This is a genomic window from Rhodococcus sp. C-2 (genome assembly GCF_027854095.1).
In the GTDB taxonomy this organism is placed as follows: domain Bacteria; phylum Actinomycetota; class Actinomycetes; order Mycobacteriales; family Mycobacteriaceae; genus Rhodococcus_F; species Rhodococcus_F qingshengii.
Window position 1 is genome coordinate 173,014 of sequence record NZ_JAQGFI010000001.1, and the last position, 115,343, is coordinate 288,356.

Consider the following 115,343-nt stretch of genomic DNA (forward strand, 5'->3'; position numbering starts at 1 on the left):
ACTGCTTATGCCTCGGCGTTCGACGGAGAAACACCGATACTTCCGCCGGGTGGAACGTCGATACGTCGCTGGGCGACAGCGCTCGCCGAGACCGCTGCGCAGCGACGCGACGAGATCGACCTGTGGTCGAGAATGCGGACCGACGAGCCATTGCTCGGGGCACGCGGGCTCGACCCAGCCGTCGATGTCGGAGCCACCGTCGACCGAGTCAGCGTCGACGTTCCGACCTCCGTGACCGAGAACGTCATCTCGACGGTGCCTCAGCATTTCGGAGGCTCGGTGAACGACGGACTGCTCGCTGCTCTCGCGATTGCCGTCACCGCCTGGCGTCGATCGCGCGGACAGCGCAGCGGGGACGTGCTCGTCAACCTCGAAGGGCACGGCCGCGAGGAGAACGCCGTACCGGGCGCCGACCTCTCGCGCACGGTCGGCTGGTTCACCACCTTGTTCCCCGTCCGGATCGATCTCACCGGACTCGATGTCGTCGATGCACTGGCCGGGGGATCAACCGCCGCCTCCGCCGTGAAACTCGTCAAGGAAACGCTGCTCGGCCTGCCCGACAACGGAATCGGGTTCGGCATCCTGAAGTACCTCGATCGAAACGAGGAACTTCGTGAGCTGCCCACGCCGCAGATCTCGTTCAACTACCTCGGACGATTTGCCGGCTCGGATCCCGAGCACGGCGAAGTGCCGTGGCTGCCGATCTCGGAAGTGACCCTCGACGAAGCGCACAGCGGCGAATTGGCCGCCGCGTCGGTGCTCGACATCAACGCCGTCACGACCGATACCGCACACGGTCCGATTCTGCGCGCTACGTGGTCCTTCCCCCGCGGCATTCTCAGCGAGGCCGAAGTCACCGAACTGGCGGAGCTCTGGACCCGAGCACTGGGCGCACTGAGTGAATACGTGGAGGAACACTCCGAGCGCGAGCTCACGCCCACCGATCTCGATCTCGTCACCGCGGATCAACAGAGCATCGAACAGCTCGAGCGCAGATTCCCCGACCTGACCGACATCTGGTCACTGTCACCTCTGCAATCGGGCATGCTCTTCCACGCCCAGTTCGACGAAACCGAAATCGACCCGTACATGGTGCAACTGACCCTCGAGCTCGGGGGTCGGGTGGAGGCGCCGCGCCTGCGCCGCGCCGCGCAGGCCTTGGTTGATCGTCATCCGAGCCTGCGCGCGGGATTTGTCTCCGCACCGGGAGGGCGGGCACTGCAGGTGATCCGTTCCGGTGTCGACATCGGCTGGGCCGAGATCGACCTGTCCGGAGCCGAAGACAGTGAAGTCGCGTTCGGTCAGCTGCTCGAACGCGATCGCGCTCATCGTTTCGACATGGAAACAGCCCCGTTGATCCGCTTCATGCTCGTGCGAATCGGACCGGACACAGCACGCCTCGTCGTGACGAACCACCACATCCTGCTCGACGGCTGGTCCACCCCGCTGTTGCTTCGAGACCTGCTCACTCTCTACGCAACCGACGGTGACCCCGAGATTCTGCCCCGAGTTCAGTCGTATCGCGACTATCTCTCCTGGATCTCGAAGCAAGAACCCGAGACTTCGCTACGGGCGTGGCAAGAAGCGCTACGGGGCGTCGACACGTCCACCCACCTCTCGAGGGCAGACACCGCCGCCGAAACCGTGGCAAGTGAAATCCACTCGTACTCGCTTCCGACCGAACGAGCCGAGACTCTTCGGGCGTTCGCGCGAAGCCGCGGTCTGACCATGGCGACCCTGGTACAGGTGGCATGGGGAATCGTGCTCGCCGAACTTCTCGGACGCGACGACGTCGTCTTCGGCGGAACGGTCTCAGGACGCCCACCACAGGTGCCCGGCGTGGAATCGATAGTCGGCCTGTTCATCAACACGGTGCCTGTCCGAGTCCGCCTCGACGCCCGAGAAACCCTCGCCGAACTGGCCATTCGCATCCAATCCGAGCAAGCGTCATTGCTCGACCACCACCACATCGGACTGTCGGACATCGCCGGAGCAGTCGGCGCCGCCGGCTCCTTCGACACCCTGACGGTATTCGAGTCGTATCCCGTCGACGAGGCAGCCCTGACCGCCGAAACCGACATCGCGGGAATGCACGTTCTCGGCATCGACGGACGCGACTCGGCGCACTATCCGATTGCCGTGGTGGCGTCCGAAAGTGACACGCTGAATCTGAAGATGGAGTACTTGCCGACGCACTTCTCCGCCCGCGAAGTCGCCAAGATCACCGAGCGCGTGGGCATCGTCCTCGGGCAACTCGCCTCGGCACCGGATCAGCCGCTGGCCCGTCTGCAGGTTCTCACGGAGTTCGAGAGCCGTGATCTTGCGCCGGTTTTCGGCTCCCCGGGGCGCTCCGCGCGAACGCTCCCAGAGATTCTCGCCGACGTCTCTGCCACCTATCCCGACCGCATCGCGCTCTCGGCCGGCAGCCGTTCCATGACCTACGCCGAACTGGACCGGCGCTCGAACCAGTTGGCCAGAGCCATGATTCGCCGCGGCGCCGGGCCCGAGACGTCGGTTGCCATCGGCATCGAAAGGTCCGTCGAATCCGTACTCGCGGTGTGGGCGGTGGCCAAGACCGGCGCAGCGTTCGTCCCCGTCGACCCCACCTATCCGGCTGACCGAATCGAACACATGCTCAGCGACTCCGAGGTGCTGTTCGGGTTGACCGTCGTCGACGCCATCGACACACTTCCACCCATCGTGTCCTGGTTGGTGCTCGGAGAAGAGGCATTCGACGACGACGTCGCCACCAGTTGCACGCTGCCGATCACCCAGGACGAACGGCGTGCACCGGTGGTCATGGACAACGCCGCCTACGTGGTCTACACCTCGGGATCCACCGGCCGACCCAAGGGAGTTGTCGTCACCCACACCGGACTCGACAGCTTCGCACTCGACCAGCAGCGTCGATTCCACGCAGATCACCACTCTCGAACCCTGCACTTCGCCACCCCCAGCTTCGACGGAGCCGTCTTCGAGTACCTGCAGGCATTCGGTGTCGGAGCCACCATGGTGATCGTCCCGACCGACATCTACGGCGGCGCCGAACTGGCAAGTCTCATCCGCCGCGAACACGTCACTCACGCGTTCGTCACCACGGCAGCGCTCGCCACCGTCGACCCGGCCGGCCTGGACGAGTTCCGGCACGTCGTCGTCGGGGGAGAGACACTACCGCCGCATCTCGTCGGCCTCTGGGCTCCCGGACGAGAATTCGTCAACGCCTACGGCCCGACCGAGACAACCGTCATGGCAGACATCAGCGAACCCATGACAGTGGGCGCACCCATCACGATCGGTGGACCGATCCGCGGCGTGCACGAGATGATCCTCGATTCGCGCCTGCAACCCGTACCCGTCGGAGCTCCCGGTGAGCTGTACATCGCCGGCATCGGCCTGGCTCGCGGATACCACCGGCGTCCCGGCCTGACCAGCGAGCGATTTGTCGCCGACCCCTTCGGCAAGCCAGGCGACCGGATGTACCGCACGGGCGACATCGTCTCCTGGCGAAGCGATCACACCATCGAATACGTCGGGCGCAGCGACTTCCAGGTCAAGATTCGCGGATTCCGCATCGAGCTCGGCGAGGTCGACGCCCAGATCACCGCAATGGCGAGTGTCACGAATTGCGTGACACTCGGCGTCGACGGACCGGCCGGCGCCACAGTTCTCGCGTCCTACCTCACCGTCGAGGAAGGATCGACGCTGACCGGGGCAGAGATCACCGCGCACCTCGCCGGACGTGTTCCCTCGCACATGGTTCCGGCCAGCATCATGATCGTCGACGAGCTACCGCGCACCGCGGTCGGCAAGCTCGATCGAAAAGCGTTGCCGACGCCGGAGTTTACCGGAACCGGTGTGGAATTCCGGGCGCCCGGCACCAGCCTCGAACGTCGGATCGCCGATGCGTTCATCGACGTACTCGGCGTCGAACGGGTCGGCGTCGACGACAATTTCTTCGAGCTCGGCGGCAACTCGCTGATCGCCACTCGCGTGGTCTCGCGGCTCAACTCCGCACTGAACATCGACGTCGGGGTGCGCGTGCTGTTCGAGGCACCGACGACGGCTCAGCTCGCCGAACGGCTCTCCAGCGCTGTCACTGCCGTCGGCGCTGTGCCGCTCACTCCCACGGAGCGCAGTGGCAGCGTCCCGCTCTCGTTGGCGCAGAAGCGCATGTGGTTCCTGAACCAATTCGACACACGCTCAGCCGCGTACAACATCCCACTAGCTGTTCGCCTTACCGGTGACCTCGACGTCACGGCCATGCAACAGGCCATCGCCGACGTCGTCGAGCGGCACGAAACACTGCGGACGGTGTTCCCCGCCGTCGGCGGCGATCCGATTCAGCAAGTGCTCACCGTCGACGAGGCAGTACCGCCGGTCCGTGAAATGACGTTGGGGGAGGACGAGCTCGCGGAGCGCATGCAACGACTCGCCACGACCGGCTTCGACGTGTCGGTGGACCTGCCGCTGCGCGTGGCACTGTTCCGACTCGACACCGCTGAACCCGTTCACATTCTGTTTGTCGTGGTCCATCACATCTGCGCCGACGGATCGTCGATGGCGCCGCTCGCACGCGACGTGATGACGGCCTACCTGGCGCGTACGGCAGGGACCGAGCCCACGTGGGCGCCACTCGAGGTGCAGTACGCAGACTTCACGTTGTGGCAGCATCGCGTCCTCGGATCGGAAGACGACCCGGAATCCGTCATCAGTCGCCAACTGCACTACTGGAGTGAGCAACTCGCCGGACTCGACGACGTCATCGCACTGCCCGCCGACCACCCGCGACCCGTGCAACAGACCTTCCACGGTGACCGATTCACCTTCGACATCGACGCGAACACCCACCGCGCCCTCGCGGACCTCACCAGGGCAAACGGTGTCACGATGTTCATGGCGCTGCACGGCGCGCTCGCAGTGCTGATGTCCAAGTTGTCGGGCGCCGACGAAGTCACCATCGGCACACCGATCGCCGGCCGAGGTCAGGCAGCGCTCGACCATCTCGTCGGAATGTTCGTCAACACACTGGTCCTGCGAACCAGCGTCGATCCCGACATCACGTTTGCCGACCTGTTGGAGCACGTCCGGGAAATCGACCTGGCCGCATTCCAGAACTCGGACCTGCCATTCGAACGGCTCGTCGACGTCATCAACCCAACCAGATCCACGTCGTACTCACCGTTGTTCCAGGTCGCCCTCGAACTTCAGAACAACGAACCCGCACATTTCCACCTACCCGGCCTCGACATCGACGGACTGACCGTGGAAACCAAATTCGCGAAGGAGGACCTGGAGCTGATCGTCGACGAGAAGTTCGACGAGTTCGGCATCCCGGCTGGGATGTCCGCAGCCTTCGACTTCGCAACCGATCTCTTCGAACCCGCCACCATTCGTCGGTTTGCCGACCGACTGCGCCTGATCCTGGACGCTGTCGGACGCGAACCCGCAACACGTATCGCCGACATCGGCATCCTCGGCGCCGACGAAACAGCTGCCCTGGTGCCGGCATCCGGTGCCGCCGCGACTCGAGCGCGGGTGTGGCCGGAGATCCTCGCCGAAGCAGTCGCCTCGAACCCGGATGCCCCAGCCCTCTCGAGTCGCGAGAGGTCGATGACCTACCGCGAGCTCGACGAGGAATCGACGAAGCTGGCGCGCGCGCTGTGTCGGCGCGGCGTCGGTCCCGAAGATTTTGTGGCGCTGGGTCTGCCGCGGTCCACCGCGGAGATCGTCGCGATCTGGGCGGTCACGAAAACCGGTGCAGCATTCTTGCCGGTCGACCCGAACTATCCCGACGATCGCATCAACCACATGCTCGACGATTCGCGGGCCGTACTCGGCATCACCGACGACGCTCACCGCAGTCAACTTCCCGACACGGTCGAGTGGATGGTCCTCGATGAAGCCGAGACCGTCGACGAGATCGACGCCCAGAGCGCAGCCGCGATCACCGATCGCGACCGCACGATCCCCTTGCATCACGGGCATCCCGCGTACCTGATCTACACCTCGGGTTCAACCGGGAAGCCGAAGGGCGTCATCGTCACCCACCTCGGGTTGTCAAACCTCAATGCCGAGGAACATCAGAGATTCAACGTCCAGCCCTATTCGCGGATCTCTCACCTGGCATCACCGAGCTTCGACGCCTCGGTCTTCGAACTCATGATGGCGTTCGGCAGCGGAGCGTGCCTGGTCGTCATCCCACCGACGGTCTTCGGCGGATCCGAGTTGGCCGAAATCTTTGCCGACGAACACGTCTCACACGCGTTCATCACTCCGACCGCGCTCAGCTCGATCGAAAGCTCCGCGCTACCCGAACTCCGCGTACTCGCAGTCGGTGGCGAAGCCTGCCCACCCGAACTCGTGGACATCTGGGGCCGCGACCGTCGCATGTTCAACGGATACGGACCCACCGAATCCACCATCCAGGCCAGCGTCAGTGAACCCATGCGGCCGGGCAAGGACATCAACATCGGACGACCGGCCATCGGCTTCGCCGGACTGGTCCTCGACGGGCACCTCAAGCCCGTGCCGGTGGGAGTCATCGGGGAGCTGTACGTGACCGGCCCCGGACTCGCCCGCGGATACCACAATCGTCCCGACCTTACCGCCGACCGATTTGTCGCCGATCCGTTCGGCGAACCAGGCCAGCGGATGTACCGCACGGGCGACCTGGTGCGCTGGCGCTCCGACAGCACCCTCGAATACCTGGGCCGCAGCGACTTCCAGATCAAGGTCCGCGGATTCCGCATCGAGCTCGGCGAAATCGACTCTGTCCTGATGGCACACCCATCCGTCTACTTCGCCGCCACACTCGGGCACGAAGCGCCGTCGGGGGAGACGATGATCGCCTCCTACATCCAGCCCGTGGAAGGACAGACCGTCGACGACTGGGAGCTTCGCCGCCATCTGTCTTCTCGCCTGCCCGCGCACATGGTTCCCGGCGCGATCGTCGTCGTCGACCGCATTCCGGTGACACCGGTCGGCAAGCTGGACCGCAAGGCACTGCCGACCCCGAGCTTCGAGCGACGCACGGTCCCGTACGCACCGCCGACAAACAACACCGAACGAACGGTCGTCGACATCTTCGAGACCGTGCTCGGGCACGAGCACATCGGCGTCGACGACGACTTCTTCGAACTGGGCGGAACGTCGATCGTGGCCACTCGCATCACCATCGAACTCGAGAAGCGTCTCGGGATGCGAGTGCCGTTGCAATCGCTTTTCCTGGATCCGACACCTGCCGGAGTCGCCCGGGCTGCCGACGGAATGGACGCGCACTCGCCGGACGATTCGTCGGATCTTCTCGCCCCGATGATCACGCTGCGCGCCGGATCCGATCGTGCACCACTGTTCTTCGTCCATCCGGGTATCGGATTGTCCTGGGGTTACGCAGAATTCGTCAAGCATCTCGAGCTGGATCAACCCGTCTACGGTCTTCAGCTACCGTCCCTGAGCGGCGGGCCCAGCTTCGACTCGCTGACCGAACTCGCCGACGACTACGCGAATCGCATTGCAGCCGTGGCATCGACCGGCCCGATCCATCTGGCCGGCTGGTCGCTCGGCGGCGTGATCGCACACGCCGTGGCACACAGCCTCACTCGGAGCGGACGTGACGTGACTCTGTCGATACTCGACAGCTATCCGTCGTCGGATTCCGATCAGCCCGCAGAACTCTCGGTCTCCGAACTACTGGCCGGGCTCGCGATGCCGGCGGGATCCAAGACGGTCGAGACCTTCGAAGAAGCGGCGGAATTGCTGGAGCAGACCCTGGGTGCCGGAATCGGAATCGAAGCGGAGCATCTGGCGCGGATCAGTCGCGGTTACTCCCACTCCGTCGAATTGACGAATCGGCACCAACCGCCTGTCCACGTTGGAGCCATCGAGTTCTTCGTAGCCGGAAGATCTACGGAGAACGGACACGATGTCGCCGAATGGCGAAGGTTTGTAGAAGGGGACATCCGAGTCACCGAAGTCGATTGCGAACACAACCAGATGATCGAACCGGGTCCGGCGGCAACCATAGCTGTACGATTGCGAGAAGTTATCGCTCAGTGGGGTGTCTGAACCAGGTTCGACATGGGTATGAGTGAAACACACAGGGTGATGGACCCCGGGTGGGTCCGGACGAGGGGAAAACGTTGAAACTGCGAACCACACGCGTGTTTACCGGATCGATGCTGACTGCCGCTGCACTGACTGCCGCACTGCTCTCCGGGGGGACTGCACAGGCCGATCCCGCATATCCGGCACCGGACCCGGACCCGTTCTACTCGCAAGCAGCTGCCGAGGGGACCGCCGGCACGCCGATCTCCGTGCGCCGGGCCCCTGACCTGATGACCTTTCCCGGCGTCGCGATCTGGCAGGTCAGTTACAGGTCCACGAACTCAGAGAACAAGCCTATTGCCGCGGTCAGCACGATCCTGGTCCCGCCGAATCAAGCACAAGACGGCCCGTTGCTCTCGTATCAGCACATCGTCAATGCACTCGGTACGGGATGTGCGCCATCTCGCGCGCTTTACGCATCGGATCCCAACATCGTCATCCGTGAAGCGCCCATCCTCAACGTCGCGCTGCAACGTGGATGGACCATTGCCCTTCCCGACCATCTCGGACCCAACAGTGCGTACGGCGCCGCGCGCCTGGGCGGACAGATCACGCTCGACGGTATCCGCGCCGTTCAGAAAGTCCCCGAATTGCGTAGTGGCGCCAGCCCTGTAGGTATTGCCGGCTACTCCGGCGGCGGCATGGCCACCGCGTGGGCGGCCGCACTGGCCCCGAGCTACGCACCCGAGGTCAACCTTGTCGGTGTAGCCGAGGGCGGCGTCCCGATGAATCTGTCCAAGATGGCAAACGGCCTCGGACAGGATCCGCACCCGGCATTCGGCCTCGCCTTCGCCGCAGCAATGGGCCTCGAACGCGAGTATCCCGACCTACTGCCGCTGAGCAACCAACTCAACGACCTCGGACGGTCGATGCGGGCCGAACTCACCAACGCGTGCACCAACGACATCCTCAGGGTCGGTGCCGGGCGCAGTGCCTCTCAGGTGTCGACGTCGACATCCTTGCTGTCCAGCCCTGAAGTGCGAAAAGTGATGGACGACAACAGCGTCGAACTCTATCCGGGTGTGCCGACTGCCCCGGTGTTCGAATGGCACACACCCGACGACGTTCTGATCCCCATCGATTCGGTGGTCAACACGATTTCGCGGTACTGCGCCGCCGGAGCCACGATTCAATCCCAACTGTTCCCCAGCCCGGACCACCTCACCACTGCGGTCCTCGGTCTGCCCACCGCATTCGAGTACCTACAGGACCGATTCGACGGAGTGCCGGCCCCGCGTTCGTGCTGAATGTCTCCGGAGTGACGTATCGAGCAGGCGCGGCACATGGCCAACTCGGTGTGCCCGTGGCATCGTTGATCGTATGAGCGACACGGATGACACCGGCGCGGCCGGCAATGGCGACTACAGTCTCGATCCCGACGACCAGCTTCAACCTGAAGACACTCTGATCGATCGAGGCGTCGACGACATTCTCGACGAGGGAATCTCACCACCGGAACGCCCACTGGGACTTGATGCCCACGGGTTGACCGGCAGCGAGGAATCAGCGGGGGAGACCCTCGACGAGCGCCTGGCCGAAGAAGAACCCGATCCGTACGCGTCGCTCGGAGATCCTTTGAAGGATCCCGCCGATGCCGACGAATTCGAACGGGAAGAAGAATTCCCGAACGGTGACGAAGTGGGTAACCGTCGCGTCGGGCGTCTCGTTGCCGAAGACGAGGGCAGGTACGAGGACGAGGAAAGTGAACTCATTGCCGGAGACGTCGGAATCGACGGCGGCGCAGCGTCGGCAGAGGAAGCCGCGATGCATCTGATCGACGATTCAGAGGACTGAACGACCGCCTGACTGTTGTGGCTGTTGTAGCTGTTGATCGGTGAGAACGATGGAGTGGACGTGATTTCCACCCATTCTCTTGCTTTCGTACATCGCCGAATCGGCGAGGCGATGTAGATCGTGAACGCCACTTTCTGCTGCGTGTACGTCCGGCCAGGCGCCGTTGTGGATGGCTATGCCGATGCTGGTCGTCGAGATTGGTTCGCCTGTAGGGGAGTTCATGATGGGCGCGATCCGGGCCAGTAGATCGCCGACGTACGGCAACGGCATCATCTGAACGACGACGAACTCGTCACCGCCGATGCGCGCTATCGCCGCGTCCGATCTGGCCCAGTCGTGTAGTCGATAGGCCGTGCGCAGTATGACTCGGTCGCCGACGTCGTGACCGTAGGTGTCGTTGAAGTGTTTGAAATTGTCGATGTCGATCACCACGACCAGCAAGGACTGGTCGAGGCTGGATTTCGCTTGCAGTAGTTCGGAAGTCCGCCGTGCGAGTCCGCGCCGATTCAGCAGGTCCGTCAACGGATCGAGTTCTGAGCTTTGAGCGTCGTTGCTCAGAAGCGCCAGAGCAATCTGCGTGACCACCGGTATGACAGTGATGACAGGAATGGCAAAGGCAATGCGCCCCAGGACGTCTGGAAGGCCAGAAGGTACATCGGTGAACACGCCGATGCTGGCGACAACGATGACCGCCCCGGAAAACAGCAGGTGCCACAGCTGAGTTCGAAGATTGTGAAAGAAGGCTATGTACGAGCCGACGAGCCCGAAGACGAGACATCCGAGTAATCTCTGATCCGGATTCGCCTCGGCCAGCACGATCACCGCAACAGCGAAGTCCCCGGCAACGACGAAGAAATACGACCTTTCACGGGTGGTCGCTACGACAGGCAGGGCAATTCCGCCGATCATCACAAGCACTGCGACGACGACGTCCAACGGAAATCCGATGGTCTGTACCGAATGAGTGCCCAGTCGCTTCAGCAGAATCGTGATACCCAGGAGGAAAACCAATACGCCGATGCCTATCCGAGTCGGCATCAGAATTCCGTTGTCGCGCAAGAATCGCGTGAATCGGTCAAACTGGTCTGGCACTGCGAGCCAGCGATGCACGACCTTGGGTGTGTCGCTCATCGCGGCCACTGACCATGAGAAGCGGCCGGTCGAATACAACACATGCGGCGATAGTAGTCCGTGGCGATGACAATGAAACTGAACTCGCCTCCAGCCTGTCGACCATAATACGTCACAGTGACGAATTGAGATGGGGTAGCCGGTAGTCGGTGAGACGTGTTTATCGGCATCAATCCACATCAGAGCACTTATTGGTCGTTCCTGACGTCCAGGTCGCGCGGCGTCGCCGCAGTCGCCGGCGAGGCCAGGCGGTGATCGGCAGCAATTCAGCCGGCGATCGCGGAGTTGCAATGGTCGAGTCGTGCAAGCCTGTCGCAGATCTCGGACGGAAACGCAGGAAAGCCGGCAAATGTACCGGCAGACAGACATGGGTGGGCGGAAACAAAGAAGGTTGCACGAACCAGGCGTGAGGCGGATATCGCCAGGTCGAGAATTTGCCGATAATCTACATTATGTCACGTAATGGATATTCGAACGTCCCCCGTCAGCTTGTCCGCTAGCTTTTTACCCAGATGGATTCCGTTGCACTCGTCCTCGGTTCACCACGTGGCCGTCGCTTCTGTGCGAACGTCGGTTACGCATGCCAGCAGAAATATCCGAGCTCGAGATTCTGCACTGTCTTGCGTATGCCGTAGATTTTGCACGCTACTGGGAGCCGCCGGACGAAGAAGATCTGATCTTCGTCCGCCCTGAGGTGATCGCGGCATTGCGACCGATTGCCGAAGCACTACTCGACTCGCCACACACTGCCTGGTGGACCGAGCCGGTCGACCGTCTGAACCAGAATCTGGTTGAAAAGCGAAACCCTATTTACGGCTGGTCGGACCTACCCTTGCGGATTTACCGTGCAGAGGACGGCCTCGAACAGTGGCGTGCTGAGGCACTCGACAACGAACGTCAGTTTCTGGAATACCAGATCGAAGATCCGGACCGTCACATCGGAGGCGAATGGTGGTCTACCCCTATTGCCAACGGAACAACCGAAACAACCAGGGCCCGGGACGGTATCGGGGCCCTCGGGGTGATTCTCGAAGAAGACAGCTCCTCGAACGAGGCGCGGGTGCAGCCGGTAAGGATCTACGGCGCGCCCCGCATCTACTAGATCACCGGTCCGCAGGACTGGGCGAATCTGGTCGATACCTATCCCCTGCCAGTGCCCGCTTCACGTCGCTCCGTGTGGTACGACACAACCGGTGAATACCGTGACTGGTTCATTCCGGACTGGGTTTCGGTGTCCGCGGATTACGACGCCGTGCACCTGACCATGATGGCTTATCTGACCACGCCAGGTGTCGCGATCCCGTTGTCGGCCAACGCGGGGGCCACTGTGCTCGCCGGGTGGAATCCGGACGCCACCTTCTGGCTACGTAGCAACAACATCACCGTTGACGACGACCCGACGGGCTGACGTTCGGCTACACCGAGTTGAGCAGGTGCGGCCGCACTGCCAGCCACCGCGCGGTGTCCTCGATCCCCTGTTCCAGGGTGAATGTCGGAACCCACCCGAGTAGTCGCAACGCACGATCGTTCGATGCGTAAGCGCCGGCAGTGTCACCGGTGCGTCGGCCGGCAGCGACCACGTCGATATCTTCGCCGAGCACGTTCTCGAATGTGTGTACCAGCTCCCACACGGTCGTCCCCCGCCCGCTGCCCAGATTGACCACAGTCATGCGTGATGATTCAGCGGTGACCCGGTCGAACCTTTCCAGTGCTCGAACATGAGCGTCTGCAAGGTCCCAGACATGAACGTAATCACGCACTCCGGATCCGTCGCGCGTCGGCCAATCCGTTCCCGTAACCCTGAAAGGCGTTCCTGTCGAATATGATTCGAACAGCTTTCCGAGTGCGTGGGTCGGGCGTGCCGATGGTGTACCACTTCGCAGATCCGGATCTGCCCCGACGGGGTTGAAGTAGCGTAGAGATATCGCCGATAATTCAGTGGCCGCCGCAATGTCGTCGAGCATCGTTTCGAACTGAGCCTTGCTGTGCGCATAGGGACTCTGCGGTGCGATCCCCCAATGTTCGTCGACACACCCACCGTCGCTCGGCGCATACACCGCCGCAGAGGAACTGAACAAGAAGCGCTCACACCCGTTCCGAAGGACACTCGATACCAGCGTCAGCGACTTGGATACGTTGTTCTCGTAGTACCGCGCCGGGTTACTCACGGAATCTCCGACCACGATCAAGGCCGCACAGTGAACTGTCGCATCGATATCGGAATGATCTGCGAATACTTTGTCGAGCAGTTTCTCGTCCGCGATGTCGCCGCAGTAGAACGGGAATCTGTGCGCAAATTCGGCGCGGCCGGTCAGCAGGTTGTCGAGAATCACGACATCGATCCCGGCGTCGACGCACTTCGACGCGACGGTGCTTCCGATGAATCCCGCTCCGCCCGTGATCAGTACTTTCACGCCGCTCCCCCGGCATCTTCGACGGCAGTCCTCGCACGACGGACGAAGTGGGACACGCGTGAGCGGGCCAAGTCCCATCCACGTAGGTCGCGCCCGTCCCGGATGGAAAGCCGATCACGGTCGAGAAAGAGCGGCACCATGACCAGATCGCGGTAGAGCGAGTGCAGGCGTGGGCGATCCGCCAACCACAGCGTCCATCGCCACCACCAACGCGCCGGGATGGTCGTCATTCCGGTACTGACGCCGAAGATCGATTCCACCGCCGCCCAGTGGACGTTCACCGCCCGACGGACATCGCGTGGCAACTGGCGTCTGGAGAGCGTCACAGCGAGTTCCGGTTCGGAAGTGAGCAGGTACCCCACGTCGAAGACACTGTTCAACGACAAATCGGCTCGAATCAAGGCCCGATCGGCAAGCCGCGCGTGAGCGATGACGTGCAGCGTCACGTCGGCCATCGCAAGGCGGGATCCTTCTGCCTCCGAGCTGATTCCTCGGACCGCGGCCTCCCGGGTCAGCGCGTGACGGGCGAACCTCGGAAGTAAGTGCGAATGGATTTCGACGGAGCCATGACGGTCGTCGCGAAGGAGTGCCGGTTCCTGGTGATCGTCGTGATCGATGGAGTCGGAGTCCACTTCGTCGGGGCGGACCATTCGGTAGCCGAAATCGAGGATCGCGTCGTTGGCCGGAACGGCATGTGCAGGGTCGACGACCAAAAGGTCGATGTCCGTCATCCGTCGAGCTGCCGGGTTCGGCCAGATTCTTCGCTCGAGAAGGGCGGCACCCTTCAGTGCAACCGTCGGAAATCCGTTGCTGTGTAGCAACTCTTGCAGTTCCACTCGTTGCGCGTCGAGGTCCGAGATCCTTATGGTGTTTCGGTGATGGACAAGGCTCAGCGTCAATTCCGGACTCGATGCGGTGGCCGAGGATTCCGACAGCATTTCCGCGAAGCTCGCAGGTAGGACCGATGCGAAGCCGGCCTCGACCGCTCGGGAGGCGAGCAGCGGCAATACCTTGTGCCTTACAGCGGCGTCGATGACTCTGGGCCAATCCTGCTGCGAACACAAGCGGATGACGTCGGCCCCACACTCGGGTTTCAACATGGAAATCAGGTACCGGGTGTCACGCATGACGCCACCAGTTCCTCCACCGTGTCGGCGCCGGTATCGCCGTGATGTCGAATCAGTCTGTAGCACGGGGCATTCGAGAGTAGAGCAGCGATGTTTCTCAGGGTCACTCCGTGATTGTCGGACCACAGTGCGGATTGCCCGGCCAGCGACTGTATCGCTTGGGATACGGGCATCGGAGCGAGTCGAGTCGGCGCCTCGCCCCATCCATCGAGGATCAGCACCAGATCGATTCCGCGAACCGCCGAGCTGACGTTTCGTTCAGCAGGCAAGGTCGACGGGTCCAACGCCCACACCGGCGGGGCGTACGGAAGATACAGCGAATCGTGCGCTTTGATCTCCGGGAGGACGTCGAACGTACCGGCTTTGAGGTGAACCCGCCGCGGTAAGCCCACAGCTTCGGTACCACGAATGAAGACGCCTTCGTCAGCTCGCAGTTGTGCACCCCGTAAGGCAAGGGCGAGCGCCAAGGTGGTCTTGCCCGCCCCTGAATGCCCGGCGATCGCCACTCTCACACCGTTGCAGTCGACCAGAGCGGCGTGCAGGCGTGTCCACTGTCGGGCGTGCGCGGCCGTCATGACATCCCGGTGCACCGTGCGGTACACGCTCTCCGCGAGCTGGAGACCGTCCAGACCGATCAGCGTTTCATGGCTGCCGCCGATGGTCGATTCGATGGTGACGTCCCAGCGACCGAATGTCGCTCGATTCCGCTGAATCCGAACTTCGACGTTGTTGTCCGCAGGCCACGGGCTGGCAATCCGATGCTCGACGACACCGACCTCGGGTATGCAGAAACCGCGCACAATCGCGTCAACCCAAAGGTAATGCGCCCGGAATTGTGGAACGTGGTTGCCTGTCACGGAATTCTCACACCAGCAGACGAGAGGTGCTCAGCTGTCCGTACGTCTCGTTGACTACCGACTTCGCCTCGTCGTCAGGGATCTCGAGCACTTCTGCCACGGCCTGGACAATTTCGCTGACGGTCCGGCCGTCACACAGTTCCCACACCAACGTCGCGACCGGGTTGAGGTGATGGGCAACCTCGCTGGAACTGTCGTACAGCACAACACCGTCGGTGAGATCGTTGCTCTCCACCGTCTGAGAGCGTTGCGGTCTCACACCTTCGAGTAGTTCGGTCAAGATATCTCCTTGATTCAGCGAATCCGATTTCGTTTTGGTGGTGGTCTCACAGTGCGAAGCGTCGTGAGTATTCGGATTCGATTGCGCCCGAACGAATCAGGCTGCGTGTGGAGGCGATGCCGGGCGACAGCGTCAGGCACGTGAGCGCTCCCCCGGCACTCGCATCCACCAGGTAGTCGCCCAGAGTTCGGTAGTGACCCGCCCATTGTCCGAATGCTTCGGAATCTGACTCCGGATCCGCAATCTCATCGAGAATTCGCTCGAAGGCGCGCGAATGTACGAGAACGGCGTGGACTCCACGGTTCTCAGGACTGGTGCGCAAGAGTGCCGAACCGTCGAGCAGAGCTCCGTCCCTCGATTTCGGGTCGTGTCCGAGGTGGACGACGTCCCAATCGCCGTGATCCAACTCTTCGCGGGCATGGCCAAGGATCGATGCGGCGGCATCCAGCAAACTGACGTCGTCAGCAGCGATGAGGACCGAATCCCAGCCCTTCTCAGTCGCCCGAGCGAGCGCACGACGCCACGAGACGGCAAAGGCCGCGTCCTGATTCATCGCGTCCTCGAAAGCCGACACTCTTTCCACCGCTGTTACGCGCGGTAAGCGAATGAATCTATGCCAGGACGCTTTCCATCTGTCGATGTCGAGATCGAGATTCACGACGGCAACACCGAGGTCCGACTCAGAATCCTCGACAACGGGGTTGGGTTCTCCCCCTACTCGGACAGGCGACAGTGGGCGATCGAGCACAACGTCGACTGCGCCTCGCTCGAGCAGATAAGCCGCCAGTGAGAAGTCGGACGGCACGGGTCCGTTGATCCTTCGTGAGAGTTCGTCTCGCAAAGTTCCGTATGTCGCCGCGCGAACAATCAGTGCAGCTCCGACCAGATCTTCGCCGTGTGCGTGGATGACAGCCGTATCGGCCTCGGCCGGGAGGTCGTCGACGATGTTCCGTAGCTTGTACATAACCGCGGGTTCGATCACGCGAATCTCGTCCAGAAAAACTACCGATTTCCACGCCAACAGAATGGCCTTGTCGATTCCGGCGACGAACGCAGACGCAGTCCTCCACACATCCGGAGCGTCGTCCTCCGCCGGAATGGCACGGTGAACGGTCAGTTCGATCGACTCGGCCTCCGCCAGGCATGAACGCCACGGAGCGACTCTGCCGTCGTCGCTGAGAACGACCACCCCACCGAAGACCAACTCGGGTCTCTGGACGCTCAGCTCGGCACGGCGACGAATCTCGGGATACGAATCACCAAGGTACCTGGAGAACTGACGATGGAGTGAGTCGAGATCCCATCCGACCTCACTCCAACCGAGCAGGTAATTGTGAACACGATCTTCCCAGTTTATTCGATACGGGACACCGGCCGGGCGCTCGAATCGATGGTGCCAACCAAATGTCGGAAGGCAGACGACCTTTCCGCCGTTGATCCGGAACTTCTCGTGGATGTATCCCTCTTCACCGCCGAATCCGGTGAAGTGCGAGTTCAATCCCGGCCATGCCTCGCGCCTGCAGGCAAATGAGCCGAGGCCCTGCATGACGATCTCGAAAGGCACGTCAGGGTGTTGCTTCGCTCGCGGATCAACTCCCCACGAGCCGAACATCCCGTTGCGCCACTTGGGGTCCATGTGGGTGGCCGCGATGTGCGAGGAATCCTGGGAGAGCATCGGTCCCTGGATCAGATCGTCGGTTTCCGGGTCCGCATCGAAATACGCCAGCAACGCCGACAACGATCCCGGTGCCAAGATCACGTGAGAGTCGAGGACAAGGACATACTTTCCGGTGGCCTTGCGGAACAGGACGTCCCGCACCGCAGTCGATCGAACGTCGGTGAACGGGATGTAGCGGAACCGATCGATGTAACCGGCAAACGATTCGAGCATCGGCGCCGGCAACCCCTCGGGGTTGTTGTCCAACAAGACGAATTCGACTCTGTCCAGAACCTCGCGATGATGGACCAAGATCGAGTGGATCGTGAAGTACGCGCCGTCGAAATCGTCGTAGGTCGCGATCGCGACAGTCAGATCGGCCGGTTCTCCGTGTGGCGGAGTCTCCTTCACCTGAACTGACCCCGCGCTCTGAAACTTCTTCAGAGCGCGGTGTAGCGCGACGTCGAACTCTGTCATCGTCGGTGTTCCCCCTCGGAACCAGTCGCGTCGTGTCGGCTACGTAGGTTCCGTGGGATTTGTCGGCTGGGTCGGAGGGGTCGGGAAGGTCGGCTCGGTGCGAGTGGTCGGCACCGTCGGTACGGTTGGCACAGTCGGGACGGTCGGCTCCGTCGGCGCTGTCGGCCCGGTGGGTTTGGCGGTCGTCGTTCCACCCGAACCTGACGAGCTACCGGTTGATCCGGAACCTGTGGAACTTCCGGACGGTCCCGAACTCCCGGAACTACCCGAACTTCCTGATGATCCGGGATTGCCCGGCTCGTTTCCGCCCGGCTGATTCCCTCCCGGAGTATTACCACCGGGTTGATTCCCGCCTGGTTGTTCGCCGCCTGGTTGATTCGGGTTCTGCTGGCCACGACTTGGCGCTCCGGAGAGATTCGGCGTGTCTCCGGCTGCGAAGGCCGGCGCCGCACCACCGAGGCTGATCGACGTCACGACGGGCACAGTTACCGCCGAGGCCGCTAGAACTGTCTTGACGAACTTGCGTCGATCAACCGGAACATTCTGAAAAGCGTCGTCGCCCATAGTGTTTCTCCCATGCGTCCGAGACGAGGTCGTCCTCACTCGATGTCGGGCAAAACGCTAGCATCCTTCCGGCAACTTTACAGACTGAACCCGCCGAAATTTGGTTCTTATGCGAAGTTGAGACCGGACTGGGCCGGCAATTCGGACGGGAGTACGACAATTCCCTCCAGCACAGGGAGCACGTTTGTCCTGTTCCATCACCGTCAGCCGGCCGGCATCTCCCACGGCGCCACCGGAAGAGTGCTTCCGGTTTCGAGGTAGGACTTCAGGTTCGACAACACCGCCGACCATCCACCGGCCACCTCCTTGCGAGCCGATTCGTCCGCCAAATCGGTGTGCTTGACGGTCAGTCGCACGATCGCGCCGAAGGCTTCGATGTCGAAACTCACCCGAGAGATGTCGACGCCCGGTTCGCCGTTCGGATCAGCCCAGGTGGTGACCAACCTCGACGGAGGGTTGCTCTCGACTACGGTGCCGACTACATCGGCAATGTTCGAACCGTCGATCCGGCGGTGCTCCCAGGTCGATCCCGGCTGCCAGTCGGAGACGTTGCTGTGTCCCCAATACTCTGCGGTGGCCTGTGCGTCGGTGAGCGCTTTCCAGACGTTGTCCGCCGTGCTCGCAATGTAGGTGACGTACACAAAACTGGGCTTGTCGGTCATGGCTTCCTCCGCGATTTTTTTGACGGTACTGAGCGCATGAAGGCGCGGTACCTCGAACTTGTTGATCCACCGCTCTCGAATCTCCTCGAGCGCAACGGGATTGAGATAGTGAAGCTTCGCCCTCCCCTGTCGGACCGTGCTGATCAGATTGGCGTCCTCGAGCATGGTGAGGTGTTGAGTGACAGCTTGCCGACTCATGTCGAGGCTGTCGCACAGCTCGCCGAGCGACTGACCGTTGGCTACGAACAAGCGGTCCAGGAGAAGCCTTCGTGTGGGATCGGCCAGTGCTTTGAAGGCTGCATTCATCCGGTCGTTCACAACTTCACAATATGCAAGCATTTACTTGCATGTCAACGGTTGGGCGTGCCGGGTTTCGAAAGTTGGGACGGATGAGGTGTGATGTCTCTAGGCAGATGTGATCTGAATCCCGGATTACACCGTAAGAGAGGTTGGGCACATGGACTGGGCAGCAATTGGAGTGGGTGTCGGGTATGCCTCGGTGGCCCTGTCGATCCTGGTTTTCGTCGGCGGGTGCATCGCACTGTTCATCTTGTCCGTCCGCCAGTAGCTGACACCTCGACAAAGTGGTGATCACCCCGGGGTCCGGCCAAGCCGATCACCTCGGGAGTGATCACCCTCGAGGCCGCTTGATCGATTCGGACACACCGGCGCGCGTCGGACTGCTCGCAGAGAAGCTCGGCCGCGGTGGGACTACCGTAGGACTGTCGCCTAGAACTCGAGGAGTACGGAATGAGCATCCAGTCGGTTGAACCGCACCGCCACCGCGTAGTGGTGATCGGTTCCGGCTTCGGAGGATTGTTCGGCACTCAGGCTCTCAAAAAAGCCGATGCCGACATCACGATGATCGCGCGTACAACCCACCATCTGTTTCAGCCGCTCCTCTATCAGGTTGCGACGGGCATCCTCTCGGTCGGTGACATCGCTCCCGCCACGAGACTGGTGCTGCGCAAGCAGAAGAACGCACAGGTACTGCTCGGTGAGGTCGAGACCATTGATCTCGAGAATCAGACCGTGACCTCGCGCCTGCTCGAACGCGTCACTGTTACGCCGTTCGACAGTCTGATCGTGGCAGCCGGTGCCGGTCAGTCGTACTTCGGCAACGACCAGTTCGCGGAGTTCGCCCCCGGAATGAAAACGATCGACGACGCCCTCGAACTGCGCGGACGAATCCTTGGGGCCTTCGAACAGGCCGAACTGTCGGACGATCCCGCCGAGCGTGCGCGCTTGCTCACCTTCGTCGTTGTCGGCGCCGGCCCCACCGGCGTGGAGTTGGCCGGGCAGATCGCCGAGCTTTCCCGTCGAACGCTGGACGGCGCGTTCCGCAAGATCGATCCTCGTGAAGCGCGCGTCGTGCTCCTCGACGGCGCCCCTGCCGTGTTGCCCGTGTACGGCGGGAAGCTCAGCCGCAAGGCTGCCGAGACGCTCGAGAAGCTCGGCGTCGAGATCCAGCTCGACGCGATGGTCACCGACGTGGACAACGACGGTCTGATCATCAAGGAGAAGGACGGCACGCTTCGCCGTATCGAGTCGCAGTGCAAGGTGTGGTCCGCCGGCGTGCAGGCCAGCCCCCTCGGCAAGCAGCTCGCAGAACAGAGCGGCGGAGAAACCGACCGCGCCGGCCGCGTCATGGTCAATCCCGACTTGTCTCTGCCCGGGCACCCCAACGTCTTTGTCATCGGCGACATGATGTCGCTCGACAAGCTGCCCGGATTGGCTCAGGTTGCCATGCAGGGTGGCAAGTACGCGGCCAAGCAGATCAAAGCGTCACTGGACGGCAAGTCCCCGTCGGAACGAGTTCCGTTCAAGTACTTCGACAAGGGCAGTATGGCAACGATCTCGCGCTTCAGCGCGGTAGCCAAGGTGGGCAAGCTCGAGATCAGCGGCTTCATCGGGTGGGTTGCCTGGCTGGCAATTCACCTCCTCTACCTCGTCGGATTCCGTTCCCGTGCCTCGACGCTTTTGTCGTGGGCGGTGACGTTCTTCGGGCGTGGCCGTGCTCAGATGGCGTCCACCGAGCAGCAGGTCTTCGCGCGAAACGCGATGGGCGAGTTGGAGAAGAAGAACAAGGAAGCGACGGAGTCCGGCAGCGCTTCGAATGGCGAAGCCAAGAAGGCTGCCGGCAAGCAGCAGAAGGCCGCCGGCTGATCAACACCTGAGTGACCGGCGGAGGGCGGTTGTGGAGTTCAACTCCACAGCCGCCCTCCGTCATTCGATCGACTGCCGTGTTGTCAGTTTCCGATCTTCGCCACCTCGGTGATGTTCGCGAGGCGAACCTGTCCCTTGGAAACGAGTCGGTCGTTCTCGTCGGTGATGCGAACTTCCCAGAGTTGCTGGGTGCGTCCGCGATGAATCGGGGTGGCTTCAGCGGTGAGAGTGCCCTCCCGCGTTGCGCGCAGGAAGTCGGTGTTGTTGTTGACTCCGACCACGTGTCCTCGCTCACCCAGCCACACGGTGCCACCGACGCTGGCGAGTGACTCCACGACCGAGCAGTACACACCCCCGTGCTGAATCCCGGCGGGCTGGTGCAGCGTGGGCTTGACGGTCCATTGCGCCCGCACGCGATCTGGGCTCAGTTCGGTGTATTCCAGGCCGATGGTGGCGTCGAAGCCCGTTCCGAGCCGTTTCATCATCTCTGCGGTCTCAGCAGTGTCGACCATGCCATCTCCATCTGTGATTCTCTGGCGCCGGTGTGGCTGCCACTCCCTACCTGATTACACGAGAGGTAACTCGAGCTTGGAATCAGGTCTGGAAAAAGAACCGGCGGGTTTCACATCATTCGATGTGAAACCCGCCGTGGGAAGGACCGGGAGTCTCTGCAGCCCTCAGGACTCCGGCGCGGTCCGGCAGTTTCGTCACTCTCGCGGGGTGTAGCTCTCCGCGCGGTGTTCCACAATCATAGGCAAGGCTGACCTAATTTAGCAAGCCCTTCGTCGAACTGGTTCCAACGAGGACGCAGCGAGACCTTACGGCGTGCACGCACGGGCAGTCCGGCGGCGACAAAAGCGTCCAGCAGCCCCTGCCCGCGGCGCTGAGCGGCTGATTCGCCCCCGCCGGCCAAGATGGGGACATATGCCGCTGCGCCTAGGATCGACTCCCCTACCAAGCCCCAGAATCTGAACTGGTCGACGGGCGCACACCTGGAGACGGCGTCGTAGATCGCCCGTAGCGAGGTCAGGCAACGGTGCGCGGTCCAGACGAGGAGCGCTTCTTCGCACGGCATGTCGACGACGCCGTCACTGCCGGACTCCCGTCCGTTCGGCGCAACGCGCAGAGTTTCGTCGATCACCCCGGCCCAGTCGATACCGCCGTCGCTGTCCATGTGGATGAACAGGTTCTCGAGGCCTGGATCCCAAGCGGCACCTTCGGAGACGATCGATGCGGCAACCCTGCCGACCACAGCGTGAATCAGTGATGTTGCGACCTGTATCGCCGCAGCTTCGGCACTGTCGAGATCCTGGAGCGAGCGGGCGAACATCTGATGCACCCGATCCCCGCACAAGCCTTCACTCAACTGCCACCAACGCCGTTTGCCTTCACCTGACATGGCGGCAACCGCGTAGACGCGCGGGTAGTCAGGGTTGAGTGCTCGTAGGCGAACGCTGGTGCGGCTCAATGCGTTCGACCGGAGTTCGAATTCACGAACATCCGCATGCTGGGTGGTCAAGGTGATTGTCACCGTGCACTCCAATCGGCCGAAGTTGTCTTGTGGTTCTTAATGTAGGTTAGCCTCACCATAATTCAAGAGTAAAGAACTGTGACGCTGGGCACCGCATATTCACAGGAACTTGCCCCGCAGGGAGCACACCCACATAGGGTTCCGTAACCTAAGATGCGAATTCCCTGCGCACAAAGACCAGGAGCTCGAACCGCCAGTGACGATGATCAAACCGCTCGGGAACGGACATCCCCGAGGACCCAGCGAGACGTACGGACGGCGCATAGTGCCGCGCGGCCCGGCTCCTGTCCGAATGCGTGTTCTAGCTGGGATTTTCGACGCGGGGGTGTTCCTGCTTCCGTTGCTCGTCGGCTGGTACGTCGTTCAGTCGCTCCGAGACGAGAACGGTGGCGGCGAAGCCGACCGCGCAGTATTCGGTGGGACGGCAATAGCCATTGCCGTTGGTCTCCTCGTGTGGAACCTGGGATTCCGCGAAGGTGCCACAGGCCGGACCTCGGGAAAGGGATGGGTAGGTCTGGTCACGCGTGACGCGAAGACAAAGCAGCCCATCGGTGTTCGCCGAGCTCTGCGCAGGCCGTTCGATCGAACCGGTATCGAGGTGGTCCGTGAAAGCACGGCGCGCGAAGAAGGGTTCGAGGAACTCGCGCGCGACAACAGCGTCGGGGCAACTCGTCGACGCCGGCTGATCGGTCTCGCGGTGCTCACGGTTCTTCTCGCGCTCGTCATGCTCGCGAGCATCGCGGTGGGCGCACGTCCGCTGACGTTTGCCGAGATCTTCCACGCCATCTTCAGTTCGGACGGCACCCAGACGGACATCATCGTGCGAACGTTGCGCGCTCCGCGGACCATCCTGGGTCTTGTCGTCGGCATCGCACTCGGTATCGCCGGCGCCCTGATTCAGGGACACACCCGTAACCCGTTGGCAGATGCCGGATTACTCGGCCTCAACGCCGGCGCGGCTTTCTTCGTAGTCATGGCGATCTATCTCTTCGGTTTCACCGCCCCGAGTCAGTACCTCTGGTTCGCGTTTGCAGGATCGTTCGTCGCCAGCATCGTCGTCTTCGGCTTGTCCTCCATCGGAAACGGCGGCGCAAGTCCTCTGAGTCTGGCTCTGGCGGGCGCGGCCGTCGCGTTCTTCCTGCAAGCCATGACCAACGCCGTGATAATCCTCGACCAGACGAGCCTGGACGCCTACCGTTTCTGGGTAGTCGGGTCGGTGTCCGGTCGCGGGTTCGACGTTCTCTGGCAGGTCCTCCCCTTCCTGATACTCGGGTTGGTCATCGCCCTGGCGAGTACACCTGGTCTCAATGTCCTCAGCCTGGGTGAAGACGTCGCAAAAGCGTTGGGAACGAACATCGCGTTCAGTCGCACACTCGGCATCATCGCGATCACCCTGCTGACCGGCGCCGCGACCGCAGCGTGTGGACCTATCGCGTTCATCGGATTGGTGGTCCCCCACGTGGCCCGGGCCATCACCGGACCCGACTACCGCTGGCTGGTCCCGTACGCGGGCTTGCTCGGCGCGGTCATGTTGATCACCGCGGACATCATCGGCCGCGTAGTCGTGCGCCCCGGCGAGTTGCAGGTCGGCATCATCCTGGCCCTGTTCGGCGCCCCGTTCTTCATCGCTCTCGTACGCCGCAGGAAGTTGGCAAGTCTGTGACGCTCAAGCAGGAACTCCGGGTACTCCCCCGGACCGTCCCCTCACGTAAGTCGATCCGCCTCGGTGGATTCTCGCTGGTCTACCGCCCACTCGCGGTGTCGGTGAGCATTGCCCTCGCAGTTGCGCTGTTCCTTCTGCTCTGCATCAACATCGGACGCGGCGACTATCCGATCTCGATCCCCGATGTCATTTCCGTCCTGCTCGGTAATGGAAGCAAGACACAGAACCTGATCGTCTTCGACCTCCGACTTCCTCGATCGCTCACCGCACTCTTCATCGGTATGGCACTCGGCATTGCCGGTGCGGTCACCCAGACGATCGCTCGCAACGCCCTCGCCAGCCCCGACATCCTCGGAATCACGGCCGGATCGAGTGCTGCCGCGGTTGCTCTCATCGTGCTCGGCGGCGGCGGGTCATTCGTGGGACTGCTTGCCACACTGGGGATTCCGTTGGCTGCACTGTGTGGCGGTCTGCTGACAGCTGTGGTGATCTACGCCCTGGCATGGCGAAAAGGCGTCGAGGGATTCCGCCTCATCCTGATCGGCATCGGCATCAACGCCATGCTCGTGGCAGCGACGGGATGGCTTCTCATCTCGGCGGACATCAACGATGCTTCCCGCGCACAGGTGTGGCTCAACGGTTCGCTCAACGGTGCCACCTGGAATCAGATGTGGCCGGTAGCCATCGCTGTCGCGGTAGTCGGCGGCTACGCGGTGATCGCTTCGTTCACCATGGGAGCGCTGCGGTTGGGCGACGACAACGCCACCTCTCTCGGTGTTCGCTTGCAATCATCGCAGGCCAAACTGTTGCTCTCCGCCGTGGCGCTGGCCGCCATCGCAACCGCCGCAGCAGGTCCGGTCGGCTTTGTCGCCCTGGCTGCGCCACAGGTCGCTATGCGTCTGGTGCGCTCTGCCGGCCCGCCCATCGTGGCGTCCGCGCTGACCGGTGCTGTACTGGTGGTCGGCAGCGACGTCATCGCTCGAACAATTCTGCCTGTGGAACTCCCCGTCGGAATCGTGACTTCCGCACTTGGTGGTCCGTTCCTGCTCTACCTGTTGGTTCGTAACAATCGGAAGGTCACAGCATGACCACCATCGCCCAGTCCACCGATACTCCTTCGCGTCTCGTCGCCAAGAACCTGACGCTCGGGTACGGGGACCGCATCATCGTCGACGGACTCGATCTCGAGATCCCTACCGGCGTGATCACGACGGTCATCGGCCCCAACGGTTGCGGCAAGTCGACGCTCCTGCGTGCGCTCGGTCGTCTGCTCAAGCCCAAGGGCGGATCGGTTGTCCTGGACGGCAAGGCGATCAGTTCGATGAAGACCAAGGAAGTCGCACGGGTGCTCGGAATGCTCCCCCAGACTCCAGTTGCGCCCGAAGGACTCACCGTCGCCGATCTGGTCTCACGTGGGCGCCACCCGCACCAGTCGTGGATCAGGCAGTGGTCCGCGGACGACGAGGGCGAGGTCGCCGAAGCGCTGGAGCTGACCGGTGTCTCGGATCTCGCCGATCGACCCGTCGATCAATTGTCCGGCGGTCAGCGCCAGCGAGCCTGGATCTCGATGGCTCTCGCCCAGGGAACCGACATTCTGCTTCTCGACGAACCGACTACCTATCTGGACCTCGCGCACTCGATGGAAGTCCTCGACCTGGTGGATCAACTCCACGAGGAAATGGGGCGCACCGTGGTGATGGTGCTGCACGACCTCAATCTCGCGGTCAGATACAGCGATCATCTGATCGTGATGCGCGACGGCGCCGTCGTCGCTTCTGGTGTCCCCAAGGACATCATTTCCGCGGAACTTCTGCTCGAGGTGTTCGGTCTCGAAGCTGCGGTCATCGACGATCCCGTCTCGGATCGGCCGCTGATCGTTCCGATCGGAACCCGGCACGTGTTCGGCGCCGTCGGCGGGCCGGCAAAGCCTGCGTGACGATCGCGAATCAGCGACCCAGAATCGTCCGAACAAGTTTGAATCCCTGACCGATCGTCACGGTTGGCAGGTACGCCCGTCCGACCGCGTTCCCGATGCTCGGCAACGCGGCTGGATCGGCGAAGGTCATGTGCATCGGCACGTACCGAGGCTGGAACTTCGATTTGAAGGCCAACAGCGAACGAAATCCGTACACCGGTTCCAGGGTGCGACCGAGTAGGTCGAGCACGCTGTCCATCATCGCCGAGAAAGTCGTGGCCTCCGGTTCGTTCGCATTCCTCTCGGAGTCACCGGCGATTGTTGCCAACGGTGCACCGGACAGACTGAGGAACTCGACGCCCTCCTCCTCCAATTTCAGTGCAGCGGAGGCGATGAGGAACTCCATCGCGGGACGGAATCCTTCGGAGCGTCGCCTCATGAAGTCGAGTGTCCACCCGACGACTTTGCCGTCGCGGTACACCGGTAGCCACGACGTGACACCGTGCACGGTGCGATCCTCGTCGACGGCGATCAGGCACCGCACTTGTTCGTCGTCGACCTCGTCGAGTCCGCCGAGGGTGAATCCCATCTCGGGCATCCCCTTGTCCGCCACCCATTCCTCCGAGATCGCAACTATCTGATCCTTGATCGCGAGAGGTGCATGAGGGAAGGAAATCCACTCTGCCGTGATCCCGGACTTCTTCGCCCGGTTCAGTGCTGTTCGCACATCCTGGAACCGCTTTCCTGTGAACGCGACCTGTCCGAGGTCGAGCACGGTTTCCTCGGCGACCTGCAGGCCGCTCCAGCCCATGGAATCAGTGATGCTTCGGGCGTCGTCGGTCACTGAATAGAAGCAGGGAATCCAACCGTTCGACGACGCGAACTCGGCAAACTCCTCGATCGCCGTGCGCATGCGATCTGGAGGACCGACCGGATCACCGGTTGTGAGAGCAACACCGGCGATGACGCGATACGCGACGTAACTCGAACCGTCCGCGCTGAACCAGTATGTGTTTCCCTTCCACGTCGTCATCCAGGACAACGGGCTGCCGGTACCGGCGATCAACATGGATCGCGCTCGTTCGGCGGCTTTGGGATCGGCGGTCTTGACCGGCTTGAGGAAACTCACGAACACCAACACGGCGGCGACGCCCCAGAACACGACGCCGGTCCACTCGAAGAGCAACGTCGACTCGATGTCCACGGGAAGCAGACGCGGATCGATCAACTGCAGGTACACAGGCGGTACAAGGCGCTGAGGGAAGTCCGCGAGCAACATCGTTACGGTGGGCTCGCGATCGAACCCGTGCCTGGCGAGCATTCCGCCGCCGACGTAGATCACGGCGAGGACCGCGAGCAAGGTCACGATCGCAGCACCGAGACGTCGGTATGTCTTGGCCGGGGCCGCGACGTCGAAGTATCGACGTGTCGCGATCAGCAGGATCAGTACGAAGAGCGGTGTCAGGAACGGCACCAGAGTTCGGTACACGTTCGGATCGCTGATTCCGTAGAACAAGCTGTCACTGTCGACGGCGTCGACGAACCTGATGACGAAGTTCCCGATCGAGAGGACGAGTAGGACTACCTGAGCACACACTGTCGCAATCCAGGCGAATCTGCGGCCACGACGGAGCCCGTCACTCAACACGAGAACGAAGATCGACGGCATCAGCGAGAGCAGAGTCGGGCCGATACCGGAGAGTCTGAGCTCGAGGAGTCCTCGTCGGCAGTCCGGATCCGACGAGGACTCCTCGCACAGTTCTCGAACCTCGGCGACAGTCCAGGGAACTCCGCGGAAGAGGTCACGGAGGACCGCGAGTGGGCCGACCGCCTGCGGGGACAATGCGGCGATCATCGGGCCGATCGCACTCGCCGCGACGACGATGGCGACCAGGACGCGACCCTCTCGCTGTGTCCCGGCGATGCGCTCACCGCGCGCCGATCGTCCGACGATCCACTGACCGATCACCAAACCCACCACAGCGGCAAAGAATCGGATGACGTCTTGCAGCTGACCACTGAACAAGGCCAAAGTGATCGTCAACGCCAAAGTTCCGACGCGAATGCGACGGCGCCACAGGGTGCCCATGTTCGAGCTGGCGGCCATCGCAGCGCCGACGATCCATGCACTGGCTCCGACCGCGGAGCCCACGTGGAGGCGGAATCCCCAACTGGAATCGAACACCTTCGCAAACGACGCCCAGCCGAGCCCGAGCAGGACTCCCAAGATTTGAGTGCTTGCGCCGGCGATCGCAAGCTTGATCGTTCCCATTCGGCGTTCGAGGGGTGCGGCGACTGCGATCAGGAGCACTGTCGCGCCGAGGTACCCGAGCAGGTTTCCTGCCCACAGCACGGACGTGAGCGGAGTCCAGATGCGGCCGTGCTGGATCGAGCCCATTCCGGCACCGATCGTGTGCTCGAGATCGCGGGACGGTCCGTGAACGAGGCTGCCGGTTGCGGCACCCACGATCCACATGGTGAGAAGTAGAACGACCGTCAACGGTGCGTCGCGAATGCCGAAACGGATGATGCCGACAGCTTTCTGCGTGACTACCCGCGCCCGTGATGTCGATTCTTCGGTGCCCGGCGAACTGTCGATCGTCATCTACGTGCGGCTACTTTCTGCGGATCGACTGTTGGCTTGCAATTATCGGGCATCGTCATTGTCGGGAATTCCGTCGTCTCACACCACCGTAACCGTCACGCAGATCACTATGGCCAATACCACACCCCCACCGAGGTGGTTACTACTACCAGTAGTACGTATTTCGTCGTGGAAGTCCGTAGAATCGAAGAATGGCAGGTCTAGGTGAACTCGAACGCGCGGTGATGGATCATTTGTGGTCCACATCGGAACCGCAAACTGTGCGACAGGTGCATGAAGCACTCGCGACGCATCGCGAATTGGCGTACACGACGGTGATGACCGTTCTGCAGCGCCTGGCGAAGAAGCATCTGGTGATTCAGCAGCGTGACGATCGCGCACATCGCTATCTTCCCGTCAACAAGCGCGAAGAGTTGGTCGCGAGCCTGATGGTCGACGCTCTGGCCCAGGCTCCGGAGTCCGGCGGTCGCGCCGCGGCACTCGTCCACTTCGTGGGACAGGTCAATGCTGACGAAGCCGATGCTCTCCGCGAAGCGCTCGCTGCCCTCGAGGTGCGCGAGTCCGCGAAAAAGGCTGCGCAGCCCGGAATTTCTAGGCCGAACTGATTTCGTCGTGCATGATGTGTAGGACATGAACGCCACTACTGCACTGGTTTTCGGACTGCTTGCCTTGTTGCTGGCCGGTCCGGTTCCCGCACTCCTGAGCCGCTCCACGTGGCCTTACCGCGCTCCACGCGCGGCGTTGGTTCTGTGGCAAGCCGTCGCAATTGCTGCGGTGTTGTCGGCATTCAGCTCGGGGCTGGCCATTGCCAGCCAGCTGCTCGTTCCCGGCGCTGACGGTAGGCCGACGACGGCCCCGACCGCCGAAATCGATGCACTCGGGCTCCCGCTGTGGATTCTGTACGTGGTTGTTTTTGCCCTGACGCTCCTGATCGGCGCGAAGCTGATCTTCTCGATCATCCAGGTCGCTGTGAGAACCCGACGTCGCCGTGCACGTCACCGTGTGTTGGTGGACCTTCTCGACGACTGCGCCATGCCTGCGTCAGTGGAACGCACACCCGATCTGCGCGTACTGGACGTCGACGAACCGATCGCGTACTGCCTGCCAGGTCTGCGTCAACGCGTGGTCCTCAGTCAAGGCACTCTGCAGAACCTCGATCATGCCGAGGTCAAAGCCATCCTGACGCACGAGCGTTCCCACCTGCGAGCTCGTCACGATCTGGTCCTCGAGGCTTTCACGGCCGTCAATCACGCGTTCCCCCGCTTCGTCCGTAGCAAGTCGGCGCTCGGATCGGTACAACTCCTGGTGGAGTTGCTCGCCGACGATTCAGCTGTGCGGGCTACCGGTCCCACTCCCCTCGCGCGGGCGCTTGTCGCGTGTGCCGGATCGACGGCACCCCGCGGGGCAATGGCAGCGGGCGGGCCGTCGACGCTCATCCGGGTGCAGCGCCTCTCGGCCGACGACGCAGATCCCCGCATCGCAGTTTTTGCGTATCTCGGGGCGGTCGCGATTCTCGTTGTTCCCACGGTTGCGGTTGCTGTGCCCTGGCTCACCGAACTTCGACTGCTTTTCAACGCATACTGAGTCTTGACCTGCGTAACCCCGTGTAGTAGTGCAGGTCACAGGCGGGGCTACCTGACTTCGGTGTCCCCGGTGGCGTAGAGTGGATCACGGCCACCATCGTGGTCCGTCAACATATAACGGCACACAGCCCAATTCCCCGCAGTATGCGTTCGGATTGCCAGGTGACATGTGCCCTGGCTCGTCCCTTTGCGAACTGTGTCGTGTATTTCAGCATGGCTTCTTCCGCTCCGCGACGTGCCCGTAGTCCGGAGAGGTTTCCGCGTGACCAACGCTGTCCAAATGTCGTCTTCCGAGAACATCGAAGACCCCACCGTCAACACCCCCGCTGCCGAAGAAGCAGTCGCCACCGAGCCGGGTATCACCTTCGCCGAGATCGGCCTGCCCGAGCAGCTTGTTGCCGCATTGGCGCGCAACTCCATCACCGTCCCGTCCCCCATCCAGGCGCAGTCCATCCCGGACGCGCTCGCCGGTACCAACGTTCTCGGCCGCGCACAGACCGGATCGGGCAAGACCCTCGCCTTCGGCCTGCCGATGCTGACCCGCCTCTCACGCCACGAAGATCGCCCGGCCGCCAAGCGTCCCCGCGCACTCGTGCTCGTCCCCACCCGTGAGCTTGCTTTCCAGGTGGTCGACTCCCTCAACTCCTACGCCGGAGCACTCGGACTCACGGTTCGCCCCGCTGTCGGTGGAACGCCGTTCGCCAAGCAGGTCGATCAGCTTCGCCGCGGCGTAGACGTCCTCGTCGCAACGCCGGGTCGTCTCGGCGACCACCTGCGTCAGGGCACCTGCATCCTCGACTCGGTGGAAATCACCGCACTCGACGAAGCCGATCAGATGGCGGACATGGGCTTCCTGCCCGAGGTTCGCTCGATCCTCGGTGAGACCCCCGCAGACGGACAGCGTCTGCTGTTCTCGGCAACCCTCGACCGTGAGGTCCAGTCGCTGGTTCGTCAGTTCCTGGCCAACCACGTCACCCACTCCACCGAAGACGGCCGCGCAAGCGTCGACACGATGGAGCACTACGTCCTCCTCGTCGATCGTGGACAGAAGGATTCAGTCCTCGCCGAGATCGGTGCCCGCGACGGACGCACCATCATGTTCGCCCGCACCAAGCTCGGTTGCGAGGGAATCACCGACCGCCTCCGCGCAGTCGGCATCGCTGCCGAGTCGCTTCACGGCGGCAAGGCACAGAACCAGCGCACCCGCGTCCTCGAGCGTTTCAAGAACGGCCGCACCCCGGTCCTCGTCGCAACGGACGTCGCAGCACGCGGAATCCACGTCGACGGCATCGACCTCGTCGTTCACGTCGATCCCCCGGCCGACCACAAGGACTACCTGCACCGCGCTGGTCGTACCGCTCGCGCCGGCGAGAAGGGCACCGTTGTCGCCATCGTGCTGCCGAACCAGAAGCGTCAGTTCAAGCGTCTGACCGGTATGGCCGGCGTCAATGCCGCAGCCGTTGCCGTCACCCCGGGTTCTGCTGAACTTGCTCGCATCACCGGCGCCAAGAAGCCGACCGGAGAACCGTTGCGCGAGAGCTCTTCTCGTGGCGAGCGTTCCTTCGGTGATCGTGGTGGAAGCCGCGGCGGATACCAGGGCAACCGCTCGTCCGGTGGATACCAAGGCAACCGCTCTTCGGGTGGCTACCAGGGCAACCGCGACGGCGAGAGCCGCGGCGGATACCAGGGTGATCGCTCCAGCGGTGGTTACCAGGGCAACCGCGACAGCCGCCCCTCGACCGGATACCAAGGAAACCGCTCTTCGGGTGGCTACCAGGGAAGCCGCGACGGCGAGAGCCGCGGCGGATACCAGGGCAACCGCTCTTCCGGTGGATACCAGGGTGATCGCTCCAGCGGTGGTTACCAGGGCAACCGTGACAGCCGTCCGTCCTACGGAGACCGCGACAGCCGCCCCTCGACCGGCTACCAAGGAAACCGCTCTTCGGGTGGTGGATACCAGGGCAACCGTGACGGCGAGAGCCGCGGCGGATACCAGGGCAACCGCTCTTCCGGTGGTGGATACCAGGGCAACCGTGACAACAACCGCTCGTACGGCGATCGCGACAGCCGCCCCTCGACCGGCTACCAGGGCAACCGCTCCTCCGGTGGATACCAGGGAAACCGCGAAGGCGGCGACAACCGTGCAGCCTCGACCAGCGGTGGCGGCTTCCGCAGCCGTACCGACCGTCGTAGCTATGACGGATTCGACGGCCCGAAGCGCGATCAGCGGTAATACCTGCGCTGAGCTGCGGCTCGACAACTGAACACTGAGAACCTTCCGGCTGTGCCGGAAGCTGTATCGAGACGGATGCAGGTCACTGCAATTAAAGTGATCTGCATCCGTGTTTTGTATGCACGGTCTGATGTTCACGCGCGTCGCGGCCGCACCGTTTTCGGCTGCGCACAGCGCAGGATTTCACAGCCGCGGACCGAGAGGGAAAGCTGTAAGCATGTCAACCACTAGCACCGAATCACCCCGAGCTCAGATCGGCGTCACCGGCCTGGCCGTCATGGGTTCGAATATTGCCCGCAATTTCGCCCGCCACGGTCACACCGTTGCCCTGCACAACCGCAGCATCGCGAAGACCGATGCCCTGATCGCCGAGCATGGTTCCGAGGGCGATTTCGTGCGCACCGAGACCGTCGAGGAGTTTGTTGCCGCACTTCAGAAGCCGCGACGCGTCCTGATCATGGTCAAGGCCGGCGCCCCGACCGATGTTGTCATCGAAGAGCTCGCAAACGCCATGGAGCCCGGCGACATCATCATCGACGGTGGCAACTCGCTCTACACCGACACGATCCGTCGTGAAGCGGCGATCCGCGCCCGCGGACTGCACTTCGTCGGCGCCGGTATCTCCGGTGGCGAAGAAGGCGCACTCAACGGTCCGTCGATCATGCCGGGCGGCCCGAAGGAGTCCTACGAGGCTCTCGGCCCGCTTCTCGAGTCCATCTCCGCTCACGTCGACGGCACCCCGTGCTGCACGCACATCGGCCCCGACGGCAGCGGTCACTTCGTCAAGATGGTGCACAACGGCATCGAGTACGCCGACATGCAGCTCATCGGCGAGGCGTACAACCTCTTCCGCGACGCTCTGGGCTACGACGCCGGTCAGGTTGCCGACGTCTTCACCGAGTGGAACAAGGGCACCCTCGAGTCCTACCTGATCGAGATCACCGCCGAGGTGCTCCGCCAGGTCGACGCCGAGACGGGCAAGCCGTTGGTCGACGTCATCGTCGACGCTGCCGAGCAGAAGGGAACGGGCCGCTGGACGGTCAAGTCTGCTCTGGATCTGGGCGTGCCGGTCACCGGCATCGCCGAGGCCGTATTTGCTCGCGCATTGTCCGGTAGCCGCAATCAGCGCGCCGCAGCTCAGGCGCAGGGTCTGGCTGCCGGCTCTCTCGGCGACAAGCCTGCTGACGCCGAGCAGTTCGCCGCCGACATCCAGGCCGCGCTGTACGCGTCGAAGATCGTGGCGTACGCGCAGGGCTTCGATCAGATCGCTGCCGGCAGCGCCGAGTACGACTGGAACCTCAAGCCTGCCGACCTGGCGACGATCTGGCGCGGTGGCTGCATCATCCGTGCGCAGTTCCTCAACCGCATCAAGGACGCGTTCGACGCCGATCCGAGCCTGCCGAGCTTGATTCTGGCGCCGTACTTCCGCGAGGCCATCGAGGCAGGCATCGACAGCTGGCGCCGCGTGGTCGCCACCGCGACGATGCTCGGCATTCCGGTACCTGCGTTCGCGTCCTCGCTGTCGTACTACGACGGTCTCCGCGCGGAGCGTCTGCCGGCCGCCCTGACTCAGGGTCAGCGCGACTTCTTCGGCGCGCACACCTACGAGCGCATCGACAAGCCGGGCAAGTTCCACACACTGTGGAGCGGTGACCGCAGCGAAATCGAGGCCTGATTCACAGCGGGTATCGGTAGATGCGGTCATCTGCGTCTACCGATACCCGGTAGCCTGGACGAATGCAGGAATCGACGATCGACTCGCCCACCTCGACCGAAGGGCGTTCGTTCGTCGACCTCGGAATCCCCGCCGTGATGGTGCACGCGTTGCGCCGAAGCGGCATCGATGCCCCCTTCCCCATTCAGTCGGCAACCATCCCCGATGTTCTTGCCGGTCGGGATGTACTCGGGCGCGGTGCGACGGGTTCCGGAAAGACTCTGGCCTTCGGGCTTCCGATGCTGGTGCGCCTCAAGGGTGGGGCGAGCAAGCGGAATCGTCCGCGCGGTTTGGTGCTCGCTCCCACCCGTGAGCTGGCGATCCAGATCCACAAGGCACTCGACGACGCCGCTACCGAGATCGGTTTGCGTGTGGCAAATGCGGTCGGGGGCGTTCCGATCAAGCGTCAGGCCGACATCCTTGCCCGCGGCGTCGATCTGCTGATCGCGACCCCCGGGCGCCTACTCGACCTACTCGAGCAGAAGTCGGTGATTCTCGACGACGTCGTGATCACGACCATCGACGAAGCCGACCACATGGCAGACATGGGTTTCATCGACGAGGTTGCGAAGATTCTCGACACGACTCCGAAAGACGGTCAGCGTCTACTCTTTTCGGCGACACTCGACGGCAAGGTCGACGATCTGGTCGCGGGTTACCTGCGCAATCCGGCGTCGCACTCGACTGCTCCCCCGGTTGCGACCGTCTCGACCATGGAGCATCACCTGCTTTTCGTCGACCGCGACGACAAGAGATCCGTTGTCGCACATATCGCTTCGCGCGCGGGGCGGACCATCATGTTCGTCAAGACCAAGCACGGTGTGGATCGTCTTGCGCAGCAACTGCATTTGATCGGCGTCTCGGCCGGGGCTCTGCACGGCGGCAAGACGCAGAACAATCGGACCAAGACCCTCGCGTCGTTCTCCGACGGGACAACACCGGTCCTGGTCGCCACCGATGTCGCCGCGCGCGGAATCCATGTCGACGACGTGACGCTCGTCGTTCACGTCGATCCCCCGGCCGAGGCGAAGGACTACCTGCACCGGGCCGGCCGGACGGCACGCGCCGGCGAATCGGGCGTCGTCGTCACCATCGTCACCGACGAAGAACGTGATTCGGTCGAGAAGTTGACCAAGCAGGCAGGCATCAAGGTTCACGGTGTGCGGGTTCGTCCTGACGATCTTGAACTCACGCGCATCACCGGTGCGATGGAGCCGACGGGAATTCCGGTCGAGGCTCCCGATACGACGGTTGCCGTCAAGCACACCGCCAAGCGTGGCCGTCAGGAACACGACACTGCAGGCCGGACCGCTGCCGGAGGCCGGATGAAGAAGGACGGCGACAAGCGCGCCGCCTCCTCGCGGCGCGTCACCGATCCGAAGAGTGTGAAGAAGATCCGTGCGGACGGCACTCCGGTCCCGACCCGTTCGGAGCGTCTGGCGTCCAAGGGCTTGACCCCGCGTCGCGGCGCACCCGGCGCAGGAAAGCCGTCTGCCGGAAATCGGGCGGGCAAGCGCGCACACTGAGGGAATGGGTGATCTTCCACTGATCTCGGTTCTCTGCGCACTTCTCGCTGCACTGCTCTTCGCGTGCGCTTCGGTCGCTCAGCAACGGGCGGCGTCCGCGGTTCCCGAGGGCGAGGCGTTGGTGGCGTCGTTGATTCGCAGTCCTCGGTGGTGGGCCGGGCTGATCGGTGACGGCGGCGGGTACGTCATGCAGGCCGTTGCACTGTCGTTGGGTTCGGTGTTGGTGGTGCAGCCGCTGATCGTGACCTCGTTGCTGTTCGCGCTGCCTCTCTCGGCCAAATTCTCGGGAATCCGCATCACCCGTTCCGCGTGGTCACTGGCGATCATGCTCGCGATTTCCTTGGCGATCTTCCTCGTCGTCGGCGATCCCACCGAGGGAGACAGCAATGCTCCATGGTCGGATTGGGCTGTGCCCCTGACGATTACGGTCGCAGTGGCCGTGGCCGCAACTGTCGGCGGCTTGTCCAAACTCGACGGCGGCTGGCGCGCACTGCTTCTCGGCTCTGCGGCAGGCATCTTCTACGGCGTCGCCGTCGCATTCACCAAGTACGTCACCGACCTACTCGGCCACGGCGTCATCGGGGTGATTTCGGCATGGCAGACGTGGGCGCTGATCGCCTCGGGCGCAATCGGGGTCTACCTGCAACAGCGCGCGTTCCAGGTCGGGCCGCTGTCGGCGTCGCTACCCGCCCTGACGATCGGCGAGCCGATCGCGGCCATCTTCCTGGGGATGACAGTGCTCGACGAACGCCTCCGCGTCGACGGTCCCGGAATTGCTCTCATCGGGTGCGCCGTCGCCGTCATGATCATGACCACGATCGCCCTCTCCCGCTCACAAGCGCGCGATACCGAGGGCGCTACGGCGGAATCGACGGTAGGCTCGTGAAACGTGCAGTTCCTCGAAGGGCAACGCCCCCCATACGACCTGACCTACGACGACGTCTTCCTCGTCCCTAACCGGACCGAGGTCACCTCTCGGTTCGACGTCGATCTCAATTCTTCCGACGGATCCGGAACGACCATTCCCGTCGTGGTCGCCAATATGACCGCAGTCGCCGGCCGCCGCATGGCGGAGACTGTCGCCCGCCGCGGCGGACTGGTCATCATTCCGCAGGACGTCCCCACCGACGCTGTCGCCGAGACCGTGGCGTTCGTCAAGAGCCGCCACCTCGTCGCCGATACGCCGGTCACGCTGAGTCCGGACGACGCCGTCTCCGATGCGCTGGCGCTGCTTCCCAAGCGCGCTCACGGCGCGGTCGTGGTGGTCGAGGACGGTAAGCCTCTCGGTGTCGTCACCGAGGCTGCCTGCGCGGATGTCGATCGGTTCACTCGCCTCCGTACCGTCGCGATCACCGACTTCGTCACGGCCCCGGTCACCGCCACACCGCGTGAGGTCTTCGAACTGCTCGAAACCAAGCATGATCCGCTGGCGGTCATCGTCAACGAAGACGGGACTCTTGCCGGCGTCCTCACCCGCACCGGCGCGATCCGTGCCGGCATCTACGACCCCGCAGTCGACGAGCGCGGCGCACTCCGGGTCGCTGCGGCGGTCGGTGTGAACGGTGACGTGGGCGCCAAGGCCAAGGCACTCGTCGACGCCGGTGCCGACGTGATCGTCGTGGACACGGCTCACGGTCACCAGCAGAGAATGATCGATGCACTCACCACCCTCAAGGCGCTCGATCTCGGCGTCCCGTTGGTCGCAGGCAACGTGGTCTCCGCACAGGGAACCCGTGATCTGATCGCCGCAGGCGCGGACATCGTCAAGGTCGGCGTCGGACCCGGAGCCATGTGCACGACTCGCATGATGACCGGCGTCGGACGCCCGCAGTTCTCGGCCGTCGCGGAATGTGCTGCAGCGGCACGTGAGCTCGGCAAGCACGTCTGGGCCGACGGCGGCGTTCGACACCCCCGCGACGTTGCACTCGCCCTCGCGGCGGGCGCGTCGAACGTCATGATCGGCTCGTGGTTCGCCGGCACGTACGAGTCCCCCGGCGATCTCAAAGTCGATCAGGCGGGCAACGCGTACAAGGAGAGCTTCGGTATGGCCTCCAAGCGCGCTGTTGCCGCTCGCACAGCCACCGAAACGGCTTTCGATCGCGCCCGTAAGGGATTGTTCGAGGAAGGCATCTCCAGTTCGCGGATGCGTCTCGATCCCGAGCGCCCCGGAGTCGAGGACCTGATCGATCAGATTTGTTCCGGCGTGCGCAGTACCTGCACGTACGCGGGTGCGCGCTCTCTCGAGGAGCTGCACGAGAAGGCCGTTCTGGGCGTGCAGTCCGCCGCCGGATTTGCCGAAGGACGGCCGCTTCCGTCTGGTTGGTGAACCACGTTCTGTGACTGTCGGCGGGTGCTCGGGTCCCTACTCCCGGGCACCCGCCGGTATCATTGGATCCGTAAACAGAAAACAAAACTCGGTCGGGTGCCCTTCGGCGACCCGACCGAGCCCGCTACAGCCGAGAACTACTCGGCTCTGACGAAAGGAACCCGGTGCCCGAGGCACCCACACACTTACCCGGCGCTACACCCGTCGTTTTATCCGAGGAATCTTCTGATTCCGCCGGTTCGGAGGGCTCCTCTAGCGAGCCGGGAGACAAACCCGGCGGCCCCCGTGCACATCTCAGGTGGCGATGACACATGGACATCGTTTTCACCATTCTCAGCCTGGTCGGCTTCATCGCGCTGACTGCAGGCACCGCCCTCTTCGTGGCGGCCGAATTCTCACTGACCGCGCTCGAACGCAGCACCGTCGACGAAGCTGCTCGTGGCGGCGACCGACGCTCGCGGCAGGTTCAACACGCGCACAAGACTCTTTCGTTCCAGCTCTCCGGCGCTCAGCTGGGCATCACGATCACAACCCTGATCACCGGTTACCTGGCCGAGCCGGTCCTGGCACGGTTCATCACACCGGTCACGAAGGCCGTCGGGCTCAGTGAATCCGCGGCCTCGACAACGTCTTTGATCCTGGCGCTCGTGATCGCGACCTCGTTCTCCATGATCTTCGGTGAGCTCGTACCGAAGAACCTCGCAATCTCCAAGCCGATGCCCACCGCCCGCGCGACTGCGGGCCTGCAAGCAGGGTTCTCGCTGATCTTCCGGTGGGCCATCAACGGCCTCAATGGAACCGCCAACTGGATCGTGCGACGCCTGGGCATCGAACCCGCGGAGGAATTGCGCTCCGCGCGATCACCGCAGGAACTCGGGTCCCTCGTGCGGACGTCCGCGCAGCGCGGGTCCATCGACAAGGGCACGGCGATGCTCGTCGACCGTTCACTGCAGTTCGGTGACCGCACGGCCGAAGAGCTGATGACTCCGCGAGTGAAGATCGAATCGCTGGAACTCTCGGACACCGTCGCAGACCTGATCGTGACGGCGTCGCGGACCGGCTATTCGCGCTTCCCGGTCGTTCGCGGCGATCTCGACGACACGGTCGGCGTCGTACACATCAAGCACGCGTTCACCGTTCCGGCCGAACGTCGGCGCACGACGCGCGTCGACAGTCTGGCTCAACGTGTTCCCGTCGTGCCGTCGAGCCTGGACGGGGACACCGTCATGGAGCGAATCCGCTCCGACGGCATGCAGGTTGCGCTCGTCGTCGACGAGTACGGCGGAACTGCCGGCATCGTCACGATGGAAGACCTCATCGAGGAAATCGTCGGCGATGTGCGCGACGAACACGACGAACCCGAACTCGACGTGCAGCGCGTCGGCGACGGATGGTCGTGCTCCGGTCTCCTGCGCATCGACGAGGTCACTTCGGCTACCGGGTACACCGCTCCCGAAGGCGACTACGACACGCTCGGCGGCTTGGTGCTCACCGAACTGGGCCGCATCCCCGACGAGGGTGACGAGGTGGAATTGCCCGACGTCGACTCGTCCGGTGATTCGCGCGGAAAGTGGATTGCACGAGTGACCGGCATGGACGGCCGCCGTATCGACCGGGTGACCATCACGCCGGTCCCCGCTTACGTCGAACCCGAATCCGCAGACGACAGCAAGAAGGAGTCCGACGATGAATAACCTCTTCGGTGTACTCCTCACCGTCGTGCTGCTCGCCGGCAATGCATTCTTCGTCGGTGCGGAGTTCGCACTGATCTCCGCACGACGTGACCGCCTCGAAGCACTGGTCGCGCAAGGCAAGAAGCGGGCGCTCACAGTCATCAAGGCCGGTGAGAACCTCTCGCTCATGCTTGCGGCGGCTCAGCTGGGCATCACGATCTGCTCGATCCTCCTCGGTAAGGTCGCCGAGCCCGCCATTGCGCACCTCCTCGAGGTGCCGATGGAAGCCGTCGGCCTGCCCGACGGATTGCTGCACCCGATCTCGTTTGCCATCGCGCTGTCGCTCGTCGTCGTGCTGCACATCCTGCTCGGCGAGATGGTGCCCAAGAACATCGCGTTGGCCGGCCCCGAGAAGACGGCCATGCTGCTCGTTCCCGTGCATCTGGCGTTCATCAAGATCGCTCGCCCGATCATCGCGTTCTACAACCTGTGCGCGAACGGAGTGCTCAAGCTCCTGCGCGTCGAACCCAAGGACGAACTCGACGTCACGGTCTCGGCGGTGGAGTTGTCCGCGATGATCGGTGAATCGCGATCCGAAGGTCTGATCGACGCCGAAGAACACCGGCGGTTGAAGCAGGCACTCGAATCGACCGATCGGACCGTCTCCGAGGTCCTGATCACTCTCGACAAGGTGCGGACCATTCCCCTCACACCGTCGGGAACAACACTGGGTGAGATCGAGCGTGCGGTCATCGAGACCGGATACTCGCGTTACCCGGTGCGAGCGAGCGACGGATCGCTGGCTGGGTACGTGCACCTCAAGGACGTGCTCGACGAGGTGCTCGACGAGGCCGCTGGACCGGACACCGTCGTTCCGACGTCGGATATCCGGCCGCTGCCCATCGTTCCGCTCAGCACACCGCTGGCCGAAGCGCTGGCCGGCCTTCGTCGGGCCAGCTCGCACCTCGGCGCTGTCACGGACGCTGACGGAGTGGTGATCGGTATCGTCGCGCTCGAGGATCTCCTCGAGGAGTACGTCGGAACGGTCCGCGATGGCACGCATCGCGGCACGGATGCTGTTCCCGGACAAAGAAACAGCTGATCGATGACACGTTCGGTGCATTCACTCGCACTCGCGCAGAGCGAGTGGACGGCTCGGCGGGCACTTCACCTCGAGGAGGTGGAGAAGCTCGTCGAGCCGCACCGAGCGCGTCGTAGCGCCGGTATCTCTCACCCGGTGCACGACTTCCTCTTCACGTACTACAACTTCAAACCCGCCCAACTGCGCCGCTGGCACCCCGGGTACGGAGTCGCGCTCGAGAACGCCGCCGAATACGCAGCCTTCTCCGGCTACCGCGTCGACGAGTCGGGTACCGCGACGGTCGAGGCCTCAGTGCTGGAGCGTCGGCGTCACACAGTCGAATTCGTGTGGAATCTGTTGAATCAGACGTCTGCGCGGCCCGCTGTGCTGGGTTGCTTCGGCCTCCACGAATGGGCGATGGTCTATCGCGGCGGCGAGGACGCAATCCGTCACCAGTCGGTGCCGCTGCGACTCGGGTTCGCCGGTACCGACGCGGTCGTCGAATCCCTGCCACTCAAATGCACGCACTACGACGCGTTCCGGTTCTTCACACCGGACGCGGCCCCCAAGAACTCGCTCCCGCTTGCACGCGAAACTCAGATCGATCACGAACAGCCGGGCTGCCTGCACGCCGGTATGGATCTGTACAAGTGGAGCTTCAAATTGTTGCCACTCGTCGATTCCGACCTGGTGATGCGGTGCTTCGAACACGCGCTCCTGGCCCGTGAACTCGACATGCGCGCGAGCCCATACGACCTCGCCGAGTACGGGTACTCCCCCATTCGTATCGAAACTCCCGCGGGCCGCGCCGAATACGTGCGTCAGCAACAACAGTTGGCGGATCGTGCTGCGCCGCTCCGCGATACGCTGGCAGAGAAGTGCCGGGAGCTTCTCGGCCACTGAACTGCCGAAAGGCGTCGCATGGATCACGGGTACGGGTTCTATCTCGACGAATACCAGCGTGACGTCGGGGTGCACAGCGACGACCGACGCGGGCACATCGAATGCCCGGACTCGGCGGGTTTCCTTGCGGCGCACTTGCCGGTGTTCGACCTCGCTGCGGGCTCAGTCGCGGCGTTCGCCTCGGCGATTCATCGGTCAACCCGCCCGGGCGACGGACACTGGACCCTCGATCCCGAGCGCATCGCCGCGTCCTTCTCGAGCGATCGACTGTTCCGGATCGGCGGCGAGCCGATCAACGGGTTCTCCGAGCACTCGGGGTTCTTTGCCGCCCGCGACGGTTGGGTCCGCACGCACGGCAACTATCCGCACCATCGCGACCGCCTGCTCGCCGTCCTCGCGCTCGTTCATGGATCACCCAAAGATGCAGTGGCGCAACGGATATCCGAAATCAGCGCCATCGAGATCGAGCAGCAGGCCGCCGAGATCGGAGCCATCGCGGTCCGTGTTCGTACCGAGACCGAGTGGCGCCTGAGTGAGCAGTGCGCAGCTGCGAGGTCTGCGCCTCTGGTATCCATCCGAGTACGCGACGAGGGAAAACCCCGCACGCATCCGACGCGCCCACGTGTTCTCGACCTGACCCGCGTCATCGCCGGTCCGGTCGCGACGCGTGCCCTGGCGTTGGTCGGCGCTGACGTTCTGCGGATCGACCCTCCGGCGATCCCCGAGATCGGATGGCAGCACCTCGACAGTGGACAGGGCAAGCGGTCGGCGCTTCTCGACCTGAAGTCCTCGGCGGGAGCGGCAGCGTTCCGAGAACTCCTCGAAACCGCAGACGTACTGGTCACCGGCTACCGGCCGGGTGCACTCGAAGCGCTCATCGGGCAGGATCTTCCCGCCCACCTGATTCACGGGCGCGTCAGCGCATGGGGATGGGAAGGTCCGTGGGCGAATCGCCGTGGCTTCGACAGCATCGTGCAGGCCGCGTCCGGCATTTCGTTCCTCGAGGGTGGTGAGAACCCTGGCGCACTTCCGGCGCAGGCACTCGACCACTCGACCGGATACTTCCTGGCAGCGGGGATCCTCGACGCGTTGACACTGCGCTCGCACGACGGCCGTGGCCGCGACGTCGACGTGTCGCTGGCAAGCACAGGCGCTCGTCTTCTCGACGCACCCGGCCGAACCGCCCATCCTGGTCTGCCGACGGCTCCCGGCCTGAATGTTGTTGTCAACCATGCCGACGTGACCACCGCACGACCCGCGCTGGCAGAGTTCGAGGACTACCCCGAACCAGCCCATCCGTGGGGATCGGATCGCGCGGAGTGGGCACACTGAGGGACCGGCACATTCAGGGCAAGATGGACCTGTGAAGTCACATACCTACACACTCGACCTTCAGTGGACGGGCGATCTGGGAACCGGAACGTCCAGCACGCAGGGATATTCGCGCAATCATGCAATATCCGCGGTCGGAAAGCCGGAACTTCTCGGCAGCTCCGATCCCTCGTTCCGCGGTGACGCGCAGCGATGGAACCCCGAGGAACTGCTCGTTGCCTCCCTCGCCCAGTGCCACATGCTCTGGTACCTCGGGCTGGCAGCTGCCGCTGGGGTCGTCGTTCTCGACTACAGCGATCAGCCGGTCGGCAGCATGATCGAGGAATCCGATGGCGGCGGCCAGTTCATCGAAGTGACGTTGAATCCGACGGTGTTGGTCGCGGAGGCGTCGATGGTCGAGAAGGCCCAGGAGCTTCACGGCCCCGCACACACGAAGTGCTTCATCGCTCGGTCGGTGAACTTCCCCGTCCTGCATTCCCCGACGATCCTGGTGGCCACCGATGAGTGACATGCACAAACTCATCGTCGACGTCGACACCGGTATCGACGACTCGTTGGCGCTTCTCTATCTCCTTGCCAGCCCCGAAGCCGAGATACTGGGGATTGCGAGCACCGCCGGCAACGTTCCGGTGGAACAGGTCGCGGCCAACAACTTGAACTGGCTTGCGCTCTGCGGCGCCCCGGACATCGAGGTTGCACTCGGCGCCCGCGAGCCATTGGTCATACCGTTGCGCACCACCGAGGAGACTCACGGTCCGCAAGGAATCGGCCATGCGGTCCTCCCCGATTCGGGTCGCAAGCGCTCGGTCCGAACCGCCACCGACCTCTGGGTGGATCTCGTCCGGGAGTACCCCGGACAACTCACCGGGCTGGTGACGGGGCCGCTCACCAACCTGGCCTTGGCGATCAGACGTGAACCCGATCTGCCGTCCCTGCTGAAGCGACTGGTCGTGATGGGCGGGTCGTTCAACTATCCGGGCAACACGACGCCGACCGCGGAGTGGAACGTCTCGGTCGATCCGCACGCCGCCAAGGAGGTGTTCGACGCGTTCTCCGTCGTACCCGCGCACCGGCGCCCGATCATCTGCGGCCTCAACGTCACCGAATCCATCGAGATGTTCCCCGAACATGTGCGTCGGCTAGCCGACGCCGCCGGGAGCACCCCGGAAGAGATCATCTCGCCTGACGACGGTCCCGACGTCCGCAGTTCCGCGTCCAACAGCGTGATCAGGCATATGTCCGACGCGATCCGGTTCTACATGGAATTCCACCGTGAATACGACCAGGGATTTCTTGCTCACATGCATGATCCCTTCGCTGCTGCCGTCGCGCTCGATCCGAGCCTGGCGACGCTGAAACCGGCAACGGTAGATGTCGAAACCGAGAGTCCACTGCTGATCGGAACGACGGTCGCGGACTGGGTCGGGCACTGGCAGCGTGAGCCCAACGCGGATATCGCGGTCAGCACCGATCCGGCGGAATTCTTCGATCGACTTGTCCACCGAGTGGGAAATTACGCCCGCGTCGTGGGTTGACCGAGCCGGGCACCGGCTATGCTCGCATGGACAGAACACCAACGAACGAGAACAAAGGACCTGACGTGCAGATTTCCAGCCACGATGCCTCCCCGGCATTTGCGCTCGGATTGATGGCGTTCTGGCCCACTCGTCGTAGCGCATGCTTCGATCAGGCGTGTTGCTGAGCGGCGATTCTCGCTGCCTGCACCCCTGACTTTGTCGCTTCTTCGCTCGGAGTCTGTCTTCTCATGTTCAACCTTCTTTTGTTCACCCTTGTCGGCGTCGGCGCCCAGCTCGTCGACGGCGCCCTCGGTATGGCCTTCGGTGTCACCGCAACCACTCTGTTGATGATCGGTGGCCTCGGTCCGGCTCAGGCCAGCGCCGCTGTTCACCTGGCCGAGGTCGGCACCACCCTCGCTTCGGGTGTGTCGCATTGGAAGTTCAAGAACATCGACTGGAAGCTCGTCGCCAAGCTCGGTGTGCCCGGCGCAGTCGGTGCATTCATCGGCGCAACTGTGCTCTCGGGTCTGTCCACCGAAGCGGCAGTCCCCATCACGGCGACGATCCTGCTGGCCATCGGTATCTATGTGGCACTACGCTTTTCGGTCCGCCCACCGGCCGTCGCGGACGCTCGTACCACCCCGCACACTGCACGTTTCCTGTCCCCACTCGGCCTGTTCGGTGGTTTCATCGATGCATCCGGCGGTGGTGGTTGGGGTCCGATCACCACCAGCACGCTGCTCTCACGAGGAAAGACCGCGCCGCGCACCGTGATCGGCTCGGTCAGCGCCTCGGAGTTTCTGGTCGCGTCAGCCGCGTCGCTGGGATTCCTTGTCGGATTGGGACGTGAGTCAGCGGGAAACCTCCTCGTTGTCGCCGGTCTCGCGCTCGGCGGTGTCATCGCTGCCCCGTTCGCGGCGTGGCTGGTCAGCCGCGTACCTGCAACCTTGCTCGGAACGGCGGTGGGCGGCGTCATCGTGTTGACCAACGCACAGAAGCTGTTCAAATCCTTCGACATCACCGGGGCGGTCACAGTGGCCGGTTACCTGACCATTCTCGGCGCGTGGGCAGCGCTGCTGTTCTACGCGTGGAAGCGGTCCACTCTCACCCCGGCCGAGGCAGAAGGCGATTTCACGGGAGTCGAACTCGCTGTCGAGACCGAACTCACCGAGCCTGCAGTCAAACGCGAACGATAGCTCGTCACAGAAGAAATCCCGGGTATCCGCGCTCCGATACCCGGGATTTCGTTCTTTCCGCGCTAGTTGCTTCCGTCGAACGCGTCGAGAATTCGCCCCGCCGCCAACGCTGCCGTCAGCGAACCGTCACGCACGCTCTGCTCGACGTCGGCCCGGATCGCACGCACCCGATCGTTGCTCGAGAGCCTGCGTAGCAGCTGATCGTTGACCATCGTCCAGGTCCAATCGACCTGTTGCTTGCGACGCTTCTCCTCGAACTGTCCCGCTTCGGTGAGCACCTCACGGTGTTTGGTGACAGTTCCCCAGAACTCGTCCAGCCCGACACCTTCGAGACCGCTCATCGTGATGACGGGCGGCTTCCAGATGGCGTCGTGCGGGTAGATCAGGCGAAGCGCACCCGCCAATTCACGGGCAGCGCCCTTTGCCTCGCGCTCATGCTTGCCATCGGCCTTGTTGACCGCCACCAGATCTGCGAGCTCGAGGACACCCTTCTTGATGCCCTGGAGCTGATCACCGGTACGAGCGAGGGTCAGGAACGTGAAGCAGTCCACCATGTTGGCAACAGTGACTTCGGACTGGCCGACACCCACCGTCTCCACCAGGATGACGTCGAAACCGGCAGCTTCGAGAAGCACGATGGTCTCGCGGGTTGCCTTGGCAACACCACCGAGCGTGCCGGACGTCGGTGACGGCCGGATGTACGCATTCGGTTCGACGGTGAGCCGAGCCATGCGTGTCTTGTCGCCGAGAATCGAGCCGCCGGTGCGGGTGGACGACGGATCGACCGCCAACACCGCAACCCGATGTCCCTTGCCCAGCAAGTACATTCCGAGCGCGTCGATGAAGGTCGACTTGCCGACGCCGGGAACGCCGGTGATGCCGATCCGGTGCGCTCCCCCGGCCTCGGGCAGCAACTTCAGTAGAAGCTGCTGCGCGAGGGCCCGGTGGTCGTCGCGAGTGGACTCGACGAGGGTGATCGCCCGAGCGAGGCCGGCACGCTGATTTCCACGTACCGCCTCGGCGAGGGAATCAATGTCGATGGGCTGACGTGCCATCTTCAGTGACCCCCTTCTCAGCTGTTGTCGTGACCCAGTTGGGCGGAGAGCTTCTCCAACAATCCGCTGGCAGCGTCGGCGATGACGGTTCCGGGCGGGAAGATGGCAGCAGCGCCGGCCTCGTAGAGTTCGTCGAAGTCACCGGGCGGAATGACGCCGCCGACGACGATCATGATGTCGGGACGACCGGCCGCAGCCAGAGCCTCCCGCAGCGCCGGCACCAAGGTGAGGTGACCGGCTGCCAACGACGACACACCGACTACGTGGACGTCGTTGTCGGCCGCCTGATTGGCGACCTCTTCGGGGGTCTGGAACAGCGGTCCGACGTCGACGTCGAATCCGATGTCCGCGAAGGCCGTGGAGATGACCTTCTGGCCACGGTCGTGACCGTCCTGGCCCATCTTCGCGACGAGGATGCGGGGACGACGTCCCTCGTCATCGGCGAACTTCTCGACCAGTTCCATCGCCTTGCTGATGTTGCTCACCGTTCCTGCCTCGTCGCGGTACACACCACTGATGGTGCGGATCTCGGCCTGGTGGCGTCCGTACACCTTTTCGAGGGCGTCGGAAATCTCGCCGACGGTAGCCATCGCGCGGGCGGCGACGACAGCGAGGGCGAGGAGGTTGTTCTCCATGCCGCCTTCGGTGGATGCGGCAGCTCGAGTAAGGTTCGCCAGTGCGGCCTCGACGGCTTCCGGATCACGTTCCGCGCGAAGACGAACCAACTTCTCGAGCTGTTCCTTGCGGACCTTGGAGTTCTCGACCTTGAGAACTTCGATGGTGTCGACCTCGTCGGGAACGTACTTGTTGACGCCGACGAGCGGCTGCCGACCGGAGTCGATGCGTGCCTGGGTGCGGGCGGCAGCCTCCTCGATGCGCAGCTTCGGGATGCCTTCGTTGATGGCCTGAGCCATTCCGCCGGCTTCCTCGACCTCTTCGATGTGCTTACGAGCCCGGTTGGCGAGTTCGTTGGTGAGCCACTCGACGTAGTACGAGCCACCCCACGGGTCGATGGGACGCACGGTGCCGGATTCCTGCTGCAGCAGCAACTGGGTGTTACGGGCGATGCGGGCGGAGAAGTCCGTCGGCAATGCGATCGCTTCGTCGAGTGCGTTGGTGTGCAAGGACTGAGTGTGGCCCTGGGTGGCAGCCATGGCTTCGACGCAGGTACGCGGAACGTTATTGAAGACGTCCTGCGCGGTCAGGGACCAGCCGGAGGTCTGCGAGTGGGTACGCAGCGAGAGCGACTTCGCGCTCTTGGGATCGAACTTGGCGACAAGCTCGGCCCACAGGAGGCGTCCGGCGCGGAGCTTGGCGACCTCCATGAAGAAGTTCATGCCGATTGCCCAGAAGAAGGACAGGCGAGGTGCGAACTTGTCGATGTCCATACCGGCGTCGAGGCCGGCGCGGATGTACTCGACGCCGTCGGCGAGGGTGTACGCCAGTTCCAGATCGGCCGTCGCTCCGGCTTCCTGGATGTGGTAGCCCGAGATCGAGATGGAGTTGTACTTCGGCATTTCCGCGCTGGAGTACGCGAAGATGTCCGAGATGATCCGCATCGAGGGCTTCGGCGGATAGATGTAGGTGTTACGAACCATGAACTCTTTGAGGATGTCGTTCTGGATCGTTCCGGCCAGCTTGTCCGGAGTGACACCTTGCTCGCCTGCCGCAGCGACGTACAGCGCGAGAATCGGCAGCACGGCGCCGTTCATCGTCATCGAGACCGACACCTGCGAGAGGTCGATTCCGTCGAAGAGCTGACGCATGTCGAGGATGGAATCGATTGCGACACCGGCCATTCCGACGTCACCGGCAACGCGAGGATGATCGGAGTCGTAGCCGCGGTGTGTGGCGAGGTCGAAGGCGACCGAGAGGCCCTTCTGACCGGCCGCCAGGTTACGACGGTAGAACGCATTCGACTCCGCGGCAGTGGAGAATCCGGCGTACTGGCGAATGGTCCACGGCTGGTTCACGTACATGGTCGGGTACGGACCACGCAGGAACGGCGCTGCGCCCGGGAAGCTGTCGAGCGGGTAACCCGACTCGGCGGCGGCCGTGCGGTCCGCACCGGTGTACACCGGCTTGACGTCGATGCCTTCGGGGGTGGACCAGACAACCTGCTCGGCGGCGTAGTTGTTGGCGTTGGCGCCCTCTTCGATGAGCGCCTGGGCCTGCTCGACCGACGGCGGTGTGGGTGCCGGAGACTGCGGGTCCTCGAGTGGGACCTCGGCGAAACTGCCGATCACGTGCTTGACCTCTCGTGTCGTCACTTGGAGCTTCCCGTCTCGATGAAGTCGAGCAGTTCGGTCAGAGCCGACACTGCGTCGATGCGGGCGGTGAGGAATCCGTCCGGGCGAGAATCGCCGGTCGCGTCGGCGACTGCCTTTTCCGGTCCTGCGAGCAGCACCTTGGTGATGCCGGCGGCGCGAAGTTCGGCGACGGCCGCTGCGGCGCTCTCGCCGTAGCGCTTGTCCGTGCCGCACAGCACGGCGACGGTGGCACCGGAAGCCTTGACTGCAGCGGAGATGGCTTCGGCGCCCACCTCGAGCGGGCCGGGGTTGACTGCGTCGATACCACCCGAAGCGAGCAGGTTGGACGCAAACGTGGTGCGCACGTTGTGTTCTGCAACCGAGCCCAGCGGCGCGAGAAGCGCAGTGGGACGGGCGCCGCCGGCGGCGAGGAACGCGTCCGAACGGTCACGAAGCGCTTCGAATGCAGCTGCGTAGCGGGCGACGGACTGGCCAGGCTCGACGGCTTCGGCGGACAGCGGCGTTTCGCCGAGGTTCGGGAACTCGTTGACACCGGTGACCGTGGTCTTGCGGTGTGCGATGTCGGAGTCGCGCTTGGCCTTGGTAGCGGCGATGCGACCGGAGACGATTCCCGCTTCGAGTGCCGCCAGATATCCGCCGGCTGCTTCGATTTCCTGGAAGAACTCCCACGCGGTGGCGGCGATCTGCTGTGTCAGGTCCTCGACGTACCAAGACCCGGCCGACGGATCGAGGACACGGCCCAGGTGCGACTCCTCGAGCAGGAGCAGCTGTGTGTTGCGCGCGATGCGCGAGGAGAAGGACTTGCTGACACCGAGGGTGCCGTCGGCCAGGGCGACGTCGAACGGAAGAACAGTCACTGCATCTGCTCCGCCGACGCCGGCGCCGAATGCAGCGAGGGTCGTGCGCAGCATGTTCACCCAGGGATCACGCTGAGCCATCATCGCGGCGGAGGTGACTGCGTGCTGCGGCGCTCCACCAAAATCGGAAGCTCCGCAGACCTGGGCGATGCGTGCCCATACGAGACGTGCGGCGCGGAACTTCGCGATGGTCTGGAACTGATCGTCGGTTGCCGCGTAGCGGAAAGCCAACTGCGACAACGCAGCACCGATGGTCAGGCCGCTCTGGGCGGTGAGTGCACGGAGGTACTCGAGGCCGGCGGCGATTGCGGCTCCGAGTTCTTCGGCGTCGCCGGCACCCGCGTTGTGAAAGGCCGTGCCGTCCACGGTGATCGCGTGCACGGTTTCCGCACGAGCGGCGGCGAGGGCGGCCAACTCGACTGCGCCTGCAAATTCGACGTCGGCTGCGCCGGAGAACGAACTGGTCAGCGGTGCTGCACCGAGGTGAACTCGGATACTGCTGCGATCGCTGACACCGTCGCCGGCTTCGCTGCGTGCATCGAGGAGTGAGATGAGTGCTCGGGCTGCATCGTTTGTCGCTGCGCCTGCATCGAGCGTGAGCGGTGCGAGGTCGAGAAGCACGCCCTCGAGCGCAGCGGCGAGGTCGGTGACCGGAACGCCGTCGGCGCCCACCTTCAACCAGAGTGCGCTGACTCCGTTTTCGAGGGCGTCCAGGATGGCGCGATTGGTCTCGGCCGCCGAGGCGGTTCCGAATGCAGCGGAAACCAACCAACCGGCATTGACATCACGGTGAGCGTCGACGCCACGCACGTACGGAAACGTGCCCGGCAAGCTCTGCTCGGGACGCTCGTCGCGTGGGCTGTAGAGCGGTGCGACAGTGACACCGTCGTAGGTGACGGTTTCGAGCAGTTTCTGTGGCTCGGGGCCCAGTTCTGCCGCATCGACTCTGCGGGACTTGGCGAGCACACCGGCTACGGAGCGCTGCCACTCCGCGTACGCCTGCTCGACAGCCTCGGCTTCTGAAGCTAATGACACTGTGTCCGCTCCCTCTCATTTTTTGCGTGAGCGCTTTACCGATAATCGGATTTGTTCGTTAGTTCTGTGATGCTAACCCGCGGTTGAGCCCAGATATCGTGAGGATCACGTCATGTTCTTCACAGGGCTGTTCGTGGCCACTTTCCGACCGGCCGGGCGACGTGCGGATTCGGTCGTTCGTGCACGTGTAACCGGCCCTTACCTAGCGATTGTTCAGCATGTTTGCGGGTTACCCGCGAGTTCGTTTCACTGGCCGGGACTGCAGGTGAAGGCCACTCCGAAAGCCTAGTGGTTTTCGTCACAGCGCCGTTTCATTGTCGCCTGGAGCACGTCGCTTTCCCGCCCCCGTGGCGATGTTCGACTCACGATTGCGGGTCGGCAGTCGGCCCGGTTCACCGTTCGCAGGTAGCCTTGTGACCTGTGATGGGACGCCTGCTGGACCGAAGATTGATCGCAATAGTCCTGGTAGTGCTCGCTTTGTTCCTCGCAGCCCTCCTCGCCCCACATCCCACGGTGTCCCAGGTGCGAGAGTGGGCGGACTCGGTTGGCCCGGCGTTTCCCCTCGTGTTCTTCCTGGTTCATTCGATAGTCACCGTCGCGCCGTTCCCGCGCACCGTCTTCACGCTCAGCGCGGGGGTTCTTTTCGGCTCGGTGACCGGCATCGCTCTTACCGTGGCGGCAACGACTGTGAGCGCCGTTCTGGCCCTCTACCTGGTCCGCGCCATCGGCCGCGACGTCGTGTGGCAACGGATTTCGAGTCCGACGATCCGGCGGGTGGACGAGCGGATCGAAAAGCGGGGGTGGCTGGCCGTCGGCTCTCTGCGCTTGATCGCGTTTGTCCCCTTCTCGGTGGTGAACTACTGCTGCGGCATTTCGTCGATCCGGATCGTGCCCTACATCCTTGCCACCGTCGTCGGCATCTTGCCCGGCACTGTTGGGATTGTCGTTCTGGGCGATGCGCTCTCCGGCGAAGCCGATCCTCGTCTCCTGATTCTGTCCGGGATCTGCATTGCGATCGGCATCGCCGGTCTGGTGTTCGACGCTCGCCGTCAGCCTTCACCGGGCGAAACCATCGTTGACAACGGTCAACCCCAAGAGGTTGATTTGATTGAGTCAACCCAAAACGATTGACTATTGAAAGTCAACTATCTAGCATTGACTAATGTTTGTACTGACGGTGGATCAGCGAGGTAGCCGACGGGATGTCGACCGCGTCGGGGACATCATCGACGACATGGCCGATTGCAGGCTCCTGCGGCCGTTCGAGCGCACAGCGGGCGACGAGATTCAAGCGGTGACCGACGATCCGGCGCTACTCGTCCTCGTCGCACTCGAGCTGATTCGGCGCGAGCACTGGAGTGTCGGGATCGGGATCGGTCCCGTCGAGCAGCCTCTCCCACGGCAGACCCGGGCCGGACGCGGACCGGCATTCGAAGCTGCTCGGATCGCCGTCGAGCGAGCCAAGCGAGCTCCGGCCAGAATTGCCGTCGAACAGGCGCCGGCGGATAGCTCACGCGACGAACTCGCCGCAGATGTCGATGCCGCGTTCACCTTGCTCGGAACGATCGTCACGAGACAGACGAAGGACGGACGCGAAGCCATCGCCCTGATGGACAGCGGACTCACTCAGGTCAGCGCAGCGGCCCACCTCGGAATCACCAAACAGGCCATGTCCAAGCGACTCCTGACAGCCGGGTGGCACGCAGAACTCGCCGGGCGCAGACTCGCAGAACGACTTTTGGTCAGACTCCAGCCCTAGACTGCTCACGCTCGCACCGGTACAAACTCGTCGACACAGCAGGGGGCTCGAATACATGGTCGTTCTGGCGTTGATCGCGCTCGCCGTCGCCGCCGCGGCACCAGCAGTTGCAGCGGCACTGGGACCGCTCAGTCGTGGTCGACTGGAAGTCCCCGAATGGGCGTCGTCCGTGGTGGCTCTTCCGGCGCTGGGTGTTGCCGCACTGGCATCGACCCGAACGACCCCGGTCACCGGTTTCGCTCTCGGGGCGACGCTTGTCCTGTGCGTACTTGCCGCCGCCACGGCCGGTGCACCGTTGGTACTTGCCACCTTCAAGATCGCTCGTCGCCAACCGGACGGGAGCCCGGCACCGGACGCCGGACCTCTTCGCGGCGGACGTGTGATCGGCATCCTCGAACGGCTCGCGGTGGCGGCATCGATTCTCGCAACCTGGCCGGAAGGCATCGCGATCGTCTTGGCAGTCAAGGGGCTCGCACGGTACCCGGAACTTCGCGAACCTCATGCGTCCGAGCAGTTCATCATGGGAACCTTCGTCAGTGTCCTCTGGGCGATCGCCGTATGCGGAACGGGACGGGCACTCATCACGTAGGTGATGAGTGCCCGTCCCGATCAACGTTCGCTACGAGAGGCGTCTACTGGCGCTGGCCACCCTCGGGCGGCTGCCCCTGGTACGGGTACTTCTGCTGGAAATCTTCACGCTCGGGCGGCAGCGGCAACTGACCCGGCCAAGGAATTTCGCCCTGCTGTGGCAACGCGGGATCTACGAATCCAGGCTGCTCGGGCGCACTCTCACGGCGGTGCCTGACCGCAGCTGCCGGGTCTTCGACCGGTGTGCGTGCAGCAACTTCAGCAGCGCGCACTGCTTCCGCGATAGCCGGATCGGATTTGGTCTCGAACCACTCCGCCACCTCGGCTGAATCGTCCTCAGGATTGGGAAGATTCTCTTCGGCGGCCGGCGGCTCGTACCGGAAAACGCCATCCTGCCCTTGCGCGCCAAGCGTTTTGGCAAATCCCTTCAGCGCGTCACCGAAGTCGCTGGGTACGAGCCACACCTTGTTCGCATCGCCTTGCGCCATCTGCGGCAACGTCTGAAGATACTGGTATGCAAGCAATTCCGGAGTCGGCTTACCGGACTTGATTGCAGCGAAAACCTTCTCGATGGCCTTGGCCTCGCCTTGAGCCTGCAAGTACTTGGCCGCGCGGTCACCTTGAGCGCGAAGGATCTGGGACTGACGCTCACCCTCGGCGTTCAGGATCGAGGCCTGCTTGTTTCCCTCGGCAGAAAGAATCTGGCTCTGCTTGGCACCCTCGGCGGTCTTGATAGCGGATTCGCGGTGACCTTCAGCCGTCAGAATCATCGCGCGCTTCTCGCGGTCCGCCTTCATCTGCTTTTCCATCGACTCCTGGATCGAGGGCGGCGGATCGATGCTCTTGAGCTCGACGCGGGCCACTCGCAGGCCCCAGCGACCAGTCGCCTCGTCGAGGACACCACGAAGCTGACCGTTGATGGAATCACGCGAGGTAAGCGTCTCTTCGAGGGTCATTCCGCCGACGACGTTTCGCAGCGTGGTGGTTGCCAACTGCTCGACGGCAGCGATGTAGTTGCTGATCTCGTACACCGCAGCTTGCGGATTGGTGACCTGGAAGTACACCACCGTGTCGATGGACAGTGTCAGGTTGTCCTGGGTGATCACCGGCTGCGGTGGGAAGGAGACCACCCGCTCACGAAGATCCACCTTGGCGCGCACACGATCGGCGAACGGGATCAAGAACGTGAGCTGCCCGGACACCGTCTTCGAATACCTACCGAGCCGCTCGATCACCGCGGCTTCTGCCTGCGGTACCAGTGCTACCGACTTCGCGACCACCAAGATCACGAATAGCACCAACACACCGAGCACTATGAGTGCTGCCATTAAGGTCCCCTCCAGACGACTGCTGTTGCGCCGTTGATTTCCATCACCGTCACCTTGGTACCCGGCGGGTACACCTCGGTGGTGTCGTACGGCCTGGCAGTCCACACCTCGCCGTCCAACTTGACCTGCCCGGAATGCTCGCCCACTTCTTCCAGAACCAGAGCGTGCTTACCTTCGAGTGCCTGTATTCCGGTCGGGGTCGGCGGCGGACTACCGAAGCGACGCAACATGATCGGTCGCACGCCCAGGACGAGGGCGGCGGAGAACACTCCGAACATGACGGCGTCGACCCACACCGGGAAGTCGGTGACAGCACTGACACCGGCAGTAGCGAGCGCCCCACCGGCGAGCATCAGCAGGAAGAAATCCCCCACCAGCGCTTCGGCCCCGGCGAGCACCAGTGCTCCGATCAGCCAAATAAGTGCAGCCACAACACCATCTAACCAGAATGTGTGACCCAGGCCGCCGCTACGTCAGTTCGGCTCGGTAACGAAATCGACAAGTTGTTCGACTGCACCGATCAAAGGAGCTTCCAGATCGCGGAAGCTCTCGACCGAGTTGTAGACCCGCCGCCAGCCCTCCTGAGGTGTCCCCCAGCCCAGTTCGCGGCAGATTCCCGTCTTCCAATCCTCGCCGCGTGGAATCTTCGGCCAGGAGGCGATTCCGACAGATTTGGGACGAACGGCCTCCCACACGTCGATGTACGGGTGCCCGGTCACCAACACGTCCGGGCCGAGGCCCTGAGTCAGTTGGGTTTCCTTGGAACCGGTGACCAGGTGGTCGACCAGGACCCCGACGCGGCGGCCGGGACCAGGCCCGAATTCGGCAAGCCGCTCCCCCAGATTGTCGAGTCCTTCGAGATGTTCGACGACAACACCTTCGACGCGAAGATCGTGACCCCACACCCGCTCGACGAGCGCAGCATCGTGTACTCCCTCCACCCAGATCCGGCTGGGCAGTGCCGTGCGTGCACGTAAGCCTTCGACTCGGGTCGAACCCGAAGCCGACCGTGCGGGTTTGGTGGACGCGGGCTTGGGGGCCGGCCGTACGAGGGTGACCGGTGAGCCGTCGATGAGGAAGGCCGCCTCGCGCATCGCGAACAACCGCGTCCGGGAACGACCGTCCTCGAGCCGCACGAAATCGCCGTCGTACGTGCGCTCGAAACCGACTACCGCACCGCAGAATCCCGTCGCCGCATCCTCGACGACAAGATCACGCTCGGCCGCCACTTCAGGCGTCACGCGCTTCTGTTTGCGGGTATGACCCGCAAAAATGTCACCGTATCCGTTGCCACCGCTCACGCCGGATCACGCTAGGTCACAACGCCGGGGCCGCGCATGTCGCCACGCCGAACTAAACTTCACGGTCATGAGTTCTCCCAGCGCAACCCTCACCGTGTGGGCAGCGTCATGGCTCGCCGGCGACGCTGCGCCGGACGACGTCATCGACGCCCTTGCCGCGTGGGCACCGATGCACCTGATCGGCGCCGCCGATGCGGAAACCGCGGTCCGCCACGATCTCGAATGGCCGGGAGTCACGGCTTCCGGTGTGCCCACCCTGCTCAGAATCGCGCGCTCGGAGGCTGCCGAGGTCCGCCTGGTCCTTCCCACGGCCGGTGATGTACGTGGTCTGCCCACCGGGACCGAGTTCGCGCGCGCTGCGATCGCAACGGGTGAAGGGATACAGATCGGCGCCGTCGGCAAGCCGGGAGTCGGACTCGTGCCGTCGAAGGAAGGCCCGGACGTCTTGCGATGGACGGTCTTCTCCATTCCCACTGTGGCGGGCAGCGCCGAATCGATCGGACTCCGCGAAGCCGAATACGAACTGCGCCAAGCTGTTCGGGACGCAGCCGAGGTGCTCGGCGGGCTTCCGGCCGTAGCCACCGGAATACCTGGAAACGACGCTCGTACGCTGGTCGCCGAAGCCCTGCAGGCACAGGCCGGACACCGCTGGCCGTCGACACTGTCGCCTCGGCATTTACAGGTGATCGACACCGCCGACAACGTGGCAGCCATTCTTACCGTGGCTGCGGCGGTATCGACCAATCAGGCCCCGAGCGTGTCCACTGCGCAGAGGCGTGACGACCTGCTGCGACGACTGTGGGACGTTGTTCGCACTGCCCGTGTCGCGTCGGCGAACAGCGTGTCGATCAGAGCTTGAGCACGAAGTTCCGGCGTTTCTCGGCAAACCCGTTGCGGTCACCGAACATGTCGATCTTCATCTCTTCGAGCTCACGCTCCTCGTAAGGCTCCACCGGATCACGTTCCAGTCGAAGACGTTTGCGCTCCAGCATCGATTCCAGCCGATCTCCTTCGAGCAAGTCGGTGGCGACCTCGCGCAACCACGCCTCGAACAGATCCGGCCGCCTGGGGCCGATCGCGTCGACAAGTCCGATGTCCAAGGCTCGACGGATGCCTATCGCACTGCACTCGGCCAGCAGACTGCGGGCCTGCTCCTCGCCGACCCGAGCCGGAAGTGTGTACGTGTGCAGTTCCGAGCCGAACAGGCCCATCGTGGCGTAATGAGGATTGAGAACCACACCGTCCCTGGCCACGACTACGTCGGCTCCAAGCGGGAGCATGACCCCGCCGGCACCGGCGTTGCCTGTGAATGCCGCCACCACAACCTGTTCCGTACAGGTGACGATCGCTTTCGCGATCTCGTTGATGGCTTTGATGTTGGCCCACGCTTCTCCGGCTTGATCCGACGCGGCCTCGATGACGTTGAGGTGGATACCGTTGCTGAATCTGTCGTAGTCACCCGTCAGGACAAGGATCTTGGTGTCCTGCGCGATCGCCCAGCGGAGCCTGGAGGCCAGTCGCGCGCATTGCTTCGTACTCATCGCACCGTTGTAGAAGCGGAACGAGATATATCCGATTTCGCCGTCGCGGTGATAGTCGGTCTCGGGGTAACGACTCTCCCAGACCTGTGGAACGAACACGTCCGGACGTACGACCGCGGTCGACGGAAGTTTGACATTGCCGGCGCCGACGAGCCGCGCATGTCCGATCCAAACGGAGCCCGCACCGGTGGCAACACGTATTGCCTGGTGGAAGTACTCGACGATGGTGCCGGGCGCTGCATCGACGTGGGTATCGAGGTGAGCGTCGTAGACGTAGACCCGGTCGAGCCCCAACTGAACGGCGATGCCGGGAAACCCGTCGGCGGCGTTGACGGCGCGAACGATGCTCGACGCGTCTTCCTCCCAGCTGAAAACGCGATCGGCCTGTTTCACGCTCGGCCGCGATCGGGTCGAAGCCACGGGCCGCGCAACTCGGTCCGATGGGATCGCCTGGAAGTCAGGAGTACGGAAATGTTCGACGACCTCCGTAATGCACTCCATCGCCGCGTCGGTGACTTCCTCGTTGTATACCGAGGATTTGGTTGCCCCGTTCCGGAGTTCGAACGTCCGCCAGGCCCACACCGCTCCGGCGTCGAGTTCCTCAGCGGCCTGCAATGCCGTGACACCCCAGATTGGTTCGCCATCGGTTATCGCCCAGTCCAGCGACGACGGCCCGCGATCTCCGGGCGGGCCGGGATGGATGATGATCGTCGTCCACCGCTGCCAAACAGATTCCGGGACATAAACTTTCAAGAACGGGCAGATGACGAGGTCAAAATCTCCCGCAGAAGTCGCGGCCAGCACTGCGTCCGCGTCGGCGACGACGGCTGTACGGACTTGGTGTCCCGCCTCGCGAAGAACAAGACCGGCCCGCTGCGAGAGACCGTTGTCGGAGGTGACGAGAAGAAGCACGCTCAACGGTGGCGCGAAGGTCGTACGTGGGCGTGAGCGCCGGAACAGCGCCGCCGTCGCCGCTCGCAGACGGCCCCTGCCCGATACACCTTCACGTAGCTTAGCCGTTGCTACATCGCTGGAAATAGCCACAGAAGTCGTGAGCGCGGCCGATTTGGGCATCGGTCGTACTTCGGGGGTCGAAACCATGAATTCCTGCTCGCATGCTCGGGTATCTGCAGCGCAGACCAGGCTCCCCCCAGAGCAGGACCGACGCACCGATAGATTGATTGAGGTACTTAGGGACTTTATACCTACCGTCGGTTTGTTTCAATAGCTATTTTCAAGCAAACCGTTTGATCGATCAACCCACAGTCTTGTGATTGATCGCGATATGGCGGTCGATGCGAATATGTTCATCCAGCGTCGGGTAGCGCAAACCGGTGTCCTGGCTGTACCCCTGACGGCGCAACCAATCCAGGACGTCGCCCCAGAACCAGATCCCCCCGGCAACCGAGTTGTACGGAATCGGGAAAGGCGTAGCCGCCTGCCGGACCCCTCGCACCCACTGCCCGACAGCTTGCCGCGTCACCCCCGCACGGTCGGCAATGTCCTGACGTGACACCAGATCGGGATGTGTCCGCTGGGGACGCACGCCTGCAGCCACCAACTGGTCCACCACGGTGATAGCCGTTGTCGCCGCTCGCATACCTTCCGAGGTGAGCGTCAGCAGCTGCAGCCCGCGTCGGTCCTCGACCCTTCCGCCCAAGCTCTCTTCGATCGCCTGCTCTTGCGAGACTGTCAGCATCTGAACGATGAATGTGAATTCGTAACGGTGATAGAGGTCTTCGGCCACGCAATGAACATAGCCGTAAGCTGCACTGTTTCCACATGGACACACCCGGATCCCGCCCCCGCACGCACAATGGGTAGATGATCGACGTGGACGACAGCCAGTTCGAGGACATGGTCAAGCGGGCGCTCGACAGCCTGCCACCGAAATTGGGTGCGGAGATGGCCAATGTCGCAGTGACCGTTCAACTCGAAGGTGGACGACCGGGGCTACTCGGGCTGTATCAGGGCATCCCACTGACCAAGAGAACCACCACGTACGCCGGCGTCCTTCCCGACCGCATCACGATCTACCGCAGGGCCATCTGTGCGATCTGCAGCACCGAAGACGAGGTGATCGAGCAAGTTCGCCGAACAGTGATCCACGAAATCGGCCACCACTTCGGGATCGGAGATCCCCGGTTGCGTGAACTCGGATGGTGACAACCGACTCATCTACAAGTCGGAAATCAGCTAGAGGTTGATAAACGGCGAATTGTCATGTCAGCTGTACCAAGCCCGCAACAATTGAACACTTACAGGAGTTCGCATGGTCAATTTGATCCAGATCGCCCCGAAGAATGCCCCGACGTTCGCGATGAGCCGACAGAAGGCCGCAGAACTGCTGGGCATCTCGGTCGACAGCGTCGCGTTTCTCCTCAAGTCTCGCTATCTCCCGGATCTGGACGCCGGTCGGTTGATCAAGATGGCCAACCAGCCTTGGTTGTACTCGGACGGCGACTTTCCCGTCCTTCAGCAGGGCGCATCCGAACTTGCCCCCAAGAAGATGCTGCCCGCACGTAAGTACATCGGCGAGAGCGCAATTCACTCCGACGCCGAATGCGTGGAGGCCAACCAGGGGCAGTGGGCGGGATTCAACGTCGACCATGTGCTCGGCGCCCGCTTCCTGCCTGTGACGCTGCGCAAGTTTCCGGTGTCGGTGCTGCAGATCCACGACGTCAACGACGACGACGAAGAACGCGTCTCGTTTGTCGCGACCCTCGCCGGGCGAGTCCGCGAACTGGGCGCGCCCGAACTCAACTACATAGACCCGTCACTGAGCCCCGAGGATCGACAGATCGTCGAGACGCTCCTCACCTCGCGCAGCACGTCCACCGTTCCCGGGCCCTGCGGAAAGCTCAAGCATCCGAACACCTGAGCGTCGGACCGTCAGCGGGGACGCTGAACGGCCGCGCAGCAATTGACTGCACACGAGAGACCGTTGGTGGTCGAGCCGAGCAGCGGCTCGACCCCCAGTCGCAGTGGCTGCTCGGCCTCGGCCAGTTCCCGAACGAGCGTGGGCACCAGCTGCGCGAAACGCTGATCGCGGCCGGGCGTTGCTGCCCGAACGAAATCCATCCCGAGTTCGGCTGCCTTGTCCTTGGCCTCGGTGTCCAGGTCCCACACCACTTCGAGGTGATCGGAGACGAAACCGACGGGGCACACGATCACGGCGCGAACATCCTTGGCGGACAACGTATCCAGGTGATCACAGATGTCGGGGTCCAGCCACGGAACCTGCGGCGGGCCTGATCGCGACTGCCACACCAGATCGAAATCCTCGACGCCGACGGCCTCGGCAACCAACTTCGCGGCCTCGGCGACCTGTCGACTGTAGAGGTTTCCGCCCTCTGCCGGCGGCCCTGCATTGCGGTCTGCGGCACTCGGTACCGAATGCGCGGTGAACACCAGGCGCGCAGTATCGCGAGTCGCTTCGGGCAACTCTGCGCGGGCCGCGCGCACACCGTCGGCGAACGCGCCGACGACCAGCGGATGGTCGTAGTACTGGCGAAGTTTTGTCAGCGTCGGTGCGCCGTCACCGACCGCCTCACGGGCACGGGCGATGTCCTCGTGGTACTGCCGACATCCGGAGTAACCACCCCACGCCGACGTGGCGAACACGGCGGCGTTGCGGACACCGTCCTCGCGCATCTTGGCAACGGTGTCTTCGACCATCGGGTGCCAGTTGCGGTTGCCGAAGTACACGGGCAAATCCACGCCGGCTGCTGCCAGCTCACCTCCGACCCGTTCGATCAGGTCTCGGTTGAGCGCGTTGATGGGCGAAACTCCACCGAAATGCATGTAGTGCTCGACGACAGCGTCGAGCCGCTCCGGTGGCACTCCCCTACCGCGCGTGACGTTTTCGAGGAACGGCCGTACGTCTTCGGGTTTTTCGGGACCGCCGAACGACAAAACGAGAAGAGCATCGAACTGCATGTCCATACTTACGGTCATGAGTTCAATCTTGCGCGATGCCGTTCGGCGGGAGTCACCCGGGTACTCACCTGCGTAGTAGAAGGGGTGCTACTAGCCGACCATCGCGTGGAAGCCGCCGTCGACGTAGATGATCGACGCGGTCGTGCCGGGCAACCAATCCGAGAGAACGGTGCAGACCGTTTTGGCGACCGGCTCGCGATCGTCGACGTCCCAGCCGATGGGCGCAGCACCGTCCCATGCGGTGTTCAGCTTGTCCAACTCCGCGCCCGGACCGGTGCTGTCACCGGCAATGGCCTTGGCGGCCAAGGTCTTGATCGGGCCGGAGGACACCAGGTTCGAGCGGATGCCGCGGACGCCGACCTCTTTGGCCACGTACCGATTGACGGCCTCGAGGGTCGCCTTGGAGACACCCATCCAGTTGTAGAACGGCATCGCGCGCGCCGGATCGAAGTCCATACCGACGATGGACGCGTTGTCGTTGAGCACCGGCAGCAAGGCCTTGGCCAGTGCGCTGTACGAGTAGGCGGACACCTCGAGTGCGACCGCCACGTCTTCCCACGGCGCGTCCATGAACGGGCTTCCCAGGCAGGAGCGGGGAGCGAAGCCGATCGAGTGGACGACGCCGTCGATACCCTCGGGAGCCAGCTCGCGCACACGCTCGGCGAGAGATGCGAGATCCTCCGAGCTCTGGACGTTGAGCGAGATTGCCGGCGGCACGGGCTGCGGCAGTCGCTGGGCGATGCGATCGATGAGGCGCAGACGATCGAATCCGGTGATCAGTACCTTCGCGCCCTGCTCCTGCGCGACCTTGGCCACGTGGAACGCGATCGACGAATCGGTGATGATGCCGGTGACAAGAATGGTCTTACCCTCGAGCAAGCCGCCCATGAGATGTCCTCCTGATTTCAGACGTACGAGAAAGGTGTGTGTGCGAAAAGCGGGTCAGTGCCCCATGCCGAGTCCGCCGTCGACGGGGATGACCGCACCCGAGACGTAGGCCGAATCGTCGGAGGCGAGGAAACTGACAACTGCTGCAACATCTTCCGGCTTTCCGGTCCGCTGCAACGGGATGAACTCGGTGGCCTTGTCCTTGACGTCGTCGCCCAGTGCTGCCGTCATGTCGGTCTCGATGAACCCGGGAGCGACGACGTTGGCGGTGATCGAACGTGAGCCGAGTTCCCTTGTCAGGGAACGAGCGATACCGACGATGCCTGCTTTGGACGCGGCGTAGTTGACCTGGCCGGCTTGACCTGCCAGACCCACCACAGAGCCGAGGAAGATGAACCGTCCGAAACGCGCGCGCAGCATCGACCGGGTCGCACGCTTCGAGAGGCGGAACGTACCGGTGAGGTTCGCGTCGACGACGCTCGTGAACTGCTCTTCGCTCATTCGCATGATCAGTGTGTCGTCGGTGACGCCGGCATTGGCGACGATGACCTCGACCGGCCCCTGGTGCGCTTCGACCTCTTTGAATGCACGGTCGATCGACTCGGTGTCGGTGACGTCGCACACGACGCCGAACAACCCTTCGGGGACACCGGAACCGCGGTGCGTGACGGCTACCTTGTGGCCGTCTGCGGCGAGCCGCTGAGCGACGGCCAAGCCGATTCCGCGGTTACCGCCGGTGACGAGCACCGAGCGCGGTGTGGTGACGGTCCGTTCGGAAACCACTGTCGTGGGAGGGGTAGACATGGCGATCAACCTATCAATTCTCTGCGGGCCGCGTACCAGCGGTATTTGGACAATTCGGAACTGCTCTCGATCAGGGCAGACGCTGCCTGCGTACCAGGGCAATCGTCAGACCAGCGGTCGCGAACACGACGCCGAGAACCAACCACGGTCGACTCGCATCGCCTCGTGTCGTCTCGAAACCGATCTGCTCTTCGAGCGTGTCGTACACCTGGCGCAGTTCTTCGAGGCTCGATGCCGTGAAGAAACTTCCGCCGGAAAGGTTGGCGATCTCCTTCAATGACGCGTCGTCGACCGGGACGGGGATTCGGTCTCCTTCGATCTCGACTCGCCCGTATGTCGTTCCGAAGGAAATGGTCGAGATCGGAACGCCCTTGTCCTTGGCCTGACGGGCAGCGGTGAATCCGCCCCGCGGATCGTCCGAGTTTTCGGGAACGGTCTGCTTACCGTCGGACAGCAACACGATGCGCGCCGGTGGCGCCTGATCGCTGCCGCCGAGAACAGCCGACAGCGTGTCGATCGACTGCAACGAGGTGAAGATCGCTTCGCCCGTCGCCGTTCGCTCACTGAGCTTGAGGTTGTCGATGGCGACCTTCGTCGCGTCACGATTCGTGGTGGGCGACACCAGAACCGAAGCCGTTCCGGCAAATGCGACCAACCCGAGGTTGATGCCGGGAGTCAGACCGTCGGCGAACGACTTCGCAGCTTCCTGCGCTGCTGCCAATCGCGTCGGCTCGACGTCGGTGGCCTGCATCGACAGCGACACGTCGATCACGAGGATCACCGTGGCGCGGTTTCGCGGGACCTTCTTGTCTGCCGTCGGACCGGCAAGGGCGACGGTGAAGAACACCAATGCGATGACCATCAGAATCGCCGGAATATGACGCCACCGCCCGGGCCGCGAAGGCGCGACCTTCTCCAGTAGCGCGAAGTTCGTGAACCGAAGTGTGTGCTTGGCCCGCTGCTTCTGCACGAGTACGTAACCGACCACCAACGCGGCGATGACAGCGAGGAACAGCAGCCACCACGGTGCGGTGAATTGAGAAAGACTCACGAACGAACGCCCCCAGTTCCGGCGCCGGCACCATAACTGTGTCGGCGTGCCGAGATGAATCTCACGACGTCGGCAATCCAGTCCCGATCGGTGTGCAGGGACATGAGCGGTGCGCCGCAACGACGTAGAGCTTGCCTGACCTCGACGCGGTGCTCGGCGGCGACTCTGGCGAAGTCGGCGCGCAATTGCGGCGTCGTGGTGAATTCTCTGGTCCGGCCGGACTCGGGATCGTGGAGCACCACGTCGCCCACGTCGGGCAGTTCGAGGTCTCGCGGATCGACCACTTCGACACCGAGCACGTCGTGCCGTCCTGAAATGGCGCGCAGCGAGCGTTCCCAGTCGATCGGTCCGAGGAAGTCACTGATGACCACCGCCAGTCCGCGCCGACGCTGTGGGCGTCTGAGCGCTTCGATCGCGCCGACCAGATCACCGCGTACCCCGTCCGGCGCGTGCGGAGTCGTCGCGATCTTGCGGAGCATCGCCTGTGCGTGAATTCGCCCACCGCGGGCCGGAATTCGAGTTGTCTGTGCGCCGGTCGAGATGATGGCGCCGACGCGGTTACCGCCCGAACTGGTCAGGTGAGTGATCGCCGCGGCTGCGGCGACGACCAGGTCGCGCTTCTCGCATCCGGCGGTCCCGAAGTCGAGACTTGCGGACAAGTCGATGACGAGCCACGTCTCGAGCTCACGATCTGCGACCGACTGACGCACGTGTGGGTGCGTCGTCCGTGCGGTGACGGACCAGTCCATCTGCCGCACGTCGTCGCCCGGCTGATACTCGCGGGCATCTCCCGGCTCCGAACCCGGACCGGGAATCAGGCCGAGATGATCGCCGTGCAGCACACCGTCGAGGCGGCGGCGAACCGTCAGCTCGAGGGTGCGCAGCGCAGCGGTGAGTTTGGGGTCGCTGAGCTCGCCGGATCGGAACGACGGCGGAGAACCGGTGGATCCGGCGGGTGTCGCCCGGCCACCGTCGCGGCCTTCGGTCACTGCGGGCGACTCATCGTCTCAGCGGTCGCGATCGGCGCGCCGTTGCCCTGCGGATTAGCTGTGCCCGGTGCGTTGAACTGCGGTGCCTGCGGTGCGCCCTGCTGGGGCGGTCCGGGAACGGTAGGAACCGGCCGCGCGGCGATCTGCGGCAGTCCGACGGTCTGCAGCACCCGGGCGATGACGGCGTCGGGAGTCACCTCGTCGGCCATGGCGTCGTAGGAAAGAACGAGACGGTGACGCAACACGTCCGGGATCACCTCGATGACGTCCTGCGGCACTACGTAGTCGCGCCCGCGGACGAGAGCGAGGGCCCGCGACGCGGCGATGATGCCGAGCGTCGCGCGGGGTGAGGCGCCGTACGCGATCCAGCCGGCGACGTCCTCGAGTCCGACCTCACGCGGCGTACGCGTGGCGGCGATGACCCGGACAACGTAATCGACGAGCGCGTGGTGAACGAAGACGTTGCTGGCGACGCGTTGGAGCCTGACCAACTCCTCCGGACCGAGGATCTGGTGCGGCTCCGGGGCCGCGACGCCCATCCGGTAGACGATTTCGCGTTCTTCCTCCACTGTCGGGTAATCGACGAGGATCTTGAACAGGAAGCGGTCGCGCTGCGCCTCGGGGAGCGGGTAGACACCCTCGTTCTCGATGGGGTTCTGCGTCGCCATCACCAGGAACGGATCGGGCATGTGGTACCGCTTGCCACCGATCGAGACGTGGCGTTCTGCCATCACCTCGAGGAGCGCGGACTGCACCTTGGCCGGGGCACGGTTGATCTCGTCGGCCAACACGAAGTTGGCGACGACGGGGCCGAGTTCGGTGTCGAACTCCTCGCGGCCCTGACGGTAGATGCGCGTGCCGATCAGGTCGGTGGGCACCAGGTCCGGGGTGAACTGGACGCGGGAGAACGAACCGCCGACGACCTTCGCGAAAGTCTCGACGGCCAGCGTCTTGGCGACACCGGGTACGCCTTCGAGGAGGACGTGCCCCTTGGCGAGAAGTCCGACGAGAATGCGCTCGACAAGCCGGTCCTGCCCGACGATGACTCGCTTGACCTCGTAAATCGCTCGTTCCAAGGTCTGAACGTCGGCTGCCAGGGAAGGTGCTGCTCCGTCCGCACTTCCACTCGCCTTGCTTACGTCGACCGTTCCGACCGAATCTTCACGTGAGGTCACCAAGAATCCATCGCTTTCACCTAGAAAAGTACCGACAGTAACGTGTTCCCCGTCAACTATTCCAGGTAGTTGCGCTCGATGCCGTAACACCACGTCGGGAACTTGATACTTCCCTGACAATGCGGGTGTCAGCGGCATTTCCTCTGACGGTCAGGACACCAGTCGGACGGCGTACGGCGTCATTCCGCCCCACCGAACCGGTGAGACCATGACACTCGAACCGGATTGTGGTGCCTCGAGCATCTGACCGTTACCGAGGTAGAGCGCCACGTGTTGGCTGGCGTTGGGGCCGTAGAAGATCATGTCGCCGCGCTTCATCTCCGAAGACGGAACCTGAGTGCCTGCGGTGTACTGATAGCCGGTGTAGTGCGGCAGCGAGATCCCGATGCCGGCAAAGGCATAAATCATCAAGCCGGAGCAGTCGAACCCGACCTTGTTGAAGTCGCCGTAACTGTCAGCGACGCCGCCGTCACGGATGCCTCGCGTCGGACCGTTCTCGTCGCCGCCGCCCCAGGCATACTGCACGCCTAGCTGAGACATTCCGCGGTCGATGACGGATTCGATTGCAGCGCTTCCGGTGACGGAAGGCTTCGGAGTGGTGGGTTTCGGCGTCGTCGGCTTCGGGGTGGTGGGCTTGGGCGTCGTGACCGTTTCCTCGTCGGTGCCGGTCTCTTCGTCCGTGCCTGTTTCCTCGTCGGTCCCTGTTTCTTCGTCAGTCCAGGTGTCGTCGTCGTCCGGGATGACGGTCGGAGTCGGGTCTTCGACCGCGGTGTGCGGACGCTGGGCCGCTGCCAGTGCGGCAGCTCGATCCTTGGCTGCCTGGTCGGCTGCGGCACGGGCGGCGGCCTGAGCGGCCGCTTCCTTGGCAGCGGCTTCGAGAGCCTTCTGATGAGCTTCCTCGGCACGGCGCTGTTCGTCCCAGGTCGCGTATGCCTGGCGTTGACCCTGCAAGCCGGCGACGGCGTTGCGGGCGGCGTCGAGCTGAGCCTGGGCAGAGTTGCGCTCGGCTTCGATCGCGGCCTTCTTGGCTACCTGCTGATCGAGAGCGTTGCGCGCGATCTGAATCGCTTGCTCCGCCAGATCCTTCAGCTGCGCGGCGACCTCGGCGGCGGCATCGGCCTGCTGCTTGGCCTGGCGGGTCGCGGAATCCTTGTTCGCCTGCTCGGTACGTGCTCGCTGGAGACCGTCGAGCACTGCACTCTGCGTATTGGCGAGAAGCTTGAGGACCTGCGCGCGGTCGAGAACGTCGCCAGGACCCTTGGCGTCGAGGAACGACGAGATCGACGCAGTATTGGTGCCCTTGACGTAGCTCGAGCGTGCGTACTTGTCGAAGTCCGTCTGAGCGACCTCGATCTGCGCCGACGCGTCCTTCAGAGCTTGTTTCGTGACTCCGACGGCCTGCGCTGCGGAGTCTGCGGCGCCGCGAGCGTTCTGCAGATCCACGAGAGTCTTGTTGACGTCTTCACGCTTGATCGCAACTTCGTTGTCGAGTGCCGACAACTGTTCGTTTGCCGATGCGACTTGATTGATGAGCGCGCTGACGGTGCCGACGCTCGACGAGACCTGCGAATCTGCCGCGGCGATATCCGAGTCACTCGGATTCGGCGGCGGTGGCGGTACGGCCGAGGACATGGCCGGCGTCCCGACGATCAGGGATCCGACGACGCCGAATCCGATGACCAGTTGCGCCAGGCGCATCGATTTACGGGAAGGACCACGACGGGACTCGCCGCCACGTGTTACTTGCCTCACAAATAACTCTCCCTCGCGTGTAACGCCACGGCCCGCTGGGTCGCCGATCCGTGCGGGGAGGGAATGCGCAGACCAAGCACCGGTCGCCCACAGCCCGAGAGCTGCTCGTCGACCTGGACGTGCCGTACGAACGCCACCGTCGACACCTCGAGAACGAGGCAACCGACAAGTACGCGTCGAACAACATCAGCCTGTCTGCGACACTTCTTCCCCAAAAAGTGCCAGTTGTACCGTACGACACTCAAGCGTTCTTTGGAAACTTTAGCCACAAATAACACAAACGGTATTTGAGCTGGTCGAATGGCATGCAGGCACCAAAAAGGGCAGGTACTCACCGCAAACAGCAGTGAGTACCTGTTTTCGACGAGTTACTGAAAATCTCGCAAAAGGACCAAGGTCAGACGGAATCGGCCCGGTGGTCGGATGGTGCTGGTGTTTCCGAAGTCGAGGCGATATGTCTGGTTTGCGCGTTTTCTGGCTCTCGCCGCCACTTGACGGCAAAGGTAATTCCGGCAATAACCGCCACCACTGCGATGACAAGGACCGTGTAAAGCGTCCACGGCGGACCTGGCGCCACGATCTCGTGCGAGAAGCGGTCCGCGGTCACGCTTGCGCTTTCGCCGAAAGATCGGTCCTGTGCAGTTTCGAGCTGCACTCGACTGATCGAATCGCTGTAGCTACCCATCCAGTCAGGGCTCAGAACGAGAACCGTTCCGCCTTCTGTTTTGCCGACCGTCGTGGCCAGGTCTCGAAGATCGGACGGCCGGCCCGGATTTGCGTCGACTACTACGACGCTCAAGTCGACACCACGTTCACGAGCGTCGGTCACCACCGCGGTCAGCCCCGCAACATCATCCGCGGGGGCGGAGACGCCGTCCGTCGAAATGTCCGCGAGCACGTCGTCGAGATCGACGTCCGACGGAACAGCGACGTGCAACGGGGACTTCACGTGCACAGGCGCAAAAGCGTGATTTGTAGGAGCAGACATCTCTCATCCGGGTGCTGTTCGGATTCCGTCCACCGCTGAGATGCGGGGAGTTCTTCCGAGGTCGTTTTTCGGCGGCCGACCCGCGACGGGCCTGCATGCACCCTACTTCAGGTCGACTGCCACCAGGCGTCACACACAACCGCCGCGCGTGCCGCCCGAGCGGTAGCTGTGGGTGCGGTCACCCAGCCAAGCCTGCGTTGCGCAGGCCCGCAGTCTGCATGAAGATTGTTTCGGTCAACTTGCCCTGAATTCTCACAGGACAAGCGTACTGTTAGACTTGGACCAAGAGGTACCACCGGTCAGGACAGGTTCTACTGCAGCTCCGATGTTCGGACAGTTCTCACGCGAACTGTGCGATTGGCGTGAGCTACGGAGAATCTTCCCGGCCGAAGTACCTCGCTTCAGCTGCCGACACAGCCCCGTCGGTAGCGACCCTCATAGACGAGTGGAGCAGACGTGAGCACCAGTATCGATTCATTCGGAGCCAAGGGAACCCTCGAGGTCGGTGAGAACTCTTACGAGATCTTCCGCCTCTCGGCCGTCCCCGGCACCGAGAAATTGCCCTATTCCTTGAAGGTTCTCGCCGAGAACCTTCTCCGCACCGAAGACGGCGCCAACATCACCGCGGATCACATCCGCGCAATCGCAAGCTGGGATCCCTCAGCCGAGCCGAGCATCGAAATCCAGTTCACGCCTGCCCGCGTGATCATGCAGGACTTCACCGGCGTTCCTTGCATCGTCGACCTCGCCACCATGCGTGAGGCCGTCACCACCCTCGGCGGCGACCCGAACAAGGTCAACCCGCTCTCCCCCGCCGACATGGTCATCGACCACTCGGTCATCCTCGACGTCTTCGGCCAGGCCGACGCACTCGAGCGCAACGTCGACCTCGAATACGAGCGCAACGGCGAGCGTTACCAGTTCCTCCGTTGGGGCCAGGGCGCATTCGACGACTTCAAGGTCGTCCCCCCGGGAATGGGCATCGTTCACCAGGTCAACATCGAGTACCTGGCACCCACCGTCATGTCGCGTAACGGACAGGCATACCCCGACACCTGTGTCGGCACCGACTCGCACACCACGATGGTCAACGGCCTCGGCGTGCTCGGCTGGGGCGTCGGCGGCATCGAGGCCGAGGCAGCAATGCTCGGCCAGCCCGTCTCCATGCTGATCCCCCGCGTCGTCGGATTCAAGCTCTCCGGTGAGATCAAGCCCGGCGTCACCGCAACCGACGTCGTGCTCACCGCCACCGAGATGCTCCGTAAGCACGGCGTCGTCGGCAAGTTCGTCGAGTTCTACGGCAACGGTGTTGCCGAGGTTCCGCTCGCGAACCGCGCGACGCTGGGCAACATGAGCCCCGAATTCGGTTCCACCGCAGCGATCTTCCCGATCGATGCCGAGACCATCGAATACCTGCGCCTCACCGGCCGCAGCGACGAGCAGCTCGCTCTCGTCGAGGCGTACGCCAAGGAACAGGGCCTGTGGCACAACCCCGACAAGGAACCCGTCTTCTCGGAGTACATCGAGCTGGATCTGGGAACCGTTGTTCCCTCGATCGCCGGCCCGAAGCGCCCGCAGGACCGAATCCTGTTGTCGGAGTCCAAGACTGCGTTCCGCAAGGACATCCACAACTACGTGGAAGAGAACCACCCGACCGAGCACACCCAGCTCGACGAGGCCGTCGAAGAGTCCTTCCCGGCTTCCGATCCCGCGGTTCTGTCGTTTGCCGACGACGGAGCGGTCGACGTTCTCTCTGCTGCCAACGGTGCAGAAGGCCGTCCGAGCAAGCCGGTCGTCGTCAAGTCCGACGCCGGTGAGTTCGTTCTCGACCACGGCGCCGTCGTCGTTGCAGGTATCACCTCCTGCACCAACACGTCCAACCCGTCGGTCATGCTCGGTGCTGCACTGCTCGCACGCAACGCCGTCGAGAAGGGCCTCGCCACCAAGCCGTGGGTCAAGACCAACATGGCTCCCGGTTCGCAGGTCGTCACCGATTACTACGAGAAGGCCGGCCTGTGGCCGTACCTCGAGAAGCTCGGTTACTACCTCGGCGGTTACGGCTGCACCACGTGCATCGGTAACACCGGACCGCTGCCCGAGGCAGTCTCGAAGGCCATCAACGACAACGACCTCTCGGTCACCGCGGTGCTGTCGGGTAACCGTAACTTCGAGGGACGTATCTCCCCCGACGTCAAGATGAACTACCTGGCTTCCCCGCCGCTCGTGATTGCCTACGGCCTCGCCGGAACCATGGACTTCGACTTCGAGACCGATTCGCTCGGTAACGACACCGACGGAAACCCCGTCTACCTCAAGGACATCTGGCCGTCCACGCAGGAAATCGAAGAGACCATCAAGTCCTCGATCGACCAGGACATGTTCCGCAAGTCGTACGCAACCATCTTTGCGGGCGACAGCCGCTGGCAGAACCTCGAAACCCCGAAGGGTGACACCTTCGAGTGGGACGAGAACTCCACCTACGTGCGGAAGCCACCTTACTTCGACGGCATGACGATGGATCCGGCTCCGGTCAAGGACATCAAGGGCGCTCGCGTCCTCGCACTGCTCGGCGACTCGGTCACCACCGACCACATCAGCCCGGCAGGTCCGATCAAGGTCGGCACCCCCGCTGCGCAGTACCTCGACTCCCATGGCGTCGAGCGTGCGGATTACAACTCGCTCGGCTCGCGTCGCGGTAACCACGAGGTCATGATTCGCGGAACGTTCGCGAACATCCGTCTGCGCAACCAGCTCCTCGACGACGTCTCGGGTGGTTACACCCGCGACTTCACGCAGGAAGGCGCACCGCAGGCATTCATCTACGACGCGTCGCAGAACTACCAGGCAGCCGGCATCCCGCTGGTCGTCCTGGGCGGCAAGGAGTACGGCTCCGGATCCTCGCGTGACTGGGCAGCCAAGGGCACGAGCCTGCTCGGCGTCAAGGCCGTCATCACCGAGTCGTTCGAGCGCATCCACCGCTCCAACCTGATCGGCATGGGCGTTGTCCCGCTGCAGTTCCCGGTCGGCGAGTCCGCAGGTTCGCTCAAGCTCGACGGCACCGAGACCTTCGACATCGAAGGTGTCGAGAAGCTCAACGAGGGCGTCACCCCGAAGACCATGAAGGTCACGGCGACGCGCGAGAACGGCGAGAAGGTCGTGTTCGACGCAGTCGTACGCATCGATACCCCCGGCGAAGCGGATTACTACCGCAACGGCGGCATCCTGCAGTACGTGCTTCGCAACATGATCCGCGGCTAGTAGGCACTACGTGCCTGTGAGCACTTTCGGCCCCTGACGGGTCACAAAGCGCTCACGACCACTTTCGCCGGAAGGCGAACCAGGTTTCATCGGTGGTCGTGAGCGCTTTGTGCACTGAGTCGACATTCAGCGCCTACGGCCGAAAGTGTTCACAGGCAACCCGACAAAGGAGGGATGCCCGTGCCCAAGGTCAGTGAAGACCATCTCGCGGCACGGCGCAGTCAGATCCTTGACGGCGCCCGCCGCTGCTTTGCGGAATACGGCTACGACGGCGCCACAGTTCGCCGTCTCGAAGAAGTCACCGGTTTGTCCCGCGGAGCGATCTTCCATCACTTCAAGGACAAGGACGGCCTGTTCCTCGCTCTCGCAAGCGAGGATGCGAGCCGGATGGCAGATGTCGTCGCCGAAGAGGGCCTCGTCCAGGTCATGCGGGACATGCTCGCGCAGCCCGACCAATTCGATTGGCTGGGAACGCGACTGGAGATAGCGCGTCGACTGCGCAACGACGCCGATTTCCGCGAGAAGTGGTCACAGCGCTCCGTAGAACTGACGGAAGCGACCAGTGCGCGTCTCGCCAGACAGAAATCGGCAGGCAGACTCCGTGACGACGTCCCCACCGAAATTCTGATCGGGTATCTGGATCTGGTGATGGACGGCCTGGTCGCGAGAATCGCCTCCGGCCACGGCGTCGACAACCTGTCAGCGGTTCTCGATCTGGTCGAGGAATCGGTGCGGCGGAGAGACTGAGGGGCTTCGCCCCTGTGCGCCTTTTTGGTAGTTCCCACTACCAAAAAGGCGCACAGGGGGTTAGGCGAGCTGGATCAGCTCGAGGTACTCCTGCGACCAGTGGTCCTCGTTGCCGTCGGGCAGGAGGATGACCCGCTCGGGGTTGAGGGCCTCGGCAGCGCCCGGATCGTGGGTGACCAGGACGACGGCACCGGTGTAGCTGCGGAGCGCGTCGAGCACCTGCTCGCGTGAAATCGGGTCCAGGTTGTTGGTGGGCTCGTCGAGAAGCAGAACGTTGGCAGCGGACGACACCAGACCGGCCAGAGCCAGACGCGTCTTTTCACCACCCGAGAGCGTTCCGGCCGGCTGTTCGAGCTGCGGGCCGGTGAACATGAAGGCACCGAGCAGCGAACGCAGTTCCTGCTCCCCTGTGTCCGGCGCGGCGTGGCGGATGTTCTCCCACACGGACGCGTCGTCGTCGAGGGTGTCGTGCTCCTGAGCGAAGTAGCCGACCTTGAGTCCGTGACCGGCGATCAGCTCACCAGCGTCCGCTTTCTCCGCGCCCGCGAGGATGCGGAGCAGCGTGGTCTTACCTGCACCGTTGAGTCCGAGGATAACCACACGAGACCCACGATCGATCGCGAGATCGACACCGGTGAAGATCTCGAGCGAGCCGTACACCTTGGTGAGGTTCTTGCCCATCAGCGGAGTCTTGCCACAAGCGGCGGGTTCGGGGAAACGAATCCGCGCAACCTTGTCCGAGACACGTTCGGCATCGAGGTTCGCCATCAACTTGTCGGCTCGCTTGGCCATGTTCTGAGCCGCGACGGCCTTGGTTGCCTTTGCGCCCATCTTCGCGGCCTGAATCCGCAGCGCACCGGCCTTCTTCTCGGCATTGGCGCGCTCACGGCGACGACGCTGCTCGTCCGTGGCACGAGCGTCGAGGTACTTCTTCCAGTTCATGTTGTAGACGTCGGCCTCACCGCGGACGGCATCGAGGAACCACACGCGGTTGACGACGTCGTTGAGCAGGTCGACGTCGTGGCTGATGACCACCAGTCCACCCTCGTGGTTCTGGAGGAAGCCACGCAGCCAGGTGATGGAGTCGGCGTCGAGGTGGTTGGTGGGCTCGTCGAGCAGCAGAGTCGTGTCCGAGCGGGCACCGCTGCCGTCGGAGGCGGCGAAGAGGATGCGCGCCAATTCGACGCGACGACGCTGACCGCCGGACAGCGTGCTGAGCGGCTGCCCGAGAATGCGGTCTTCGAGACCGAGGCTGCTGGTGATGCGTGCGGCTTCACTCTCGGCTTCGTATCCGCCGAGGGCCGAGAACCGATCCTCGAGCTGACCGTACTTCTTGACCGCGCGGTCCTGCGATTCCTGATCGAGCACCTCGCCCATCAGAATCTGCTGCTTCTCCATCTCGCGGAGCATCGTGTCGAGGCCACGTGCGGAGAGAACCCGGTCCTTGGCGAGGACGCTCAGGTCGCCCTCTTTGGGGTCCTGCGGGAGGTATCCGAGTTCACCGGTACGTACGACGCTTCCCGCATATGCCTCACCTTCGCCGGCGAGGATGCGCAGTGTGGTCGTCTTTCCGGCTCCGTTACGTCCGACGAGTCCGATCCGGTCGCCCGGCTGGATGCGCAACGAAGGCCCGGGAGCCGTGAGAAGGGTGCGGACACCGGCACGAACTTCGAGGTCAGTGGCGGTAATCAAGCAAACTCCTCAGGAAAAACGACGAATACGGGTAAACAATGCCTGACTACAGACACAAGAACTATCGATTTTACCGTGACCTGACGGTCGTTCCGACCAGCAGCGTGTGAGTCCGCTAACGTTCGGGACATGACTAGCGAAAACAGCACTCGTCCTCGCGACCTCGAAGGCCGTGCCGCCATCGTCACCGGCGCAAGTCGCGGAATCGGCAAAGCTGTCGCCGCCGAACTCCTCGCTCGCGGTGCCGACGTCTTGATCACAGCCCGCAAGCCGGAGCCCCTCGAGGCCGCCGCATCCGAGCTGTCCGCTCTGGGGCACGGCGGAAAGGTCGTCGCATTCGCGGGCAACGCAGCCGATGCCGAAGCCCGCTCCGGTGCCGTCGACCGCGCCGTGTCCGAATTCGGTTCACTCGACATTCTGGTCAACAACACCGGAATCAACCCCGTCTTCGGTTCGCTCATGGAAGCGGACCTCGACGCCGTGCGCAAGATCTTCGACGTGAATGTGGTTGCCGCCCTCGGTTACGTCCAGCAAGCACATCGGGCATGGATGGGCGAACACGGTGGAGCCGTCGTGAACCTGGCAAGTGTGGCCGGGATCCGGTCGACGGGCGTCATCGCGGCGTACGGCGCGTCGAAGGCTGCGCTCATCCGCCTGACGGAAGAACTGGCCTGGCAACTGGGACCGAAGATTCGTGTCAACGCCGTAGCTCCCGGGATCGTCAAGACGCAGTTCGCGGCAGCCCTGGTCGCTGCCGGCGAGGACAAGGCGTCGGCGGGCTACCCGATGAAGCGGCTCGGCACCCCCGAGGACGTTGCCGGTCTGGTCGGCTTCCTCGTCTCCGACGCGGCGGCGTGGATCACGGGCGAAACGGTCCGGGTCGACGGCGGTCTGCTCGCAACGGGATCGATGTAGTGCGCCGGTCGTGAGCACAGACAACTCTTCCGCCGACGTGGTGATCGTCGGTGGCGGCCCGGCCGGGCGGGCACTCGCCACCCGCTGTATCGCCCGGCAACTCACCGTCGTCGTTGTCGATCCGCATCCCCATCGGGTGTGGACGCCGACCTATTCGGCGTGGGCTGACGAGCTGCCGTCGTGGCTGCCGGTCGATGTGATCGCAAGCCGGATCGAACGCCCGAGCGTGTGGACCCGCAGACAGAAAACGCTTGATCGCACATATTGCGTATTGAATACATCTTTACTGCAATCATTTCTCTCGGGAACATCCGTACAGTTCAGAGCCGTGCGTGCTCAAACACTGTCACCTACCGCCGTCCTGTGCGTGGACGGATCGCAGCTGACAGGTTCCGTCGTCATCGACGCCCGGGGTACCGAACTGACGGTGACAACCGCCCAGCAGACCGCCTTCGGAGTGATCGTCGACCGCGCTCTGGCCGATCCGATTCTGGGTGGTGGCGAAGCCTGGTTCATGGACTGGCGAACAGACAACGGCGCCTCCGACGCCGACACTCCGTCGTTTCTCTATGCGGTCCCACTCGATGACGAGCGAGTTCTCCTCGAGGAGACCTGCCTCGTCGGCCGGCCGGCGTTGGGGCTCCGCGAACTCGAAGCGCGTCTGCGCACCCGGCTTCGCAATCGGGGCTGCGAAGTCCCCGACGACGCACCGGTCGAGCGGGTCCGTTTTGCAGTCGAAGGCCCGAAGGAGTCGTTCCCCGACGGTGTCCTCCGTTTCGGCGGGCGAGGCGGTCTGATGCATCCGGGAACCGGATACAGCGTTGCCTCGTCACTCGCCGAGGCAGACGCTGTCGCCAAAGCAATCGCCGGCGGTGGAGATCCCAACGCGGCGCTCTGGCCGCGGTCGGCCAAGGCGGTGTCTGCCCTTCGCCGCGTTGGCCTGAACGCACTTCTCACCCTCGGCTCGAGAGAGGTCGCGACATTCTTCGACACGTTCTTCGATCTACCGGTCGAGGCTCAGCGGTCCTACCTGTCCGATCGGCGGGACGCGTCCGCGACGGCGAAGGTGATGGCAACCCTGTTCCGATCGTCACCGTGGCACGTCCGAAAGACGTTGATGCGCGCGCCGTTTCTGAGGTGAGCACTCCGGACCGACTACTGCGCTCCTATCGAGCCGGCGATCATCGGCCAGGAATTGTGTAGGTCGTCCTGCCAGTAGCCCCACGAGTGGGTTCCGGTCGGCTTGAAGTCGAAGGTCGCGGGGATGCCCAGTGCGTTCAGTCGGTCCGCCAAGCCGTGCGTGCACCCGTTGACCGCGGATTCGATGATGCCGCCGACGACGATCTGATTCAGGAGCGCTCCGGGATTTCCGTTCACATCGGGTGCCTGAAGGTTGTCGTGCGGACCTGGCAGCCCGGATCCGGTGGAAACGTACAGTGCGGTCCCCCGCAACTTCTCCGCGTTCACAACCGGATCGTTCTCGCGCCATCCCGGACCGTCGAACGGTCCCCACATGTTTGTCGGATCAGCGCCACCCCGCGCGCCGACCACCAACCGCACATAGTCCTGACCCGGCTGGGTGGAAGTCTCCGCGCACCCGCTGTAGGCCCCGACACTCCGATAAAGGCCTGGTGCCGAGATCGCGAGATTGAGTACCGACGTCGCCGTCATCGAAATCGCCGCGATGGAGTTGACCCCGTTGGTACCGAACTGCGCATCGATGACGGGCGGCAGTTCGCGAGTGAGGAACGTCTGCCACTTGTTGCGCCCGAGTACGGGATCGTCTTTCTGCCAGTCGGTGTAGTAGCTGAACGCTCCTTCCAGCGGCGTCACGACGTTGACGTTCTTGTCGGCGAAGAAGTCCAGGACATCGGTCCGTCCTTCCCACGTTGCACTGTCCTCGCCACCACCGGCGCCGTTGAGCAGATACAACGTAGGCCGTGGGGCGCTCGTGTCGGCGGGGAGGATCACCTCGAGTGGAATGTCGCGGCCCATCGCATCGGAGTGGACGCTGATGGTTACGGTGCGTGCCGGATCTGCGTTCGCGGGCCAAGGCGCAAACAGCAGTGGAACCAGTGAAATCGCCAGCGCCGCGGTGACGCGTCGACGGTAGGTTCGGATTCTCATCGGAGCGTCCCCCCAGGTGTGCGAGTCGGGTTCTCGAAGCGGATACCCGCTCGATACGCCCCGAACCGACCCATCCACACGCAACGGTTCGGGATCAACCGTGATCGTTTGCCTCGCGCAAACGGCCGGCGGCGACCATCATGGGAGGCATGCGCTCGATTTGGAAAGGCTCGATAGCCTTCGGTCTGGTCAACGTCCCGGTCAAGGTGTACTCGGCGACCGAGGACCACGACATCCGATTTCACCAGGTCCATGCAAAAGACGGTGGCCGCATCAAGTACAACCGTGTGTGTTCCGAGTGCGGAAACACGGTTCAGTTCGCGGACATCGACAAGGCGTACGACTCGGAAGACGGATCGCGCGTCATCTTGAGCGACGAGGACTTCAACAAACTCCCGGCTGCGGAGAAGCACGAGATTCCGGTGCTGGAATTCGTGCCGAACGATCAGATCGATCCGATCTTGTTCGAGAAGAGTTACTTCCTCGAGCCCGATTCGGCGTCGCCGAAGGCGTACGTCCTGCTTTCGACTGTGCTCACCGAGAGTGATCGAACGGCACTGGTGCATTTCACCCTGCGACAGAAGACGCGCCTGGCCGCGATGCGCGCTCGCGACGGTGTTCTGGTGATCCAGACCTTGCTGTGGCCCGACGAAGTTCGTGCAGCAGAGTTCCCTTCCCTCGACGACGTGGAGAAGCCGAAGGCGAAGGAACTGAAGATGGCGCAGACGCTCGTCGAGAGCATGGCGGGCGATTTCGATCCGACCGAGTTCACCGACGACTACCAGCTCCAACTGAGGCAGTTGCTCGACGAGATGATCGAGAACGGCGGCAAGAAGGTCATCCCCGCCGCCGAGGTCGACCAAGAGGGCACCGACGCAGAGGTGGTGGACCTGGTTGCCGCACTGCAGCGCAGTGTGGACGAAGCGAAGTCGAACGCCTCCAAGGCCGGCTCGTCGAAGTCGACTACAGCGAGGAAGAAACGAGCCTGAGTCAGCCGCGCACGTCTTGGACCTCGATCAGAGCGTCCAACTCTGCGTCGACGTCCGGAGCCGCGTGACGACCCGTTCCGACCGCAAGGTTGATCACGGGTCCGATCGCCTCCAGACCTGCCTCGGTGAACATTTCGGCGTGTGACGTGGGCACCGGACGGTCGATGATCACCCCGGAGACGAACGGTCGCCACGCCGACGCGGTTCGCAGCGGGTCGAAGGTGTCGGCGTGTGCCGAGAAGAACAGCAGATCGCCCACGAACTTGCCCGGGCGGTATCGGTGAGCCAGTTCGGCGCCTGCGGAGTATTCCTCGAACAGTCGCTCGATCCGATCGCTCGAGACCAAGGGGGGATCGCCGATGGCTTCGCGCAAGAGTGCTTCGGCGTCCTCGGGTGTCAGATCACGCTCGCCGGTGTCCGGGACCGAGATCCCCAACCCGCCGATCAGTTCGGCGAGAGAAGGCTGCGCGCCCGCCATCGTCGGGTCTTCGAGAACGAAGCTGTCGAGCAGAATCAGGTCGGCGACGCTCTCACCCGCGGCTTGCAACTGCACCGCCGCCGCGTGAGCGATCAATCCGCCGATCGACCACCCCAGCAGGTGATACGGACCGTGCGGCTGAACTCCGCGAATTTCCTCGACGTACCGCGCCGCGAAGTCCTCGATCAGCTCCGCCCGAAATTCGGAGTCCGTCAGGACCGGCGACTGCAGGCCGTAGAGCGGCCGGCTGGAGTCGACGTAGCGATCGAGCGCTCCGTAGCACCAGGCCAATCCGATGGCCGGATGGATGCAGAACAGTGGCTCGGCGCGGCCTTCCGGACGTAGTGGCAGGACTACCGCAAGTGCGGAGGTATCCGCGTCACTTGTCACAACTGTTGCCTCGAGTTCGAAGAGTCTGCGCGCCAATGCCTCCGGAGTCGGGTCGGAGAATATCCACGCGACGGGGACGGTCATGCTGGTGCGTTCTTTGATGGCAGCGACCAAACGCGTTGCCATGAGTGAGTTGCCGCCGAGTTCGAAGAAACTCGAATCGGCGTACGTGTCTACGTCGGCCAGATCGAGTACCTCCGCGAAAGCAGCGCAGATCGCGATCTCGTCGCTGCCTTCCGGACTGCGTCCACTCGGCGACTCCCAGTTGGGAGCAGGCAGAGCGCTGCGATCGAGCTTGCCCGCCGGTGTGGTCGGGACTGCGCCGATCACGACAACAGCGGACGGGATCATGTGCGCAGGCAGCGATATACCTGCGTGACGGCGCAGCGCGGCGGCGTCGAATTCCGCATGTGCCGGGACGACGTACGCGACGATCCGAGCGTCGACGCCCTCCCCGACGACGACGCTGACAGCCGAATGCACGGACGCTTCCGCTGCCAGCACCGCGTCGATTTCTCCGAGTTCGATTCGGAACCCTCGGATCTTGACCTGGTGGTCTGCGCGTCCGAGGTAGATCAGTGCCCCTGAGCGATCTTCGCGCACAAGATCCCCGGTGCGGTACATCCGAGCGCCTTCGGGTCCATGCGGGTCGGCGACGAAGCGCGCGGCTGTGAGTGCGGGGTTGCCGAGGTACCCGCGGGCGAGACCGTCGCCGCTGACGTAGAGCTCACCGACGACCTGGCCGGGAACCGAGTGCAGTCGGGAATCGAGAATCATCGCGTCCACGCCGCGGATCGGGCCGCCGATCGTCACAGGCTCCCCCGCGACCAGCGAATCACTGATGGTGACTGCGACGGTGGCCTCGGTCGGGCCGTACGCGTTGAACATTCGGCGCCCCGGTGCCCACCGAGATACGAGGTCGGCGGAACAGGCGTCGCCGCCGACGACGACGGCTTCGAGATGGTCGAGCCCGGCGGGATCGACAGTCGCCAAGGCGGCTGGAGTCACGAAAGCATGGGTGATCGTCTGCTCGTCGAGCAGTTCGTGCAATTCGACACCGCCGAGAACTGTCGGAGGCGCTATCACCATCGTTGCGCCGGCGCCGAAAGCCAGAAGGAGCTCGAGAACCGACGCGTCGAAGCTCGTCGAGGCGAAGCTCAGAGCGCGAGAGTGCGCGGTGACGCCGAAACGCTCCCGCTGTTCGTCGGCAAACGCTGCCAGTCCCGCGTGAGTGACCAACACGCCCTTGGGTTTTCCTGTCGAGCCCGAGGTGTAGATCAAGTAGGCCGGGTTGTCGAACTCGAGTGGCGCGTCCGGCAGTGTCTCGGAATGGACTGCCTCGATTTCGGTGGTGAATTCGATCGCATCCAACTCGATCCACGATGTGACGCCAGGAAGGTCGGCCGCATACTCGCCCCTGGTGATACCGAGTACCGCTCCACTGTCGGTGAGCATGTGCTCGATCCGCTCGGCGGGGTACGCCGGATCCACGGGAAGAAACACTCCGCCGGCTTTCGCTACGGCCCAGAGCGCGATCACATAGTCGGCCGACCTCGGAAGCGCCAGTGCCACCATCATTTCCGGCGCTATTCCGCGAGCGATCAACGCAAACGCCATAGCGTCGGAGCGTCGGTCGAGTTCGCCGTACGTGAGCGTGACGGATGTGGCGACGTCGACGATTGCCGGAGCGTGCGGATCGGCAGCGCCGCGAAGCAGCAACTCCGGCAAGGTCAAGGCATCGCCGGCCGGACGTCCGGGCAACGCACGCAGGCGACGTCCCGCAAGATCCACGTCACCGACGACGGCGGAGGGCTGGGCAGTCAGTGTCTCGACGATCGTTTCCAGCATCACTGCAAACGACTCCGCCGTATCGGTGTCGAAGAGATCCTTCGCGTAGGTGAGGGAGGCCTCGTAGCCGCCGCCTTCCTCCGCGGTCTGTTCGACAACGGTGAACTGCAGGTCGTACTTGGCGATGTCCGGTGTGATCTCGTGGGCACGAACGGCAAGTCCAGGCAGGTCCCACGTCGTCGGGTGGGCGCCGTGGAACGAGATCATCGTCTGAAACACCGGATGACGGTCGGTGGTCCGGGTCGGCGCCACCACGTCCACGACCTGCTCGAACGGAATGTCCGCGTGGGCGAAGGCGTCGAGATCGACGGAGCGGACAGTACGCAGAACGTCGACGAACGTCGACCCGGGGTCGACCGTCGTGCGCAGTCCGACCGTGCCCACGAACATTCCCACGAGGTCGTCGAGAACTCGGTGTCCTCGCCCGGCGACCGGAGATCCGATCACGATGTCGGTGCTTCGACTCAGCCTGGACAGCAGGACGGCATAGGCAGCGTGCAGCACCATGAACGGCGTCGCCGCATTGGCTCCGGCAACCGCCTCGACCGCGATCCGGGTGTGCGCCGGAAGCGAGACCGCCGTGTGGGCACCGCTTAACGACTGGGTGCGCGGGCGCGCTCGATCGCTCGGAAGGTCGATCAATTCAGGTGCTCCCCGCAACGTCTCCCGCCAGTACGACGCCTGTGCCCCGAGCGCGCTCTCGGATTCGTTCACCGAGCCCAGCGCTTCCCGCTGCCAGATGGCGAAGTCCGCGTAGTGCACTTCGAGCGGGGTGAACTCGGGAGCGTGTCCCGAACTTCTCGCGACGTAGGCGGTGAGCACGTCCTTCATCAACGGCGCGATCGACCATCCGTCCGCCGCGATGTGGTGGATCACGATGACAAGTGTGTGGTGCTGCGGCGTCGATTCGAGCAGGAGCGCGCGAACGGGAGCTTGGGTCGTGATGTCGAATCCACGCGACGCGAATTCTCTGGCGAGCTCTGCCGGTTCACGGGTGTCCGCATTTCCGTACTCGAGCGAGGTGAATGCATCCTGGATCACCTGGTGTGGACCGGTGCCGGAGTCGGGGAACACCGTGCGCAGGATTTCGTGTCTTTCGATCACGTCGAGGACCGCAGCTTCGAGGGCCGGGACGTCGAGTGCACCGTCGAGGGAGATCGCAGCAGGGACGTTGTACGCGGGTGAGCCGGGATCCATCTGGTTGAGGAACCAGATGCGTGCTTGCGCGTAGGACAGCGGAATTCGCTCGGGGCGGTCTACGGCGGTGATCGGTGGTAGCGCCTTCGCCCCGGCGGATGTGTCGAGCGCGGTGGCAAGTTCCCGAATTTCGGGGTGCTCGAACAGCATTCGGACAGGTACCTGCCTGCCCAACGACTCGCCGAGTCGCTGGACAAGTCTGGTGGCGAGCAGTGAGTTGCCACCGAGTTCGAAGAAACTGTCCGACGCACTGATCTGTTCGATACCCAGCAGTTCCGCCACGACGCCGGCAACCTGGAGTTCGGTCGCGGTCGTCAGCGGCTCGACACTTCGCTCGGACGAACGCAGTGTCGGCGCCGGCAGCGCCGATCGGTCAAGTTTCCCGACGGGGGTCAGCGGTACGTGATCGATCGGGGTGATCGCCGACGGCACCATGAAGGCGGGCAGTGAGCGGCGCGCATGGCTCAGCAACTCGTCCATATCGACCGCATCGGCACCGAGCACTACGTACGACGCCAACATCGTCTCACCGGAAGCTGCGTCGACGCCCACGGTGACCGCGAACTCGACGCCGGGGTAAGTGCTGAGGACGGAGTCGATCTCGCCCAGTTCGATGCGGAATCCGCGCACTTTCACCTGGTGATCGGAGCGTCCGACGTATTCGATCGTCTCGAGCGGCGTCCACCGAACCAAGTCACCGGTCCGGTACATGCGGGTGCCGGCCGGGCCGAACGGCGCTGCCACGAATCGCGTCGCCGTCAAGGCGGGTTGGTCGAGGTAGCCGCGGGCAAGTCCCAGGCCGGCGATGTAGAGCTCACCGGTGACCCCGACTGGTACCGGCTGAGCCGAGCCGTCGAGAATTACCGCGGACACGCCGCGGACGGGCCCGCCGATGGTCACGGTCTCCCCCACGCTCAAGGCATCACTGATGCAGACCATGACGGTGGTTTCCGTCGGCCCGTAGCCGTTGAACAATCGGCGACCCGGTGCCCACTTACGGACCAGTTCGGGTGGGCATGCCTCGCCACCGACAACGATCGACTGCAAGACGTCCAGCCCGGTGGGATCGACCGAGGCCAGCGCTGCCGGTGTGATGAACGCGTGGGTCACCTGGTGATCGGTGACCAATTCGGCTAGGTCCTGGCCGCCGTAGACGTCGGGAGAGGCGATCACCATCGTCGCGCCTTCACCGACTGCGAGCAGCAGTTCGAGGATGGATGCGTCGAAGCTCGGTGAGGAGAAGTGCAGCGTCCGCGACTGCGCCGAGATGCCGTAACGCGCCGTCTGCTCGGCCGCCAATGCGCTCAGGCCACGGTGAGTGACGCTGACACCCTTGGGCTTTCCTGTCGATCCGGAGGTGTAGATGATGTAGGCGAGGTTGTCGATTCGGATCGGCGCGGCCGGAACCGGCTGCCCGACACCGTCGCCGTGGATGTCGTCCATTGTCATCCACGGAACCGGGCGGGGCAGTGATTCGATCACCGCTTCCGTCGTCACTCCGCGAGTGGCTCCGGAGTCGGTGAGCATGTGCAGAATGCGATCGGCGGGGTATCGCGGATCGACCGGAACAAACGCGGCGCCGGTCAAGGAAACGCCCCACAAGGCGACGATAGAGTCGATCGAGCGCGGAATCGCGATCGCCACAATGTCTTCGGCACCGATCCCTTCCGTGGTCAGACGGCGGGCAAGCGCCGATGCACGGGCGAAGAGATCTCGGTAGAGCACGGTGGTGTCACCGGATCGAAGGGCCACCGAATCGCCTGAACGGGTGGCGGTCCGCGTCAATATTTCGGCCAAGGTACGCGAGGCTGTCCACGCCGGACCGCGAACCGGCATCAGCGACGCCCGCTCGAGGGTGCTGAGGAAATCTAGGTCGCCGATCGCGGTCTCCGGATCTGCGGCGACGGCGCGGGCCACCGACTGCACACGCGCGGCGATCGTTTCCGCGGTGGCAATGTCGAAGAGCGCCTCGGCGAACCTGAGCGACCCGGTGATCTCGGTCTTCTCGGAATCGCCTGCCAGCAGGGTGAACTCGAGGTCGAACTTCGCGACGGACGGTTCGAGTGCTTGCGCTTCGAGATGCGCGTCGTGGACCGTGACCTGCGGCGAAACCACGTTCTGGTGATACGACAGCATGACCTGGAACAGGGGGTGTCGCGTAGTCGACCGGTCGAGATCGAGGGCGTCGACCAGCACCTCGAAGGGCAGCTCGGGGTGCGCAAAGGCGGCAAGGTCGCGTTCACGGACGACCTCGAGCAGAGAGGTGAACGGCGCTCGGTGATCGACCGGCGTGCGAAGCGGTACCGAATTGACGAACATCCCGATCAGAGAATCCAGCTCGGGTCGCCCGCGGCCTGCCACCGGGGTGCCGACCACCACGTCGTCGGTTGCACCGAGACGCGCGAGAACAACCGCCAGGATCGCGTGTACGACCATGAACTGCGTCGAGCCACTGCGCCTCGCCAAGGCGGCGAGACGCTCCCCGGTCGCCGCGTCGATGACGATCGGCACCGATCCCACGGCGGTCGTGGAGACAGATCCGCGTGGGCGATCGACCGGTAGCAGTACCTCGTCCGGGGCACCAGCCATGGCAGTGGTCCAGAAGGTCAGTTCGCGGGCAACCAGAGACTCCTGGTCGCCGACCTGTCCGAGCGAGTCTTGCTGCCACACCGCGTAGTCGGCGTACTGCACGTCGAGCGGTGTGAAAACCGGGGCGGCTCCGACGACGCGTGCGGAGTACGCCGCGACGAAATCTGTCGCAAAGGGAGTCAGGGACCAGCCGTCGAAGGCGATGTGATGGATGACGACGACCAGTACGTGAGCGAAAGTGTCCTCGCGCACCAGCATGGCCCGAATCGGCAGATCCGAACCGAGATCGAACCCACGCGCCGCGAACTCCGTCGTCGCGGATTCGATACCTTCGGATCCGCGGTAGCGCTCGACGGAGAACTGCACGTCGGAAATTGCTCGGATGACCTGACTCGGGCCGTCGGCGCTGTCGACGTAGATCGTTCGAAGCACCTCATGGCGTGCAATGACGTCCGCAAGCGCCTCCTCGAGTGCATCGCCGTGGATGTCTCCGGTGATCCGGATCGCGAACGGAATGTTGTAGACCGCGGACTGCGGGTCGAAGCGATTGACGAACCACAGCCGCTGTTGCGCAGCGGAGAGCGGTAGGCGGTCCGGGCGAGCACCGGCGCTCAGGGCAGGTCGATCGTCTGATTCTTCGGCGCTCGCCGCCAGACGTGCAGCGAGCGCTTCGACGGTCGGTGCTTCGAAGATCGAGCGCACGTCCACGGTGAGTCCCGTCGCTGCGCTCAACCGCGCGGACACCTGCGTCGCGACGAGCGAGTTGCCCCCGAGATCGAAGAAGCTGTCTCCTGCTCGGACCTCGGGTACGTCGAGCAGTGAAGCAAAAACGTCGGCAACGGTTCGTTCGAGTCCGGCCTCGGGTTCACGGCCCGTTCCGAGGATTTCGCGCGGTATCGGCGTCGGCAACGCTCTGCGATCGAGTTTGCCGACCGGAGTCAACGGAATGGCGTCGATCGGGGTGATCGACGACGGAATCATGTAGCGCGGCAGCGTGTCGGCGAGTCCCACGAACAGCGACTCGATATCAGCGTCGCCGCTCAGCAACACGTACGACGCCAGAGTGGTACCCGCGGCGGATTCGACGGGAATCGTCGTGGCGAACTGGACGAGGGGGGAATCCATCAGAGCAGCGTCGATCTCGCCGAGTTCGATGCGGAACCCGCGGATCTTGAGCTGATGATCGCTGCGGCCCACGTAGCGAAGGGTCAGGTCCTTGGTCCAGCGGACCAGGTCACCGGTTCTGTACATCCGGGCACCGGGCGTCGAGTACGGATGCGCGACAAACCGATCCGACGTCAGCGCGGGACGAAGGTGGTAACCACGTGCAAGGCCCGGCCCACCGATGTACAGCTCGCCGACGCCGCCGATCGGGACCGGTTGCAGCCGAGAGTCGAGCACCACGGCGTCGATTCCGCGGATGGGACCGCCGATGGTGATCGGCTCCCCCGGTGAGAGTGGGTCACTGATGGCAACCATGACAGTGGTTTCGGTCGGACCGTATCCGTTGTGCAGTCTGCGCCCGTTGCCCCAGCTCGAGACCAATTCCGGCGTGCACACGTCGCCGCCGACGACTACGCATTCCAGTGCCGTCACGCCCGCCGGATCGACGGTCGCCAGCGCAGCCGGAGTAATGAAGGCATGAGTGACCTCGTGGCTTCGGAGGAACTCGCTCAACGCCTCCCCTCCGTAGATGTCGGGAGGGGCGATCACCATCGTCGCGCCGGTCGAACCGGCGAGCAGTAGCTCGAGTACGGCGCCGTCGAAGCTCGGTGACGCAAAATGCAGAGTTCGCGACCCGGCGGTGATCCGGTACCGATCCTGTTGTTCGCGAGCAAGATTGGCCAAACCCGCGTGAGTGACGACGGTGCCCTTCGGCACTCCGGTCGAGCCGGAGGTGTAGATGACGTACGCAGCCGACGCCGCAGTGATCGACGCTGTTCTGTCAGCGTCGTCGATGGCAGCGTCGGAGTAGGCGGCACATTCTGCAACCGTGTCCGCGTCGCCGAGGTCGATCCAGACTGCGACGTTCCCACCGGCTGCCGGACCGGCCGCAACCTCGGCGGACCGAATTCCGATCCGCACACCCGAATCCGCGAGCATGTGCGCAACTCGATCTGCGGGATAACGGGGATCGACCGGGACGAAAACGCCACCGGCTTTGGTGACCGACCAGACTGCGAGCACGGAGTCGACCGATCGGGCAACGGCCAGTGCGACCGGTGTCTCGGGGCCGACGCCCAGGTCCATGAGGTATCGAGCGATCCGATTCGATCGACGCTCCAGCTCCCCGTACGAGAGTGAGCGCTCGGAGTCTTCGAGGGCGATCGCGTCGGGATACTTCCTCGCGGTGTCTCCGAGGATCTGCGCCAGCGTCGATTCGCCCACCGAAGCCACACCGCGTCGCGGCAACGTCGCGGCACTCTCCCGCGATCCGAGTACACGAAGGTCACCAACCGGTGCAGTCGGTTCCGACACTGCCGATTCCACGAGGGTTACGAAGTTTCGCGCCAAGGCTTCGACGGTCGCGTTGTCGAACAGGTCGGTGGAATAGGTGAACGTGGCATCGATTCCTGCTGCGGCCCCGGCCTCGTGACGTTCGGTGACGGTGAGCTCGAGGTCGAACTTGGTCAGCCCCGTCTCGACTGCCCGCGCCGTCATCGACACCCCTGCCAGTTCGGCTGTGTGGGTGGTGGCTATCCGCGAGGTGATGGCCGCTTGAAAGACCGGGTGGTGTGCGGGCGAGCGGTCCAGTTCGAGCGCGTCCACGACGACGTCGAAAGGCACGTCCGCATTGTCGAAGGCATCCACGTCGACGGCCCTGACCTGTGACAGGTGTGCGGCGAACGTTGCGTCCCGATCGACGACGGTCCGCAGGGCAAGAGTGTTGACGAACATGCCGACGAGCAGATCGAGAGATCTGTCCCCTCGTCCGGCCACCGGTGTTCCGATGACGATGTCGTCCGTGCCGCTGTACCTGGCCAGAAGCAGGGCGAAGCACGCGTGCAGGGCGATGAACGGCGTGGCGTCGTGATCGGCGGCAAGTACAACGAGCTTCTGATGCGTGGAAGCGCCGATTCTGATGTCGACTCCGGCTCCGCGCATGGTCGGGTCGAGTGCGCGCGGACAGTCCGTCGGCAGGTGGAGCTGCTCGGGTGCTCCTGCCAGCTGCCGCTTCCAGAACGTGATCTGTGAGTGGGCAAGCGATTCGGTGGATGCCGTGTCCCCGAGGTGTTCTCGGTGCCAGAGCGTGTAGTCGGCGTACTGCACTGGAAGCGGTGCCCACTGCGGGCTGTTGCCGCCGACGCGAGCGGCGTAAGCGCCGGTGAGATCAGCAGCCAACGGGGCGAGTGACCAACCGTCGGCCACCATGTGATGCAGAACCACTACGAGGACAGCTTCCTCCTCATCGCCTTCCTTCTCGGCGGCGACATTGATCAGCAGGTAGCGCACCGGACGTTCGCGGACCAGATCGAAACCGGCCGAAGAGAATTCGAAGATCACTCTCTCGAGGCTTCCGCGTTCCACGTCGATCGACTCGAGCCCTGCGATCCCCTCGCCCAGGCCCAGAACCTTCTGCGTCGCGTTGTCCCCAACCTGAGGAAACACGGTGCGTAGTGACTCGTGACGTGTCACGACGTCCACGATCGCGGCACTGAGTGCGTCGGGATCGACGGCGCCGCGCAACGACACCGCCAGTGGAATGTTGTACGCACCTGATTCCGGTGCCACGCGGTTCAGGAACCACAGTCGCTGCTGCGCGGGAGCGAGAGGCAGTACAGCCGGCCGGGCCACGACCTGAATACCGTCGGCGACCGGGGTCTGTGCCGCACGCTCGATCGTCGCCGCGATCCCGGACACCGTGGGATGGTCGAAGAGTGCACGCAGCGGCATTTTAACCCCGGTGGCTTCGGTCAAGCGCGCTACCGCCGTCGTCGCTACCAGCGAGTTTCCGCCCAGATGGAAGAAATTATCGTCGAGTCCGAGCGGTCCACTACCCAGGATGTCAGCCAGAACCGCCGCAACCTTGCCCTCGGTCGGGGTCGTCGGGGGTCGGAAGACCTTGGTGGAGGCCAGGATAGGCGAAGGCAGCGCACGCCGGTCCAGTTTTCCGTTGGTGGTCAACGGAATCGAATCGAGGACCATGAAGGCATCGGGAACCATGTAGGTCGGGAGGGCTTCGGCGGCGTGAGCTCGGAGGGCTTCGGCGTCCACGACGTCGGAAGCGGTCACATAGGTCACGAGAGCGCCGCCCGCCGGCGTCGGAGCCACGACGGTCACGGCGTCGTCGATTCCCGGCGCGCCGAGGATGACGGAATCGATTTCGCCGAGTTCGATCCGGAATCCGCGGATCTTGACCTGCGCGTCGCCGCGTCCGAGGTACTCGAGTTGTCCGGGCGCAATCCATCGTGCGCGGTCGCCGGACCGGTACAACCGTCGTCCGCCGGCATTGAAAGGATCGGCAACGAACCGGCCCGCGGTGAGGTCTGGACGGCCGAGATAGCCACGGGCGAGTTGACCGCCGGCGACATAGATCTCCCCCGCGATCCCCACCGGGACCGGGGAGAGATGCTCGTCGAGCAGGTACACACGAAGTCCGTCGATCGCGTCACCGATCCGGCTGCCGGTCAGCGCACTCGCGCTCGCCCGGTCGAGTTCGAGATGGGTGACGTGCACCGTCGTCTCGGTGATGCCGTACATGTTGACGAGTGCAGGCGCGGATTCCGTGTGACTTTCGTACCCCGGGTGATTGTCGTACCAGCGCCCGAGGCGACGAAGATCCAAGGCTTCGCCACCGAAGATCACGTACCGGAGCCGGGTCTCCGAATCGGCTCGAAGGTCGGCTTCGATGTACTGGTAGAAGGCCGAGGGCGTCTGATTGAGCACGGTGACGCCTTCTGCGGCGACCAGCGCCCGGAAGGCGTCAGGGTCGCGTGATACCTCGTGATCGACCAGGACCAGCGTTCCGCCGTGGAGCAGCGCGCCCCACAGTTCCCAGACCGAGAAGTCGAAGGCGAACGAGTGGAACATCGTCCACACGTCGTTGCCGTCGAATCCGAATTCGACGTGCGTGTTCTCGAACAATCGCACCACGGTGGCGTGGGTGACGGAGACACCTTTGGGTCGGCCCGTCGACCCCGAGGTGTAGATCACGTACGCCAGATTGTCGGCTCCGTGTCCGCGCGGGCGCTCATCGGTTTCCAGACTCTCACCGGAGTATTCGTCGGATTCGACGCCGACGACCACCACGTCAGAGTTCGGGAAGGCGGAGTTCGGGAAAGTGGAATCGGAGATGACGCACACCGGTTGCGCATCCTCGACCACGTATGCCAAACGCTCGGCGGGGTGTGCACGATCGAGTGGGAGGTATCCGCCGCCGGCCTTCACTACCGCGACAGCGGCAACGATCATGTCCACGGATTTCGGCAGCATGATTCCGACCAACGACTCGGATTGCACGCCATGATCGACGAGCTTGCGCGCCAACTGATTCGATCGTCGATCGAGTTCGCGGTACGACACGCGCTCGCTGCCCGCGACCACGGCGATCGCTTCCGGGGTCGCCCGAATGCGGTCGGAAAGGATCTCGGAGAGCGTTCGGACCGGGGTAATCGGCAGAACGGGCGGCACCAGCGCCTGGCGCGCCTCCGGGCGCAGTAGATCCACTGAGCCGAGCGCCGAGTGCGGAGTACCGACCATCGCGGTCAAGATTCGTAGATAACGGTCGGCGAGGTCCTCGGCTTGCTCTTTCGTGCCGAGCCAATCCAGAACACCGGAGATCGGCTGATCGAAATCGGCATGCTCACCAGTCGGAATCGCCAGGGAGACAAACAGTTCCGGCACGGTGGCCAGATCCGATCCGATAGGCGCACCGACCATGAGCCCCGGAAATCTCGGGTGAGCATCCAGCGGCTCCTCGAAACAGACCATCGCCCGGAACAACGGGCCCGTCTCGACCCAGCGGCCGTCACCGAGTGCGGCGGTCACCGAAGACAGAAGAATGTCTGCGTGTTCGAGAGCTTCGATTGCGACGGTGTCCACCGCACCGACCAGGTCGGTGAGCGTCATGGTGTTCGACACCGTCGAGCGAAGCACCAACTGGTTGGCGAACATCGAGACGAAATCGTCCGGATTGGAGGCGCCGTACCCTCGGACCGAGACGCCGATCGACACCTCGTCGGCCGAACCGACGCGGCGCAGCAGTCCGGCCATCGCAGACTGGAACAGCACGAACAGACTCGTGTTCATCGTCGTCGCCATCGTCTCGAGGCTCCGGCAGAGGCCTGCCTCGATCTCGAGGGGCGTGGACGTTCGACCGGTTCCGGCGACGACCGGCAAACCCAGTTCCTCGGCGGGGTTCGACAAGGTCGCAGACCAGTACTCGACGTTGCGGGCGTGTTGGACTTCGGCGATCCATTTCCCCGCGGCGTCGGGGTCGATGTCCATCAATCGAGTTCCCGATTCTGCGGCGCAGAATAATTCGAGGAATTCGAGGAAACGCCGGTGGTGACGCGAGATGTCCTCGTTGGTGTACAGGTCTGGGTTCGCGGCGAAGTCGATCTGGATCTCTTCGGCTGCGGAAGTCTGATAGACGTTGACGGAGAGGTCTTCGATCGGCCCGGTCGAGATCACGTTCAGTTCGCCGTGCGCGTCCCCGAGAGTGATTCCGGAATGGAACAGCATGAGGTTGATCAACGGCCCGTGGAAGCCTCGTCCGTCGGCGATGCTGTGATCACCGGCGTTGAGGTCGCGTCGTAGGTCCTCGTGGCGGTACTTCTGATGACGCAGTGCGCCGGTGAGTTCGATCTTCACCTCGTGCAGCAGGTCCCCGACCGCGAAATGCGGATCGACGCTCGCACGTATCGGGACGACGTTCGACATCATTCCGCCGGACCTGCGAGCAGCTTTTGTCGTCCGCCCCGAGACCGGCAGGCTGAGGACCACGTCGCGGGTCCCGGTGGCCCGGGCGAGGTAAGCCGCCAGTGCACCGATCACCACTGACGACGTCGTCACGTCGTGGGCGGCGGCCAGCCGTTCGAGGGAGCTCCGCAGTTCCGTAGGTACCGTGGCCGACCGTAGGCGTGACCATGCCTGCGACGGAGCAGTCGAGGACGCGAGCGAGGTTCCGCCCGGTTTGTCGGCCATCTTGGTGTTCCAGTAGTCGCGATCGCGTTCCCACCGGGTTGAGCCCAGATAGTCGGCCTCTGCCTTCACCAACGATTGGAGGGGGGCAGTTACCGCTGGGGGAACTGGTAGATCGCGCACCGCGGCGGTGTAGATCTCGGCTGTGCGGTTCATCATCGACATCGCGCCGAAACCGTCGAGCGCTACGTGATGAATACGGCTGTACCAGTAGTAATGGTCGTCGCGAAGCACCAGGACTGCCAGCCTGACCAGGCGATCGGTGAACGGATCGATGGCAGCAGTGTGCTCTCTGCGCATCCATTCCTGCGCTGCAGATTCCGGATCCGATTCGGCGCGAAGATCGACCACGTCGAGGGAGTCGTCCATGTCGAGATCGAGCCACTGACGCGCAACCCCGTCCACCTCGACCAGGCGCAGATATCCGGAGCCGATCTCACGACCGGTCTGTTTACTGGCAGCGGTCAGCAGCTCGATGTCGAGCGGGCCGTCCACGTCCACGTACTGAGCGATGCTGACGGGAATCTCGGGTCGAAGCTGTTGTGCGACAAGCAGGGAAAGTTGCGCGGCAGAAAGAGGGAAGGTGAGTTCGTCGTCCGGACGAGCTGCGGAAACGATTCCTCGGTCGGGACTGCCATCCACACGAATCTCCCTCTTACAACTTGATCATGATGCAAACAGGTATATGCGTCCGCTGGACGCTTCGAACTGATCGGGGCACTTCGAAAATGAGACGAATACTTTGGAAAGCTCGGGTGGAAACTGGCAAATCGCCCGCCGGAGATCACATCGTGACAATCAGCTGCGATGTTACCGATCAGTCAGCTTCCAGCAAATATTCATCAAACAACCATTTGGGACTATTGTCCTGAATATCATGGCTAAAACGGCCCTATATAACAAACCGAAGCGCCGGTACCCGACGAACGGGCACCGACGCTCCGGTGAAATGTATTCAGTTGATCGTGCCGAGGTTGCTTGTCAGACCGTGAAGCCGAGTGCGCGCAGTTGCTCGCGTCCGTCTTCGGTGATCTTGTCCGGTCCCCACGGCGGCAACCACACCCAGTTGATCTTCATGTCGGTACACAGATCGCTACGCACAAGTGCGCCGCGCGCCTGGTCCTCGATCACGTCGGTCAACGGGCACGCCGCCGACGTCAAAGTCATGTCGATAGTGACGACACCGTCGTCTTCGAAGAGTCCGTAGACCAAGCCGAGATCGACGACGTTGATTCCCAGTTCGGGATCGACGACGTCGCGCATCGCTTCTTCGAGTTCGTCGAGTCGCTCAGGCGACGGGACAGTGCCACTGCCCTGTGCGCCACCGAATTCCGCAGTGGAATCGGGATTCGGATTCACCGGAGCGCCGACCTCGGCGTCCTGCACTGGTTGTGTCTCGGTCATGATCCCTGTCCTTCAGTCGTGTCGACCAATTCACTGCTGCTGTCCGCCGTCGTCACAGCACTGCCGTCGACAATCTGGACTACAGCATCCTTGAATGCCATCCATCCGAGCAAGGCGCACTTCACGCGTGCCGGATACTTCGAGACTCCGACGAACGCGATACCGTCGCCGAGAACGTCCTCGTCCCCCTCGACGGTGCCCCGACTGCTCACCATCTCGTTGAACGCCGTCACCGTCTTCAGTGCGTCGGTGACCTGCATCCCGATGACGAGGTCGTTGAGCACCGACGTCGACGCCTGGCTGATCGAACAACCCTGACCGTCGTACGAGACGTCGGAGACCGTTCCGTCCTCGGATATCTGGACGCGCAACGTCACCTCGTCGCCACACGTCGGGTTGACGTGGTGCACCTCGGCGCCGAACGGCTCACGGAGTCCGCGGCCGTGCGGATGTTTGTAGTGATCGAGGATCACTTCCTGATACATCTGCTCCATGCGCATGATTCAGTTCAACTCCCCTGCGACACCGAAAAATTCCTGCGCACGCTTGATCGCGGCAACGAGAACATCGATTTCCGCGGTGGTGTTGTAGAGCGCAAACGACGCACGGGCCGTCGCAGCGACACCGAACTTACGATGCAGCGGCCACGCACAATGGTGTCCGACGCGAATCGCGACGCCCTCGTCGTCGAGGATCTGTCCGAGGTCGTGGGCGTGAATACCGTCCACGACAAAGGAAATCGCTCCGCCGCGGTTCTCGGACGTCTGCGGTCCGATGATGCGCAGACCTTCGATCGCCGACAACTTTTCGAGAGCAGCCTCCACCAACACGTGCTCGTGCGCGGCGACTGCGTCCATCCCGAAGGTGTTCAGGTAATCCACGGCAGCGCCCAACCCGACCACCTGTGAGGTCATCGGTACGCCGGCTTCGAAACGCTGAGGCGGTGGCGCGTAAGTGCTGACCTCCATGGTGACCGTCTCGATCATCGAGCCACCGGTGATGAACGGAGGCATCGCTGCCAGCAGTTCACGACGGCCGTAGAGAACTCCGACCCCCGAAGGGCCGAGCATCTTGTGACCGGAGAACGCCGCGTAGTCCACTCCCAGTTCGTGGAAGTCGACCGCCATGTGAGGCACCGACTGGCACGCGTCGAGCACGACGAGCGCACCGACGGCGCGTGCTCGTCGCACCAATTCCTCGACGGGCGCGATCGCGCCGGTCACGTTGGACTGGTGGGTGAACGAAACGACCTTCACCGCGTCCGTCAGCTCCAGCGAATCGAGATCGATCCGGCCGTCGTCGGTGACGCCGTACCACTTGAGCGTCGCACCGGTTCGGCGCGCAAGTTCCTGCCAGGGAACGAGGTTGGCGTGGTGTTCGAGTTCGGTGATGACGATTTCGTCGCCAGGACCGACATGGCGGTCGAAGCGATCGTCACCGAGAACGTAGGTCACCAGATTGAGAGCCTCGGTGGCGTTCTTGGTGAACACCAACTCGTCCGAATCCGCACCCACGAAGGAAGCGATGGTGGCGCGAGCATTCTCGTACGCGTCAGTCGCCTCTTCTGCGAGCTGATGAGCACCCCGGTGTACTGCCGCGTTACACGTGGTCAGGAAGTCCCGTTCGGCATCGAGAACCTGGACCGGACGCTGTGAGGTAGCGCCGGAATCCAAGTACACCAAAGGTTTTCCGTCGCGCACGGTTCGCGCCAGGATCGGGAAGTCGGCCCGAACCGCTGTGACGTCGAGCTCGCGCACCGAGGTGGTCATCGTGATTACGCTCCCTGGGTAGCTGCGGTGTCCGCGGTGAAACGAACGTAGCCGTTGGTCTCGAGCTCGTCGGCCAGCTCCGGTCCACCGGACTCGACGATGCGGCCACCGACGAACACGTGAACGAAGTCGGGGTTGATGTAGCGCAGAATGCGCGTGTAGTGCGTGATCAGCAGAACGCCGCCGTTCTCGCGCTCCTTGTAGCGGTTGACGCCTTCGGAGACGGTGCGCAGAGCGTCGACGTCGAGGCCGGAGTCGGTCTCGTCGAGGATCGCGATCTTCGGCTTGAGCATGCCCAACTGCAGGATCTCGTGGCGCTTCTTCTCGCCACCGGAGAAGCCTTCGTTGACCGAGCGCTCGATGAACGAGGGATCGATCTCGAGCTCGCTGAGGGCTTCCTTGACTTCCTTGACCCAGTGGCGCAGCTTGGGAGCCTCGCCTCGCACGGCCGTAGCGGCGGTGCGCAGGAAGTTGGACATGGAAACGCCGGGAACCTCGACGGGGTACTGCATGGCCAGGAAGAGCCCGGCACGCGCACGCTCGTCGACGCTCATTGCGAGGACGTCTTCACCGTTGAGGGTGATGGAGCCGGACGTGACCTGGTACTTGGGGTGACCGGCGATGGCGTACGACAGAGTCGACTTGCCGGAGCCGTTGGGGCCCATGATCGCGTGGGTCTCCCCCGAGCGGACCGTCAGGTCGACGCCCTTGAGGATCTGGATGGGCTCGGCGTTGGCATCGGAGTTGGCGACCTCGACGTGCAGGTCACGAACCTCGAGGACCGAGGTGGTGGTGTTGTCACTGGTAGACATGAAATTCCTTCAAGATGAGGCGGGCGAGCGTAGCGACGGGGTGGTGTCGCAGGCGGGGCGGTCAGGAGCCGACGGCTGCGAGTTCGGCTTCGACTGCGGCTTCGAGGCGATCGCGCACCTCGGGAACAGCGATCTTGTTGATGATTTCGTGGAAGAACCCACGTACGACCAGACGACGAGCCTGATCCTCCGAGATACCACGAGCACGCAGGTAGAACAGCTGCTCGTCGTCGAAACGTCCCGTTGCACTTGCGTGGCCGGCCCCGACGATCTCACCGGTTTCGATTTCGAGGTTCGGAACCGAGTCGGCGCGGGCGCCGTCGGTCAGCACCAGGTTGCGGTTGAGCTCGAACGTGTCGGTGCCCTCCGCTGCGGCGCGGATGAGAACGTCGCCGATCCACACGGTGTGCGCGTCGGGCTTACCGGATCCGGGATCTCCCTGAAGCGCACCCTTGTAGACCACGTTGGACTTGCAGTTGGGCTGCGAATGATCCACCAGCAGACGCTGTTCCAGATGCTGGCCGGCGTCGGCGAAGTACAGGCCGAGCAGTTCGGCGTCGCCGCCCGGTCCGTCGTACTTGACGGTGGCGGACAGGCGAACCAGGTCGCCGCCCAGGCTGATCGAGGTGTATCGAAGCACTGCGTCGCGGTTCAGGCGAGCGTGGTGTGACGTCACGTGAACTGCGTCGTCCGCCCAGTCCTGGATGGCCACCACGGTCAGCTGCGAACTGTCACCGAGAACGAATTCGATGTTCTCCGCGAAGGTTCCGCTGCCGCGCTGGTCGATCACGAACGTCGCCTTGGCGAACTGCGCCAGACGAATCTGGGTGTGTCCGTAGGCGACGTTGTCGACTCCGGGGCCGGTCATGGTGACCACAACGGGCTTCTCGACCTCGACCTCGGCACCAACCGAGATGACCGTTGCCGTCTCGAAGCTCGAATACGCCTGCGCTGCAATGCGATCAGCGGGAACGCCGGCTTTGCCCAGACGTGCGTCGTCACGCCCGACGGTCTCGACGGTGATGTCGCTTCCGCCGTCGACCTCGACGGTGACCTGTCCGTTGGCGACGGCGCTGCCGTCGTGCAATCCCCGGAGGCGACGCAGCGGGGTGAACCGCCAGATCTCGTCACGTCCGCCGGGAACCTCGAAAGCATTGACGTCGAACGAGGAGAACTGCTCACCCTTGTTCGTGATGGGTGAGCCGGTGGCTGCACCCTTTACAGGAGCGGTCGGGTTCTCCCCGGCAACAGCTCCGATGACTCCGGTCTCTGGCGTGGTCACTAACCCACAGCCCCTTCCATCTGAAGTTCGATAAGGCGGTTGAGCTCGAGCGCGTACTCCATCGGGAGTTCCTTCGCGATGGGCTCGACGAATCCACGCACGATGGTGGCCATCGCCTCGTCCTCGGTCAGTCCGCGGCTCATCAGGTAGAAGAGCTGATCGTCACTGACCTTCGAAACGGTGGCCTCGTGACCCATGGTGACGTCGTCCTCGCGGATGTCGACGTACGGGTAGGTGTCGCTTCGGCTGATCTGGTCGACGAGCAGAGCGTCACACTTGACGGTCGACTTGGAGCCGTGGGCACCCTTGTTGACCTGCACCAGACCGCGGTACGACGCACGTCCACCGCCGCGGGCGACAGACTTGCTGATGATGGTCGAGGACGTGTGCGGCGCGAGGTGGAGCATCTTGGCGCCGGTGTCCTGGTGCTGGCCCTCGCCGGAGAACGCAACGGAGAGAACCTCACCGCGGGCGTACTCGCCCATCAGCCACACGGCCGGGTACTTCATGGTGACCTTGGAGCCGATGTTGCCGTCGACCCACTCCATGGATCCGCCGGCCTCGACCTTGGTGCGCTTGGTCACCAGGTTGTAGACGTTGTTGGACCAGTTCTGGATGGTCGTGTAGCGGCAGTGGCCGCCCTTCTTCACGATGATCTCGACGACGGCCGAGTGCAGTGAATCGGACTTGTAGATCGGCGCGGTGCAACCCTCGACGTAGTGCACGGAGGCATCTTCGTCGACGATGATCAGGGTGCGCTCGAACTGACCCATGTTCTCGGTGTTGATGCGGAAGTACGCCTGCAGCGGGATGTCCACGTGGACTCCCGGCGGAACGTAGATGAACGAGCCGCCCGACCACACGGCGGTGTTCAGCGCGGAGAACTTGTTGTCGCCGGCCGGGATGACCGATCCGAAGTACTCCTTGAACAGCTCCGGGTGCTGCTTGAGACCGGTGTCCGTGTCGAGGAAGATGACGCCCTGCTCCTCGAGGTCCTCACGGATCGAGTGGTAGACGACCTCGGACTCGTACTGAGCTGCGACGCCGGCAACGAGGCGCTGCTTCTCCGCCTCGGGGATGCCGAGCTTGTCGTACGTGTTCTTGATGTCCTCGGGCAGGTCTTCCCACGACTCGGCCTGCTTCTCGCTGGACCGGACGAAGTACTTGATGTTGTCGAAGTGAATACCTTCGAGGTCGCTGCCCCAGTTCGGCATCGGCTTCTTGTCGAAGGTGCGCAGCGCCTTGAGGCGGATGTCGAGCATCCACTCGGGCTCGCTCTTCTTGGCGGAGATGTCCCGCACGACAGCCTCGGACAACCCGCGCTGCGCGCTGGCTCCGGCTTCGTCGGAATCGGACCAGCCGTAGCCGTAATGACCGAGGGACGCGATGGTCTCTTCCTGCGTGAGCGGCTCGGTGCCTGCTGCCGCAGTGGTAGTCGCCTGGTCTGATGTGACGGTCATGCGAGCTCCTTCCGGAGTCTTGTTTCTTGACGGCTGCTCGGTTTCAGCGAGGGCTGGTCGCTGTGGTCGAGCAGTTCTGACTTTGAAGAACTAGCTGAAAAATCTCTATTCGAACGCTGCACGGTGGCAACGCTCTGTAAAACACTCTGGTCCGGTCATCTACTCCCGGTGGACACGAGGGGAACGTGCGTCGTGCAGGCGCAGTCACCGTTGGCGATGGTCGCCAGACGCTGAACATGAGTCCCGAGCAATTGCCGGAATGCTTGCTGCTCTGCCTCGCACAGTTCCGGAAACTCTTCTGCCACATGGGAAACCGGGCAATGGTGTTGGCAGATCTGCACGCCGTTGCCGACCGGCCGGGTCGACGCTGCGAACCCCACCGCGTTGAAGGCTTCGGCGATTGCGTCCGCTGTCGCCTCGACGTTGTCGACATCTGTCGGATCAGCCGGTTCGACGTCTCCGACGATCGCCTGAACCCGACGCTTGGCGAACTCCTCGATTGCCGCGTCTCCGCCGATTTCACGGAGTTGCCGCATCGCGGCTCCCGCCAGATCGTCGTAGGTGTGGCCGAGGCGGCCTCGGCCGGTCGCGGTGATCTGGAACTGCTTGGCGGGACGACCTCGTCCACGCTGACGCAGCGACGCCGCCGAAGCGGTTCGGGCTTCGCCGGACTCGATCAAAGCGTCCAAGTGACGTCGGACACCTGCGGCACTCAAACCGAGGCGCGTGCCGATTTCGGAGGCGGTAATGGGGCCTTCTTCGAGTAGCAGCTTGACCACTGCGGCCCGGGTCTGGCCTTCGACGCTCACCGTCACCGGATTTGCGGCAGCACTAGGCGAGGTCGCTACAGTGGGCTGACCTGCAACTTCCTTGCTTCGAGGGTCTGACGCATTTCTTTTCACAACACAAGTGTGACGGAATTCTTTTCGCAGGTCTACTAAGGGCAACCTGCATTACATTCGGGAATATCCGGACAACGTACGTTGTTTGTGCTTGTCTGTCCGGCTGGATGGAGCCGCTACGCTGCCTGGTGTGCCGCAGACCCCCGAGAAGACGACGACCGCGCGATCGGCGCGCGCGATCCTGCTGGAAAAACCCAAGGCACTCGCGCTTTCCACAATCGGCGTTCGACCTTTCGGATCCGCTCCCCGGCAGAGTATGGCCGCGGTGCTGCACGGCGACGAGGACGAGCGCCCGGGCCTGAACGCGAAGGAAACCGCACAACTGCGAGGGATTCGCCGATTCGGCGCAACCGGCGCGGTCTTGATGGCAGTCGGAGCGCTCGGCGCCGGCGCACAACCCGTCCTGCAGAATCCGACCGCAGGACTTCGAGTCCTCAGCCTTCCCGGACGTATGCCGACGGTCTCACTCACCATGACGATGACCGGAACCGTGCTCGTCGTTCTGGCCTGGCTGATGATGGGCCGATTTGCAGTCGGGGACATACGCAGCCGTTCCGGCGCACCGCGGCGCATGACCCGTTCCCAGTTGGACCGCACACTCCTGCTGTGGATCCTGCCGCTCTCGGTCGCACCGCCGATGTTCAGCCGCGACGTCTACTCGTATCTGGCTCAAAGCGAAATCGCGGCCCGTGGACTCGATCCGTACGCCATCGGCCCCAAGGCGGCACTGGGCGTCGACCACGTTCTCACCCGCACGGTTCCGACGATCTGGCGCGACACCCCGGCTCCGTACGGACCGTTCTTCCTGTGGCTGGGACGCGGGATCAGCTCACTGACCGGCGACAACATCGTGGCCGGAATCTTCTTGCACCGCTTGCTCGCATTGGCCGGCGTCGCGCTCATCGTGTGGGCGATACCGCGACTGGCCAAGCGATGCGGTGTCTCTGCCGTCAGTTCGCTCTGGCTCGGTGCCGCGAACCCGCTGTTGCTCTTCCACTTGGTGGCCGGCATCCACAACGAAGCACTCATGCTCGGGTTGATGCTCGCCGGAATCGAGATCGCTCTTCGCGCAGTCGAAGGGTCCGGGCCCATCCGTGGGCGAGCGCTGTTCTATCTCGTTGCGGGATCAGGTTTGATCGCCTTGTCGTCGACCGTCAAAATTCCGTCCTTGCTTGCACTGGGATTTGTCGGCATGGCTTTGGCCCGGCGTTGGGGTGGAACCTGGAAAGCCCTGGCGGGAGCCGCGATTCTCCTGGGCATCGTTGCCGCTGTCGTCACGTTTGTCATCAGCGTGGCCAGTGGGCTCGGTATGGGTTGGATCAACACCCTCGACACCGCCACGGCAGTCCGGAGTTGGATGTCCATCCCGACGCTCCTGGGCGTCGGCACGGGATTGGCAGGCGTACTGCTCGGACTCGGCGATCACACGACGGCGATCCTCACGATCACGCGGCCCATCGCAACTCTCGTCGCCATGCTCGTCACCGCACGGATGATGATCTCGGTGTACATGGGCCGCATACACCCGGTCGGTGGACTCGGTATCGCACTCGGAGCGATCGTTCTCCTGTTCCCCGTCGTTCAGCCGTGGTACCTGCTGTGGGCGATCCTTCCGTTGGCGGCGTGGGCCACCGCACCGATTTTCCGCATCCCTGCCGTCGTCTTCACCTCGATCGTCAGCGTCATGTTGATGTCCAACGGCGCCGAATACCTTCCGTTCATGATCGTGCAGGCCGTCATCGCGACCATCCTCACCGCCGGAACGCTCATCGTCTTCACCCGCAGTTCACTCCCCTGGCGTAGCGACAAGCCAGTAGCGGAGATCACGAAAGGCGGACCGGTAGACGAAGACAACTCGGCGGGGGCTTACGCTGATTCCCCGTGACCTCGAGAGCCTCCAGATCGTCGACGCCGGCGGTACAGATCCAGGGTGTCGTCAAGTCCTTCGACGGTGTTCGAGCCGTCGACGGTATCGATCTCACTGTCGAGACGGCCCAGGTCGTTGCCCTGCTCGGCCCCAACGGAGCCGGTAAGACGACCACCGTCGAAATGTGCGAAGGTTTTGTCACCCCCGATGCCGGCACGGTTCGAGTGCTCGGTCTCGACCCCATCGCCGACTCCGGTGAAGTCCGCTCGCGAATCGGCGTCATGCTGCAGGGCGGCGGCGCGTACCCCGGGTCCAAGGCCGGGGAAATGCTCGACCTTGTGGCCGCATACTCGGCCGACCCGCTCGATCCCGCCTGGCTCCTTTCCAAACTCGGCCTCACCGATGCGCGCAAGACCCCGTACCGCCGCCTCTCCGGAGGCCAGCAGCAACGACTGTCACTGGCGTGCGCGCTGGTCGGCCGTCCCGAATTGGTATTTCTGGACGAACCCACCGCCGGCCTCGACGCTCAGGCACGTCTACTCGTGTGGGAACTCATCGACGCTCTGCGACGCGACGGCGTGAGCGTCCTGCTCACCACACACCTCATGGACGAGGCCGAAGCGCTCGCCGACGAACTGGTCATCATCGACCACGGCAAGATCGTCGCGTCGGGAACGCCGGCGGAGGTCACCAGCAAGGGCGCCGAAGGACAACTCCGTCTGACGACGGTTCCCGGTTTGAGCCTCGATTCGCTGGCCGGTTCACTCGCCGGGTTCCGCATCGAGGAATCCAACCCCGGCACCTATGTCGTCGAAGGTGCAATCGATCCGGCAACCGTGGCGACTGTCGCAACGTGGTTTGCCGATCAGGACGTGCTGATCAACGACATTCGCGTCGATCAACGGAGTCTGGAAGACGTCTTCCTCGAATTGACGGGCCGGGAACTGAGGGGATGACGGAGATCAAGGTCATGAACGAAACAGCGTCGAACGGCCAGAGCAGTCCCATCAGCGTTGCCAGAGACCGACGGCTCGCCGAGAACCGCTTCGAGCCAGGCACCTTCTCGCCGGATCCCCGCCCCAATTCGGCGGCCAAGATGCTGGCGGCGCAGACCAAACTGGAGCTGACTCTTCTGCTCCGCAACGGTGAGCAATTGCTGCTCACCATGTTCATCCCGATCACCCTGCTCATCGGACTGTGTCTACTTCCGATCGGCGATTTGGGCGATTCTCGGGTCGATACCGTGCTCCCTGGTGTCATGATGGTTGCCGTGATGTCGACGGCGTTCACCGGACAGGCCATCGCCGTCGGATTCGACCGCCGATACGGCGCGCTCAAGCGACTCGGTGCAACGCCGCTACCGCGGTGGGGAATCATCGCAGGCAAGAGCGCTGCCGTCATCATCGTCGTGGCTCTGCAGTCACTCTTGCTCGGCGCTATCGGTTTGGCGTTGGGATGGCGTCCGTCATTCGTCGAACTTGTACTCGGCGCAGTGGTCATTGCCATCGGTACTGTCACATTTGCAGCGCTTGGCCTACTGCTCGGCGGTACTTTGCGAGCAGAGATCGTTCTCGCTCTCGCCAACATCCTGTGGTTCATCATGGTGGGCATCGGCAGTGTGGTCTTCGCCAGTGGTGAACTTCCGACCGCCGTCCACACGCTGGTCCGCATTGTTCCGTCCGGCGCTCTCGCACACGCACTCGAAGCGGCCCTCGACACCTCGATGGACTGGTTCTCGATTCTCGTACTTCTCATCTGGGCCGCAGTGGCCGGAGTCTGCGCAGCAAGGTGGTTCAAGTTCACGTGAGTACACGACGGACAGCTCAGATCGTCGGCTGTGTGGCCGCAACAGTCATGTTGTGTGCCGGACCCGCAACGGCGACCCCTTCGGTGTCCGGTCCCCTCGCACCTGCAAATCCGTACCTCGGTCCCGTCGGTACTTCCACCATGCACGGTGACGCGGGCTCGTCCGACGTCACGCCGCTGCCTGGTCCAGGAACCGGCCCACACGAGGTGACAGCTTTCCCGATGATGGCCGCCTGCCCGACGGTCCTCCAGGGTTCCGACGGCATGGTCGTCTCGCTCTGCACGACGATGATCGGCCAGATCCCGACCATCCATTTGATCGATCCGAAGGCCGACGCCACGCCGTTGGGTAGATCCGTAGCACAACTGCCGCTCGCGAAGGGCAGTCTGCTCGGCGGCGTCTACGCCTACCTCGACAACGAGAACCGTCTCGTAGCCGTCGACGGAAACCGTCAACTGGTCCGCATTTCCCATGCGCAGAATCCGGACGGCAGTTGGCGGCTGGAACTCGCGGAGGTCATCGATCTCAGTGGTGCGGTTGCCGCCGACGACAACGTCACCGGCCTCGCTCCGGACTGGGACGGCAATGTCTGGTTCGCCACCGGGCACGGCACCGTCGGGTATGTCGGCGCGGATCGAATCGCGCACAGCATTGCGCTCCCCGAAGGTGAACAGGTGCAGAACAGCATCTCCACCTCCCCGACGGGCACTGCTGTCGCAACTACCCACGCGCTCTACCAACTGAAGCGAAATGGCGACGAGGTCGTCATCGACTGGCGTCAGCCGTACGACCGCGGGCCGGCCCGTAATCCGGGTCAGCTCAGCTGGGGAACCGGATCGACGCCGACATACTTCGGCCCGTCGACGGGCAGCGATTTCTTGACCATCGTCGACAACGCCCACCCGACAGTGAGCTTGCATGTCTATCGCGCTGACACGGGCGCCGAGGTGTGCACGCAGCCGGTGTTGTCCGCTGCCAGCCAGGACGGCTCACCGAGCGGCAGCGAGAACTCCCCCGTCGGCATCGGTCATTCCGTCTACGTCGCCGGCACTTACGGATACCCGTACCCCACGACTCCTGAAGGTGCCGGTCCAGCGGTCCCCGCCACGGCACCCTTCAACGGCGGAATGACCCGCGTCGACATCGATCCGGTCGGCTGCCATGTCGTGTGGGACAACACGATTCGCAGCTCCGCGGTACCTCACCTCTCGACGGCTGACGGCTCGATTTACACGGTGACACGGGACGGTGCTCCGAACACCTCTCCGCTGGACGGTTACTCCTTCGCGGTGATCGACTCGAAGGACGGGTCTCAGATCGGTTCGACTCCGTTGCCGTCGACGATCCTCAACGACACCCTTCAGATGTCTGCACTCATCACCGAGTCGGGCGAGTACTTCCAGGGAACGATCTCGGGAATCGTGCGAGTTCGCGCGAACTGACGCGAGCTGCCCCCACGGCTGCGCAGTTCTGGTCTCGACGAGTCGGGGCAGGCGCGGAGCGAGCTGGCCCCAACGACGCGGGGCAGGCGCGGAGCGAGCTGGCCCCAACGACACTGTGTAGTTGATGGGGAACTACGATCGTTGGCGTGGTGAATCGTGTGTATGCCGGATTTTTACGCTTGGTGGATCGACTACCTCTCCCCTCGCTGAAAACGCAGAAAATCATCGCGTTCATCGTGATCCTGACGCAGGGCGGCATCGCTGTCACCGGCGCGGTGGTGCGCGTGACGGACTCGGGGCTCGGTTGCCCGACGTGGCCGCAGTGCTTCCCCGGTAGCTTCGTCCCGGTCGGCCACGGACAGGTCGCGGTGATTCACCAAGCCGTCGAGTTCGGCAACCGCCTGCTGACCTTCCTGGTCGTCATCGTCGCCGCTGCGATCGTGCTTGCGGTGACTCGCGCTCGCCGACGCAAAGAGGTGCTTGTCTACGCCTGGATGATGCCGCTCGGCACTGTCGTTCAGGCAGTGATCGGCGGTATCACCGTCCTCACAGGCTTGCTGTGGTGGACGGTCGCCATTCACCTGGTTGCGTCGATGCTGATGGTCTGGGTTGCCACGGTGATGTACGCGAAGATCGCGGAACCCGACGAAGCAACAACTCTGGTCGTGATGCCGAAGCCGTTGCGCTGGCTTACCGCGCTGTCAGGTGTCGCGCTCGCCGGCGTTTTGGTCGCTGGAACTCTCGTAACGGGCGCAGGCCCGCACGCCGGCGACAAGGGACTGGACCGGACGGTGCCTCGCCTGGAGATCGAGATCGTGACGCTCGTCCATCTGCACTCACAGCTTCTGGTCGGATATCTCGCGCTGGTCGTGGGTCTGACCTTCGGCCTGTATGCGGTCGGGACATCCGCAGCCGTGAAGATCCGTCTGAAGGTCCTGCTGGGACTGATCCTCGCGCAGTCGCTCATCGGTGTCGTGCAGTACTTCACCGATGTGCCGGAAGTTCTGGTGATCATGCACGTCGCCGGTGCAGGACTGTGCACGGCTGCGACCGCAGCAGTTTGGGCTGCGGGTAAGACCCGCCAGTACACGCCGACCAATTCGCCGATACCAGCTGTCTGACGCTTCAAGACACGTGTGGGGCGTAGGAACACCAAAAGGTGTTCCTACGCCCCACACGTCATTTCAGGATTCGTTGCGAGCTTTCGGGAACCGAGTCTGGTTGGCGACCCAACCGGCCATCTTCTTGAAATGGCCTTCCTGCGGGGTGACGATGCTCGTCAGTTCGCGCTCCCACTCGGCAACGGTGACGTTGTCGAAGGACGCAACGACGGCATTGGCCGTGGCGAGGTCCTCGACGACCTGATCACCGAGGATGCCGTCGGCACCTACGAGGGTGATGCGAACGCCGGCCAGGCCGACCGGCTGGATGACGGCGCTGGCGGAGCCGCCGTGCTCGGCGACGAACTTGGTGATGGCGTTCACCGTGGACTTCGGCAGTTCCGGCGCGGACGGGGTGGCGTCCGACTTCTCGGTATCGGTGCTCATGACTCGACAATACTGGTCGGTAGCCCGGAAGCGACACCAGGCATGGACTGAGCGTCGGCCGCCTCGGGTGTAGAACAGAAACCATGCGAGCCATCTACGTGACCGAGACCGGCGGACCAGAGGTGCTGACTCTGACCGAACAACCCGAACCGACACCGGGCCCAGGCGATCTACTCGTCAAGACCGAAGCGATCGGCATCAATTTCATCGACACGTACTTCCGAATGGGCCAGTACAAGCGTCCGCTCCCCTACATTCCCGGCGACGAGGGCAGCGGTGTCGTCGAAGCTGTCGGTTCCGAGGTCAACGAATTCGCCGTGGGCGACCGGGTCGCGTGGGCCGCTGCCACTGGCAGCTATGCCGAGAAGGTGGCTGTTCCCGCCGCAGTCGCCGTGAAAGTGCCTGACGGTGTCCCGGCATCGGCCGCGGCGTCGGCGCTCCTGCAGGGGATGACAGCGCACTACCTCGCGAAGTCGACGTATCCGATCCAGAGCGGCGACACCGTGCTCGTGCACGCAGGCGCGGGCGGCGTCGGGTTGATCCTGACGCAGATGGCCGTCAGCCTCGGGGCGAAGGTCATCACGACTGTGTCATCGGATGCAAAGGAAGAACTCTCGCGTGGCGCGGGCGCCGCGGAGGTCCTGCGGTACGACGAGGACATCGCAGCGCGAGTCCGGGAGTTGACCGGCGGCGAAGGAGTAGCGGCGGCATACGACGGCGTCGGTGCGACAACTTTTGATTCGAGCTTGGCTTCCGTGCGCATCCGCGGCACGGTCGCTTTGTTCGGTGCGGCCAGTGGACCGGTTCCGCCTGTCGATCCGCAGCGGCTCAATTCGTCGGGTTCGCTGTTCCTGACGCGTCCGACGCTCGCGCATCACATTCGCACTCGAGAGGAACTGACCTGGCGTGCCGGCGATGTCTTCGACGCCATTGCGGACGGGAAACTCGATATTCGCGTCGGCGCCGAGTATCCCCTCGCCGATGCGGCAACAGCGCATCGGGATCTGGAAGGTCGAGCAACGACCGGGTCGATCGTTCTGATTCCCTAGCGAAGTGCTGTGCGCCTTTATTAACCGCCCGCGGTTAATAAAGGCGCACAGCAGAATCAGCTGAGCATGTCGCTGATCGTCTGGAGTCCGAGAACCGAGTCGACGGCGAGGCCGACGAACACGATCGCAAGATAGTTGTTGGACTGCAGGAACAAGCGTAGCGGTTTGACCTGAGCACCACCGCGAACGCTGCGGTACAGCTGATGTGCCATGAGCAGGAACCACGCACCGGCAACGATGGTGATGGCGGCGTAGATGACTCCCGATGCGGGCACGAGGACAAGCGTCGTGACGACCATTGCCCAGCTGTAGAACAGAATCTGCTTGGTGACGTGCTCTTCGGTGGCGATCACCGGAAGCATGGGAACACCGGCAGCTTTGTAGTCCTCTTTGTATCGCATCGCCAGCGCCCAGGTGTGCGGCGGCGTCCAGAAGAAGATGATCAGGAACAGCACGACGGGCTGCCAGCTCAGCGACCCGGTGACAGCGGCCCAGCCCACGAGGACGGGCATACATCCGGCTGCGCCACCCCAGATGACGTTCTGCCAGGTACGACGCTTGAGAACCATCGTGTAGATGAGGACGTAGAACGCGATCGTGATCACGACGAGGATGCCGGCTAGGAGGTTGGCTCGCCACCACAGCCACAGGAACGACGCGAGTCCGAGAAGGAGCCCGAAGACGAGCGCGTTGCGCGTCGGCACCGCCTCGCGGGCCAGCGGACGCTTCGCCGTGCGCTTCATGACCTTGTCGATGTCGGCGTCGACGACGCAGTTGAGCGAGTTCGCACTCGCCGCGCCCATCCAGCCACCGAAGAGGGTGCTGAGGATCAGAACGATGTCGACCGTTCCGCGATCGGCCAGCAGCATTGCCGGAATGGTTGCCACCAACAGCAATTCGATCACTCGCGGCTTCGTGAGCGCGATATAAGCCAGAACCTTGCCCGTTGCGCGACCCCACACCGTATCGGTATTGGTCGCCCGCGGGGCGGCACCTGGGCTGCCGAAGCCATGTCCGCTCGGCTGTTGCCCTGTCCGCACGTTCTCTCCTTGCACCACGCGTTACCGCACTAACTCTTCACGACACACTGCTGACACTGTTCTCTACTACGAACGATGGTAGACCGCAGCCATTGAGGAACCGAATCGACCCGGACAGCCAGGACCATTAGGCTGGGTTACGCAGTGGAGGGACACCCCACCCTCGCAATCCACGTACACCATGTCAGGAGACATCTGCCAGTGTCGATCACAGACGAGATCCACGTCCTCACGCAACCCGTCCACCCCTCGGACTGGACCGACCTGGACACCAAGGCTGTCGATACCGCCCGCGTGCTCGCCGCCGACGCGGTTCAGAAGGTCGGCAACGGCCATCCCGGAACTGCAATGAGCTTGGCGCCGTTGGCATACACCCTCTTCCAGCGCGTCATGCGCCACGATCCTTCGGATGCAGAATGGGTCGGCCGTGACCGCTTCGTTCTCTCCTGTGGCCATTCATCCTTGACGCTGTACACCCAGCTCTACCTGTCGGGCTACGGCCTCGAGCTCGCTGACCTCGAAGCTCTCCGCACGTGGGGCGCACTGACCCCCGGCCACCCCGAGGTCGGCCACACCGTCGGCGTTGAGATGACCACCGGTCCGCTGGGCCAGGGCCTTGCGTCCGCAGTCGGTATGGCGATGGCTGCGCGTCGTGAGCGCGGACTGTTCGATCCGGAGACCCCGGTCGGCTCCTCCCCCTTCGACCATCACATCTACGTGATCGCGTCCGACGGTGACATCGAAGAAGGCGTCACGTCCGAGGCCTCGTCCCTCGCCGGGGTCCAGGAACTGGGCAACCTCATCGTCTTCTACGACGACAACAAGATCTCCATCGAGCACGACACCACCATCGCTCTCGGCGAAGACGTCGGAAAGCGATACGAGGCGTACGGCTGGCACGTTCAGCACGTCGAAGGTGGCGAGAACGTCTCCGGCATCCTCGACGCGGTTGCCGCGGCCAAGGCCGTCGTCGATCGTCCGTCCATCATCTTGCTCCGCACCATCATCGGTTTCCCGGCTCCGAAGAAGATGAACACCGGCGACGTCCACGGCTCCGCTCTCGGTGCCGACGAAGTTGCAGCGGTCAAGGAAGCCCTCGGCTTCGATCCGGCCAAGTCCTTCGACGTCGACGCCGACGCTCTGGCTCACGCCCGTGAGGTCGTCTCCCGCGGCGCCGACGCACGCAAGGCATGGCAGGTCGAGTTCGACGCGTGGGCTGCACGTGAGACCGAGCGCAAGGAACTCTTCGACCGCCTGTTCGCCGGTGAGTTCCCCGCCGGCTGGGCCGACGCTCTCCCGACCTACGAGGCCGACGCCAAGGGCGTTGCGACTCGCAAGGCCTCCGGTTCGGCACTCAACGCGCTCGGACCGATCCTGCCCGAGCTGTGGGGCGGCTCCGCCGACCTCGCCGGCAGCAACAACACCACCATCAAGGGCGCAGATTCGTTCGGCCCGTTCTCCATCTCCACCAACGACTGGAATGCGCAGCCTTACGGCCGCACGCTCCACTTCGGCATCCGCGAGCACGCGATGGGCTCGATCCTCAACGGCATCGCGCTTCACGGACCCACCCGCCCGTACGGCGGAACCTTCATGGTCTTCTCCGACTACATGCGTCCGGCGGTTCGCCTGGCCGCACTGATGAAGACTGCCGTCACCTACGTCTGGACCCACGACTCCATCGGTCTCGGCGAAGACGGCCCGACCCACCAGCCGGTCGAGCACCTCGCTGCTCTTCGTGCGATCCCGAACCTCGCCGTCGTCCGCCCGGGTGACGCCAACGAGACCTCTTTCGCATGGCAGGCAGCACTCGAGAACAAGACGGGCCCGACGGCTCTGGCACTCACGCGCCAGGACATCCCGGTTCTCGAAGGCACCAAGGAGAAGGCTGCCGAGGGTGTCAAGCGCGGCGCTTACGTCCTCGTCGACGCAGCCAACGGTTCGCCCGAGGTCATCTTGCTGGCGACCGGTTCCGAACTGCATCTGGCCACCGAGGCTCGCGAAACCCTCGAAGCTCAGGGCGTCGCAACCCGCGTCGTTTCCGTGCCGTGCCTCGATTGGTTCCTCGAGCAGGATCAGGCGTACCGCGACGAGGTCATTCCGCCCGCCGTGCGCGCGCGTGTGTCCGTCGAAGCCGGCATCGCGATGCCGTGGTGGCGCATCCTCGGCGACGCCGGTCAGGCCGTCTCGCTCGAGCACTACGGCGCTTCCGCCGATTACAAGACCTTGTTCCGGGAGTTCGGCATCACTGCCGACGCGACTGTCGAAGCCGCGCAGCGCTCCCTCGCAGCTGTGAAGGGATGATCTCGATGACACAGAACGTGAATACCGAAAAGCTCTCCGCTGCAGGCGTTTCCATCTGGCTCGACGACCTCTCGCGGGATCGCATCCAGTCCGGCAACCTGCAGAACCTCATCGACACGAAGTCGATCGTGGGTGTCACGACCAACCCGTCGATCTTCCAGGCGGCACTGTCCAAGGGATCGGCGTACGACGCTCAGGTCCGTGAGCTCGCACAGCGCGGCGCCGATGTCGACGCCACCATCACCGCGGTGACCACCGACGACGTGCGTGCTGCGTGCGACATCCTGGCTCCGCAGTTCGAGGCGTCGAACGGCGTCGACGGCCGCGTGTCCATCGAAGTCGATCCTCGCCTGGCTCACGACACCGACGCCACCGTCGCGCAGGCGATCGAGCTGCAGAAGATCGTCGATCGTCCGAACGTCCTGATCAAGATTCCCGCGACGCTGGCAGGCATTCCCGCCATCGCCAAGGTGATCGGTGAGGGCATCAGCGTCAACGTCACCTTGATCTTCTCGGTCGAGCGCTACGAGGCAGTCATGGGCGCATACCTGGAAGGTCTGGACACCGCCAAGGCTGCCGGCCGCGACATCTCGTCCATCGAGTCGGTCGCCTCGTTCTTCGTCTCCCGCGTGGATTCCGAGATCGACAACCGCCTCACGGCAATCGGCACGCCGGAAGCCCTCGAGCTTCGTGGCAAGGCTGCACTCGCAAACGCACGTCTGGCGTACAACGCGTACCAGCAGATCTTCGAGGTGCAGCCGCGCTTCCAGGCTCTTCTGGCCGACGGCGCCAAGGCTCAGCGTCCGCTGTGGGCGTCGACCGGCGTGAAGAACCCGGATTACCCCGACACGCTCTACGTCACCGAGTTGGTTGCGCCGAACACGGTCAACACCATGCCGGAGAAGACGCTCGACGCTCTCGCCGACCACGGCGAGATCACCGGCGACACGATCTCGGGCACCGCTCAGGAGTCACAGGCGGTCTTCGATCAGCTCGCTGCAGTCGGCATCGATCTTGCGGACGTGTTCAAGGTCCTCGAGACAGAGGGCGTCGACAAGTTCGAGGTGTCCTGGAACGAGTTGCTCGACGCAACCGCCGAGCAGCTCCGCGCAGCAACCCAGAAGAGCTGAGCCTGTGAGCGATTCCGCGGCGGCATCAGATTGGGTGAATCCCCTTCGGGACAGCACCGACAAACGGCTTCCGCACATTGCGGGGCCCTGCGCCCTGGTGATTTTCGGTGTTACCGGCGACCTTGCCAGGCGCAAGCTCATGCCCGCCATCTACGACCTCGCCAACCGTGGACTGTTGCCGCCCGGATTCGCTCTGGTCGGGTTCGCCCGGCGTGACTGGACGGACGAGGACTTCGCGAACGTCGTCCTCGAGGCAGTCAAGGACGGCGCTCGCACCAAGTTCCGTCAGGACGTCTGGGAGAGGCTCGCCGAAGGTATCCGGTTCGTGGAGGGCAGTTTCGACGAGGCCGAGGCCTTCCAGAACCTGTCCGACACGTTGGCCACGCTCGACAACGAACGTGGTATCGGCGGCAATCACGGTTTCTACCTTGCGATTCCGCCCAACGCGTTTCCTCAGGTGCTCGAGCAACTGTCGGCGTCGGGCCTCGCGCAGGCCGAGGACGGTCAGTGGCGACGAGTCGTCATCGAGAAGCCGTTCGGCCACGACCTCGAGAGCGCTCGCGAACTGAACGCCGTCGTCAACAAGGTGTTCCCCGAGGACACGGTCTTCCGTATCGACCACTACCTCGGTAAGGAAACCGTCCAGAACATTCTGGCTCTGCGCTTCGCGAACCAGTTGTTCGATCCGATCTGGAACGCGCACTACGTCGACCACGTTCAGATCACGATGGCCGAGGACATCGGCCTCGGTGGACGCGCGGGGTACTACGACGGCATCGGCGCGGCCCGTGACGTGATCCAGAACCACCTGCTGCAGTTGCTCGCGTTCACGGCGATGGAAGAACCCATCAGCTTCGAGCCGCTCAATCTGCAGGCGGAGAAGATCAAGGTCCTCTCGGCTACTCGCCTTGCCGAGCCCCTCGACGAGACCACCGCCCGCGGCCAGTACGCGGGCGGCTGGCAGGGTGGGCTGCCGGTGGTCGGGCTCCTCGAAGAAGACGGCTTCGCAGCGGACTCCATCACGGAGACCTTTGCCGCCATCACCCTCGAGGTCGACACCCGCCGCTGGGCGGGTGTGCCGTTCTACCTGCGCACGGGCAAACGACTCGGACGCCGTGTCACCGAGATCGCGGTGGTGTTCAAACGTGCACCGCACCTACCGTTCGACAAGACGATGACCGAAGACCTCGGCCAGAACGCTCTGGTCATCCGCGTGCAGCCCGACGAGGGCGTCACCATGCGGTTCGGCTCGAAGGTTCCCGGATCGAGCATGGAAGTCCGTGACGTCAACATGGACTTCTCGTACGGCCAGGCTTTCACCGAGTCGTCTCCGGAGGCGTACGAGCGGCTCATTCTCGACGTGTTGCTCGGCGAGCCGTCTCTGTTCCCGGTGAATGCCGAAGTCGAATTGTCTTGGGAGATCCTCGATCCCGTCCTCGAGCACTGGGCTGCCGGCGGTAAGCCGGAACCCTACGAGGCCGGAACGTGGGGACCACCGTCTGCGGACGAAATGATGCAACGCACCGGACGCGAATGGAGGCGACCCTAGTGATTCTCGATTTGCCGTCCACCACCACGGTCCAGGTCAGCAAGAAACTGGTCGAGGTACGTAAGACCGGCGGCGCTGTCACCTTGGGACGAGTGTTGACGCTCGTCGTCTGCACCAGGGACACCGGGAATGCCGAGGAAGCCATCGAGGCCGCCAACGAAGCAAGCCGCGAGCACCCATGCCGCGTCATCGTGCTTCTGCGTGGCGACGAGCAGAGTGAGCCCAGGCTCGATGCTCAGATCCGTGTCGGCGGGGACGCCGGCGCCTCGGAGGTTGTCGTGTTGCGTCTCTACGGTCCGCTTGCGGATCACGAGAGCAGCGTCGTCATCCCGTTCCTGCTCCCCGATACACCGGTAGTCGCGTGGTGGCCCCTCGAGGCACCCGAGATTCCGGCCAAGGATCCCGTCGGGAAGCTCGCGATACGGCGCATCACCGATGCCACCGGCGCCCCCGATCCGACCGCCACCATCAAGGGGCGACTCGCGTCGTACACCGCCGGCGATACCGATCTCGCCTGGAGTCGCGTCACCTACTGGCGCGCGCTCCTCGCGTCGGCTCTCGATCAGCCGCCGCACGAGAAGATCACCTCAGCGGTGGTCTCCGGTCTCAAAACCGAACCGGCACTGGATATTCTCGCCGGTTGGTTGGCGGCCAAGATCGACGGTCCGGTCATTCGACGTACGGGTGAGCTGACGGTCGAGTTGAAGCTCGAGACCCGCAGTATCTCCATCAGTCGTCCGCAGGAGGGCACGACCGCTACGTTGATCCGCACCGGTCAGCCTGACGCGCTGGTTTCTCTGGGTCGTCGAGAGACACGCGATTGCCTCGCCGAGGAATTGCGTCGGCTCGATCCGGACGAGATCTACGAAGAAGCTCTGGCCGGATTGGAGAAGGTGACCTATGAGTGATGTTGTCGTGGAGAAGTTTTCCGACGCCGGCCAACTTGTCGGCGCTGCCGCCGCACGCCTGGTCACGACCATCGTCGATGCCCAGAAGGCTCGCGGGTTTGCGTCCATCGTGCTGACTGGCGGTGGAACCGGCATCGCACTTCTCGAGAAGTTGCGTGAAGCTCCCGGCGACATCGACTGGTCGCAGATCGATCTGTACTGGGGCGACGAACGGTTCCTGCCGTCCGGCGATCCCGAGCGGAACGAAGTGCAAGCACGTGAGGCGCTTCTCGATCATGTGCCGGTCGATCCCGACAGGGTACATGCGATGGCCGCATCCGACGGTATCTACGACGGTGATCCACACGG

82 protein-coding genes and 1 pseudogene (2 of these 83 only partly in view) are annotated in these 115,343 nt (G+C 63.5%); 45 read left to right on the top strand and 38 right to left on the bottom strand.

Annotated features, from left to right (window positions below; all coding sequences use genetic code 11):
- The 3 genes from PCS43_RS00725 to PCS43_RS00735 all read left to right on the top strand — a co-directional run.
- Nucleotides 1-8,064, top strand: the 3' end of a protein-coding gene (locus PCS43_RS00725; RefSeq protein WP_209908673.1) for a non-ribosomal peptide synthase/polyketide synthase. The gene continues 18,513 nt to the left of window position 1, outside the view; only the last 8,064 of its 26,577 coding nucleotides appear in the window; its start codon lies beyond the left edge, outside the window; it ends in the stop codon at nucleotides 8,062-8,064.
- Nucleotides 8,065-8,174: 110 nt separating this feature from the next.
- A complete protein-coding gene (locus PCS43_RS00730; RefSeq protein WP_054827626.1) occupies nucleotides 8,175-9,350 on the top strand; it encodes a lipase family protein in 1,176 nt (391 codons plus the stop codon).
- 73 nt (nucleotides 9,351-9,423) lie between these two features.
- Entirely contained in the window at nucleotides 9,424-9,897 is a 474-nt protein-coding gene (locus PCS43_RS00735; protein ID WP_003945009.1) for a DUF5709 domain-containing protein, read from the top strand.
- Here the strand turns inward: PCS43_RS00735 and PCS43_RS00740 are convergent.
- Nucleotides 9,886-10,935: a GGDEF domain-containing protein gene (locus PCS43_RS00740; RefSeq protein ID WP_231915093.1), complete on the bottom strand. Its 1,050-nt coding sequence runs from the start codon at nucleotides 10,933-10,935 to the stop codon at nucleotides 9,886-9,888. The two genes, PCS43_RS00735 and PCS43_RS00740, sit on opposite strands and share 12 nt — an antisense overlap.
- A 605-nt stretch (nucleotides 10,936-11,540) precedes the next feature.
- Between PCS43_RS00740 and PCS43_RS33405 the strand changes: the two are divergent.
- Nucleotides 11,541-12,436, top strand: a pseudogene (locus PCS43_RS33405) (hypothetical protein).
- 7 nt (nucleotides 12,437-12,443) lie between these two features.
- Here PCS43_RS33405 and galE read toward each other — a convergent pair.
- Genes galE through PCS43_RS00775 form a run of 5 tightly spaced genes read right to left on the bottom strand, consistent with a single transcriptional unit; the run spans nucleotide 12,444 to nucleotide 17,840 of the window.
- Nucleotides 12,444-13,442: a UDP-glucose 4-epimerase GalE gene (gene galE, locus PCS43_RS00755; RefSeq protein ID WP_125051071.1), complete on the bottom strand. Its 999-nt coding sequence runs from the start codon at nucleotides 13,440-13,442 to the stop codon at nucleotides 12,444-12,446.
- Nucleotides 13,439-14,569: a nucleotidyltransferase family protein gene (locus PCS43_RS00760; protein ID WP_209908667.1), complete on the bottom strand. Its 1,131-nt coding sequence runs from the start codon at nucleotides 14,567-14,569 to the stop codon at nucleotides 13,439-13,441. The genes galE and PCS43_RS00760 overlap by 4 nt, the downstream gene beginning before the upstream one ends.
- Nucleotides 14,548-15,426, bottom strand: a complete 879-nt coding sequence (locus PCS43_RS00765; RefSeq protein ID WP_233405701.1) for a hypothetical protein — start codon at nucleotides 15,424-15,426, stop codon at nucleotides 14,548-14,550. The genes PCS43_RS00760 and PCS43_RS00765 overlap by 22 nt, the downstream gene beginning before the upstream one ends.
- Before the next feature lie 7 nt (nucleotides 15,427-15,433).
- Entirely contained in the window at nucleotides 15,434-15,706 is a 273-nt protein-coding gene (locus tag PCS43_RS00770) for a PqqD family protein (RefSeq protein WP_007732082.1), read from the bottom strand.
- Between the two features lie 46 nt (nucleotides 15,707-15,752).
- Nucleotides 15,753-17,840 (bottom strand): glycosyltransferase, encoded by a 2,088-nt coding sequence (locus PCS43_RS00775; RefSeq protein ID WP_209908664.1) that lies wholly within the window; start codon nucleotides 17,838-17,840, stop codon nucleotides 15,753-15,755.
- A 52-nt stretch (nucleotides 17,841-17,892) separates the two neighbouring features.
- Here PCS43_RS00775 and PCS43_RS00780 point away from each other — a divergent pair, with 52 nt between their 5' ends.
- Nucleotides 17,893-18,156, top strand: a complete 264-nt coding sequence (locus PCS43_RS00780; protein WP_209908661.1) for a hypothetical protein — start codon at nucleotides 17,893-17,895, stop codon at nucleotides 18,154-18,156.
- 451 nt (nucleotides 18,157-18,607) lie between these two features.
- Here PCS43_RS00780 and PCS43_RS00785 read toward each other — a convergent pair whose 3' ends face one another.
- Entirely contained in the window at nucleotides 18,608-19,405 is a 798-nt protein-coding gene (locus tag PCS43_RS00785; RefSeq protein WP_209908658.1) for an ArsR/SmtB family transcription factor, read from the bottom strand.
- Between the two features lie 411 nt (nucleotides 19,406-19,816).
- Between PCS43_RS00785 and PCS43_RS00790 the strand changes: the two genes are divergently transcribed.
- Nucleotides 19,817-21,232, top strand: coding sequence for an NAD(P)/FAD-dependent oxidoreductase (locus tag PCS43_RS00790; RefSeq protein WP_003944885.1), 1,416 nt, complete (start codon nucleotides 19,817-19,819; stop codon nucleotides 21,230-21,232).
- An 83-nt stretch (nucleotides 21,233-21,315) separates the two neighbouring features.
- Here PCS43_RS00790 and PCS43_RS00795 read toward each other — a convergent pair whose 3' ends face one another.
- Entirely contained in the window at nucleotides 21,316-21,744 is a 429-nt protein-coding gene (locus PCS43_RS00795) for a PaaI family thioesterase (protein WP_003945020.1), read from the bottom strand.
- Nucleotides 21,745-21,980: 236 nt separating this feature from the next.
- Nucleotides 21,981-22,763: a hypothetical protein gene (locus tag PCS43_RS00800; RefSeq protein ID WP_003944809.1), complete on the bottom strand. Its 783-nt coding sequence runs from the start codon at nucleotides 22,761-22,763 to the stop codon at nucleotides 21,981-21,983.
- A gap of 202 nt (nucleotides 22,764-22,965) precedes the next feature.
- On the opposite strand from PCS43_RS00800, the gene PCS43_RS00805 reads away from it, so the two are divergent.
- The 3 genes from PCS43_RS00805 to PCS43_RS00815 are packed head-to-tail and all read left to right on the top strand — an operon-like array spanning nucleotide 22,966 to nucleotide 26,362.
- Entirely contained in the window at nucleotides 22,966-24,426 is a 1,461-nt protein-coding gene (locus PCS43_RS00805) for a FecCD family ABC transporter permease (protein WP_073512408.1), read from the top strand.
- A complete protein-coding gene (locus PCS43_RS00810) occupies nucleotides 24,423-25,514 on the top strand; it encodes a FecCD family ABC transporter permease (protein ID WP_019748452.1) in 1,092 nt (363 codons plus the stop codon). The genes PCS43_RS00805 and PCS43_RS00810 overlap by 4 nt, the downstream gene beginning before the upstream one ends.
- Nucleotides 25,511-26,362, top strand: coding sequence for an ABC transporter ATP-binding protein (locus PCS43_RS00815; protein WP_003945031.1), 852 nt, complete (start codon nucleotides 25,511-25,513; stop codon nucleotides 26,360-26,362). Before PCS43_RS00810 ends, PCS43_RS00815 begins: the two co-directional genes overlap by 4 nt.
- Nucleotides 26,363-26,372: 10 nt before the next feature.
- Here PCS43_RS00815 and PCS43_RS00820 read toward each other — a convergent pair whose 3' ends face one another.
- On the bottom strand, nucleotides 26,373-28,946 hold the full coding sequence (locus PCS43_RS00820; RefSeq protein WP_058038790.1) for a bifunctional lysylphosphatidylglycerol flippase/synthetase MprF: 2,574 nt from the start codon (nucleotides 28,944-28,946) through the stop codon (nucleotides 26,373-26,375).
- 191 nt (nucleotides 28,947-29,137) lie between these two features.
- On the opposite strand from PCS43_RS00820, the gene PCS43_RS00825 reads away from it, so the two are divergent.
- From PCS43_RS00825 to PCS43_RS00890, 14 genes are all read left to right on the top strand, one after another.
- Entirely contained in the window at nucleotides 29,138-29,551 is a 414-nt protein-coding gene (locus PCS43_RS00825) for a BlaI/MecI/CopY family transcriptional regulator (protein ID WP_003944876.1), read from the top strand.
- 25 nt (nucleotides 29,552-29,576) lie between these two features.
- Complete coding sequence (locus PCS43_RS00830) at nucleotides 29,577-30,530, top strand: M56 family metallopeptidase (RefSeq protein WP_003944922.1); 954 nt, start codon at nucleotides 29,577-29,579, stop codon at nucleotides 30,528-30,530.
- 261 nt (nucleotides 30,531-30,791) lie between these two features.
- Nucleotides 30,792-32,762, top strand: a complete 1,971-nt coding sequence (locus PCS43_RS00835; RefSeq protein ID WP_166502289.1) for a DEAD/DEAH box helicase — start codon at nucleotides 30,792-30,794, stop codon at nucleotides 32,760-32,762.
- A gap of 217 nt (nucleotides 32,763-32,979) precedes the next feature.
- Complete coding sequence (gndA, locus tag PCS43_RS00840; protein WP_209908654.1) at nucleotides 32,980-34,437, top strand: NADP-dependent phosphogluconate dehydrogenase; 1,458 nt, start codon at nucleotides 32,980-32,982, stop codon at nucleotides 34,435-34,437.
- Between the two features lie 62 nt (nucleotides 34,438-34,499).
- Nucleotides 34,500-36,002 carry a DEAD/DEAH box helicase gene (locus tag PCS43_RS00845; protein WP_003944962.1) on the top strand — a complete coding sequence of 501 codons (1,503 nt, stop codon included), beginning with the start codon at nucleotides 34,500-34,502 and terminating at the stop codon, nucleotides 36,000-36,002.
- 4 nt (nucleotides 36,003-36,006) lie between these two features.
- Entirely contained in the window at nucleotides 36,007-36,888 is an 882-nt protein-coding gene (locus tag PCS43_RS00850; protein WP_042919783.1) for a DMT family transporter, read from the top strand.
- Between the two features lie 3 nt (nucleotides 36,889-36,891).
- On the top strand, nucleotides 36,892-38,328 hold the full coding sequence (locus tag PCS43_RS00855; RefSeq protein ID WP_042919784.1) for a GuaB1 family IMP dehydrogenase-related protein: 1,437 nt from the start codon (nucleotides 36,892-36,894) through the stop codon (nucleotides 38,326-38,328).
- A 311-nt stretch (nucleotides 38,329-38,639) separates the two neighbouring features.
- Nucleotides 38,640-40,022 carry a hemolysin family protein gene (locus tag PCS43_RS00860; RefSeq protein ID WP_003944847.1) on the top strand — a complete coding sequence of 461 codons (1,383 nt, stop codon included), beginning with the start codon at nucleotides 38,640-38,642 and terminating at the stop codon, nucleotides 40,020-40,022.
- The gene (locus PCS43_RS00865; RefSeq protein WP_003944826.1) at nucleotides 40,015-41,103 is read left to right on the top strand and encodes a hemolysin family protein; all 1,089 of its coding nucleotides are present in this window, start codon (nucleotides 40,015-40,017) and stop codon (nucleotides 41,101-41,103) included. The genes PCS43_RS00860 and PCS43_RS00865 overlap by 8 nt, the downstream gene beginning before the upstream one ends.
- A gap of 3 nt (nucleotides 41,104-41,106) precedes the next feature.
- Nucleotides 41,107-41,985, top strand: coding sequence for a hypothetical protein (locus PCS43_RS00870; protein WP_030536382.1), 879 nt, complete (start codon nucleotides 41,107-41,109; stop codon nucleotides 41,983-41,985).
- Between the two features lie 18 nt (nucleotides 41,986-42,003).
- Nucleotides 42,004-43,317 (top strand): CoA transferase, encoded by a 1,314-nt coding sequence (locus PCS43_RS00875; RefSeq protein ID WP_209908651.1) that lies wholly within the window; start codon nucleotides 42,004-42,006, stop codon nucleotides 43,315-43,317.
- 31 nt (nucleotides 43,318-43,348) lie between these two features.
- The gene (locus PCS43_RS00880) at nucleotides 43,349-43,825 is read left to right on the top strand and encodes an OsmC family protein (protein ID WP_007727816.1); all 477 of its coding nucleotides are present in this window, start codon (nucleotides 43,349-43,351) and stop codon (nucleotides 43,823-43,825) included.
- Nucleotides 43,818-44,852 carry a nucleoside hydrolase gene (locus PCS43_RS00885; RefSeq protein ID WP_209908648.1) on the top strand — a complete coding sequence of 345 codons (1,035 nt, stop codon included), beginning with the start codon at nucleotides 43,818-43,820 and terminating at the stop codon, nucleotides 44,850-44,852. The genes PCS43_RS00880 and PCS43_RS00885 overlap by 8 nt, the downstream gene beginning before the upstream one ends.
- Before the next feature lie 230 nt (nucleotides 44,853-45,082).
- Nucleotides 45,083-46,030 carry a sulfite exporter TauE/SafE family protein gene (locus tag PCS43_RS00890; protein WP_007727818.1) on the top strand — a complete coding sequence of 316 codons (948 nt, stop codon included), beginning with the start codon at nucleotides 45,083-45,085 and terminating at the stop codon, nucleotides 46,028-46,030.
- A 62-nt stretch (nucleotides 46,031-46,092) separates the two neighbouring features.
- Here PCS43_RS00890 and meaB read toward each other — a convergent pair whose 3' ends face one another.
- From meaB to mutA, 3 genes are read right to left on the bottom strand one after another with little or no spacing between them, the layout of a single operon-like run.
- Nucleotides 46,093-47,085 carry a methylmalonyl Co-A mutase-associated GTPase MeaB gene (meaB, locus tag PCS43_RS00895; protein WP_003945003.1) on the bottom strand — a complete coding sequence of 331 codons (993 nt, stop codon included), beginning with the start codon at nucleotides 47,083-47,085 and terminating at the stop codon, nucleotides 46,093-46,095.
- Between the two features lie 17 nt (nucleotides 47,086-47,102).
- Nucleotides 47,103-49,355, bottom strand: coding sequence for a methylmalonyl-CoA mutase (scpA, locus tag PCS43_RS00900; protein WP_042449118.1), 2,253 nt, complete (start codon nucleotides 49,353-49,355; stop codon nucleotides 47,103-47,105).
- The gene (gene mutA / locus PCS43_RS00905) at nucleotides 49,352-51,247 is read right to left on the bottom strand and encodes a methylmalonyl-CoA mutase small subunit (RefSeq protein ID WP_054188231.1); all 1,896 of its coding nucleotides are present in this window, start codon (nucleotides 51,245-51,247) and stop codon (nucleotides 49,352-49,354) included. Before mutA ends, scpA begins: the two co-directional genes overlap by 4 nt.
- A gap of 423 nt (nucleotides 51,248-51,670) precedes the next feature.
- Between mutA and PCS43_RS00910 the strand changes: the two genes are divergently transcribed.
- From PCS43_RS00910 to PCS43_RS00920, 3 genes are read left to right on the top strand one after another with little or no spacing between them, the layout of a single operon-like run.
- The gene (locus PCS43_RS00910) at nucleotides 51,671-52,378 is read left to right on the top strand and encodes a TVP38/TMEM64 family protein (protein ID WP_007727829.1); all 708 of its coding nucleotides are present in this window, start codon (nucleotides 51,671-51,673) and stop codon (nucleotides 52,376-52,378) included.
- A gap of 31 nt (nucleotides 52,379-52,409) precedes the next feature.
- Entirely contained in the window at nucleotides 52,410-53,006 is a 597-nt protein-coding gene (locus PCS43_RS00915; RefSeq protein WP_042449124.1) for a hypothetical protein, read from the top strand.
- Between the two features lie 55 nt (nucleotides 53,007-53,061).
- Complete coding sequence (locus PCS43_RS00920; RefSeq protein ID WP_003944797.1) at nucleotides 53,062-53,595, top strand: hypothetical protein; 534 nt, start codon at nucleotides 53,062-53,064, stop codon at nucleotides 53,593-53,595.
- Between the two features lie 43 nt (nucleotides 53,596-53,638).
- On the opposite strand, the gene PCS43_RS00925 is transcribed toward PCS43_RS00920, so the two are convergent.
- Genes PCS43_RS00925 through PCS43_RS00935 form a run of 3 tightly spaced genes read right to left on the bottom strand, consistent with a single transcriptional unit; the run spans nucleotide 53,639 to nucleotide 56,223 of the window.
- Nucleotides 53,639-54,922: an SPFH domain-containing protein gene (locus PCS43_RS00925; protein ID WP_209908644.1), complete on the bottom strand. Its 1,284-nt coding sequence runs from the start codon at nucleotides 54,920-54,922 to the stop codon at nucleotides 53,639-53,641.
- Nucleotides 54,922-55,353: an NfeD family protein gene (locus PCS43_RS00930; protein WP_003944877.1), complete on the bottom strand. Its 432-nt coding sequence runs from the start codon at nucleotides 55,351-55,353 to the stop codon at nucleotides 54,922-54,924. Before PCS43_RS00930 ends, PCS43_RS00925 begins: the two co-directional genes overlap by 1 nt.
- 42 nt (nucleotides 55,354-55,395) lie before the next feature.
- Entirely contained in the window at nucleotides 55,396-56,223 is an 828-nt protein-coding gene (locus tag PCS43_RS00935) for a DUF3097 domain-containing protein (RefSeq protein WP_058038784.1), read from the bottom strand.
- 67 nt (nucleotides 56,224-56,290) lie between these two features.
- On the opposite strand from PCS43_RS00935, the gene PCS43_RS00940 reads away from it, so the two are divergent.
- Nucleotides 56,291-57,082, top strand: a complete 792-nt coding sequence (locus PCS43_RS00940; protein ID WP_209908641.1) for a hypothetical protein — start codon at nucleotides 56,291-56,293, stop codon at nucleotides 57,080-57,082.
- Here PCS43_RS00940 and PCS43_RS00945 read toward each other — a convergent pair.
- Both PCS43_RS00945 and PCS43_RS00950 read right to left on the bottom strand, forming a co-directional pair.
- The gene (locus tag PCS43_RS00945; protein ID WP_209908638.1) at nucleotides 57,072-58,865 is read right to left on the bottom strand and encodes an enoyl-CoA hydratase-related protein; all 1,794 of its coding nucleotides are present in this window, start codon (nucleotides 58,863-58,865) and stop codon (nucleotides 57,072-57,074) included. The two genes, PCS43_RS00940 and PCS43_RS00945, sit on opposite strands and share 11 nt — an antisense overlap.
- Before the next feature lie 154 nt (nucleotides 58,866-59,019).
- A complete protein-coding gene (locus PCS43_RS00950) occupies nucleotides 59,020-59,511 on the bottom strand; it encodes a hypothetical protein (RefSeq protein WP_003944993.1) in 492 nt (163 codons plus the stop codon).
- A gap of 77 nt (nucleotides 59,512-59,588) precedes the next feature.
- Between PCS43_RS00950 and PCS43_RS00955 the strand changes: the two genes are divergently transcribed.
- Nucleotides 59,589-59,930: a metallopeptidase family protein gene (locus PCS43_RS00955; protein WP_003944783.1), complete on the top strand. Its 342-nt coding sequence runs from the start codon at nucleotides 59,589-59,591 to the stop codon at nucleotides 59,928-59,930.
- 106 nt (nucleotides 59,931-60,036) lie between these two features.
- Nucleotides 60,037-60,645, top strand: coding sequence for a transcriptional regulator (locus PCS43_RS00960; RefSeq protein ID WP_007727873.1), 609 nt, complete (start codon nucleotides 60,037-60,039; stop codon nucleotides 60,643-60,645).
- 11 nt (nucleotides 60,646-60,656) lie between these two features.
- Here the strand turns inward: PCS43_RS00960 and PCS43_RS00965 are convergent, their stop codons facing one another.
- From PCS43_RS00965 to PCS43_RS01000, 8 genes are all read right to left on the bottom strand, one after another.
- Complete coding sequence (locus PCS43_RS00965) at nucleotides 60,657-61,709, bottom strand: ferrochelatase (RefSeq protein WP_209911600.1); 1,053 nt, start codon at nucleotides 61,707-61,709, stop codon at nucleotides 60,657-60,659.
- 84 nt (nucleotides 61,710-61,793) lie between these two features.
- The gene (gene inhA, locus PCS43_RS00970; protein WP_003944803.1) at nucleotides 61,794-62,591 is read right to left on the bottom strand and encodes an NADH-dependent enoyl-ACP reductase InhA; all 798 of its coding nucleotides are present in this window, start codon (nucleotides 62,589-62,591) and stop codon (nucleotides 61,794-61,796) included.
- Nucleotides 62,592-62,645: 54 nt separating this feature from the next.
- Nucleotides 62,646-63,395, bottom strand: a complete 750-nt coding sequence (gene fabG1, locus PCS43_RS00975) for a 3-oxoacyl-ACP reductase FabG1 (protein WP_007727875.1) — start codon at nucleotides 63,393-63,395, stop codon at nucleotides 62,646-62,648.
- Between the two features lie 70 nt (nucleotides 63,396-63,465).
- The gene (locus PCS43_RS00980) at nucleotides 63,466-64,446 is read right to left on the bottom strand and encodes a VWA domain-containing protein (RefSeq protein ID WP_003944878.1); all 981 of its coding nucleotides are present in this window, start codon (nucleotides 64,444-64,446) and stop codon (nucleotides 63,466-63,468) included.
- On the bottom strand, nucleotides 64,443-65,435 hold the full coding sequence (locus tag PCS43_RS00985) for a DUF58 domain-containing protein (RefSeq protein ID WP_209908635.1): 993 nt from the start codon (nucleotides 65,433-65,435) through the stop codon (nucleotides 64,443-64,445). The genes PCS43_RS00980 and PCS43_RS00985 overlap by 4 nt, the downstream gene beginning before the upstream one ends.
- Complete coding sequence (locus tag PCS43_RS00990; RefSeq protein WP_007727877.1) at nucleotides 65,432-66,610, bottom strand: AAA family ATPase; 1,179 nt, start codon at nucleotides 66,608-66,610, stop codon at nucleotides 65,432-65,434. Before PCS43_RS00990 ends, PCS43_RS00985 begins: the two co-directional genes overlap by 4 nt.
- A gap of 150 nt (nucleotides 66,611-66,760) precedes the next feature.
- On the bottom strand, nucleotides 66,761-68,308 hold the full coding sequence (locus PCS43_RS00995) for an NlpC/P60 family protein (RefSeq protein ID WP_003944866.1): 1,548 nt from the start codon (nucleotides 68,306-68,308) through the stop codon (nucleotides 66,761-66,763).
- A 451-nt stretch (nucleotides 68,309-68,759) separates the two neighbouring features.
- Nucleotides 68,760-69,350, bottom strand: a complete 591-nt coding sequence (locus tag PCS43_RS01000) for an Rv1476 family membrane protein (RefSeq protein WP_021332993.1) — start codon at nucleotides 69,348-69,350, stop codon at nucleotides 68,760-68,762.
- A 456-nt stretch (nucleotides 69,351-69,806) separates the two neighbouring features.
- Here PCS43_RS01000 and acnA point away from each other — a divergent pair, with 456 nt between their 5' ends.
- Both acnA and PCS43_RS01010 read left to right on the top strand, forming a co-directional pair.
- Nucleotides 69,807-72,608, top strand: a complete 2,802-nt coding sequence (gene acnA, locus PCS43_RS01005) for an aconitate hydratase AcnA (RefSeq protein ID WP_007727883.1) — start codon at nucleotides 69,807-69,809, stop codon at nucleotides 72,606-72,608.
- 180 nt (nucleotides 72,609-72,788) lie between these two features.
- Nucleotides 72,789-73,355 carry a TetR/AcrR family transcriptional regulator gene (locus PCS43_RS01010; protein ID WP_003944970.1) on the top strand — a complete coding sequence of 189 codons (567 nt, stop codon included), beginning with the start codon at nucleotides 72,789-72,791 and terminating at the stop codon, nucleotides 73,353-73,355.
- Between the two features lie 60 nt (nucleotides 73,356-73,415).
- Here PCS43_RS01010 and PCS43_RS01015 read toward each other — a convergent pair whose 3' ends face one another.
- Nucleotides 73,416-75,047: an ABC-F family ATP-binding cassette domain-containing protein gene (locus PCS43_RS01015; protein WP_003944932.1), complete on the bottom strand. Its 1,632-nt coding sequence runs from the start codon at nucleotides 75,045-75,047 to the stop codon at nucleotides 73,416-73,418.
- Between the two features lie 129 nt (nucleotides 75,048-75,176).
- Here PCS43_RS01015 and PCS43_RS01020 point away from each other — a divergent pair, with 129 nt between their 5' ends.
- Nucleotides 75,177-75,962 (top strand): SDR family oxidoreductase, encoded by a 786-nt coding sequence (locus PCS43_RS01020; protein ID WP_047270400.1) that lies wholly within the window; start codon nucleotides 75,177-75,179, stop codon nucleotides 75,960-75,962.
- 10 nt (nucleotides 75,963-75,972) lie between these two features.
- On the top strand, nucleotides 75,973-77,103 hold the full coding sequence (locus PCS43_RS01025; protein WP_073512395.1) for a lycopene cyclase family protein: 1,131 nt from the start codon (nucleotides 75,973-75,975) through the stop codon (nucleotides 77,101-77,103).
- Between the two features lie 14 nt (nucleotides 77,104-77,117).
- Here PCS43_RS01025 and PCS43_RS01030 read toward each other — a convergent pair whose 3' ends face one another.
- Nucleotides 77,118-78,089: an alpha/beta hydrolase gene (locus PCS43_RS01030; RefSeq protein ID WP_118607245.1), complete on the bottom strand. Its 972-nt coding sequence runs from the start codon at nucleotides 78,087-78,089 to the stop codon at nucleotides 77,118-77,120.
- Between the two features lie 149 nt (nucleotides 78,090-78,238).
- On the opposite strand from PCS43_RS01030, the gene ku reads away from it, so the two are divergent.
- Entirely contained in the window at nucleotides 78,239-79,078 is an 840-nt protein-coding gene (gene ku / locus PCS43_RS01035; RefSeq protein WP_442972509.1) for a non-homologous end joining protein Ku, read from the top strand.
- Nucleotide 79,079: 1 nt separating this feature from the next.
- Here ku and PCS43_RS01040 read toward each other — a convergent pair whose 3' ends face one another.
- The 8 genes from PCS43_RS01040 to PCS43_RS01075 all read right to left on the bottom strand — a co-directional run bounded on the left by PCS43_RS01040 (nucleotide 79,080) and on the right by PCS43_RS01075 (nucleotide 100,352).
- Complete coding sequence (locus PCS43_RS01040; protein ID WP_209908629.1) at nucleotides 79,080-93,365, bottom strand: non-ribosomal peptide synthetase; 14,286 nt, start codon at nucleotides 93,363-93,365, stop codon at nucleotides 79,080-79,082.
- A 339-nt stretch (nucleotides 93,366-93,704) separates the two neighbouring features.
- The gene (locus PCS43_RS01045; RefSeq protein ID WP_003944963.1) at nucleotides 93,705-94,127 is read right to left on the bottom strand and encodes a metal-sulfur cluster assembly factor; all 423 of its coding nucleotides are present in this window, start codon (nucleotides 94,125-94,127) and stop codon (nucleotides 93,705-93,707) included.
- The gene (gene sufU, locus PCS43_RS01050) at nucleotides 94,124-94,627 is read right to left on the bottom strand and encodes a Fe-S cluster assembly sulfur transfer protein SufU (RefSeq protein ID WP_003944894.1); all 504 of its coding nucleotides are present in this window, start codon (nucleotides 94,625-94,627) and stop codon (nucleotides 94,124-94,126) included. The genes PCS43_RS01045 and sufU overlap by 4 nt, the downstream gene beginning before the upstream one ends.
- Before the next feature lie 3 nt (nucleotides 94,628-94,630).
- A complete protein-coding gene (locus PCS43_RS01055; RefSeq protein ID WP_003944865.1) occupies nucleotides 94,631-95,896 on the bottom strand; it encodes a cysteine desulfurase in 1,266 nt (421 codons plus the stop codon).
- A gap of 5 nt (nucleotides 95,897-95,901) precedes the next feature.
- On the bottom strand, nucleotides 95,902-96,708 hold the full coding sequence (sufC, locus tag PCS43_RS01060) for a Fe-S cluster assembly ATPase SufC (RefSeq protein ID WP_003944795.1): 807 nt from the start codon (nucleotides 96,706-96,708) through the stop codon (nucleotides 95,902-95,904).
- A 61-nt stretch (nucleotides 96,709-96,769) separates the two neighbouring features.
- Complete coding sequence (gene sufD / locus PCS43_RS01065) at nucleotides 96,770-97,990, bottom strand: Fe-S cluster assembly protein SufD (RefSeq protein WP_209908626.1); 1,221 nt, start codon at nucleotides 97,988-97,990, stop codon at nucleotides 96,770-96,772.
- Complete coding sequence (gene sufB / locus PCS43_RS01070; RefSeq protein ID WP_003944799.1) at nucleotides 97,990-99,450, bottom strand: Fe-S cluster assembly protein SufB; 1,461 nt, start codon at nucleotides 99,448-99,450, stop codon at nucleotides 97,990-97,992. The genes sufD and sufB overlap by 1 nt, the downstream gene beginning before the upstream one ends.
- 155 nt (nucleotides 99,451-99,605) lie before the next feature.
- Nucleotides 99,606-100,352, bottom strand: coding sequence for a helix-turn-helix transcriptional regulator (locus PCS43_RS01075; RefSeq protein WP_076948451.1), 747 nt, complete (start codon nucleotides 100,350-100,352; stop codon nucleotides 99,606-99,608).
- A 130-nt stretch (nucleotides 100,353-100,482) separates the two neighbouring features.
- On the opposite strand from PCS43_RS01075, the gene mptB reads away from it, so the two are divergent.
- From mptB to PCS43_RS01100, 5 genes are all read left to right on the top strand, one after another.
- Nucleotides 100,483-102,237, top strand: coding sequence for a polyprenol phosphomannose-dependent alpha 1,6 mannosyltransferase MptB (mptB, locus tag PCS43_RS01080; RefSeq protein ID WP_209908622.1), 1,755 nt, complete (start codon nucleotides 100,483-100,485; stop codon nucleotides 102,235-102,237).
- On the top strand, nucleotides 102,234-103,175 hold the full coding sequence (locus tag PCS43_RS01085; protein WP_209908618.1) for an ABC transporter ATP-binding protein: 942 nt from the start codon (nucleotides 102,234-102,236) through the stop codon (nucleotides 103,173-103,175). The genes mptB and PCS43_RS01085 overlap by 4 nt, the downstream gene beginning before the upstream one ends.
- Nucleotides 103,176-103,189: 14 nt before the next feature.
- Nucleotides 103,190-104,026, top strand: coding sequence for an ABC transporter permease (locus PCS43_RS01090; protein WP_371684328.1), 837 nt, complete (start codon nucleotides 103,190-103,192; stop codon nucleotides 104,024-104,026).
- Nucleotides 104,027-104,073: 47 nt separating this feature from the next.
- Nucleotides 104,074-105,468: a hypothetical protein gene (locus tag PCS43_RS01095; protein ID WP_218960187.1), complete on the top strand. Its 1,395-nt coding sequence runs from the start codon at nucleotides 104,074-104,076 to the stop codon at nucleotides 105,466-105,468.
- Between the two features lie 146 nt (nucleotides 105,469-105,614).
- Nucleotides 105,615-106,589 carry a COX15/CtaA family protein gene (locus PCS43_RS01100; RefSeq protein WP_021332987.1) on the top strand — a complete coding sequence of 325 codons (975 nt, stop codon included), beginning with the start codon at nucleotides 105,615-105,617 and terminating at the stop codon, nucleotides 106,587-106,589.
- A 63-nt stretch (nucleotides 106,590-106,652) separates the two neighbouring features.
- Here PCS43_RS01100 and PCS43_RS01105 read toward each other — a convergent pair whose 3' ends face one another.
- Entirely contained in the window at nucleotides 106,653-107,015 is a 363-nt protein-coding gene (locus PCS43_RS01105; RefSeq protein WP_003945032.1) for a hypothetical protein, read from the bottom strand.
- Nucleotides 107,016-107,098: 83 nt separating this feature from the next.
- Here PCS43_RS01105 and PCS43_RS01110 point away from each other — a divergent pair, with 83 nt between their 5' ends.
- Nucleotides 107,099-108,064 carry a quinone oxidoreductase family protein gene (locus PCS43_RS01110; protein ID WP_047270394.1) on the top strand — a complete coding sequence of 322 codons (966 nt, stop codon included), beginning with the start codon at nucleotides 107,099-107,101 and terminating at the stop codon, nucleotides 108,062-108,064.
- 56 nt (nucleotides 108,065-108,120) lie between these two features.
- On the opposite strand, the gene PCS43_RS01115 is transcribed toward PCS43_RS01110, so the two are convergent.
- The gene (locus tag PCS43_RS01115; RefSeq protein WP_003944994.1) at nucleotides 108,121-109,104 is read right to left on the bottom strand and encodes a heme o synthase; all 984 of its coding nucleotides are present in this window, start codon (nucleotides 109,102-109,104) and stop codon (nucleotides 108,121-108,123) included.
- A 201-nt stretch (nucleotides 109,105-109,305) separates the two neighbouring features.
- Between PCS43_RS01115 and tkt the strand changes: the two genes are divergently transcribed.
- The 5 genes in view from tkt to pgl are tightly spaced (at most 5 nt apart) and all read left to right on the top strand, a layout consistent with a single transcriptional unit that may run on beyond the window.
- The gene (gene tkt, locus PCS43_RS01120) at nucleotides 109,306-111,408 is read left to right on the top strand and encodes a transketolase (RefSeq protein WP_003944976.1); all 2,103 of its coding nucleotides are present in this window, start codon (nucleotides 109,306-109,308) and stop codon (nucleotides 111,406-111,408) included.
- A 5-nt stretch (nucleotides 111,409-111,413) separates the two neighbouring features.
- Complete coding sequence (gene tal / locus PCS43_RS01125) at nucleotides 111,414-112,538, top strand: transaldolase (RefSeq protein ID WP_209908615.1); 1,125 nt, start codon at nucleotides 111,414-111,416, stop codon at nucleotides 112,536-112,538.
- Nucleotides 112,539-112,542: 4 nt separating this feature from the next.
- A complete protein-coding gene (gene zwf, locus PCS43_RS01130; protein ID WP_003944956.1) occupies nucleotides 112,543-114,087 on the top strand; it encodes a glucose-6-phosphate dehydrogenase in 1,545 nt (514 codons plus the stop codon).
- Nucleotides 114,087-114,995, top strand: coding sequence for a glucose-6-phosphate dehydrogenase assembly protein OpcA (opcA, locus tag PCS43_RS01135; protein ID WP_003944921.1), 909 nt, complete (start codon nucleotides 114,087-114,089; stop codon nucleotides 114,993-114,995). Before zwf ends, opcA begins: the two co-directional genes overlap by 1 nt.
- Nucleotides 114,988-115,343 carry the start of a 6-phosphogluconolactonase gene (pgl, locus tag PCS43_RS01140; protein WP_042919814.1) on the top strand. The gene runs 385 nt beyond the window's last position, so 356 of the gene's 741 nt are visible here — the first part of the coding sequence; its start codon is at nucleotides 114,988-114,990; its stop codon lies off the right edge, out of view. Before opcA ends, pgl begins: the two co-directional genes overlap by 8 nt.

What these genes read in the sequence shown, in the direction of transcription:
- inhA (WP_003944803.1), bottom strand. Translation starts at nt 62,591, where the DNA reads ATGGGCGGCTTGCTCGAGGGTAAGACCATTCTTGTCACCGGCATCATC.
- PCS43_RS01055 (WP_003944865.1), bottom strand. Translation starts at nt 95,896, where the DNA reads ATGACCACCTCGGTGCGCGAGCTCGACGTCACAGCGGTTCGGGCCGAC.
- PCS43_RS00910 (WP_007727829.1), top strand. Translation starts at nt 51,671, where the DNA reads ATGGGACGCCTGCTGGACCGAAGATTGATCGCAATAGTCCTGGTAGTG.
- PCS43_RS00965 (WP_209911600.1), bottom strand. Translation starts at nt 61,709, where the DNA reads ATGGACATGCAGTTCGATGCTCTTCTCGTTTTGTCGTTCGGCGGTCCC.
- gndA (WP_209908654.1), top strand. Translation starts at nt 32,980, where the DNA reads ATGTCAACCACTAGCACCGAATCACCCCGAGCTCAGATCGGCGTCACC.
- PCS43_RS01095 (WP_218960187.1), top strand. Translation starts at nt 104,074, where the DNA reads ATGTTGTGTGCCGGACCCGCAACGGCGACCCCTTCGGTGTCCGGTCCC.
- PCS43_RS00790 (WP_003944885.1), top strand. Translation starts at nt 19,817, where the DNA reads ATGAGCATCCAGTCGGTTGAACCGCACCGCCACCGCGTAGTGGTGATC.
- PCS43_RS01090 (WP_371684328.1), top strand. Translation starts at nt 103,190, where the DNA reads ATGAACGAAACAGCGTCGAACGGCCAGAGCAGTCCCATCAGCGTTGCC.
- PCS43_RS00860 (WP_003944847.1), top strand. Translation starts at nt 38,640, where the DNA reads ATGGACATCGTTTTCACCATTCTCAGCCTGGTCGGCTTCATCGCGCTG.
- PCS43_RS01030 (WP_118607245.1), bottom strand. Translation starts at nt 78,089, where the DNA reads ATGAGAATCCGAACCTACCGTCGACGCGTCACCGCGGCGCTGGCGATT.
- PCS43_RS00785 (WP_209908658.1), bottom strand. Translation starts at nt 19,405, where the DNA reads ATGCTTGCATATTGTGAAGTTGTGAACGACCGGATGAATGCAGCCTTC.
- PCS43_RS00885 (WP_209908648.1), top strand. Translation starts at nt 43,818, where the DNA reads ATGAGTGACATGCACAAACTCATCGTCGACGTCGACACCGGTATCGAC.
- PCS43_RS00955 (WP_003944783.1), top strand. Translation starts at nt 59,589, where the DNA reads ATGATCGACGTGGACGACAGCCAGTTCGAGGACATGGTCAAGCGGGCG.
- PCS43_RS00740 (WP_231915093.1), bottom strand. Translation starts at nt 10,935, where the DNA reads ATGCCGACTCGGATAGGCATCGGCGTATTGGTTTTCCTCCTGGGTATC.
- PCS43_RS00960 (WP_007727873.1), top strand. Translation starts at nt 60,037, where the DNA reads ATGGTCAATTTGATCCAGATCGCCCCGAAGAATGCCCCGACGTTCGCG.
- PCS43_RS00925 (WP_209908644.1), bottom strand. Translation starts at nt 54,922, where the DNA reads ATGGCAGCACTCATAGTGCTCGGTGTGTTGGTGCTATTCGTGATCTTG.
- sufU (WP_003944894.1), bottom strand. Translation starts at nt 94,627, where the DNA reads ATGCGCATGGAGCAGATGTATCAGGAAGTGATCCTCGATCACTACAAA.
- PCS43_RS00825 (WP_003944876.1), top strand. Translation starts at nt 29,138, where the DNA reads ATGGCAGGTCTAGGTGAACTCGAACGCGCGGTGATGGATCATTTGTGG.
- PCS43_RS01000 (WP_021332993.1), bottom strand. Translation starts at nt 69,350, where the DNA reads ATGTCTGCTCCTACAAATCACGCTTTTGCGCCTGTGCACGTGAAGTCC.
- PCS43_RS01045 (WP_003944963.1), bottom strand. Translation starts at nt 94,127, where the DNA reads ATGACCGAGACACAACCAGTGCAGGACGCCGAGGTCGGCGCTCCGGTG.
- PCS43_RS00865 (WP_003944826.1), top strand. Translation starts at nt 40,015, where the DNA reads ATGAATAACCTCTTCGGTGTACTCCTCACCGTCGTGCTGCTCGCCGGC.
- sufC (WP_003944795.1), bottom strand. Translation starts at nt 96,708, where the DNA reads ATGTCTACCAGTGACAACACCACCACCTCGGTCCTCGAGGTTCGTGAC.
- PCS43_RS00805 (WP_073512408.1), top strand. Translation starts at nt 22,966, where the DNA reads ATGATCAAACCGCTCGGGAACGGACATCCCCGAGGACCCAGCGAGACG.
- meaB (WP_003945003.1), bottom strand. Translation starts at nt 47,085, where the DNA reads ATGGCACGTCAGCCCATCGACATTGATTCCCTCGCCGAGGCGGTACGT.
- PCS43_RS01020 (WP_047270400.1), top strand. Translation starts at nt 75,177, where the DNA reads ATGACTAGCGAAAACAGCACTCGTCCTCGCGACCTCGAAGGCCGTGCC.
- PCS43_RS00995 (WP_003944866.1), bottom strand. Translation starts at nt 68,308, where the DNA reads ATGCGCCTGGCGCAACTGGTCATCGGATTCGGCGTCGTCGGATCCCTG.
- PCS43_RS00760 (WP_209908667.1), bottom strand. Translation starts at nt 14,569, where the DNA reads ATGCGTGACACCCGGTACCTGATTTCCATGTTGAAACCCGAGTGTGGG.
- PCS43_RS00875 (WP_209908651.1), top strand. Translation starts at nt 42,004, where the DNA reads ATGGATCACGGGTACGGGTTCTATCTCGACGAATACCAGCGTGACGTC.
- PCS43_RS00820 (WP_058038790.1), bottom strand. Translation starts at nt 28,946, where the DNA reads ATGACGATCGACAGTTCGCCGGGCACCGAAGAATCGACATCACGGGCG.
- PCS43_RS00850 (WP_042919783.1), top strand. Translation starts at nt 36,007, where the DNA reads ATGGGTGATCTTCCACTGATCTCGGTTCTCTGCGCACTTCTCGCTGCA.
- PCS43_RS00795 (WP_003945020.1), bottom strand. Translation starts at nt 21,744, where the DNA reads ATGGTCGACACTGCTGAGACCGCAGAGATGATGAAACGGCTCGGAACG.
- PCS43_RS00890 (WP_007727818.1), top strand. Translation starts at nt 45,083, where the DNA reads ATGTTCAACCTTCTTTTGTTCACCCTTGTCGGCGTCGGCGCCCAGCTC.
- sufB (WP_003944799.1), bottom strand. Translation starts at nt 99,450, where the DNA reads ATGACCGTCACATCAGACCAGGCGACTACCACTGCGGCAGCAGGCACC.
- PCS43_RS00845 (WP_003944962.1), top strand. Translation starts at nt 34,500, where the DNA reads ATGCAGGAATCGACGATCGACTCGCCCACCTCGACCGAAGGGCGTTCG.
- PCS43_RS00870 (WP_030536382.1), top strand. Translation starts at nt 41,107, where the DNA reads ATGACACGTTCGGTGCATTCACTCGCACTCGCGCAGAGCGAGTGGACG.
- PCS43_RS00915 (WP_042449124.1), top strand. Translation starts at nt 52,410, where the DNA reads ATGTTTGTACTGACGGTGGATCAGCGAGGTAGCCGACGGGATGTCGAC.
- PCS43_RS01110 (WP_047270394.1), top strand. Translation starts at nt 107,099, where the DNA reads ATGCGAGCCATCTACGTGACCGAGACCGGCGGACCAGAGGTGCTGACT.
- fabG1 (WP_007727875.1), bottom strand. Translation starts at nt 63,395, where the DNA reads ATGTCTACCCCTCCCACGACAGTGGTTTCCGAACGGACCGTCACCACA.
- ku (WP_442972509.1), top strand. Translation starts at nt 78,239, where the DNA reads ATGCGCTCGATTTGGAAAGGCTCGATAGCCTTCGGTCTGGTCAACGTC.
- PCS43_RS00920 (WP_003944797.1), top strand. Translation starts at nt 53,062, where the DNA reads ATGGTCGTTCTGGCGTTGATCGCGCTCGCCGTCGCCGCCGCGGCACCA.
- tal (WP_209908615.1), top strand. Translation starts at nt 111,414, where the DNA reads ATGACACAGAACGTGAATACCGAAAAGCTCTCCGCTGCAGGCGTTTCC.
- PCS43_RS00940 (WP_209908641.1), top strand. Translation starts at nt 56,291, where the DNA reads ATGAGTTCTCCCAGCGCAACCCTCACCGTGTGGGCAGCGTCATGGCTC.
- PCS43_RS01105 (WP_003945032.1), bottom strand. Translation starts at nt 107,015, where the DNA reads ATGAGCACCGATACCGAGAAGTCGGACGCCACCCCGTCCGCGCCGGAA.
- PCS43_RS00945 (WP_209908638.1), bottom strand. Translation starts at nt 58,865, where the DNA reads ATGGTTTCGACCCCCGAAGTACGACCGATGCCCAAATCGGCCGCGCTC.
- PCS43_RS00775 (WP_209908664.1), bottom strand. Translation starts at nt 17,840, where the DNA reads ATGACAGAGTTCGACGTCGCGCTACACCGCGCTCTGAAGAAGTTTCAG.
- PCS43_RS00815 (WP_003945031.1), top strand. Translation starts at nt 25,511, where the DNA reads ATGACCACCATCGCCCAGTCCACCGATACTCCTTCGCGTCTCGTCGCC.
- PCS43_RS00730 (WP_054827626.1), top strand. Translation starts at nt 8,175, where the DNA reads ATGCTGACTGCCGCTGCACTGACTGCCGCACTGCTCTCCGGGGGGACT.
- PCS43_RS00830 (WP_003944922.1), top strand. Translation starts at nt 29,577, where the DNA reads ATGAACGCCACTACTGCACTGGTTTTCGGACTGCTTGCCTTGTTGCTG.
- PCS43_RS00735 (WP_003945009.1), top strand. Translation starts at nt 9,424, where the DNA reads ATGAGCGACACGGATGACACCGGCGCGGCCGGCAATGGCGACTACAGT.